The sequence below is a fragment of the Ectopseudomonas toyotomiensis genome (assembly GCF_017167985.1).
Classification (GTDB): domain Bacteria; phylum Pseudomonadota; class Gammaproteobacteria; order Pseudomonadales; family Pseudomonadaceae; genus Aquipseudomonas; species Aquipseudomonas toyotomiensis.
Genome location: NZ_CP070505.1, coordinates 4,003,956 through 4,114,776 on the forward strand (window position 1 = coordinate 4,003,956; position 110,821 = coordinate 4,114,776).

The window sequence follows — 110,821 nt, forward strand, 5'->3', positions numbered from 1 at the left end:
CGCAGACCGGCGAGCGCAACGCCCAGCGTGAGCCGCTGGCCACGCTCAAGACCTATCGTGAACGCGAGGGTGACGTGTTCTTCGGGCAGAACCTGCTGCCGCGCGGTGTCGGCGAACTGCAGTTGGGCATGACGGTAGAAGTGCTGGAGTAGCAGGGCAGGCGTCATAGCAAGCCCCGATCAGATACTGTCTGATCGGGGCTTTTCTCTTACTGATCGTCGAAGAAGCGCTCGTTCCACGCCACCAGTGGGTGCGGCGCGTTGAGTTTCTGGCCGTAGATCACCGAGTAGGACAGCACGTTCTGCACGTACTGGCGGGTTTCGTCGAACGGAATGTTCTCCACCCAGACGTCATAGCTCAGGTGATTGGCGCCGCGCAGCCACTGGCGGACACGGCCGGGGCCGGCGTTGTAAGCGGCCGAGGCGAGTACGCGGTTGCCGTTGAATTGGCCATATACCTGGCTCAGGTACGCAGCGCCCAGCTGGATATTGGTATCCGGGTTGAGTGTCTGTTGCGGCGACGCCAGGGGGATGCCGAACTTGCGCGCGGTTTCCTTGGCGGTGGCCGGCATCAGCTGCATCAGGCCCATGGCGCCGGCGTGGGAGCGGGCGTCGGCCATGAACGCGCTTTCCTGGCGGGTGATGGCGAACACCCAGCTCGAATGCAGGTCACGGCGCTTGGCTTCGCGTACCAGCTCGTTGCGATGGGCCATGGGGAAGCGCACTTCCAGGTCGTCCCAGTACTGGGCCTGGCTGATGGTGCGGATGGCCGGGAAGTACCACTCCATTTCATAGGCCAGGCGCGCCTGGGCCACCAGTTCGTCACGGCTGAACAGGCGGCTGACGTGATACCACTCGCGGCGACCGTCGACGATCTGGCCACGCGCATGAAACTCCATTGCGCGCTTGATTCCGGCTGTGTTGCGTACCTTCTGCACCACCTTGGGATCGAGAACCAGCGGCTGGTTGTTCAACTGATAGGGCGCCTTGACCTGATCGGCGGCCATGAAGCCATAGAAGTCGCGTTCCTTCGCCAATGCCTGGAACAGCACCGCCGGTTGCTGGCTGTTGGGTTGTGCCAATTGCAGGCTGCGCGCATTCCAGTAACGCCAGCGGTTGCTGCTGGCCAGGTCGGACGGCATGTTCTGGGTCAGCTGATAGGCCTCTTCCCAGCGGCCGTGACGCAGCAGCAGACGCGCACGCCATTCGCTGACGGTGTTGTCACGCAGTTGCGGGTCGTACTTGGCCATCACCTGAAGACCACGCAGGTCGAAGCGTTGTGCCAGGCGCAGGCCGATCTGCCGGGCGATGGCCACCTGCTCGTCGGCGGAGAACTTCATGCGTTGGGCGTAGCCGTCGAGCAGGGCCAGGGCATCTTCCGGGTTCTGCCGAGCCAGGCGACGCAAGCCGAGGCCGACCACGTCGCTCATGGCGTCATCGGCGGGGGCGAAGCGCGCGGTGTTCTTCAGCAGTTGCGGTTTCTGCGCCACTTCGACCATCAGCTTGCCGCGCTCACCGAGCGTTGGCATACCTTTGATCAGGAAGTTGGCCAGGCCGTAGTTACCGCTTTCCACCGCCAGCTTGGTGCGCTGCCAGCGACGCTGCTCGGTGAGCTGGCCATTGGCGGCCCAGCGCTCGAACAGTGGGTCACAGGCGTTGGGTTGGGATTTGCCGACGAGCCAGAGCTTCTCGGCAGTGGCGTTGCCTTCGGCGGTCAGGCCGTGGCTGAGCTGGTATTGGCCGTACAGGCAGTCCAGCTCGGTGAAGTTGAGCTTGGCATCGTAGTGATCGAGGAAGGGCTTCCAGTCGCCACGCTCGGCCAGCCAGCGCAACCAGCGCAGTTTCATCCAGCTGGCCTGTGGCAGGTCACCGTGTTCGGCGAGAAATTTCTCGATCTCGGCATTGCTGGCCGACTTGAGTCGGTTGGTCAGTTCGTCATAGGCCAGATAAGGCGTCAGCGGGTAATCGCGTAGCGCGCTGGCGTACTGGCGATAAGGGCCGCTGTCGCCCTTGGCCAGGGCCCGCTTCGCCTCATCATAGTACTGGCGCTGCTGGGGGAGGCTGGCAGCTTCGACACTGGCGACGCCGGTGGCGGTGAGAATCAGACAGGAAACTACAGAGAGAAAGCGACTGCGCATGGCATTTCCAGGAGAAGCAGAGGTATGGGGCAACACGATCCGTGTCGTTGCATGGCTCTAGCTTAGCGCTTCATCGGTGCGTGGTGAATGCCGTCGGGCCAGATGGACACATGCAGCAAAGATGCGCTTTGCCTGCGCCAGATGATGAGCTGGGGCGACACCTGTTGCGTCTGTGGAAACGGCAACAGCCGGCCGGCAACTCGGGTAGAATGCGCCCCCTGTTTCTGGAGATGCCCATGACCCTGCTCAAGTTTGCCGACGTATCCCTCGCCTATGGCGCCATGCCCCTGCTCGATGGAGTGTCCTGGCAGATCGCACGGGGCGAGCGGGTGTGCATCATCGGCCGCAACGGCACCGGCAAATCGAGCATGCTGCGTCTGGTCAAGGGCGACCAGATGCCCGACGACGGTGAAATCTGGCGCGCCCCGGGATTGAAGATCGGCGAGCTGCCGCAGGAGCTGCCGCGTGCCGACGAGCGCACGGTGTTCGACGTGGTTGCCGAAGGCCTGGCCGGCGTTGGCGAGCTGCTGGCGCGCTATCACCATCTGGCGCAGAACATCCACGGTGATGACGACCTCGAGCAGTTGATGCACGTGCAGCAGGAGCTGGAGGCCAAAGATGGCTGGCGCCTGCAGCAACTGGTCGACAGCACCCTGAGCCGCCTGCAGTTGCCGGCCGACAAGACTCTGGCCGAGCTCTCCGGGGGCTGGCGTCGTCGCGTGCTGCTGGCTCAGGCACTGGTGTCCGAGCCGGATCTGTTGCTGCTTGATGAGCCGACCAACCACCTGGACATCGGCGCCATCGCCTGGCTGGAAGAGGCGCTGAAAGACTTTGGCGGCGCCGTGCTGTTCATCACCCACGACCGCTCCTTCCTGCAGAACCTGGCTACGCGCATCCTCGAACTGGACCGTGGCGGCCTGATTGACTGGAACGGCGACTACGCCAGCTTCCTGGTGCACAAGGAGCAGCAACTGGCTGCCGAGGAAACCGCCAATGCGCTGTTCGACAAGCGCCTGGCCCAGGAAGAGGTGTGGATTCGTCAGGGCATCAAGGCCCGTCGCACCCGTAACGAAGGGCGTGTACGTGCGCTCAAGGCGATGCGTGCGGAACGCAGCGAGCGACGCGAGCGCCAGGGCAAGGCGAATATCCAGCTCGATACGGCGGACAAGTCCGGCAAGCAGGTGATGGTGGCGGAGAACGTCAGTTTCGCTCACGCCGGCGGACCCTTCCTGGTCAAGGATTTCTCCATGGTCCTGCAGCGCGGCGACCGTATCGGTCTGCTCGGCGCCAACGGTACCGGCAAGACCACTCTGCTCAAGCTGTTACTCGGCGACCTGCAACCGAGCAGCGGCAAGATCGAGGTCGGCACCAAACTGGAAGTGGCGTATTTCGACCAATTACGTCACCAGCTTGAGCCGGAGAAGACGGTAATCGACAACGTCGCCGAAGGCCGCGATTTCATCACTATCGACGGCCAGAACCGTCATGTACTGAGCTATCTGGGCGACTTCCTGTTCAGCCCGCAACGCGCCCGTACGCCCGTCAAAGCGCTATCGGGCGGTGAACGGGCACGACTGTTGCTGGCCAAGTTGTTCAGCAAGCCGGCGAACCTGCTGGTGCTCGACGAACCGACCAACGACCTGGACGTAGAAACCCTGGAACTGCTTGAAGAAGTACTGCTCAACTTCCCTGGCACCGTGCTGATGGTCAGCCACGACCGTGCCTTCCTCGACAACGTGGTGACCAGCACCCTGGTGTTCGAGGGTGAAGGCAAGGTGCGCGAGTACGTCGGCGGGTACCAGGACTGGCTGCGCCAGGGCGGCTCACCGCGTCTGCTCGGTGTGGGTGAAAGCAAGTCCGGCAAGGCCGAACTGGCCACGGCCATCGTCGAAGCGCCGGCCGCGGCCGCAGTGGCTCCCGTGCAAGAGAGCGTCGAACCAGCGAAGAAGAAACTAAGCTACAAGCTACAGCGCGAGCTGGAAGCGATTCCCGGGCAGATCGATGCCCTGGAGCAGGAAATGGCCACGGTACAGGAGCAGGTATCCGACCCTGCCTTCTACCAGCAGCCGGTGCAGGTCACCACGGAAGTATTGGCGCGTCTCGAGGGCTTGCAGAAGGAAATGGACGAGTTGCTCGAGCGCTGGGCAGAGCTGGAAGGTTGACGAAGGAACGGACGGGCAATGGCCATCGAGTACCGCATTACTCTCGACGACAATCATCAGTTCAGCTACCGGATCGAGCTGAACCGCGAATATGACCCAGTCCAGGCGCAACAGGCCCCCGCCTGGACGCGCCTTGAACATCAGCAATGCAGCAATTGCCCGCTGAGTCGCGAGCAGTTCAGCCATTGTCCGGCAGCGGTCGATCTGCATCGGGTGATCGAGGATTTTCGTGGCCTGCCAGCTTTCAAGAAGGCCAGCGTCTGGGTGCGCACACCGGAGCGTGATTACACCAAGCAGGTCGGCCTGGAGGAGGGCCTGCGTGCGCTGCTAGGGGTTATCATGGCCACTAGCGCCTGTCCGGTGCTGGCGCGCCTGAAACCCATGGCGCAGCACCATCTGCCCTTTGCCAACAATCAGGAATTCATCCTGCGCGCGGTATCGCTGTACCTGACGCGGCAGTATTTCAACATGCGCGAGGGGCGTCTGGCCGATTGGGAGCTGAAAGGGCTGGTGCGCCTGTTCCAGCAACTGAAGCTGGTCAATCAGGCTTTCTGGCAGCGCATTCACGACACCTGTGAAGGTGACTCCAACCTCAAGGCCTTCCTCACTTTCTTCTCTATGTCATCGAGCATGACGGTGTCGCTGGAAACCCAGCTGCAGAAGATTCGCCCGCTGGTCATGAGCGCGGGCGATTCGTTCGAGTAGGGCCGAAGCCAAAAAGCTCGCCGCTGAAGTGCCTCCCACGGGCAGAGCCAATGCGGCTACTGTGGGAGGGGCTTCAGCCGCGATGCGATCTCAAGCACCTTTTTCGCCTTTCTTCAGGCGCACTGCGAGTACATCGCAGGGCGCGCCGTGCAGTACGTCATTGGCAGTCGAGCCCAGCAACAGCGCCAGGCCGTGGCGGCCATGGCTGCCGACCACGATCAGGTCGCAGCCCTGCTCTTCGGCCAGGCGGTGGATCTCCTGGCGTGGTTGGCCATAAGCCAGATGTCGCTGGTCCGCGGTCAGCTCGGGATACTTGCCAGTGAAGCTGTCCAGGCGCTCGCGTGCCTGCTCGAACTGTTGTTGCTGCAGCATCGACAGATCCATCGGCACGTCACCACCAAAGGCCATGGCCATGGGTTCGACGATATGCACCAGAGACATCTTGGCGCCACTGGCCTTCGCCAGCTTCTGCGCACGTGTCACGACAGGGTCGCATTCCTCGGTCAGGTCGACGGCGACCAGAATGTGCTGGTAGGGCATGGTGAACTCCTCCTTAAGGGGGGCAAATGGCTCTGTCTCAAGTATGGCCCCATTGTGTGGGATAGGGCGACTGGTCGTGAAAAAGGCAAAGAAAAGCCCGGTGCGAGCACCGGGCAAGAGTTGGGCCAGGCAGGCCGGAAACATGGGGCATCAGTGTTGGCTGGTGGCGTACTGGGCGGCAACGGCTTCCAGGCCTTCGATGATGCTGTCGGAATACTTGCTGATCAGGAAAGGTACGGTGTTTTCGTTGTAGTTGCGCAGGGATTTCTCGATGTAACGCCATTTGGTGCCGATGGAGTTCAGGGCCGCGTTGATCTCCGGGGTGTTCTGCTGGGCGGCGCTGAGATTGTTCAGCTTGCTGGCGAATTCACCGGCAAGCTCGTCGATGGCGCGTTCTTCGCCGCCGCCGAAGAAGCTGGCGCCGACCGAGGCACTGCGTGAAGCGTAGTCCAGAGCGATATTCTGCATCAGCAGGCTCTGCTCGCGGCTCTTTTGCGTCAGCTGCGGTACGCTGAAACCGCTTTCTTGCTGAATCTTCTGATACAGCTCCTGACTAATGGCCATGATGCGTTGGTTGTTCTCGGCCAGATCGGCGACGGGTTGCAGGTCGGTGAAACCCTGGCTGCGCATGGCTTCCATCAGTGCCTGGAGCCCGCTGCGGTAACTTTGCCAATTGGTTTGCAGCTGCGCGCGTAGCGCCTTGCTTGTATCGCCGGGCATTTCGCCCAGGCCGTCCAGGTGCGATTGGCCTTCCTGCAGGGACTCGCCAATCATGCGCGCATAGCGCTGATCGCCTTCCATGCCGTTATACATGTAGAAGTCGCCCAGACTTTTCTGGGTTGCCAGGCGCAGTTGGTGCAGGCGCAGCAGATCATTGGCTGGTGCGGCGCTGAGCAAGGTGGAGGAGAGCGACGTGAAGACGAAAAGGAGCAGGGCGCTCAGGGGAAATGCAATCGAACGGCGGCTCGACATTGGCGACTCCGTGTGGCCCATCGTGGGGCTCGATTTGTTTTTGTATTGCCCTCAGGTGGCGCTGTGCCAGCTGAAAGTGAGACGACTGTACCCGCAGCGGGGCGATTTGGCTAGGCGCCTTGGCGTGTCTATACCAAGCAGGAAAACCCTCGCAATGGTGCATTATTGACGCTGTTTATCGGAACCGGCTGGAGGCCACGAATGACCAGGCCTGCAGAAAACGTCGGGAAATCGACGAAAAGAGGCCAATTGACAAGTGCAGGCTTTTCCCTGAAGGTGTGCACACCCAAATCAAACGGGCGTATGAATTGAGCGTTTGCCTTGTTAGGCGCGCCATATGCAGCCCGAATATCGCGTCGGTGGGTGTGTCGTACCGATTGGGGCTATGCTCGTGCGGCGCTGCCGCGGGCTGGCCTGCCGGTTGGCTCCGATGTGTACTGTTCAGCTTCCATACCGTGGAGATCAGTTGATGATTTACGAAGGTAAAGCCATCACGGTTAAGGCTCTTGAGAGCGGCATCGTCGAATTGAAGTTCGACCTCAAGGGTGAGTCCGTCAACAAATTCAACCGTCTTACCCTCAACGAGCTGCGCGCCTCCGTCGATGCGATCAAGGCTGACGGTTCGATCAAGGGCGTGATTGTCACCAGTGGCAAGGACGTGTTCATCGTCGGCGCCGATATCACCGAGTTCGTCGACAACTTCAAACTGCCCGACGCAGAGCTGGTGGCTGGCAACCTGGAAGCCAACAAGATCTTCAGTGATTTCGAAGACCTCGCCGTGCCGACCGTCGTCGCCATCAACGGCATCGCCCTGGGTGGCGGTTTCGAGATGTGCCTGGCCGCTGACTATCGCGTAATGAGCGACAGCGCCAAGATCGGCCTGCCGGAAGTCAAACTGGGCATCTACCCGGGCTTCGGCGGCACCGTGCGCCTGCCGCGCGTTATCGGTACCGATAACGCCGTCGAGTGGATCGCTTCGGGCAAGGAAAACCGTGCCGATGAAGCCCTGAAAGTGGGCGCCGTCGATGCCGTGGTCAGTGCCGACAAGCTGCAGGCCGCTGCACTGGATCTGGTCAAGCGCGCCATCTCCGGCGAGCTGGACTACAAGGCCAAGCGTCAGCCCAAGCTGGAAAAGCTCAAGCTCAACGCCATCGAGCAGATGATGTGCTTCGAGACCGCCAAGGGCTTCGTCGCTGGCCAGGCCGGCCCGAACTACCCGGCTCCGGTCGAAGCGATCAAGACTATTCAGAAAGCCGCCAACTTCGGCCGTGACAAGGCGCTGGAAGTCGAGGCCACCGGCTTCGTCAAGCTGGCCAAGACCTCGGTTGCCGAGAGCCTGATCGGTCTGTTCCTCAATGACCAGGAGCTGAAGAAGAAAGCCAAGCACCACGACGAGATCGCTCGCGACGTGAAACTGGCCGCCGTACTCGGCGCCGGCATCATGGGTGGCGGCATCGCCTATCAGTCGGCCTCCAAGGGCACCCCGATCCTGATGAAGGATATCCGTGAAGAGGGTATCCAGATGGGCTTGAACGAGGCTTCCAAGCTGCTCGGCAAGCGCGTCGAGAAAGGCCGCATGACTCCGGCGAAGATGGCTGAAGCCCTCAACGCCATCCGCCCGACCATGTCCTACGGCGATTTCGGCAACGTCGACATCGTCGTCGAAGCCGTGGTCGAGAACCCCAAGGTCAAGCAGATCGTGCTGGCCGAGGTGGAAGACGCGGTGCGTGAAGACGCCATCCTGGCCTCCAACACCTCGACCATCTCCATCTCTCTGCTGGCCCAGGCGCTCAAGCGTCCGGAAAACTTCGTCGGCATGCACTTCTTCAACCCGGTGCACATGATGCCGCTGGTCGAAGTCATCCGTGGCGAGAAGTCCAGCGAAGTGGCCGTGGCCACCACCGTTGCCTACGCCAAGAAGATGGGCAAGAACCCGATCGTGGTCAACGATTGCCCCGGCTTTTTGGTCAACCGCGTACTGTTCCCGTACTTCGGCGGCTTCTCCAAGCTGCTGGGCTTCGGCGTCGACTTCGTGCGTATCGACAAGGTGATGGAGAAGTTCGGCTGGCCCATGGGCCCGGCTTACCTCTCCGACGTGGTCGGCATCGACACTGGCCACCACGGTCGTGACGTGATGGCTGAAGGCTTCCCGGATCGTATGGCTGTCGAAGGCAAGACTGCCGTCGACGTGATGTACGACGCCAATCGCCTGGGTCAGAAGAACGGCAAGGGCTTCTATGCCTACGAGACCGACAAGCGCGGCAAGCCGAAGAAGGTCACCGACCCGGCTGCTTACGAGTTGCTCAAGTCCATCGTGGTCGAAGAGCGCGAAGTCACCGACGAGGACATCATCAACTTCATGATGATCCCGCTGTGCATGGAAACCGTTCGTTGCCTGGAAGACGGCATCGTCGACACCGCAGCCGAGGCCGATATGGGCCTGATCTACGGTATCGGCTTCCCTCCCTTCCGTGGCGGTGCGCTGCGCTACATCGATTCCATCGGTGTGGCTGAATTCGTCGCCCTGGCTGACAAGTATGCCGAGCTGGGCGCCCTGTACCACCCGACCGCAAAACTTCGCGAAATGGCCGCCAAGGGCCAGAAGTTCTTCGGTTAATCGTACAGCGAACAGAGCGAGAGTAGAAATATGAGCCTGAATCCTAGAGATGCAGTGATCGTCGACTTCGGTCGTACCCCGATGGGTCGTTCCAAGGGCGGCATGCACCGCAATACGCGCGCCGAGACCATGTCCGCGCACCTGATCAGCAAAGTGCTGGAGCGCAACGCCAAGATCGACCCGGCTGAAGTCGAGGATGTGATCTGGGGCTGCGTCAACCAGACCCTGGAGCAGGGTTGGAACATCGCGCGCATGGCGTCGCTGATGACCCAGATCCCGCACACCAGTGCCGGCCAGACCGTCAGCCGCCTGTGCGGCTCGTCGATGAGCGCCCTGCATACCGCCGTGCAGGCGATCCAGACCGGCAACGGCGATGTGTTCGTCGTCGGCGGTGTGGAGCACATGGGCCACGTCGGCATGATGCACGGCGTCGATCCGAACCCGCACCTGTCGCTGTACGCCGCCAAGGCGTCTGGCATGATGGGCCTGACCGCAGAAATGCTGGGCAAGATGCATGGCATCAGCCGTGAGGCGCAGGACGCCTTCGGTGAGCGCTCGCACCGTCTGGCGCACAAGGCCACCGTCGAAGGCAAGTTCAAGGATGAAATCATCCCGATGCAAGGCTACGACGAGAACGGCTTCCTCAAGGTGTATGACTTCGACGAAACCATTCGTCCGGAAACCACCCTCGAGAGCCTGGCTGCGCTGAAACCTGCGTTCAACCCGAAAGGCGGCACCGTGACTGCAGGTACGTCCTCGCAGATCACCGACGGCGCCTCCTGCATGATCGTCATGAGCGCCCAGCGCGCCCAGGATCTGGGTATCCAGCCGATGGCCGTGGTCCGTGCCATGGCCGTTGCCGGTGTCGATCCGGCGATCATGGGTTACGGCCCGGTGCCGTCCACTCAGAAGGCGCTCAAGCGTGCTGGTCTGAGCATGGCTGACATCGATTTCGTCGAGCTCAACGAAGCCTTCGCCGCCCAGGCCCTGCCTGTGCTCAAGGACCTCAAGCTGCTCGACAAGATGGAAGAGAAGGTCAACCTGCACGGCGGCGCGATCGCCCTGGGTCACCCCTTCGGTTGTTCCGGTGCCCGTATCTCCGGTACCCTGCTCAACGTCATGAAACAGAACGGCGGCACCTTGGGTGTCTCCACCATGTGCGTGGGCCTTGGCCAAGGCATCACCACCGTCTTCGAGCGCGTTTAAGCGTTAGCGGACAGAAACCGGGGCCCTGTGCCCCGGTTTTGCTTTTTACGGCTTTTTATTTCGGGAACCGCTCATGCAGTTGCAGCCAGGACTCTATCGTCACTACAAAGGCCCGCAGTACCGTGTATTCGGTGTGGCACGCCATTCCGAGAGCGAGGAAGAGGTGGTCGTCTACCAGGCGCTATACGGCGAGTTTGGCTTGTGGGTAAGGCCGCTGAGCATGTTCTGTGAAGAGATCGAAGTGGACGGCGAGCGCGTTCCACGCTTTGCTTTGATTCAGGCCGAAGTCAGCCCCATCGGCGCTTCGCAAGTCTGACTGCGCAGCTCCCTGCGCTTGACCTTCGCTTGGTCACCACTATATATAGCGGGGCCTTAGAGGGCGTCTACAAAGTGCTGCTCTCGGCCATGCTGCGTTGAAACCAGCCTCAAAATGCTCATGTACAGCTCGTACACCGCGCTTTTTCGACTGTTTTCGCCTTGCCTGACCTTCGCTCGCTGCTTTGACACTCTCGGCTTCGTGCCTTCTATATTTCGCAATTCAGGAATTTTCTGATCCATGGGCAAATCGCTGGTCATCGTGGAATCCCCGGCCAAGGCCAAGACCATCAACAAGTACCTGGGCAGCCAGTACGTGGTGAAGTCGAGCATCGGCCACATCCGTGACCTGCCTACCAGCGGCTCGGCAAGTGCCACCAAGGAGCCTGCCAAGCGCGGCAAGGCTGCTGCTGGTGAAGCGCCTGCGCTGTCGCCCAAGGAAAAGGCCAAACGCCAGCTGTTCAGCCGTATGGGGGTTGACCCCGAGCACGGCTGGAAAGCCAAGTACGAGATCCTGCCCGGCAAGGAAAAGGTGATCGAAGAACTGCGCCGCCTGGCCAAGGATGCCGACACCATCTATCTCGCAACCGACTTGGATCGCGAAGGGGAAGCCATTGCCTGGCACCTGCGCGAATCCATCGGTGGTGATGACAGCCGCTACAAGCGTGTGGTGTTCAACGAGATCACCAAGAAGGCGATTCAGGAAGCCTTCTCCAAGCCGGGCGAGCTGGACATCAACCGCGTCAACGCCCAGCAGGCGCGGCGCTTCCTCGACCGCGTGGTGGGCTACATGGTCTCGCCGCTGCTGTGGGCCAAGATCGCTCGTGGCCTGTCTGCCGGTCGTGTGCAGTCGGTGGCCGTGAAGCTGGTCGTTGCACGCGAGAAGGAGATTCGCGCCTTCGTCCCTGAAGAGTACTGGGAAGTGCACGCCGACCTCGGCACCGCGAAGAACGCCAAGGTGCGTTTCGAGGTGGTGCGCGAAAGCGGCGCAGCCTTCAAGCCGGTCAATGAAGCGCAGGCCATGGCCGCGTTGGAGAAGCTCAAGGCTTCCAGCTACAGCGTGGTCAAGCGCGAAGATCGCCCGACCAGCAGCAAGCCGTCGGCGCCCTTCATTACCTCCACCCTGCAGCAGGCGGCGAGCAACCGCCTGGGCTTCGGGGTGAAGAAAACCATGATGATGGCTCAGCGTTTGTACGAAGCTGGCTACATCACCTATATGCGTACCGACTCGACCAACCTGTCGAACGACGCGGTAGAGATGGTGCGTGGCTTCATCGGCAGCGAGTACGGCGACAAGTACCTGCCGGGCAAGCCCAACCTGTATTCGAGCAAGGAAGGCGCCCAGGAGGCGCACGAAGCGATTCGTCCGTCCGACGTCAATCTGCGCCCGACCCAGCTGTCCAGCATGGAGCGTGATGCCGAGCGCCTGTACGACCTGATCTGGCGTCAGTTCGTCGCCTGCCAGATGCCGCCGGCCGAGTATCTGTCCACCAGCGTCACCGTGGCCGCTGGCGACTTCGAGTTGCGCGCCAAGGGCCGCATCCTCAAGTTCGACGGTTACACCCGTGTGCTGCCGCAGCAGAGCAAGCCGGGCGAGGACGACGTCCTGCCGGAAATGAAGGAAAGCGAGGGCCTCAAGCTGATCCAGCTCGACCCCAGCCAGCACTTCACCAAGCCGCCGGCGCGCTACTCCGAAGCCAGCCTGGTCAAGGAGCTGGAAAAGCGCGGTATCGGCCGCCCGTCCACCTACGCGGCGATCATTTCCACCATTCAGGATCGCGGTTACGTCACGGTGCACAACCGTCGTTTCTATGCCGAGAAGATGGGCGACATCGTCACCGAGCGTCTCGACGAGAGCTTCGCCAACCTGATGGATTACGGCTTTACCGCCACCATGGAAGAGCATCTCGACGATGTGGCCCAGGGCGAGCGCGAGTGGAAGCATCTGCTCGACGAGTTTTACGGTGATTTCAAGAAGAAGCTCGAGGTGGCCGAGGCGGGCGAGGGCGGCATGCGTGCCAACCAGCCGACGCTGACCGATATTCCCTGCCGCGAGTGCGGCCGGCCAATGATGATCCGCACCGCCTCCACTGGTGTGTTCCTCGGTTGCTCGGGCTATGCGCTGCCACCGAAGGAGCGCTGCAAGGCCACCATCAACCTGGTGCCGGGCGATGAGATCGCAGCCGATGACGAGGGCGAGTCCGAATCCCGCGTGCTGCTCGGCAAGCATCGCTGCCCGATCTGCTCCACCGCCATGGATGCCTACCTGCTGGACGAGACCCGCAAGCTGCATATCTGTGGCAACAACCCCGATTGTAGTGGCTACGAGATCGAGCAGGGCCAGTACCGCATCAAGGGCTATGAAGGCCCGAGCCTGGAATGCGACAAGTGCGGCAGCGAGATGCAGCTCAAGACCGGCCGTTTCGGCAAGTTCTTCGGCTGTACCAATGCCAGCTGCAAGAACACCCGCAAGCTGCTCAAGAACGGTGAAGCGGCGCCGCCGAAGATGGACAAGGTGGATATGCCCGAGCTCAAGTGCGAGAAGGTGGACGACACCTACGTGCTGCGCGACGGCGCATCGGGCCTGTTCCTCGCTGCCAGCCAGTTCCCGAAAAACCGAGAGACGCGTGCGCCGCTGGTGCTGGAGATCGTCCCGCACAAGCATGAGATCGACCCCAAGTACCACTTCCTCTGCGATGCCCCGCAGAAGGATCCGGATGGTCGCCCTGCGGTGATTCGCTACAGCCGCAAGACCAAGGAGCAATACGTGCAGTCCGAGGTCGATGGCAAACCCACCGGCTGGCGCGCGTTCTACGATGGCGGCAAGTGGAAGGTCGAGGACAAGCGCTAGTAGCGCCTGGTTGAGATGTGCTGCGCGTCGGCCTGGCGCCGTAACAGCGGCGCCCTGAATGCCTGACGAGATGCGCGTCAGGCAGGGCAGACGCGCGTATCATGACCCGATCTGCTGTGGAGGTCGCCGTAATGGCCAAAGAAATCTATACCCGTACCAACCAGAAGATTTTCTTCGCCGGTATTGCCCTGGATAACTGGCGCAAGGCCGAAGCGTCCTCCGCGTTCAATGTGCAGGCGCTGGTGCAGGCCGAGCGAGAAGCCGCGCTGTTTCACCTGTACGGTGGACTGCTCGGGCTGTGTCATGAGATTGCCGGCTATTACCGCATGAACGACGCTACGCCTTCGCGCGTCGAGGCCTTCGTGCAGCAGGTGGTGCTTGACGGTTCGCCCAGCCCTGAGCTGGCCGAGTTGGTCGAATTGGCGCAGCAGCGCGAAACCTGGCTGGCCGAGTTGCTGGCGGCCTATGCTGCGCTGTTCCAGCCGCCGCGTGAGGAGCGCAAGGCCAAGGTCGATCCGTCCATGCCGCTGATTACTGCTGTCAGCGTTGGCGAAGAGCCGGCCGAGCTGAGCCTCGATGATGTCGATGCCTGGCGTCAGCAACTCAAGGCGCTGGTGCTGCGTTTCCGCGAAGGCCTCAGCGAGTGCTGATTGGGTTTAACTGGACCAGTGGGCTGGGGATGACCCCGACTGACTGCTACAATGTCGTGTTTTTGCACAGAGACTGAGCCATGCCAACATCCTTCCTGGAAATCGTCGAACTGCCCGATGGGCGTATTGCCCTGCGTCGCGCAGAGGATGAAGAGGCGCTGGTGACTCTGGACTTCTCCGCTGATGCCAAGGCTTTTCTGCAGGGGCAGCACATCGAGGTGGCCAAGGCCATGCTCAATGTCGGCGTGCAGATGGCTGGCCGAATGGCTGAAGGCGATTTCAGTGGTGAAGAAGAAGGCTCGCGCGTTTTGCACTGAAGCCGCTGCGGCTTAACGCAAACGGGGCTCCAATGGAGCCCCGTTTGCGTTTGTGAATCTTTAACCCAGGCTGATATTCAGGCTTTGTGCCCCGCCAGCATTGGCGGCCTGCGCAAGGCGCTGACGGGTGCTGTTCTCGACTGGGTGTAGCCAGCTGATCACGGTATGGCTGCGCCCGAGCTTCAGGGCTTCTTCCGCCAGTGCCAGGGCATTTTGCCCCTGCCGTGGATGCAGCAGGAGAATACGCTCACGGTTCAGGCCAGCTTCGCGCAGCCAACTTTGCGTAAGGCTGGCTGGCGGTGCCACCAGGGTCAGCCAGCGCGCATCCTGGTTCTCGCTCAGCTCGCGTAGAATCGGTGCCAGCAAGTGCAGGCAGTGACCGGCAGCGCCACGCAGGGCCAGTTCGCTGAACGCCTGATCATCCTCGCTACGAGAGATGTCATTGGTCGCTAACCGTGGCTCACTCGACGTTCCGGCAAGAAAGGCGTCGAAAAGGGGAAGTTGTGGGCGCTCGAACGACTGCTGCACGTACATGGTGTCTCCTCAGCGGCGGATTACACCGACGCTCAAACCTTCGATGACCAGATCCTGGTGTTCCAGATCCACTTCGATCGGGGCAAACTCAGGATTCTCGGCAATCAGCCAGACCTTGTTGCCCTCGCGCTTGAAGCGTTTGACCGTCACTTCATCGTCGATACGGGCGACGACAATCTGGCCATTGCGGGCTTCACGGGTGGTGTGCACGGCGAGCAGATCGCCATCGAAGATGCCGATGTCTTTCATGCTCATGCCGCGTACACGCAGTAGATAGTCGGCCTTGGGCTGAAAGAACGCCGGATTGATCTGGCAGGATTCCTCGACATGTTGCTGTGCAAGGATCGGTGCGCCGGCGGCGACGCGACCGATTACCGGGAGGCCTGCATCCTCGTTCGCGGCACCTGCCTCGAAGCCGGGAATGCGAATGCCGCGTGAAGCGCCTGGAGTCATCTCGATGGCCCCCTTGCGGGCGAGGGCCTTGAGGTGCTCTTCTGCGGCGTTGGGCGATTTGAACCCCAGTTCCTGAGCGATTTCCGCGCGGGTGGGTGGGTAGCCGTTGTCTTCCAGGCAGCGTTTGATGAAGGCGAGAATCTCGGCTTGGCGTGGCGTCAGTTTCAGCATGGCTGGGCTCTGTCTTTTTATACAGTGACTGGGATTATATACAGTAAGCGAGTCTTGGCAATGTCCATTTTTTGGATGACTGCCGTCCGGCTTGTTACCCATGCCGAGTAATCTGCGTCTCTGCTTGTTGTAAGCTGTGACCAGCCGGCCAAAAGACGGCTCATGCGGCTTGACAATTCAGTGGGATGAAACGTATGTTTCAAACAAGTGTTTGTCAGGTGATAGCTCATGGCTCAGTCGGAAACCGTTGAACGCATTCTCGATGCTGCGGAACAGCTGTTCGCGGAAAAAGGCTTCGCCGAGACATCGCTGCGTCTTATCACCAGCAAGGCCGGGGTCAACCTGGCTGCCGTCAATTACCACTTCGGTTCGAAGAAGGCGCTGATTCAGGCGGTCTTCTCGCGTTTCCTCGGGCCTTTCTGTGCCAGCCTGGAAAAGGAACTCGATCGCCGTCAGGCCAAGTCCGAAACCCAGGCTTCCCTGGAGGAGTTGCTCGAGCTTCTGGTCGAGCAGGCCCTGGCCGTTAAGCCGCGCAGCGGCAATGACTTGTCCATTTTCATGCGCCTGCTCGGTTTGGCCTTCAGCCAGAGCCAGGGACACCTGCGCAAGTACCTGGAAGAGGTCTACGGCAAGGTGTTCCGCCGTTACATGCTGTTGGTGCATGAGGCTGCGCCGCGTATTCCACCGCTGGAGCTATTCTGGCGTGTGCATTTCATGCTTGGCGCCGCGGCGTTCAGCATGTCCGGTATTAAGGCGCTGCGGGCGATGGCCGAGACCGATTTCGGCGTCAACACCTCGATCGAGCAGGTGATGCGCATGATGGTGCCGTTCCTGGCTGCAGGCATGCGTTCTGAGACCGGGGTTGCCGACCCCGCCTTGGCTGGCGCACAACTCAAACCGCGCAGCAAGACACCGAGCGCCGCGCCCAAGGTTTGACCTGACGGCAGGTGGGCTTGGCTTCGCCCTGCGGCCTGCTAAGCTAGCGGCCCATGTCCGATCTCGATTTACTCCATATCTCCATTGCCGACCAGGCGCTTTACGGCTTTCGTGCTGGGCGTCTGCTGCTGAGCTTGCCTGTCTCCACGGCGTTCAATGGGGTGGGTGAACTTAACGGTTCAGGCTGTACGCCGCGCGGGCTGCATCAGGTACGCGCGAAGATCGGCGCAGGTTTGCCTCTGGCCGCGGTATTGCGCGGTCGTCGCTGGACAGGGGAGGTATGGTCACCTGAGCTGCACAGGCAGTTTCCTGGCCGCGACTGGATTCTTACCCGTATTCTCTGGCTAAGCGGCCTTGAGCCGGGGCGCAATCGCCTGGGCGAGGTCGATACCTTTCGCCGTTACATCTATCTGCATGGCACTCCGGATACGGAGCCCATGGGGGCGCCGTTGTCCCATGGCTGCATTCGTTTGCGTAACGCCGACATGCTGGCGCTTTTCGAGCGTGTACCGCCGCACTGCAAGGTACGTATCGATGAGGCGCCTTACCCGCAGTGGGCTGCAGACCAAGACTTCACGTAAGGAAATATTCTCATGCAAGGCTCTTTGATGATGGACATCGCTGGCACCTGGTTGACCGCCGAGGATCGCCAGATGCTGCGCCAGCCCGAAGTGGGTGGTCTGATCATTTTTGCCCGCAATATCGAATCGCCGCGCCAGGTTCGCGAGCTATGCCAGAGTATCCGTGCCCTGCGCCCGGATCTGCTGCTGGCGGTGGATCAGGAAGGTGGCCGGGTACAGCGGCTGCGCCAGGGCTTTCTGCGTCTGCCGGCGATGCGCGCCATCGCCGACAACGACAATGCCGAGGAGTTGGCCGAGCATTGCGGCTGGCTGATGGCGACCGAGGTGTTGGCGCTTGGCCTGGATCTGAGTTTCGCGCCGGTACTGGATCTCGACCACCAGCGCAGTGCGGTGGTTGGCAGTCGCGCCTTCGAGGGTGATCCGCAGCGGGCCACCACGCTGGCGGCCGCTTTCATCCGCGGCATGCATCAGGCGGGGATGGCTGCTACCGGAAAACACTTCCCCGGGCACGGCTGGGCCGAGGCGGATTCTCATGTCGCCATCCCGCTCGACGAGCGCAGTCTTGATGACATCCGCACTTGCGACATGCAGCCGTTCAAGCGTCTGGTCCACAAGCTCGATGCAGTGATGCCGGCGCATGTCATCTATTCTCAGGTTGACGAGCACCCGGCTGGCTTCTCCCGTCGCTGGCTGCAGGACATCCTGCGCGGCGAGTTGGGCTTCGAGGGTGTGATTTTCAGCGACGACCTGTCCATGGCCGGTGCCCATGTGGTCGGCGATGCCGGCAAGCGTATCGAGGCGGCACTGGCTGCGGGCTGCGATATGGGCCTGGTGTGCAATGACCGCGCTTCGGCCGAGCTGGCGCTCAGTGCCTTGCAACGTCTGCGAGTGACACCGCCTGCGCACCTCGAGCGCATGCGTGGCCGTGGTCACGCCACTACCGAATACCGCCAGGCGCCACGCTGGCTTACCGCTGTGGCGGCCCTGAGAGCTGCCCAGTTGCTCGACTGAGGACCTGCCTATGACTGTCTACGCCATTATCGGCGGCACCGGCCTGACCCAGCTGGAAGGGTTGACGATTCACGAAGCGCTGCCGCTGGATACCCCTTACGGGGCGCCCTCCGCCGATATCCTCCGGGGCAGTTACGCCGGGCGCGAAGTGCTGTTTCTCGCCCGCCACGGTCAGCCGCACCGGATTCCACCGCATCAGGTGAACTACCGGGCCAACCTCTGGGCGCTCAAGCAGGCTGGCGCCAAGGCCATTGTCGCGGTCAATGCGGTGGGAGGGATTCATGCTGCCATGGGCACTGGGTATTTCTGCGTGCCACATCAGATCATCGATTACACCTCAGGGCGTGCGCACACCTTTTACGAAGGCGATCTGGAACATGTGACCCACGTCGATTTCAGCCAGCCGTACGACAAGCAACTGCGCGAGGGGTTGGTGGCGGCGCTGCGGGTCGAAAATGCGGCATTCAGCGATCACGGAATCTATGGCTGTACTCAGGGGCCACGACTGGAAACGGCGGCGGAAATCGCCCGCATGGAGCGAGATGGCTGCGACCTGGTAGGCATGACCGGTATGCCCGAGGCGGTATTGGCGCGCGAATTGGCGCTGCCCTACGCCTGCCTGGCGCTGGTGGTGAATCCGGCGGCGGGGAAATCCAGCGCCTTGATCACCATGGCCGAGATCGAGCGAGTGATCGAGCAGGGCATGGGGACGGTCAAGGCGGTGTTGGCACGCGTGCTGAGTAACTAGCTTCTCTGTAAAGACAGCGGTCAATGCCCGTCAGTCAGGCGTCGACGTGCCGAATCCGTAGGCGCGGCGCGCCGCCGCGAATCAGGGCGGAGCGCACTTGAAAAACTTCGCTCTGGGGCGAGGCCCCTACGAAAGGCTGGCGGCATCAGATTTCCGCTCAGAGCGGGCTGATGCGTACCAGTGCGCCCAGGCTGCCATGGTCCAGGTAGGTCAGGCTGTTGTCCTTCAGGCGCTGAGCCACTTTCATGTGCTCGCTGCTCTCGAGCAGGCCGTCGCCGCTGAATTGGTTGATCCACAGTTCCAGGTCCAGGTCGGCAAAGCGCTCCTGAGTAAAGCTCAGGGTGCCTTCGACCACGTGATGGCCGAAACGCTCTTCACCGCTGCTGACGGCCACTCGGCTCGGCGAGCTGCCGATGGTCTGGCTCCAGGCCTTGTGCAGCAATACCTGATAACCACTGCCCGGATTGAGCTTGGCCGCTTCGCCATCTAGCGTTGTCGGTCGTTCGTTGCCGGTGATCGGCAATGCCGTGCCCGCCCAGTCGTCCGGTGCCACCTTGGGGGCGAAGACGGGTTCGCCGGCCTGGCGGAATACCAGCAATTCGACCTGATAAAGACGTTCGGCAAAGGCGCTCGGTGCCAGCAGGCAGAGCAGCAGGGCGATCAGGTGCAATGGGCGCATGTGTGTGAGTCCTTCAGGTGGTGGGCGCGAGGCGCTCGAGCAGGGCTTCCAGGGTGTTGAAGCGTTCTTCCGCTCGCTCCATCGGCACCTGGATCTTGAAGACGGTGGCGCCTTCGAACTTGTAGCGTTTTGGCTGGGCCTGGATCAGTTTGATCAGGGTCAGCGGGTCGACGCAGGTTTCCGCGGCGAACTCGATTCGTCCGCCCTGCGGGCCGGCGTCGACCTTGCTGATGCCGAGCTTGTCGGCCTGCAGCTTGAGCAGGGTCAGGCGCATGAGGTTCTTGGTCGGCTCCGGCAGCAGGCCGAAACGATCGATCATTTCTACCTGAAGCTCCTTCAGGCCGTCCTCGTCGCTGGCGTTGGCGATGCGTTTGTAGAGGATCAGGCGGCTGTGCACGTCGGGCAGGTAGTCCTCGGGGATCAGCGCCGGTACACGCAGGTTGATCTCCGGACCGCCACCCAATGGTTGGTCGAGGTTCGGCTGTTCGCCTTTCTGGATGGCCTTGACCGCGCGTTCGAGCATTTCCATGTAGAGGGTGAAGCCGACCGCCTGGATCTGCCCGCTTTGGCCGTCGCCAAGCAGTTCGCCGGCACCGCGGATTTCCAGGTCGTGGGTGGCGAGGACGAAGCCGGCGCCGAGATCCTGGGCGCCCGCGATGGCCTCCAGGCGTTTTTCCGCATCCGGGGTCATCTGCTTGCGCGGTGGCGTCAGCAGGTAGGCGTAGGCCTGGTGGTGGCTACGACCGACACGGCCGCGCAACTGGTGCAGCTGGGCCAGGCCGAACTTGTCGGCGCGGTCGATGATGATGGTGTTGGCGCTAGGCACGTCGATACCGGTCTCGATGATGGTCGAGGCCACCAGCACGTTGAAGCGCTTGTGGTAGAAGTCGCTCATCACCTGCTCGAGATCACGTTCGCGCATCTGTCCGTGACCGATGCCGATACGCGCCTCGGGCACCAGCTCGGCCAGCTCACTGGCGCATTTCTCGATGGTCTTTACATCGTTGTGCAGGTAGTAGACCTGGCCACCGCGTAGCAGCTCGCGCAGCAGCGCTTCCTTGATGGTCGGCTTGTTGCTTTCCATGACGAAGGTGCGCACCGACAGACGCCGCGCTGGTGGCGTGGCGATGATCGACAGGTCGCGCATGCCGGCCACGGCCATGTTCAGTGTGCGCGGGATCGGCGTGGCAGTCAGGGTGAGGATGTCGACCTCGCTGCGCAGGGCCTTGAGCTGTTCCTTCTGGCGCACGCCGAAGCGGTGTTCCTCGTCGATGATCACCAGGCCCAGGTTGTGGAACTTGACGTCGTCCTGCAGCAGCTTGTGGGTGCCGATAACGATATCCACCTTGCCTTCGGCCAGTTGCTGCACGGCCTCGTCGACTTCCTTGGCGCTCTTGAAGCGGCTCATCACCTCGACCTTCACCGGCCAGTCGGCGAAGCGGTCGCGGAAGCTGTTGTAGTGCTGCTGGGCGAGCAGGGTGGTGGGCACCAGTACGGCGACCTGCTTGCCGCTGTGCACGGCGATGAAAGCGGCGCGCATGGCCACCTCGGTCTTGCCGAAACCGACGTCACCGCAGACCAGTCGATCCATCGGCTTGCCGGCCAGCATGTCGGTGCGCACGGCATCGATGGCGGCCTGCTGGTCCGGGGTTTCCTCGAAGGGGAAACCGGCGCTGAAGGTGGCGTAGTCCAGTGCCGGGTCCTGGAAGGCGAAACCTTCACGAGCAGCCCGGCGGGCGTAGATGTCGAGCAGCTCGGCGGCAACATCGCGCACCTGCTCGGCCGCCTTGCGCTTGGCCTTCTGCCAGACCTCCGAGCCAAGGCGATGCAGCGGCGCCAGGGCATCGTCACTGCCGGTGTAGCGGGCGATCAGATGCAGGCTGGCCACGGGGACATAAAGCTTGGCTTCGTCGGCATACTGCAGGGCGAGGAATTCGGCGGCCTGGCCGTCGAACTCCATGGTCACCAGGCCCAGGTAGCGGCCGACGCCGTGATCGATATGCACCACCGGTGCGCCTTCGCGCAGCTCGGTGAGGTTCTTGATCACGTTGTCGCCGCCTTCTCGGCCTTTTTCGCGGCGGCGACGCTGCATGACGCGCTGGCCGAACAGCGGGCTCTCGGCGATCAGTGCCAGGTCGTCGAGCAGCAGGCCTTCATCCAGTGGTGCGATGCAGATGTTGAGGCGTTCAGGGCTGGCCACGAAGGCCGGCCAGCCCTCGACTTCCCGGGGCTTGAGCTTGAGGCGGGCGAGCAGTTCCAGCAGCACTTCGCGGCGCCCGGCTGATTCGGCGCAGAACAGCACGCGGCCTGGATATTCTTCGATAAAGCGGCGCAACGCCGCCAGCGGCTCGCCGGCCTTGGCCTGAATCGCCAGGTCGGGCAGGGCGCGTGCGTCAAAGCGGGTCTGGCCGACGCCGGGCTCGATATCGTCCTGATTGACCACTACGCGCGGCCAGCTCTTCAGACGGGCGAAGCAGTCCTCGACCGGCAGGAAAATGTCGGCAGGTGGCAGCAGCGGGCGCTCCGGGTCGACTCGGCGGTCCTCATAGCGGCTCCGCGCATCTGTCCAGAAATGCTCGGCAGCCTTTTCGATTCCGGGCAGGGAGAACACCTGGGTGTCGCCTGGCAGATAGTCGAACAGGGTGTCTGTCTCTTCGAAGAACAGCGGCAGGTAGTACTCGATGCCGGCGGGGGTGATGCCGGTGGAAAGGTCCTGATAGATCGGGCAGCGACGGAAATCCACGTCGAAGCGCTCGCGGAAACGTCCGCGGAAATCGGTGACAGCTTTCTTTTCCAGCGGAAATTCACGTGCCGGCAACAGGCGGATCGACTCGACCTTGTCCACCGAGCGCTGGGTCTCGGGGTCGAAGGTGCGCAGGGTTTCGATTTCGTCGTCGAACAGGTCGATACGGTAGGGCGTGTCACTGCCCATCGGGAACAGATCGATCAATGCGCCGCGCACGGCGAACTCGCCGTGCTCGTACACCGTATCGACGCAGCGGTAGCCGGCGGCCTCCAAGCGGCCGCGCATTTGCTCCACATCGAGTTTCTGGCCCACATCCAGCACCAGGCTGCCACCCAGCAGGAAGCGTTTGGGTGCCAGGCGGTGTAGGGCGGTGGTGATCGGCACTACGAGGATGCCGCGGCTCAGCTGCGGCAGGCGATAGAGTGCTGCGATGCGTTGCGAGATGATGTCCTGGTGCGGCGAGAAGACATCGTAGGGCAGGGTTTCCCAGTCGGGAAAGTGCAGCACTGGCAGGTCGGGGGCGAAGAACGCCAGTTCTTCCTGCAGCCGCTCCGCGCTCTGGCTGCCTTCGGTGAGCACCAGCGTGAAGCGGCCGGCATTGCTGGCGGCTTCGGCGATAGTCAGGGACAGGGCGGCGCCGGGCAGGTTGCCCCACTGTTGTTTGCCGGCGCTGGCCGGTAGAGACGGAAGACGCAGTACGGACACGGGCGGCTCACGGTCGTGACGAAAGGCCGGGAATTGTAGCGGGGCTTGGTGGTCAATGTCAGTCGCGACAGGCGCGCATTGCTCATGCCCGCGCGCGCCGTCATAATGTAGCCCCTTTTTTCAGCCCCTACATGTGGAAGGTACTGCCCGTGACTCAGAAGCCCGACCAGTGTCTCGGTGAATGGATCGATCGTGAAGCCCTCGCGGAAGCGATGATTCCGCTGATTGGTCAGCTCTATCGCAACAACAATGTGGTGACCTCGATCTATGGCCGTGGCCTGATCAACCGTTCGGTCATCGACATCCTCAAGGCTCACCGTTTCGCTCGCCATCGCCTTGCCGATGAGGCTGAACTGTCGGTGCACGACACCTTCCCCATGCTCAAGGCCATGAGCGAGCTCAAGCTGGGCGCCGCTTCCGTGGACCTGGGCAAGCTGGTTGCCAAGTTCAAGGCCGAAGGCGCTGGTCGTAGCGTCGAGCAGTTCGTCAAGGACGAGCTGGCCGAGGTGGTCGGCAAGCAGAACGGTTCCGGTCGTGAAGGCACCGACGTGGTCCTGTATGGCTTCGGTCGTATCGGCCGCCTGCTGGCGCGCATCCTGATCGAGAAGACCGGTGGTGGCGACGGCCTGCGCCTGCGTGCCATCGTTGTGCGTAAAGGCGCCAGCAACGATCTGGTCAAGCGTGCCAGCCTGCTCCGTCGTGACTCGGTACACGGCAAGTTCAACGGCACCATCACCATTGATGAAGAGAACAACACCCTGACGGCCAACGGCAACCTGATCCAGGTGATCTATGCCAAGGACCCGAAGGAAGTCGACTACACCCAGTACGGCATCAAGAACGCACTGCTGGTTGACAACACCGGTGTGTGGCGTGATGCCGAGGGCTTGGGTCAGCACCTGGCCTGCCCAGGCGTCGATCGCGTCGTTCTCACCGCACCTGGCAAGGGCGCGCTGAAGAACATCGTGCACGGCATCAACCACAGCGAAATCACCGCTGAGGACAAGATCATCTCCGCGGCTTCCTGTACCACCAACGCCATCGTTCCGGTGCTCAAGGCGGTCAATGATCAGTACGGCATCGTCAACGGTCACGTCGAGACCGTTCACTCGTACACCAACGACCAGAACCTGATCGACAACTTCCACAAAGGCAGTCGTCGTGGTCGTAGCGCCGCGCTGAACATGGTCATCACCGAAACCGGCGCTGCTACCGCTGCGGCCAAGGCGCTGCCGGTTCTGAAAGGCAAGCTGACCGGCAACGCCATTCGTGTGCCGACGCCGAACGTGTCCATGGCCATCCTCAATCTGAATCTGGAGAAGGCCACCACTCGCGAAGAGATCAACGAGTACCTGCGCCAGATGGCCATGCACTCGGATCTGCAGAAGCAGATCGACTTCGTCAGCTCGCAGGAAGTGGTATCGACCGACTTCGTTGGTTCGCGCCATGCCGGCGTGGTGGATGCCGAAGCCACCATCGCCAACGATAACCGCGTTGTGCTGTACGTCTGGTACGACAACGAGTTTGGTTACAGCTGCCAGGTGGTGCGCGTGATGGAAGATATGGCTGGGGTCAACCCGCCGGCCTTCCCGCGCTAAGCGTCAAGGTCGCAAAAGAACGGGAGCTTCGGCTCCCGTTTTTTATGCCCGGAATCTGCCCTGGCGAGGTTGTCGAGTTGATCTCGAGCAGCATCGAGTTTGTTGCGCCCTGTTACCGAAAGGCCAAAAAAAGCAAGCGCTTGGGTGGTCAGTGCTGGGGGGCGTCTTTATAATCAAGCGGATTTTTTACCCAGGTTTGGCGCCTTCCTCCACGCCCATATCGTATCGGCGTGGTCGGGTCTATTAGACCTTCGGTAGCGCCGCCTGTCCTATAAAAAGCTTTCTAAATCAGTGGTTAGGCAAACCTATGATCAAACTAAAGCATGGGCTTGATTTGCCCATAACGGGTGCGCCGGCACAGCGTATCGAGGCCGCCAGGCCCGTACGTAGTGTCGCCGTCATCGGCTTCGACTATCACGGGATGAAGCCGACGATGGAAGTGCAGGTCGGTGACCGGGTCAAACTCGGTCAATTGCTGTTTACCGACAAGAAGACACCCGGCGTGCGCTATACCGCCCCTGCGGCTGGCGTGATCAGCGCCATCCATCGTGGTGAGAAGCGTGTCCTGCAGTCCGTTGTCATCGACATCGAAGGCGACGAGCAGGAAACCTTCAGCCAGTATGCTGCCGACCAACTCGACTCGCTGAGCGACGAGCAGGTTCGCGAGAACCTGCAGCAGTCCGGTCTTTGGACTGCGCTGCGTACCCGTCCGTTCAGCAAGGTGCCGGCGCTGGATGCCGTGCCGAGTTCGATCTTCGTCACTGCTATCGATACCCACCCACTTGCCGCCGATCCTGCGGTGATCATCGGTGAATACGCCGCTGACTTCGAAAACGGTCTGAAGGTACTGGGCAATCTGGGCAAGGTCTTCCTGTGCAAGGCCGAAGGTGCCAGCCTGCCGGGCGAGCATGTTGCCAAGGTGCAAAGCGAAGCCTTTGCCGGCCCGCACCCGGCGGGGCTGCCAGGCACTCACATTCACTTCCTTGACCCGGTCAGCACCAGCAAGAGTGTCTGGCAAATCGGTTATCAGGACGTGATCGCGGTGGGCAAACTGTTCACCACCGGTCAGTTGTTCGTCGAGCGCGTGGTTGCCCTCGGCGGCCCGGTTGCCGAGCAGCCGCGTCTGCTCCGCACGCGTCTGGGCGCCAACCTGGAAGAACTCACCGCCGGTGAGCTCAAGCCAGGTTTCAATCGTGTGATTTCCGGCTCGGTGTTCGGCGGTCGTACCGCTCAGGGTGCCTTCGCCTTCCTCGGCCGTTACCACAACCAGGTGTCTTGCCTGGTGGAAGGCAACGACCGCGAGATGATGCATTACCTGCGTGCCGGCGTTAACAAGCACTCGGTATTGAACATCTTCGTCTCCAAGCTGGCCGGCGCCAAGCTGTTCAACTTCACCACCACCACCAACGGCAGCCCGCGCGCCATGGTGCCGGTGGGCAACTACGAAGCCGTGATGCCGCTGGATATCCTGCCGACTCAACTGCTGCGCTATCTGATCGTTGGCGACACCGAGATGGCTCAGAAACTGGGTTGCCTGGAACTCGACGAAGAAGACCTGGCACTGTGCACCTATGTGTGCGCCGGCAAGTATGAATATGGCCCGATCCTGCGGGACAACCTCACCCGCATCGAGAAGGAGGGTTAATCCGTGGGCATTCGTGCATTTCTCGACAAGATCGAGCACAACTTCGAAAAGGGCGGCAAGTACGAGAGGTGGTATGCCCTCTACGAGGCCATCGACACCTTCTTCTATCGTCCTGGCAGCGTGACCAAGACCACCGCTCACGTGCGCGACGGCATCGACCTCAAGCGCATGATGATCACCGTGTGGTTGTGCACCTTCCCGGCCATGTTCTTCGGCATGTGGAACACCGGCTACCAGGCCAACCTGATCTTCGCCCAGAGCCCCGAGCTGCTGGCGAGTCAGGAAGGCTGGCGCTTCGCCCTGATCGGCTCGCTGGCCGGTTTCGATCCGAACAGCCTGTGGGACAACTTCATCCAGGGCGCAGCCTACTTTCTGCCCGTCTACGCGGTGACCTTCATCGTCGGCGGCTTCTGGGAAGTGCTGTTCGCTTCGATCCGCAAGCATGAAGTCAACGAAGGCTTCTTCGTCACGTCCGTGCTGTTCGCCCTGATCCTGCCGCCGAGCATTCCGCTGTGGCAGGTTGCCCTGGGCATCAGCTTCGGCGTGGTGATCGGCAAGGAAGTGTTCGGTGGTACCGGCAAGAACTTCCTCAACCCGGCACTGACCGGCCGTGCTTTCCTGTTCTTCGCCTATCCGGCGCAGATGTCCGGTGATGCGGTCTGGACGGCGGTCGATGGTTTTGCCGGCGCCACTTCGCTGAGCCTGGCAGCCTCCGGCGGCATCGAGAACGTGATCAACAACGGCATCACCTGGATGGACGCCTTCGTCGGCACCATTCACGGCTCGCTCGGCGAGACCAGCACCCTGGCGATTGCCATCGGCGGTCTGGTCCTGCTGATCACCAAGATCGCCTCCTGGCGCATCGTCGCTGGCGTGATGCTGGGCATGATCGGTCTGAGCCTGCTGCTCAATCTGATCGGTTCCACCACCAACCCGATGTTTGCCATGCCCTGGTACTGGCATCTGGTAGTCGGCGGCTTTGCCTTCGGCATGTTCTTCATGGCCACCGATCCGGTGTCGGCCTCCATGACCAACACCGGCAAGTGGATCTTTGGTGCTCTGATCGGCGTGATGGTCGTACTGATCCGTGTGGTCAACCCGGCCTTCCCCGAGGGCATGATGCTGGCGATTCTGTTCGCCAACCTGTTTGCACCGCTGATCGACCACTTCGTCGTTCAAGCCAATATCAAGCGGAGGCTGGCACGCAATGTCTAGTCAAAAAGAATCCACCGTCCGCACGCTGACGGTGGCCGTGCTGGTGTGTCTGGTGTGCTCGGTGTTCGTCGCCGGTGCAGCCATTGCACTGAAGCCGACCCAGGTGGAGAACCGTCTGCTGGACAAGCAGCGCAGCATCCTGGCCATCGCCGGCCTGGGTGAGCCGGGCATGTCCGGGGCCAAGGTCAAGGAGGTGTTCGACGGCACCATCACCGCCAAACTGGTGGATCTGGAGACCGGCAAGTTCTCCGATGCCTTCGACCCGATCACCTTCGACCCGCTCAAGGCCTCCAAGGACCCTCAGTTGTCCACTGCCCTCAGGGGTAGCGAGGACATCGCCGGTATCAAGCGCCAGGAGCGTTACACCACCGTTTACATGGTGGAAAAGGACGGTGAAGTCGAAACCCTGATCCTGCCGGTTCGCGGCTACGGCCTGTGGTCGACCCTGCACGGCTTTATCGCGGTCAAGGGCGACCTCAATACCGTTGTCGGCATGGGCTTCTACCAGCACGGCGAGACTCCCGGTCTCGGCGGCGAGGTGGACAACCCGAAATGGAAGGGCCAATGGCCGGGCAAGACCCTGTTCGACGAGAACGACAAGTTGGCCGTACAGGTGGTCAAGGGCGGCGTAGATCCGCAAAGCCCGCAAGCCACGCACCAGGTCGATGGCCTGGCCGGCGCCACTCTGACCAGTGTCGGTGTGGACAACCTGCTGAAGTTCTGGCTTGGCCAGAACGGCTTCGGTCCGTTTATCGCTAACCTGCGTGCAGGGGAGGCTTGATCATGTCGCAGTCGACTATTAAAGAAGTCCTGCTCAACCCGGTCTTCAACAACAACCCCATCGGCCTGCAGATCCTCGGGATCTGCTCGGCCCTGGCGGTCACCTCGAACCTGCAGACCGCGCTGGTGATGTCTGCCGCGCTGACCCTGGTGACCGGTTTCTCCAACCTGTTCATCTCGATGATCCGCAGCCAGATCCCCAGCTCGATCCGCATGATCGTACAGATGGTGATCATCGCATCCTTGGTGATCGTGGTCGATCAGGTGCTCAAGGCCTACGCCTTCAGTTTGTCCAAACAGCTGTCGGTGTTCGTCGGTCTGATCATCACCAACTGCATCGTGATGGGCCGCGCTGAAGCCTTCGCCATGCAGAACCCGCCCGTGCTGTCGTTCTTCGATGGTATCGGCAACGGTCTTGGCTACAGCGCCTTCCTGATTGCCCTGGGTATCATTCGCGAGCTGTTCGGCGCGGGCAAACTGATGGGCTACGAGGTCTTCTCGGTGGTCAACGACGGCGGCTGGTACCAGCCCAACGGCATGCTGCTGCTGCCGCCATCGGCATTCTTCCTGATCGGTCTGTTCATCTGGGCCATCCGTAGCTGGAAGAAGGATCAGATCGAGAAGAACGCCTACAAGATGGCGCCTCAGGTATCCAGCAAGGAGGCCTATTAATGGAACATTACATCAGCCTGTTCGTCCGTGCGGTGTTCGTCGAGAACATGGCGCTGGCGTTCTTCCTCGGCATGTGTACCTTCATCGCCATCTCCAAGAAGGTGGAAACCGCCATTGGCCTCGGCATCGCCGTGGTCGTGGTGCTGGGTATCACCATGCCGGTGAACAACCTGATCTACACCAATATCCTCAAGGATGGTGCGCTGGCCTGGGCCGGTCTGCCTGAGGTGGATCTGTCGTTCCTTGGTCTGCTGACCTTCATCGGGGTGATCGCTGCACTGGTACAGATCCTCGAGATGACCCTGGATAAGTACGTGCCGTCGCTGTACAACGCCCTCGGCGTGTTCCTGCCGCTGATCACCGTGAACTGCGCCATCATGGGTGGCTCGCTGTTCATGGTCGAGCGCGACTACAACCTGGCCGAAAGCACCGTCTACGGCATCGGCGCAGGCGTGTCCTGGGCACTGGCGATTGCTGCGCTGGCTGGTATCCGCGAGAAGCTCAAGTACAGCGATGTACCGGCTGGTCTGCAGGGTCTGGGCATCACCTTCATCACCATCGGTCTGATGTCGCTGGGCTTCATGTCCTTCTCCGGCGTGCAGCTGTAAGGAAAGGATGAACAGATGAATTACGAAATCTTCCTCGCCATCGGCATGTTCACCGCCATCGTTCTCGCGCTGGTGCTGATCATTCTCGCTGCTCGCGCCAAGCTGGTGTCGAGCGGCGACGTGAACATCGAAATCAACGGCGAAAAAACCATCGTGGTCCCGGCTGGCGGCAAGCTGCTGCAAACCCTGGCCGACAACGGCATCTTCCTGTCGTCCGCTTGCGGTGGCGGCGGTACCTGCGCCCAGTGCAAGTGCATCATCGAATCCGGTGGTGGCGAGATGCTCTCCACCGAAGAGTCGCACTTCACCAAGCGCGAGGCCCGTGAGGGTTGGCGCCTGTCCTGCCAGGCCGCAGTCAAGCAGGATATGAAGATCGAAGTGCCGGAAGAAGTCTTCGGCGTGAAGAAGTGGGAATGCACCGTCGTTTCCAACCCCAACGTCGCCACCTTCATCAAGGAGCTGACGCTGAAACTGCCGGAAGGCGAGAACGTCGACTTCCGCGCCGGTGGTTACGTACAGCTGGAGTGCCCGCCGCACACCGTGTACTACAAGGACTTCGACATTCAGGAGGAGTACCGCGGCGACTGGGACAAGTTCAACCAGTGGAAGTACGTGTCCAAGGTCGACGAGACCGTGATCCGTGCCTACTCCATGGCCAACTACCCGGAAGAGCGCGGTCTGGTGAAGTTCAACATCCGTATCGCCTCGCCGCCCCCCGGCAAGGACGATCTGCCGCCGGGCAAGATGTCGTCCTACGTGTTCAGCCTCAAGCCGGGCGACAAGATCACCGTGTACGGGCCCTTCGGTGAGTTCTTCGCCAAGGACACCGACGCCGAGATGGTCTTCATCGGTGGTGGTGCCGGCATGGCGCCGATGCGTTCGCACATCTTCGACCAGCTCAAGCGCCTGAAGTCCAAGCGCAAGATCAGCTTCTGGTACGGTGCGCGTTCCATGCGCGAGTCGTTCTACAACGAAGAGTACGATCAGCTGGCCGCAGAGAACCCGAACTTCGAATGGCACCTGGCGTTGTCCGACCCACAGCCGGAAGACAACTGGACCGGCCTCAAGGGCTTCATCCACAACGTGCTGTACGAGAACTACCTGAAGGACCACCCGGCTCCGGAAGATTGCGAGTTCTACATGTGCGGCCCACCCATGATGAACGCCGCCGTGATCAAGATGCTGACCGACCTGGGTGTCGAGCCGGAGAACATCCTCCTCGACGACTTCGGCGGCTAACGCATGAGGTCTGCTGTACTCCAGCCCGTTATCGCTGTCGCCCTGGCGGCAGCCCTAACGGGCTGCTTGCATTCTGAACGGATCGAAGAGTTCGGTGGCCCGACCATGGGCAGTACCTATTCGATCAAATACGTCCGTAGTGAAGGTGTCGCGCCGCAAGCCGAACTCAAGGCCGCGACCGAGGCGATCCTCGCCGAGATCGATCTGCAGATGTCCACCTATCGCGATGATTCGCTGATCGAGCAGTTCAACCGTGCACCGGCGGGTACCTGCCAGGCCATGCCCAAGGGCGTGCTGGATCTGGTGCGTGCCGGCAATCGCCTGCACCAGGAGAGCCAGGGCTATTTCGACCTGACGCTGGAACCCTTGCTCGACCTCTGGGGCTTCGGCCCCAAAGGGCAGGGCGAAGCCGTGCCGGACGCCGAGCGTCTGGCCGAAGTGCGTCAGCGGGTTGGTCAGCAGCACCTTAAGGTCGACGGCGAGCAGCTGTGCAAGGAGGCCGATGTTCAGGTCGACTTCAACAGCATCGCTGCTGGCTATGCCGTCGATCTGATCGTGGCGCGTCTGGGCGAGTTGGGGGTCACCAGTTATCTGGTCGAGGCCACCGGTGAGCTCAAGGCGGCCGGCTTCAAGCCCGATGGCAGCCACTGGCGCATCGGTCTGGAAGCCCCGCGCGACGACCAGCGGGTGGCCCAACGCATTCTGCAGCTCGATGGTTACGGTATCTCCACCTCAGGTGACTACCGCAACTACTTCGAAGAGAACGGCCAGCGCTACTCGCATACGCTCGATCCGCTGAGCGGCAAGCCGGTCAACCACAAGCTGGCAGCTGTCACTGTGGCCGATCCATCGACCTTGCGCGCCGATGGCTTGTCTACCCTATTGATGGTGCTTGGACCGGATGCCGGTATGGCCTTCGCCGAGCGCAACGGTATCGCGGCGTTTTTCGTGACGCGTGAGGGCGAGGGCTTCGTCTCACAGGGCACGACCGCATTCGAGCAGCTATTCGCTGCAGGAGATGAGCAATGACTTTTCTGGTTGTATTTCTGGCCATGATTCTGGTCGTCGGCATGATGGCCGTTGGCGTGATCATGGGGCGCAAACCCATCGCCGGTTCCTGCGGTGGCATCGCCAACCTGGGTATCGAGAAGGAATGCTCGATTTGCGGCGGTAGCCGTGAAAAGTGCGAGGAGGTCAATCGCGAGCAGAGCGAAACGCCGAACACCGACCTGGCTTACGACGCGAGCAAGCGTTAAGCCGGGTGGCAGCTTTGATAGCCGGTGGCTATTATCCGCTGCCGGCCCCGCCGAGGGTGCGCCACAAGCGCTCCGGCCTGATCTGAAGGAGTAAACATGGCGGTCTACAACTACGATGTGGTGGTGCTGGGCTCCGGCCCGGCGGGCGAGGGCGCGGCGATGAACGCGGCCAAGGCCGGGCGCAAGGTAGCCGTGGTGGACAACCGTCCGCTGGTCGGCGGCAATTGCACCCACCTGGGCACCATTCCGTCCAAGGCGCTGCGCCATTCGGTGCGGCAGATCATGCAGTTCAATACCAACCCGATGTTCCGCCAGATCGGCGAGCCACGCTGGTTCTCGTTCCCCGACGTGCTGAAAAGCGCGGAGAAGGTGATCGCCAAGCAGGTCACCTCACGCACCGGCTACTACGCGCGCAACCGCATCGACACCTATTTCGGCACCGCCAGCTTCGCTGACGAGCAGACCGTCGAAGTCGTCTGCATCAATGGTGTGGTGGAAAAGCTGGTGGCCAAACAGATCGTCATCGCCACCGGTTCGCGTCCGTACCGCCCGGCCGATGTCGATTTCCGCCACCCGCGTATCTACGATAGCGACACCATTCTCAGCCTGGGCCACACGCCGCGCCGTCTGATCATCTACGGCGCTGGGGTGATCGGTTGCGAGTACGCCTCGATCTTCAGTGGCCTGGGTGTGCTGGTCGACCTGATCGACAACCGCGATCAACTGCTCAGCTTCCTCGACTCGGAAATCTCCGACGCCTTGAGCTATCACCTGCGCAACAACAACGTGCTGATTCGTCACAACGAAGAGTACGAGCGCATCGAGGGTGTGGAAAACGGTGTGGTCCTGCACCTGAAGTCGGGCAAGAAGATCAAGGCCGACGCGTTGCTGTGGTGTAACGGCCGTACCGGCAATACCGATCAGTTGGGTCTGGAGAACATTGGCATCGCGGTCAACAGCCGTGGTCAGATCCAGGTCGACGAGCATTACCGCACTGAGGTCAGCAACATCTACGCCGCCGGTGACGTGATCGGCTGGCCGAGCCTGGCCAGCGCCGCTGCCGACCAGGGGCGTTCCGCTGCCGGCAGCATCGTCGACAACGGCAGCTGGCGCTTCGTCGATGACGTGCCGACCGGCATTTACACCATTCCGGAGATCAGCTCGATCGGCAAGACCGAGCGTGAGCTGACCCAGGCCAAGGTGCCTTACGAAGTGGGCAAGGCCTTCTTCAAGGGTATGGCGCGTGCGCAGATCTCGGTGGAACCGGTGGGCATGCTGAAGATCCTCTTCCATCGTGAAACCCTGGAAGTGCTGGGTGTGCACTGCTTCGGCTATCAAGCCTCGGAGATCGTCCACATTGGCCAGGCGATCATGAACCAGAAGGGTGAAGCCAACAGCATCAAGTACTTCATCAACACCACCTTCAACTACCCGACCATGGCCGAGGCCTATCGGGTTGCCGCGTTCGACGGCCTCAACCGGCTTTTTTGAGCGGCTCCGGCCGGCGGCCTGAGCCGGTCGGGGAGACAGGCTGGGTAGTGGCTTCCGAGTGGCGCTGGCCGAATCGGGAGAGCTTCTAGCGTCTCAGGCGGCAGCAACGAAAAAACCGGCTCTTGGGCCGGTTTTTTCGTTCTCGGGCTACGCCGCGGGCTACTCAGGCTTGCTCCCCTCTCCCGCGTGCGGGAGAGGGGCCGGGGGAGGCGCTAAGGCTCAGCCGCGCAGCGTCTGCACCGCGATGCCGGGGAAGTCGGTGATGATGCTGTCGACACCAAAGTCGGCCAGGCGGCGCATCAGCGCCGGCTCATTGACCGTCCAGACCGATACGTGCAGCCCCTGCTTCTGCGCCTTGATCAGGCGCTCCGGGGCGCACAGCGTCCAATTCAGCGCCAGCAGGTGGCAATCGTAATGCGCTGCTACTTTCAGCGGGTCGAGCCAGGCGTACTCGGCAACCAGACCGAGCTGCAACTGCGGAGTCAGTTCGCGCGCGGCCTTGAGTACCTCCCGCGAGCTGGAGGTGATGGTGATCTGCTCACGCAAACCGAAGCGTTCGACAAGTTCGGCAATGGCCAGCACGGTGCGCGCGGCGCGCACTTTCGAGGCGCTTTTCACCTCCAGCTGCCAATGCTCGAACTTGCACTGCTGGAACAATTCTTCCAGGCGCGGAATGGGGCATGGGCGCACCCAGCCAGGGCCGCCCTTGCGTGCGTCGTACTTCACCAGCTCGGCGGCGTCGTGTTCAACCACCTTGCCGCGCAGGCCGGTGGTGCGCTTGAGTGTTGGGTCGTGGATCACCATCAGTTCGCCGTCGCGCGACAGATGCAGATCCAGCTCGCAGCGGTCGACGCCGTGTTCCAGGCAGCGCTGGAAACTGGCCAGGGTATTTTCCGGGGCTTCGCCCTTGGCGCCGCGATGGCCGTAGATGAGAGTCACTGTTGCTCCTTGGCAGTGTCGAGGTGGCGTGGCTGGTGATGGCGCACGCTGTTGATCACGTGATCGTATTCGAAATAGACGCTGAATTCGCGGTAATCCCAGCGTGTGATCGGCGGCTGGCCGACGGGCTTGTGCTCTTCATCGGCCAGGCCGAAACGCTCCAGTACCGAACGCTTGGACTGGCCTTTGTGCGGCAGGTTGCTGGCGTCGAAATCGGCGCCCTGGCTGCCCAGGGGAATGGTCAGGGTATCGGCGAAGAGAGCAGTAGGGGCGAGCAGGGTGAAAAGCAGAGCGAGACGATACATGGCGGTTCCTTGGCGACTGTCATTCGCGGGCTTGGCGACGCTCCAAAGCCTGCTTCTGCAGGATATGCCGAGCCAGCAACTGGCGCTGTGCGTCGGTCAACGCTTCGAACTCGGTGCCAATCTCGAATTGGCCATCCGCGCGCTGGCTGCAGTGCACCACCTGGCCACGCAGCAAGAGACCGAGCGCCTGCGGCATCAGCACCATCTTGATCGCCAGATGGCTGCCCGGCGCCACGGCCTGGGCGTTATTGAAGCTGATGCCGCCTTCGGACAGCGATACCTGGCGTGGCGCGCCGATGTCGCGCAGCAGGCTCTGTGCCACGGCCTGGCCGAGCAGGTCGATGCGCTTGTTGATCACCTTCAGGTAGTTGGCCAGGGTGCGGTCGCGCTCAGTGATATGGCGCAGCAGATGCTGGGATTCGAAGTCCATCAGGTGCAGGTCGCTGAGCAGGTTGAACAGCGGCGATGGATCGTGAAGCGCGTCGCTGGCATGGGCCTCGGCCCCCGACAGCAGGCTGAATTCCAGTGCGATCGTATCGTCGATACGATAGTATTCGCGGCGATCATCTACATCGTTAGTCGACATGGCGAACCCATGAAAGCGGTGGTGGTCGAAGACCCTGTTGAAAGTCTCGCGAACTGGATGCGTGCCAGGCAAGTGTCGCCGAACAAGCCTCGGTTACGAATGGTAAACGAGCATTGCTCGCTTCGCTCGCCCCTTCGGGGCCACACTGAAGCGCGCTGGCCATAAGCGGCTTTCCACGTGTCTTTAACGCAGCATGCCCGATACGCAGCAGACTTTGAGTTGCTTCTGAGTGTAAGGCTGCTGACCTGGCCCTGCCACAAGGACGTTTTTCTTTCCCCCGAATCTCTCCGACATGTTCAGACCTCTGTTCGTATTCATCGGTACGCGCTACACGCGGGCCAAGCGTCGCAACCACTTCGTCTCCTTCATTTCCCTGACGTCCATGCTCGGCCTCACCCTCGGGGTGATGGTCATGATCCTGGTGCTGTCGGTGATGAATGGTTTCGACCATGAAATGCGCACGCGGGTGTTGGGGATGATTCCCCACGCCACGGTCGAATCGCCGACCCCTGTCAGCGACTGGCCGGCATTGGCGCGACAAGTCGAGCGCCATCCACGCGTCGAGGCGCTGGCACCCTTCACTCAGATGCAGGGTCTGCTGACACATGACGGCAAGGTGCAGAAGGTGCTGATCAATGCCATCGACCCCGAGCAGGAACGCAAGGTGTCGATCATCGACGGTTTCTTCCAGCAGGGTAGTCTCGACAGCCTGCAGCCAGGTGATTTTGCCATGGTCATCGGCGACAAGGCGGCGGCCAAGCTGGGCCTGAAGTTGGGTGACAAGGTCACCTTCGTCGCGCCCGAGGTCACCGTGACCCCTGCCGGCATGTTCCCGCGTCTGAAGCGCTTTACCGTCACCGGCATCTTTCACGTCGGCGCTGGCGAGATCGACGGTGCACTGGCGCTGGCCAACATCAGTGACCTGGCGCGCCTACAGCGCTGGAAGCCGGATCAGGTACAGGGCCTGCGCCTGAAGTTCGATGATCTGTTCCAGGCGCCGCGCAGCGCCTGGGAGATCGCCCAGACCCTCGACGGCGATTTCTACGCCCGCGACTGGACTCGCACCCACGGCAACCTGTACCAGGCCATTCGCATGGAGAAGACCATGATCGGTCTGCTTCTGCTGCTGATCGTCGCGGTGGCCGCGTTCAATATCATTTCCACCCTGGTGATGGTGGTGACCGACAAGAAGGGCGACATCGCCATCCTGCGGACCCTCGGCGCCACGCCGCGACAGATCATGGCCATCTTCATGGTGCAGGGCACTGTGATCGGTGTGGTCGGCACCTTCATCGGCGCCGTGCTGGGGATTATCGCAGCGCTGAACATCAGCAGCCTGATCGCCGGCATCGAACGTCTGCTGGGCATCAAGTTTCTCAATGCCGATGTCTACTTCATCGATTACCTGCCCTCGCAACTGCAGAGCGCCGACGTGGTGATGGTCTGTACCGCGGCGTTGCTGCTGAGCTTCTTCGCCACCCTGTATCCAGCCTGGCGCGCTGCGCGTACCCAGCCGGCCGAGGCCCTGCGCTATGAGTGAGTCCATGAACCAGAACGCCATGAAACAGCACAATGCCGTGCTCAGCTGTCGCAACCTGAGCAAGCGTTACGACGAGGGCCCCGAGTCGGTGGTGGTGCTCGATGGCCTCGAGCTGGAACTCTTTCCCGGTGAACGTGTGGCCATCGTCGGCAGCTCCGGTTCCGGCAAGAGCACCCTGTTGAACATGCTCGGCGGCCTGGATACGCCCAGCGAGGGCAGCGTCTGGCTGGCCGGCGAGCAACTGTCGGCGCTGAGCGAGACCGCTCGAGGTCTGCTGCGCAACCGCGCGCTGGGCTTCGTCTACCAGTTTCACCACCTGCTGGCCGAGTTCACTGCGCTGGAGAACGTCTGCATGCCGCTGTTGATCGGCAAAACGTCGATCAGCGAGGCGCGCGAGCGTGCCACCAAGCTGCTCGAACGCGTAGGGCTTGGCCATCGCCTCAATCACAAGCCGTCAGAACTGTCTGGCGGCGAGCGTCAGCGTGTGGCGATTGCCCGTGCCCTGATCAACCGCCCGGGGCTGGTGCTGCTCGATGAACCCACCGGCAACCTCGACCAGCACACCGCTGAAGGCATTCAGGAACTGATGCGCGAACTCAGCCGCGACTCCAACACCGCGTTTCTGGTGGTGACCCACGACATGCAGCTGGCACGCCAGATGGATCGCGTGCTCAGCCTGCAGGACGGCAAACTGGTGACCCTCTGATGTTTCGTCCGCTAAGTATCTTCATCGGCGCTCGCTACACACGGGCCAAGCGCCGCAACCATTTCATTTCCTTCATTTCGCTGACCTCTATGATTGGTCTGGCGCTTGGCGTGCTGGCGATGATCGTGGTGCTGTCGGTGATGAACGGTTTCCAGAAGGAAATGAGCTCGCGCATTCTCGGCATGGTGCCGCATGCCATGCTCTACGGCGCCGAGCCGGTCGCCGACTGGCGCGCCCTGGCGGACAAGGCCATGGCCAATCCGCAGGTACAGGCCGCGGCGCCTTATGCCGAGCTGGAGGGCATGCTCTCGCATCGCGGACTGATGCAGCCGATCCAGATCCACGGCATCGACCCGGTGGAGGAGGGCAAGGTGTCGATCCTGCCCGAGCACATCCGTCAGGGCAGCCTGAACAATCTGCAGCCGGGTGAGTTTGGCGTGGTGATCGGTGATATCACCGCGCGTCGTTTCGGCCTGCAGGTGGGCGACAAGCTGACCCTGATCATCCCCGAGTTGAGCAGCGCGCCTGGTGGCGTCACGCCGCGCATGCAGCGTCTGAACGTGGCAGCGGTGTTCAAGGTCGGTGCCGAGCTGGACAGCTCACTGGCGCTGATCAACGTCGCCGATGCCGCTGCCATGCAGCGCCTGCCGGAAGGTACGGTGCCGGGTATTCGTCTGGCGCTGAAAGACCTCTATCAGGCGCCACAGGTATCCAAGGCACTGGTCGCCGAACTGGGCGCCGGTTACCGCGCCGATGACTGGACCCATACCCAGGGCAGCCTGTTCAGCGCGATGAAGATGGAAAAGACCATGATCGGTCTGCTGCTGCTGCTGATCGTCGCTGTGGCGGCGTTCAACATCATCGCCACGCTGATCATGGTGGTGGCCGACAAGGGCGGCGACATCGCCATTCTGCGTACTCTGGGCGCCACACCCCGGCAGATCATGGCGATTTTCATGGTGCAGGGTTCGGTCATCGGTCTGGTCGGTACGCTGATCGGCACGGTGCTGGGTGTGCTGGCGGCATTCAATGTCAGCGCGCTGGTGGCCTGGCTGGAGTCGTTTGCCGGTCAGCAGGTGATGAGCTCCGATGTGTATTTCATCAGCAGCCTGCCGTCTGATCTGCAGTGGCTGGACGTGGCGTTGATCTGTTCGGCGGCATTGATCCTGAGTTTCCTCGCCACGCTCTACCCCTCATGGCGGGCGGCGCAGGTGCAGCCGGCCGAAGCGCTGCGCTACGAGTAAGAATGAAAAAGCCGTCAACTTCGACGGCTTCTTCTTTTCAGTGGCGTTCCAGTCGGCGCTTTTCCTGACGCTTGCGCCAGCTACGCTGGACCCACCAGCGCCAGTAGAGCATGGTCAACACATAACCCAGTACGGCGAGAACCAGGCCGGACACGAAGGAGCCGAGGTACAGCGGTTTCCACAGGATGGCCACTTCAGCCGTGATCCATTCCAGGCTCAGCGTCTCCGGCATACGCACCGGCGGTGTTTGCATGATCCATGCGCCCATCTTGTAGGTGCAGTAGAAAATCGGTGGCATGGTGATGGGGTTGGTCAGCCACACCAGACCGATGGAGATTGGCAAGTTGGCGCGCATCGGGATGGCGACGGCGGCGGCGGCCAGCATCTGCATGGGCATGGGGATCATCGCCCAGAACAGGCCGATGGCCATGCCGCGGGCTACCGAATGGCGATTGAGATGCCAGAGATTGGGATCATGAATGAGTTTGCCGAGAAAGCGCAGGGACTTGTTACCCTTGATGCTGTCGGGGTTGGGCATGTAGCGCTTGAATAAACGACGCGGCATGAAGAGTCTCTGGGCAGGCAAAAGCGCCGATATTATGCACGGATTCAGCCTGGCCAGCGTTTCCATATTGTGACCAGAGGTGAGTGCTGGACGCGCTCGCCGTAGCTCGATGAGCAAGGAGAAACCATGCGAACAGGGATGTTGGCGCTGGCCCTGGGGCTATTGATGCTGCGCTTTCTACCGAGTTTGCCACCGGGTTGGCTGTTGCTGGTGGCGGTCGGTGCCGGCCTGGGGTTGCTATTCTCGCGCCTCTATCCGTTGGGGTTCTTACTGTTGGGGTTGGCCTGGGCCTGCAGTTCGGCGCAATCGGCACTGGATGACCGCCTCGATCCGCAACTCGATGGCCGCACCCTGTGGCTGGAGGGCCGCGTGGTTGGTCTGCCGGAGGTGTCCGACGGCGTGGTGCGCTTCCAGTTCGAAGAGGCGCACTCCCGACGTGCCGAGTTGCCGAAAAGGTTACGCCTGGCCTGGTATGGCGGGCCGCCGGTGCAGGGCGGCGAGCGCTGGCGGGTGGCGGTCAACCTGAAGCGTCCACATGGATTGGTCAATCCGCAGAGTTTCGACTATGAAGCCTGGCTGCTGGCCCAGCGCATTGGCGCTACGGGCACGATCAAGTCTGGCCAGCGGTTATCCGCCGCGACGGGCTTGGGGAGTTGGCGCGACGGTCTTCGTCAGCATCTGCTGGCGGCGCCGGCCTTTGAGCGAGAGGGCGCCATTGCCGCTCTGGTCCTGGGTGATGGCTCCGGCCTGAGCGCGAGCGACTGGCGCCTGCTGCAGCACACGGGCACGGTGCATCTGATGGTCATCTCCGGTCAGCATATCGCCCTGCTGGCCGGCTTTCTTTACGGACTGGTGGCGTTGCTGGCGAGAGTCGGCGCCTGGCCAAGGCGCTGGCCCTGGTTGCCTTGTGCCTGTGCGCTGGCCCTGAGTGGGGCTCTGGTCTACGGGATGTTGGCTGGTTTCGAGGTGCCGGTGCGCAGGGCCTGCGTGATGGTTGCGCTGGTGCTGCTCTGGCGCATGCGCTTTCGTCATCTGGGCGCCTGGTGGCCATTGTTGCTGGCCCTGCTCGTGGTGCTGCTACTCGAGCCATTGGCGTCCTTGCAACCTGGCTTCTGGCTATCGTTCTCGGCCGTGGCGATTCTCGCGTTGGTGTTCGGTGGCCGGCTTGGCGTCTGGGGTTGGTGGCGCGGGTTGACGCGTGCGCAGTGGACCATGGCCATTGGTCTGTTGCCGATGATGCTGATTCTCGGTTTGCCGGTCAGCAGTAGCGGGCCGCTGGCTAATCTGGTTGCCGTGCCCTGGGTGGGGCTGGTGGTCGTACCCCTGGCCTTGCTGGGCACTCTGCTGCTACCCGTTCCCATGGTTGGGGAGGGCCTGTTGTGGCTGGCCGGCGGTGCGCTGTATCTGTTGTTCGAACTGCTCAGCGTGATTGCTGCTTGGCTGCCTGCCTGGCTGCCCAGCAATCTGCCGCTCTGGGCCTGGCTACTGGCAGCGGCAGGCGCCTTGTTGCTCCTGCTGCCAGCTGGCGTACCCTTGCGTCTGCCCGGCCTCGCGCTGTTGTTGCCTGCCTTGTTGTTGCCCACACAGCACCTGGACGATGGCCGTGCCGATGTCTGGGTGCTGGACGTGGGGCAAGGGCTGGCGGTGCTGGTGCGTACCCGAGAACACAGCCTGCTGTACGACGCGGGGCCGCGCTTTGGCGATTTCGATACCGGGGAGCGTATCGTCCTGCCTTCCTTGCGGGCGATGAACCTCAGGCGGCTCGATCTGATGCTGCTCAGTCATGCGGATAACGATCACGCCGGCGGCGCAGCGGCGATCAGGGCCGGGATGCCGGTGGCCCGGGTCATCAGTGGCGAGCCGCAGCGTCTGGCCAGGACGCTTGGCGCTGAGGATTGCGAATCAGGACAGCGCTGGCAATGGAACGACGTGACGTTCAGGTTGTGGCAGTGGGACCAGGCCGTGTCCGGCAATCAGCGTTCTTGTGTCTTGCAGATCGAGGCGGCGGGTGAGCGCCTGTTGCTGACCGGTGATATCGATGTCCGCGCCGAACGCGCGCTGATGCAGGCCGACTTTCCCCTGGCGTCGCGGTGGCTACTGGCGCCCCATCACGGCAGTCGCACGTCATCCGGCCAGGCCTTTATCGATGCGGTCGGGGCGCAGCATGTGCTGATCACCCGCAGTCGCCACAATGCCTTTGGCCATCCACACCCGCAGGTATTGGCGCGCTATCAGGCGGCGGGTGTCGAGGTACATGACACGGCGCTCGACGGCGCTCTGCATTTGCGTCTGGGCGAACATGCTGCACCGCATGGGTTGCGACGCGAGCCACGTTTCTGGCGGGAAAAATGAGAACGGCGGCGGTCGGCGGGCGTTGCACCCTGTGCTAGAGTGGCGCCACTTTTTCGAGGGGGATTCTCTACCGTGTGGGAACTGGTCAAAGCTGGCGGCTGGATGATGCTGCCGATCATTCTCTGTTCCATCGCTGCTGCCGGCATCGTCGCCGAGCGCCTGTGGACCCTGCGGCCCGCCCGCGTCACCCCGGCCAATCTGCTGGCTCAGGTGTGGCGCTGGATCAAGGACAAGAAACTCAACAACCAGAAGCTCAAGGAGCTGCGTGAGGACTCGCCGCTGGGGCAGATTCTCGCCGCCGGCCTGGCCAACTCCAAGCATGGTCGCGAGATCATGAAGGAGTGCATCGAGGAGGCCGCTGCCCGCGTCATCCACGAGCTGGAACGCTACCTCAATGCCCTTGGCACCATTGCCGGCATCGCGCCGCTGCTCGGCCTGCTCGGCACCGTGCTGGGCATGATCGAGATCTTCAGCTCCTTCATGGGCTCGGGCATGGCCAACGCGCCGATGCTCGCCGGTGGTATCTCCAAGGCGTTGATCACTACAGCAGCCGGCCTGATGGTGGCGATCCCGGCACTGTTCTTCCACCGCTACCTGCAGCGTCGTGTCGACGAGCTGGTGGTCGGCATGGAGCAGGAAGCGATCAAGCTGGTGGAAATGGTCCAGGGTGATCGCGACGTCGACCTGGGTGAGGGCAAGGCGTGAAATTCCGGCGCAAACCGCGGGAGAACGTCGAGATCAACCTGGCTTCGTTGATCGACGTGGTATTCATCCTGCTGCTGTTCTTCGTGGTCACCACCACCTTCACCCGCGAGACCCAGCTCAAGGTCGACCTGCCCGAGGCAGCCAGTGGCACGCCGCCCGAGCAGACCGAACTGAAGCAGGTCGAGGTGCTGATCGGCGCCGATGGCGCCTACTCGGTCAATGGCAAGGCGCTGCTGGAAAGCAACCTGACTAACCTCATGGCGGCGCTGCAGAAGGAATCCGACGGTGACAACAGCCTGCCGTTGATCATCAGTGCCGACGGCAAGACCCCGCACCAGGCGGTGATCACCGCCATGGATGCGGCCGGCAAGCTGGGCTTCTCGCACCTGCGCATCACCACGGTGGAAGCACAGGAAAATCCTTAAGTGAGCGCTGCTGATCGCTTGCTCGAGGCCTGGTATCGCGGCCACCCGGCGCTGGCGCTGCTACGCCCGCTGGAGTGGCTGTACCGTCGCGTGGTGCAGAGCAAGCGCAGGCGTTTCCTGGCCGGCGAGGGTGATATCTACCGCGCCCCGGTACCGGTGCTGGTGGTGGGCAATATCACCGTGGGTGGCACGGGCAAGACGCCGCTGATCCTCTTTCTCATCGAACACTGCCGCGCTCGTGGCCTCAAGGTCGGCGTGGTCAGTCGTGGCTATGGCGCCACGCCGCCGAGCCTGCCGTGGCGGGTGCGAGCCGATCAATCGGCCGCACAGGCCGGCGACGAACCGCTGTTGATCGTCCAGCGTGCGGGCGTGCCCTTGATGATCGACCCGGATCGCAGTCGCGCCGTGCGTGCGCTGCTGGCCGAAGAACCACTGGATCTGATCCTCTGCGACGATGGCCTGCAGCACTACCGTCTGGCGCGTGACCTGGAGCTGGTGCTGATCGATGCCGCCCGTGGCCTGGGTAATCGCCGCTGCCTGCCGGCCGGGCCACTGCGTGAGCCGGTCGAGCGTCTCAGTGAGGTGGACGCCGTGCTGTTCAACGGTGCCGAGGCGGATCGCGCCGATGGCTACGCCTTTCGCCTGCAGCCGACCGCACTGGTCAATCTGGTCAGCGGTGAGCGCGTCGGCCTCGATCATCTGTCGCCCGGTCAGGCCGTGCATGCGGTGGCTGGCATCGGCAACCCGCAGCGTTTCTTCAATACCCTCGAAGCGCTAAACTGGCGGCCGGTTCCGCACCCCTTTGCCGACCATGCCCAGTACGATGCCGCCCAGCTCAGCTTCGAGCCGCCGCTGCCCCTGCTGATGACGGAAAAGGATGCGGTGAAATGCCGGGCCTTCGCCGCCACCGACTGGTGGTACCTGGCCGTCGACGCCGTGCCCACGCCGGCTTTCGTCGACTGGCTGGATGGAGAGCTGGCCCGCCTCATACCGGGGTCCTGATGACCCCAGCAAGGATTCCACCATGGACCTTAAACTGCTCGACATTCTCGCCTGCCCGATCTGCAAGGGCCCGCTGCAGCTCTCCGAAGACAAGACCGAACTGATCAGCAAGGGCGCTGGCGTGGCCTACCCGATCCGCGACGGCATTCCGGTAATGCTGGAAAGCGAAGCGCGCACCCTGACCACCGACGAGCGTCTGGACAAGTAAATGAGCGCAGCCTTCACCGTCGTCATTCCCGCCCGCTACGCCTCCACCCGCCTGCCTGGCAAGCCGCTGCAGGACATCGCTGGCAAGCCCATGGTGCAGCATGTCTGGGAGCAGGCGAAGAAGAGTTCGGCCAGCCGCGTGGTGATCGCCACCGACGATGCGCGCATCGTCGAGGCATGTAAGGCTTTCGGCGCCGAGGTGCTGCTGACCCGCGAGGATCACAACTCCGGCACCGACCGCCTGGCCGAAGTGGCTACCCAGCTCGGCCTGCCGGCCGATGCCATTGTGGTCAACGTGCAGGGTGACGAGCCGCTGATTCCCCCATCGATCATCGATCAGGTGGCGGCCAACCTGGCGGCCAACCCGCAGGCAGGCATCGCCACCCTGGCCGAGCCCATCGAGGACGTCACCGCGCTGTTCAACCCCAATGTGGTCAAGGTGGTCGCCGACAAGAATGGCCTGGCCCTGACCTTCAGCCGCGCGCCGCTGGCCTGGGCGCGAGACGCCTTTGCCAAGAGTCGCGATGTGCTACCTGCCGGCGTGCCTTATCGCCGTCATATCGGCATCTACGCCTACCGCGCGGGCTTCCTGCATGACTTCGTCGCCTGGGGCCCGTGCTGGCTGGAAGACACCGAGTGCCTGGAGCAACTGCGCGCGCTGTATCACGGCGTGCGTATCCATGTCGCCGATGCCCTCGAAGCGCCGGCCGCCGGTGTGGATACCGCCGAAGACCTGGAGCGGGTGCGCCACCTGTTGGGGGCCTGATGAAGGTTCTGTTCGTCTGCCTGGGCAACATCTGTCGTTCGCCCACGGCCGAGGGCGTGTTTCGCCACAAGCTGCGCGCGGCTGGTCTTGATGATCGGGTGTTAGTGGATTCCGCCGGCACCGGCGACTGGCATGTGGGCAAGGCGCCGGACAGTCGCACGCGCCAGGCTGCGCTGCGCCGTGGCTATGATCTGTCCGCGCAGCGTGCGCGCCAGGTCGAGGCCGCCGATTTCCAGCGCTTCGACCTGATCCTGGCCATGGACCAGAGCAACCTGCGCAACCTCAAGGTGCTGCGCCCGGCTGACGCACGTGCCGATCTGGATCTGTACTTGCGTCGGTATGAACTGGCACTGGATGAGGTGCCCGATCCCTACTACGGCGGCGAGGATGGCTTCGAGCAGGTGCTGGACCTGATCGAACAGGCCAGTGACGCGTTGCTGATCGAGATCAGGGGACGCCTGTGAGTCTGAATCTGCAGAGCGACGTGTCGCTCAAGGCCTTCAACAGCTTTGGTGTCGATGTGCATGCACGGCGTTTCGCCGAAGCCCACGATGATGACGATGTGCGCGAGGCGCTGAACCTGGCAAATCAGCAGGGCTTGCCGCTGCTGGTGATCGGCGGTGGCAGCAACCTGCTGCTGACCCGCGATGTCGAGGCGCTGGTGCTGCGCATGGCCAGCCGTGGTATTCGTATCCTCGAGGACGACGGCGAGCAGGTGCTGGTGGAGGCCGAAGCTGGTGAGCCCTGGCATCCCTTCGTGCAATGGAGTCTGGCGCAGGGCCTCAATGGCCTGGAAAACCTCAGTCTGATTCCCGGCACCGTCGGCGCTGCGCCGATGCAGAACATCGGCGCCTATGGTGTGGAGATCAAGGATCTGTTCGCCGGCCTGACCGCTCTGGATCGGCACACCGGCGAGCTGCGCGACTTCGCGCTGGAAGAATGCGCCTTCGCCTACCGCGACAGTCTGTTCAAGCGCGAAGCCGGGCGCTGGTTGATCCTGCGCGTGCGCTTTCGTCTGAGCCGTCTGGCTTCGCTGCGTCTGGATTACGGTCCGGTGCGTCAGCGCCTGGCTGAGATGGGCATCGAGGCACCGACTGCAAGCGATGTCAGCCGGGCGATCTGCGCCATTCGCAGCGAAAAGCTGCCAGATCCCGCCGAGCTGGGTAACGCCGGCAGCTTCTTCAAGAATCCGGTGGTGCCATTCGAACTGGCCGAGCGTATTCGCGCCGAGCATGCCGATCTGGTCAGCTATCCGGCTGGAGCTGGCCTGGCCAAGCTGGCCGCCGGTTGGCTGATCGAGCGGGCAGGGTGGAAGGGCGCGCGTGAGGGCGATGCCGGCGTGCATCGTTTGCAGGCGCTGGTGCTGGTCAACTACGGCAACGCCACGGGTGCGCAGCTGCTGCGGCTGGCGCAGCGTATCCAGGCCGATATCCTGGCGCGTTTTGGCGTAACGCTGGAAATCGAACCCAACGTGCTTTGATCTGTGGGGCGGACGTGAACCGGTGAATGCCGCTCCCGGATTGCATCCGGGCTACCAGTGACGGAAATGAAAAAGGGGATGCCTAGGCATCCCCTTTTTTTTGTTACCGCAGAAGGATCAAGCCTGAGGCTTGACCTCCTCCTTGTCGGCTTGAGTTTCTTCTTCCGGCTGCGCTTGCTCTACCGCTTCGCTCACGCTTTGCTCGCTGACGACAGAGGTGGCTTCGGCCTCAGCGACCGGCTCGACTACAGGAGCTGTTTCGACTAAAGCGGCTTCGGCTTCTGCCGGGGCGCTTGCTTCAGCGACCGGAGCGGCGTCGACTACTGGGGCAGCTTCTACAGCCGGGGCTGCAGCGGCGGCCTGTGCAGCTTCGCGCGCCAGGCGCTCAGCTTCACGCTGACGACGACGCACTTCGCGCGGGTCGTTCGGCGCACGGCCAGTGGTATTGGCCGGAATCGGTGCGGCAGCAGGTGCTTGTTCGACCGGTGCCGGAGCAGGCTCCTGGGCAATTTCGACAGTCGGCTCAGCTTGAGCGACCGGTTCGGCAACTGGCGCTTCAACGGCAGCAGGGGTTTCGACTGCGGCCGGTTCTGCCTCAACTGCTTTCTCTGCGACCGGAGCGGCTTCGACCACTTCACTCACAGCAGCCTCGGCTTGCGCCTCGACCGGTTGAACAGCTGGTGCTTCTTCAACCTGAACAGACGGTGCTTCGACGGCCGGGGCTTTGCTGACCGGAGCCTCGCTGGCAATGGCTTCGCTGCTGTCGACGCTTTCTGCAACCACGGCGGCGGCAGTAGCCACGGCAACCGGGGTGACGGCCTGGGCGTCGTTACCGGCAGCTTCGCTGTTCTCGGCGCTCTCGATCAGGTTGCCATCGGCATCACGCTGACGTTCGCGACGATTGCTGCGACGACGTTGACCGCGGGAACGGCGACGTGGACGCTCGCCATCGTTGCTGTCCTGCTCATCGTCCTGCATCTGCTCTTCGTTCGGCAGTGCTTCGTCCTGCAGGGCCTCGGTTTGCTCGGTACGCGGCTGACGCTCTTCACGCGGTTGACGCTGACGCTCCTGACGTTCACCGCGCGGCTGGCGCTCGGCACGCTCTTCGCGTTGCTCGTTACCAGCATCGGCATCGAGTGGTTCACGCAGTTCACGCACGCGCTCTTCACGCGGGGCACGCTCTTCGCGCGGCTTGCGCTCACGGCGATTTTCCTGACCTTCGCGCGGCTCGCGTGGGGCGCGCTCTTCACGTGGTTGACGCTCTTCGCGAGGTTGGCGTTCTTCACGCGGTTCACGGGCCTGACGCTCTTCACGCGGGGCGCGCTCTTCGCGAGGCTTGCGCTCCTCGTCGCGGCGACCGCCACGGTTACGGCTCTGCTGACGACCGTTGCGGCGCTCTTCGCGCGGCGGACGCTCGTTGCTCTTCTTCTCGACTACTGCGGGCTGGGCTTCTTCTTCCTTGCCGGCGAACAGGCTGACCAGAGACTTCACCAGGCCCTTGAACAGGCTCGGCTCAGGCGCTTTGGTCGGAGTCAGCGGTGCTTGAGGCTCGGCAGCGACCGGGGCACTGCTGCGCGGTGCGGCCTTGATCGCGGCTTCCTGGCGAACCAGGGTGCGCGTGGCGGCGGCCGGCTGGGCGGCGGTTTCTTCGGTTTCCGCAGTGGCGGCGATTTCGTAGCTGGTCTGGCCGCTCAGGGCTTCCGGGCTGTCGTCACGCAGACGCTGCACTTCGAAATGCGGGGTTTCCAGGTGATCGTTCGGCAGGATCACGATACGCGCACGGGTGCGCAGTTCGATCTTGGTGATCGAGTTGCGCTTCTCGTTGAGCAGGAAGGCGGCGACCGGGATCGGTACCTGAGCGCGGACTTCGGCGGTGCGATCCTTCAGCGCTTCTTCTTCGATCAGGCGCAGGATGGCCAGCGACAGGGATTCGACGTCACGGATGATACCTTGGCCGTTGCAGCGTGGGCAGACGATGCCGCTGGTCTCGCCGAGGGACGGACGCAGGCGCTGACGGGACATTTCCAGCAGGCCGAAGCGCGAGATGCGGCCGACCTGAACGCGGGCGCGGTCGGCTTCCAGGGCTTCACGCACCTTCTCTTCGACGGCGCGCTGGTTCTTGGCCGGGGTCATGTCGATGAAATCGATGACGATCAGACCGCCGATGTCGCGCAGACGCAGCTGGCGGGCGATTTCTTCGGCCGCTTCCAGGTTGGTCTGCAGCGCGGTTTCCTCGATGTCGCTGCCCTTGGTGGCGCGCGCCGAGTTGATGTCGATGGAAACCAGGGCCTCGGTTGGGTCGATGACGATGGAACCACCGGACGGCAGCTTCACTTCACGCTGGAAGGCGGTTTCGATCTGGCTTTCGATCTGGAAGCGGTTGAACAGCGGCACGCTGTCTTCATACAGCTTGATCTTGCTGGCGTACTGCGGCATCACCTGCTGGATGAAGGAGAGGGCTTCTTCTTGGGCTTCGACGCTGTCGACCAGCACTTCGCCGATATCCTGGCGCAGGTAGTCGCGGATGGCGCGGATGATGACATTGGATTCCTGATAGATCAGGAACGGGGCAGGGCGGCTGGTGGAGGCTTCTTTAATGGCGCTCCACAGTTGCAGCAGGTAGTCGAGGTCCCACTGCATTTCTTCGCTGGAGCGGCCCAGGCCGGCAGTGCGCACGATCAGGCCCATGTCGGCCGGAGCGTTGAGGCCATTCAGCGCTTCACGCAGTTCGTTGCGCTCTTCACCTTCGATGCGGCGGCTGATGCCGCCGGCACGCGGGTTGTTCGGCATCAGCACCAGGTAACGACCGGCCAGGCTGATGAAGGTGGTCAGGGCTGCGCCCTTGTTGCCGCGCTCTTCTTTCTCGACCTGGACGATGACTTCCTGGCCTTCCTTGAGCACGTCCTTGATGTTGACGCGGCCGCCTTCAGGGGCTTTGGAGAAGTATTCGCGGGAGATTTCTTTAAGGGGGAGGAAGCCGTGGCGTTCGGAGCCGAAGTCGACGAAAGCGGCTTCGAGGCTGGGTTCAACGCGGGTGATGCGGCCTTTGTAGATGTTGGCCTTTTTTTGTTCACGGGCGCCGGACTCGATGTCCAGGTCGTAGAGTTTTTGGCCATCTACCAGGGCAACACGCAACTCTTCAGGCTGAGTCGCGTTAATTAGCATTCTTTTCATGTGGTACCAATGGGTTCCGGGGCTAGCGGAAGCCACGTTAGGCACACACGACTCTCAGGGTCGGTGTCAGGCGCGTCAGAAACGGTCGTAAATCGTTCCACTGTCTAGCGACGGTCAGCCATTATCAGGCCGCGGTCGCGACGGACGTCTCCTGCTTGCTGTGGTGACAGAAAGCACTCAGTCAGGAAGAGGAATCAACTGGCGGTAGCGGACGAGATGAGGCGTCTTTGATCAAGCGATATGCTACGCAGTCCGACAGTTGTACATCTCCACCCTACACGTATCGCTGAAAATCGGGTGCCGCGCGCGGATTCCGCAGCGGTTGTCAGTTACCGCGACCGCCCGGTGGGCGAATCGCGCATCATACTCAAGGCTTTATTTCCGAAGTCTTCGTGGCCTTTTGCGGCCTTTCTAACCTGAAGAATCCGTCGGACGGCCTCACGTCCAAATACGTTTGCGCGGGCAGGGGATGGCAAGTTTGGCATTCATCCGCAAGCCAGGCCGCTTTTGGCGGCGTTCGCGACTATAGCAGCAATGATTAAGTGCTTCAATTCCATAAAAAATTGTTATGATTGCGCGATGACTACTCCTGCCTCTCCAACCTCCGGCGTTCAGCTGATCGAGGTTGCACCGGAACTCGCCGGCCAACGCATCGACAACTTCCTCAGGACACAGCTCAAGGGCGTGCCCAAGACCCTGATTTACCGCATTCTGCGCAAGGGCGAAGTGCGCGTGAACAAGGGGCGGATCAAGCCCGAGTACAAGCTCCAGGCTGGTGACGTGGTGCGCGTGCCGCCGCTGCGCTTGGCCGAGCGCGATGAGCCCGAGCCGCTGGCGCAGGGGCTGCTGCAGCGCCTAGAAGCCGCCATCGTTTATGAGGACAAGGCGCTGATCGTGTTGAACAAGCCAGCCGGTATCGCCGTGCATGGTGGCAGCGGCTTGAATTACGGGGTGATCGAGGCGTTTCGCCAGTTGCGTCCCGATGCCAAGGATCTGGAGCTGGTGCACCGCCTCGATCGTGATACGTCCGGCCTGCTGATGATCGCCAAGAAGCGCAGCATGCTGCGCCATCTGCATGAGGCATTGCGCGGCGATGGCGTGGACAAGCGCTACATGGCGCTGGTGTGCGGCCACTGGGCGACCGCCAAGAAGCAGATCGCCGCGCCGCTGCTGAAAAGCAACCTGCGCTCCGGCGAGCGTATGGTCGAGGTGAATCCCGAGGGCAAGGAGGCGCTCACGGTATTTCGCGTGCTGCGCCGTTTCGGTGAGTTCGCCACGCTGGTCGAAGCCAGGCCGATCACTGGTCGTACCCATCAGATTCGTGTGCACGCCCAATACGCGGGTCATGGTATCGCTGGTGACAGCAAATACGGCGACGACGACTTCTCCCGCGAGATTCGCGAGCTGGGCGGCAAGCGGCTGTTCCTGCATGCCTACGAGTTGCACGTGCCGCTGCTCGATGGCGGCGTGCTGAAGCTCGAGGCGCCGGTGGATGAGATGTGGGCGAAGACCCTGGAGCGTCTGAGTGCCTGATTATCAGCTACTGATTTTCGATTGGGACGGCACTCTGGTGGATTCCATCGGCCGTATCGTCGAGGCCATGCACCGTGCTGCCGATGTGGCGTGCGTTCCGCGCTGCACCGATGTCGCGGTGCGCGGGATCATTGGTCTGGAGCTGGGTGTGGCGATTCGCACGCTTTACCCGGAACTCGATGAGCCGCTGCGAATCGAAACCATCCGGCGTGCCTACAGCGAGCAGTATCTGGCGCTGGAAACCGAGCCGTCGCCACTGTTCGGGGGGGTGCGCGAGTCGCTCGAGGTCTTTCGTGATCAGGGTTATCGTCTTGCCGTGGCCACCGGCAAGGGGCGAAAGGGGTTGCATCGGGTGCTGGCTGACAAGGGTTGGCTGGATTACTTCGATATCACCCGTTGCGCCGACGAGACGGCAAGCAAGCCCGATCCGCTGATGCTGCATGAGATTCTTGCGCATTGCCGGGTGCAGCCCGAGCGCGCGCTGATGGTGGGGGATTCGACCTTCGATCTGCTGATGGCGCGCAATGCCGGGATGGATGCCGTGGCGGTAGGTTTCGGTGCGCAGCCGTTGTCGGTGCTGCGCGAGTGCTCGCCGCGTTTGGCGATCAATGAATTCAATGAGCTGCGTGCATGGCTGGAAGGCCGTCATGCGCAGCGTCCTGCAGAGGTGAGTGAGCATGTCGGATGAGTGGAAGTCATCGTCTTCGTCGGGCGAGGATGCCAAAAGCTGGAAGTTGCTGGAAAAGGCACTGCTTTCCAGTGTTCAGGAGCAGCGTCGCTCGCGTCGCTGGGGCATCTTTTTCAAGCTGCTGACCTTTATCTATCTGTTCGGTGCGCTGGCGCTGGTGCTGCCGGTGCTCGACCTGAAAAAAGCCTCAACCACTGAGGCGCATACCGCGCTGATCGAAATTCGCGGCATGATCGCTGACCGTGAAGAGGCCAGTGCCGACAAGGTGGTGGGCAGTCTGCGTGCTGCCTTCGAAGACACCAATACCAAAGGTGTGATCCTGCGCATCAATAGCCCGGGCGGCAGTCCGGTGCAGTCTGGCTACATCTATGACGAGATCCGTCGTTTGCGCGGCGAATATCCGCAGACCAAGGTCTATGCGGTGATCAGTGATCTGGGTGCCTCCGGTGCCTACTACATCGCCAGTGCGGCTGATGAGATCTATGCCGACAAAGCCAGCTTGGTCGGCTCCATCGGTGTCACGGCAGCCAGTTTCGGCTTCGTCGAAACCATGGAGAAGCTTGGTGTGGAGCGCCGGGTTTATACCTCGGGCGAGCACAAGGCATTTCTCGATCCGTTCCAGCCACAGAAAGAAGAGGAAACCCGCTTCTGGAAAGGGGTGCTGGACACCACGCATCGCCAGTTCATCGAAAGCGTGAAGAAGGGGCGTGGTGAGCGTCTCAAGGCGGACGAGCATCCCGAACTGTTCTCGGGCTTGGTCTGGTCGGGTGAGCAGGCGCTGCAGTTGGGTTTGGTCGATGCGCTGGGTAGTGCCAGTTATGTGGCGCGCGAGGTGATTGGTCAGAAAGAGATGGTCGACTTCACTCAGCGTGATACGCCATTTGATCGCTTCGCCAAGCGACTGGGTACCAGTGTGGCGGATCGCATCGCGTTGTGGATGGGCTTCCAGGGGCCGACGCTGCGCTGACAGGTAAAGGGAGGGCCCGCTGAGCGGGCCTTCTTCATTGAGGGCTCAGAGGGTGTTTACAAGATAGGCGAACGAAGGCAAGACAAGGCGAAAATGATCGAGAAAGCGGAGTTTACGTGCTGTAAATGAGCATTTCGAGATCGTTTTCAACGCAGTATTGCCAAGTGCAGCCATTTTGTAGACGCCCTCTCAAGGAATCTCGACGCCTTCGTTCAGTAGCATGTCCACCAGGCGAATCAGCGGCAGGCCGATCAGGCTGGTGGCGTCCTCTCCTTCGGTGCTGCGAAACAGGCTGATGCCCAGGCCTTCCGATTTGAAGCTGCCGGCGCAGTCGAACGGCTGTTCGCGCTGCAGGTAGCGCAGGATTTGCTCATCGCTGAGTTGGCGAAAGTGCACGGTGAAGGGCACGCATTCGACCTGGCATTTGCCGGTGTTCGAGTTGAGGAGTGCCAGGCCGGTGAGGAAGGTGACGCTGCTGCCGCTGGCGGCGCGCAGCTGTTGCTGGGCTCTCGGCAGGTTGTGGGGCTTGCCGAGTATTTGTCCATCGCCGAGTACGGCGACCTGGTCCGAGCCGATGATCAGGTGGTCAGGATGGCTGGCGGCGAGGGCGTGGGCCTTTTCTTCGGCCAGGCGCTTGACCAGGTCGATGGCTGCTTCACTCTCGCGGCGGCTTTCATCGATGCTCGGTGACTGCCAGGTAAAGGCCAGTTGCAGGCGTTCGAGCAGCTCGCGGCGATAGGGTGAGCTGGAGGCGAGCAGCAGCGCGGGCATGTTCTCTTCCTTTATATAGATGAGCGAGGAATTCTACTGATCGACACCATTCGAAGACAGGCCGAATTTCCTTTGACATGGGCAGGGTGCATCCCTAGAATGCTGCGCCTATGTTGAATGGGCCGATTCCACCTCACGTTGATCCGCGCAAGCTAGCCGACCGCGAAGCTACCCTCGAAGGGCAGCTCGAACTGGCCAGCCTGCCGCGTCTCTGCGACCCGCTTGCCGATACGGCGGGTGTGGTGCAGGCGAAGTTTCATTTCGCCCGTGACGAGCAGAAAACCGTGGTTATCCGCAGTGAGCTCGAGGTTGAGGTCAAAATGGTCTGCCAGCGTTGTCTGGAGCTGGTCGCGCTACCCATACGCAGCGAATGTGAATACGCCGTGGTTCGGGTTGGAGCGAACACTCAGTCCTTGCCGAAGGGCTACGACGTGCTGGAAGTGGGCGAAGAGCCGCTGGAGCTGCTTGGTCTGGTCGAGGAAGAGTTGCTTCTCGCCTTGCCCATCGTTCCTGCTCATGCCCCAGGTGATTGCCAGCAGCCGGACGGTCTCGATGAGCCCGAGCCGGGCGAGGACGAGGTATCGCGGTCCAACCCGTTCAGTGTATTGGCGCAGTTAAAGCGTGACCCAAACGTTTAGGAGTTAATGAGTTATGGCTGTTCAGCAGAACAAAAAATCCCGTTCCGCCCGCGACATGCGTCGTTCGCACGACGCCCTCGAGGCCAGCACCCTGTCCGTAGAGAAGAGCACCGGTGAAGTTCACCTGCGCCACCACGTTTCTCCGGAAGGCGTGTACCGCGGTCGCAAAGTGATCGACAAGGGCGCTGACGAGTAATCCTTGTCTGCCTCGATCATCGCGATTGATGCAATGGGTGGGGACTTCGGTCCCCACTGCATTGTTCCGGCCTGCATTTCTGCGCTGGCCGAGTTCCCCTCGTTGCACCTGGCCCTCGTCGGCCAAGCTCCCCTCATCGAAGAACAGCTCGCTCGCCAGTCCGGCGTCGATCGCTCGCGCCTGCAGGTTCATCACGCCAGTGAAGTGATCGCCATGGACGAACGTCCGGCTCAGGCGCTGCGCGGCAAGCCCGATGCCTCGATGCGCGTGGCGTTGGAGCTGGTGCGTCAGCGCCAGGCGCATGCCTGCGTCAGTGCCGGCAATACCGGAGCGCTGATGGCGCTGTCGCGTTACGTGCTGAAGACGCTGCCGGGTATCGATCGGCCGGCCATGGTCAGCCCGATTCCCACCGAGCGCGGTCACTGCTACCTGCTGGATCTGGGCGCCAATGTCGATTGCAGTGCCGAGCACCTCTATCAGTTCGCGATCATGGGCGCTGTGGCGGCCGAGACGCTGGGCGTGTCTCGGCCGCGGGTCGCCTTGCTCAATGTCGGTACCGAAGACATCAAGGGCAATCAGCAGGTCAAGCTGGCGGCCAATATGCTGCAGCAGGCGCATGGGCTGAACTTCATCGGCTACATAGAGGGTGACGGCATGTATCGCGGTGAAGCCGATGTCGTGGTGTGCGACGGTTTTGTTGGCAATATCCTGCTCAAATCCAGCGAAGGCCTGGCCAAGATGATCACGGGGCGGGTCGAGACGCTGTTCAGCGATGGGTTGTTCGCCCAGGCGATAGGTGCCCTGGCGATGCCGTTGCTGCGACGCCTGAAGGCTGATCTGGCGCCGGCACGGCACAATGGTGCGAGCTTTCTCGGGCTGCAGGGCATCGTGGTCAAGAGTCATGGTGCGGCTGGTCAGGAAAGCTTTCAGAGTGCCATTCGCTGTGCGCTGCGCGAGGTGCAGGAGAATTTGCCGCAGCGACTGCATGGTCGCCTCGAGGACTTGTTGCTGTAAACTCGTCACGTTTTCAGGGCATGGGCTGTGGCGGAATGTGACCGCGGCACGCAGCCTGTCATCCAACTGTCAGTTTGCTGCGCCAGGCTCGCCTGGCGTTGGTTTTTCGACTCAAGGGACCTATTCATGTCTGCATCCCTCGCATTCGTCTTCCCCGGTCAAGGCTCGCAAGCCCTGAGCATGCTTGCCGACCATGGTGCCCAGCAGAAGCTGGTGCTCGATACTTTCGGCGAAGCTTCCGAAACGCTCGGCTACGACCTCTGGGCGCTGACCCAGCAAGGCCCGGAAGAACAGCTGAACCAGACCGACAAGACCCAGCCGGCCATTCTTACGGCTTCCATCGCGCTGTGGCGTCTTTGGCAGGCAGAGGGTGGTGCCAAGCCGGCTTTCGTTGCCGGTCACAGCTTGGGTGAGTATTCCGCGCTGGTCGCCGCTGGCAGCATCGCTTTTGTCGATGCCGTGAAGCTGGTAGAGCGTCGTGGTCAATTGATGCAGCAGGCTGTGCCGGCCGGGCAGGGCGGCATGGCCGCCATCCTCGGTCTGGAGGATGCCGACGTACTGGCCGCCTGCGCCGAAGCAGCGCAGGGCGATGTGGTCAGTGCGGTGAATTTCAATGCGCCTGGCCAGGTGGTGATCGCCGGTAGCGCTGCTGCTGTCGAGCGCGCCATCGAGGCATGCAAGGCCCGTGGCGCCAAGCGCGCCATGGCGCTGCCGGTCAGCGTACCGTCGCATTGCGCGCTGATGAAACCGGCCGCCGAGCGTTTCGCCGAGTCGGTGGAAGCGCTGAGCTGGCAGGCACCGCAAATCCCGCTGGTGCAGAACGTCAGTGCCGCCGTGGTGTCCGATCTGGCCACCCTGAAGGCTGATCTGCTGGCGCAGCTGTACAGCCCGGTACGCTGGGTCGAGTCGATGGTGCGTCTGTCCGAACAGGGCGTGACCGATCTGATCGAATGCGGCCCTGGCAAGGTGCTGAGCGGCCTGAACAAGCGCTGCGTCAAAGGCATCAATACTCACAACCTGGATACCCCGGATGCTTTTGCTGCCGCTCGCGCAGCCCTGGCTTGAGCAAGGAGAACGAACATGAGTCTGCAAGGTAAAGTCGCACTGGTCACCGGCGCCAGCCGTGGTATCGGTCAGGCAATCGCTCTGGAACTGGGTCGTCAGGGCGCCATCGTCATCGGCACTGCGACCAGCGCCTCGGGTGCCGAGCGTATCGCCGAAACCCTCAAGGCCAATGGCGTCGAAGGCGCCGGTCTGGTGCTCGACGTGAGCAACGACGAATCGGTTGCCACCACCCTTGAACACATCCAGCAACATCTTGGTCAGCCGTTGATCCTGGTCAATAACGCCGGTATCACCCGTGACAATCTGATGCTGCGCATGAAGGACGACGAGTGGCATGACGTCATCAACACCAACCTGAACAGCCTCTACCGTCTGTCCAAGGCCGTGCTGCGCGGCATGACCAAGGCGCGTTTCGGGCGCATCATCAACATCGGCTCCGTGGTCGGTGCGATGGGCAATGCCGGTCAGGTCAACTACGCTGCAGCCAAGGCTGGTCTGGAAGGTTTCAGCCGCGCGCTGGCGCGTGAAGTCGGTTCGCGCGGTATCACGGTCAACTCGGTGGCCCCAGGTTTCATCGACACCGACATGACCCGTGAGCTGCCGGAAGGCCAGCGCGACGCGCTGCTGACGCAGATTCCGCTGGGCCGTTTGGGGCAGGCCGAAGAGATCGCCAAGGTAGTCGGTTTCCTGGCTTCCGATGGCGCAGGCTATGTCACTGGGGCTACTATCCCGGTGAACGGCGGTATGTACATGAGCTAAAAAGGGCGCCTCCGAATGCCCGGAGGCTCTCGAATGTGACGCGAGCCATCAGAAAACTGTCATAGTGGCTGTCTAAAATCCGTTATAAAGCTGCAACAGGTTTATAGACAGATCGTTGAAGTGTTCCTGGGGGCTCCCCGGCATTCAGCTTGAAATGCTAAAAACCCTTTCTATACACTTGGCCGCTACCAGCTGCCTGGATTTGTCCAATAGGAGTGAAAACAAGGTATGAGCACCATCGAAGAACGCGTCAAGAAAATCGTTGCTGAGCAACTTGGCGTCAAGGAAGAGGAAGTAACCAACAGCGCTTCCTTCGTCGAAGACCTGGGTGCCGACTCTCTTGACACCGTTGAGCTGGTGATGGCTCTCGAGGAAGAATTCGAGACCGAGATCCCGGACGAGCAAGCTGAGAAAATCACCACCGTTCAAGAAGCTATCGACTACGTGACTGCCCACGCGCAATAAGTCACCGTCAGCTTTCTGATCGAGAAAAGCCGCACTGCCCTCATCAGGCGTGCGGTTTTTCTTTACGTGCAGGGCGCATGTGGCGCCTGAGTAGAACAAGAGGAGATTGCTGTGTCGCGTAGACGCGTCGTGGTTACCGGTATGGGCATGCTGTCGCCGCTGGGTAACGATGTGCCGAGCAGCTGGCAGGGCATTTTGGCCGGGCGCAGTGGCATCGGTCTGATTGAGCACATGGACCTGTCGGCCTACTCCACCCGTTTTGGCGGGTCGCTCAAGGGCTTCAATGTCGAGGAATATCTCTCTGCCAAGGAGGCGCGCAAGCTCGACCTGTTCATCCAGTACGGTCTCGCTGCCTGCTTCCAGGCCGTGCGTGATTCAGGGCTGGACATCACTGACGCCAATCGTGAGCGTATCGGTGTGGCCATGGGCTCCGGCATCGGCGGCCTGACCAATATCGAGAACAACTGCAAATCGTTGCACGAGCAAGGGCCGCGGCGCATTTCGCCGTTCTTCGTGCCTGGCTCGATCATCAACATGATTTCCGGCTTCCTGTCGATCCACCTGGGTCTGCAGGGGCCTAACTACGCCATCGCCACGGCGTGCACTACCGGCACGCACTGCATCGGCATGGCCGCGCGCAACATTGCCTATGGCGAAGCCGATGTGATGGTCGCCGGCGGCGCCGAGATGGCCGCCTGCGGCCTCGGCATGGGCGGCTTCGGTGCCGCGCGTGCGCTGTCGACGCGTAACGACGAGCCGACCAAGGCCAGCCGTCCGTGGGACAAGGGTCGTGACGGCTTCGTGCTGTCCGACGGTTCCGGCGCCCTGGTGCTGGAAGAGCTGGAGCACGCCAAGGCGCGTGGCGCCACCATCCATGCCGAGCTGATCGGCTTCGGCATGAGCGGCGATGCTTTCCACATGACCTCGCCTCCCGAAAACGGTGCCGGTGCCGCACGCTGCATGGCAGCTGCCCTGCGTGACGCGGGCATCAATGCCGATCAGGTGCAGTACATCAACGCCCACGGCACGTCGACCTCAGCTGGTGACCTCGCCGAGGCGGCTGCGGTGAAGAGCGTGTTCGGTGATCATGCCTACAAGCTGTCGGTCAGCTCGACCAAATCCATGACCGGCCACCTGCTCGGTGCGGCAGGTGCGGTGGAGGCGATCTTCAGCGTGCTGGCGATCCGTGATCAGGTAGCGCCGCCGACCATCAACCTGGACGAGCCGGACGAAGGCTGCGACCTGGACTTCGTGCCGCATCAGGCCAAGGCCATGCCGATCGAAATCGCCCTGTCGAACTCCTTCGGCTTCGGCGGCACCAACGGCTCGCTGCTGTTCCGTCGGTACCACGGCTGATGCTGAGCTGGGTCAACGGCGCGCCCGGCGAGCAATTGTCGGTTCGTGACCGTGGCCTGGCTTACGGCGATGGTCTGTTCGAGACCATCGCCGTGCGTGGCGGGCGCATCCCGCTGCTGGCGCGGCATATGGCGCGCCTTGCCGATGGCTGTCGGCGCCTGTTCATCCCCCTCGACCTGGTTCTCATTGAGCACGAGCTGCAGGCGTTCGCCGGGCAGCTGGGCGAGGGCGTGGCCAAGCTGATCGTCAGCCGCGGTGAGGGCCAGCGTGGCTACGCGCCGCCGCAACCCTGTCAGCCGCTGCGCATCCTGCAGGCGGCGCCGCTGCCGCAGTATCCCGCTGCGTATGCCGAGCAGGGCGTGCGTCTGTTTCCCTGCAAGACGCGTCTGGCCGAGCAACCGCTGCTGGCCGGGCTCAAACACCTCAATCGCCTGGAGCAGATACTGGCGCGCGCCGAATGGCAGGACCTCGAGTGCGCCGAAGGCTTGATGCGCGATAGCAGTGGCCGGATCATCGAGGGCGTGTACAGCAACCTGCTTCTGGTCGTCGACGGCGGGCTGGTGACGGCCGATCTGTCGCGCTGTGGCGTGGCCGGCGTGATGCGTGCGGAGATCCTGCAGCAGGCGCAGTTGCTCGGGCTATCTGTCGAGTTACGTGATGTTTCCTTCGACGAACTGCTGGATGCCGATGAAGTCTTTCTCTGCAACAGCCTTTACGGCATCTGGCCTGTACGGGCGCTGCAAGAGCGACACTGGTCGGTCGGGCCGCTCACCCGTAAACTGCAGGCCATCGTCTGCGACCTACTGAGTAAATAACTGGTGCTACGCAAGATCTTGGTGCTGCTTGAGTGCGGCGTGCTACTGGCTGCGCTGCTAGTCGTGGGTGCCGCCTGGCAGCAGCAGAGAGCGCTGGAGCAACCTCTGCAGCTTGATAAGGAAATGCTGCTGGAGGTGCCGTCCGGCGCCACGCCGAGTGGCCTGCTCAATCGCCTGGAGGCGGAGGGCGTGATCGACAACGCCCTCTGGTTGCGTCTGTACTGGCGCTTCAATCTGCGCGCGCCTGCCATGCACAGCGGCGAATACCGCTTGCTGCCCGAATACAACGCCCGCGACATGCTCGGCCTGTGGCAGCGCGGTGAGGTGGTGCAGTACAGCCTGACTCTGGTCGAGGGCTGGAACTTCCGCCAGGTGCGCGCCGCTCTGGCTCGCCAGGAGCGTCTGGAGCAGCGCCTGGCCGATCTCAGCGATGCCCAGTTGATGGAGCGCCTGGGCCTGGCCGGGCAGAACCCGGAAGGGCGTTTCTTCCCCGATACCTATCGCTACGTGCGTGGTATGAGCGACGAGGACCTGCTCAAGCAGGCCAACGTCCGTCTTGAGAGCGTGTTGGCAGAAGAGTGGCAGAAGCGCGCCGAGGGTTTGCCCTATCGCGAGCCGTACGACGCGTTGATCATGGCCTCGATGATCGAGAAGGAAACCGGTGTACCCGAAGAGCGCGGCGAGATTGCCGGCGTGTTCGTGCGTCGCCTGCGCATGGGCATGCGCCTGCAGACCGACCCCACCGTCATCTACGGCATGGGCGAGCGCTACAACGGCCGCATCACCCGCGCCGACCTGCGTACGCCAACGCCTTACAACACCTACACCATCGACGGCATGCCGCCGACGCCGATCGCCATGGTCGGCCGCGAGGCGATTCACGCGGCGCTCAACCCGCTTGATGGCACCACCCTGTATTTCGTCGCGCGAGGCGACGGTAGCCATGTGTTCTCCAACACCCTGGCCGAGCACAACCGCGCGGTGCGCGAATACCAGCTCAAGCGTCGCGCCGACTACCGCTCCAGCCCCGCGCCACGCGCGGCGGCCGAAACCGAATAAGGGCAACCCGTGACTGGTCTGTTTATTACCCTGGAAGGCCCGGAAGGCGCCGGCAAAAGCACCAACCGCGAATATCTGGCCGAGCGCCTGCGCGAGCAGGGCATCGATGTGCTGCTGACTCGTGAACCCGGCGGCACGCCACTGGCCGAGCGGATTCGTGAATTGCTGCTTGATCCGAGCGATGAGCCGATGGCCGCCGATGCCGAGTTGCTGCTGGTATTCGCTGCCCGTGCCCAGCATCTGCAGCAGGTCATTCGTCCGGCTCTGGCCAAGGGCAGCGTGGTGCTGTGCGACCGTTTCACTGATGCCACCTACGCCTACCAGGGCGGTGGTCGGGGTCTTTCCATCGAACGTATCGCGCAACTGGAGCAGTTCGTTCAGGGCGAGCTGCGCCCTGATCTGACGCTGATTTTCGATCTGCCGGTGGAGATCGGCCTGGCTCGCGCCGCGGTTCGCGGTCGCCTGGATCGTTTCGAGCAGGAAGGCCGTGGCTTCTTCGAAGCGGTACGCCAGGCCTATCTGCAGCGCGCCGAGCAGGCGCCACAACGATATCGCGTGCTGGACGCGGGGCAGACCCTGGCTCAGGTGCAGGCCGATATCGATGCCTTGCTGCCGAGTCTGCTGGAGGCTTGCCGTGGCTGATGTCTATCCCTGGCAACAAGCGCTCTGGCAGCAACTCGCCGGGCGTAGCCAGCACGCCCATGCCTATCTGCTGCATGGTCCGGCCGGCATCGGCAAGCGTGTGCTGGCCGAGCGCCTGATGGCGCGCCTGCTGTGCCAGAACCCGAATGGGCTGGATGCCTGTGGCAACTGTAAATCCTGTCATCTGTTGGCTGCCGGTACTCACCCGGACAACTACGTGCTGGAGCCCGAGGAGGCGGACAAGCCGATCAAGGTCGATCAGGTGCGTGAGCTGGTCGACTTCGTGGTGCAGACCGCGCAGCTCGGTGGGCGCAAGGTTGTGCTGCTGGAGCCGGCCGAGGCGATGAACCTCAACGCCGCCAACGCGCTGCTGAAAAGCCTGGAAGAACCCTCCGGCAATACCGTGCTGCTGCTCATCAGCCACCAGCCCAGCCGCCTGTTGCCGACCATCAAGAGCCGCTGCGTGCAGCAGGCCTGTCCGCTGCCGAGCGAGGCGACGAGCCTGGCCTGGCTGGCCCAGGCGCTGCCCGAGCTGGGCGACGATGAACGAAGCGATCTGCTGACTCTGGCGGCGGGTTCGCCACTGGCCGCCGTGCGTTTGCAGGCGCAAGGCGTGCGCGAGCAGCGTGCGCAGGCTGTGGAGGGCGTGAAGAAACTGCTCAAGCAGCAGGTCTCCCCGAGCCAACTGGCGGAAAGCTGGAACTCACTGCCGCTGAATCTGCTGTTCGACTGGTTCTGCGACTGGGCGCAACTGATGTTGCGCTACCAACTGACCAAGGATGAGCAAGGCCTGGGCCAGGTCGATATGCGCAAGGTGGTGCAGTACCTGGCGGACAAGAGCGCGCAGGCCAAGGTATTGGCGATTCAGGAATGGTTGCTCGCGCAAAGGCAGAAGGTGATGGGTAAAGCCAACCTCAATCGTGTGCTGCTACTGGAAGCCTTGCTGGTGCAGTGGGCCGCCTTGCCAGGACAGGATCGCGGCTGACTGGTGCGAGAGTCGGATTCGGCAGGGCGTCACATTCTGCTGGCTGCCTGCCGCCCGGTTGTTTGCGCATGAGCATGAACAAGCCCTAGAATCAGCCATTAAGCAATAAACGCTAGGAATGCGCTGATGAGCCTGCCACCCAATCTGGGTCCACGTAACGGAATTCTGTCCCTGACCATCAAGGACAAGTCCGTGTTGTACGCGGCCTACATGCCTTTCATCAAGAACGGCGGCCTCTTCATTCCCACCAACAAGAGCTACAAGCTCGGTGACGAAGTGTTCATGCTGCTTAACCTGATGGATGAGCCGGAGAAGATTCCGGTGGCCGGCAAGGTGGTGTGGATCACCCCTAAAGGAGCTCAGGGCAACCGTGCTGCCGGTGTCGGCGTGCAGTTCAACGATGGCGATAACACCGCTCGCAACAAGATCGAAACCTACCTCGCTGGCGCGCTGAAGTCCGACCGCCCGACTCACACCATGTAACCCGCTGGCCGCGAGCGTACTGTCTTCGCGGCCGAAGCATCTCCCCCAGAGCGTCCAGGCGCCTGCCACTTTCGATTACAATTCGGGCTTTCCATTTGCCCGAGTTCTCCTGCTGTGCTGATCGACTCCCATTGCCACCTTGATCGTCTCGACCTCGCTGCCCATGGCGGCTCGCTGGATGCTGCTCTTGATGCAGCGCGCGCAGCCGGCGTCGGGCATTTCCTGTGTATTGGCGTCAGCGCTGACAACGCCGCCACGGTCAAGGGCCTGGCCGAGCGCTATGCCGATGTCGATTGCTCGGTGGGCGTGCATCCGCTGGATCTCGAGCCGGGCGCCGAACCCGCACTGGACTGGCTGCTGGGTGAGCTGGCGCACCCTAAGGTGGTCGCCATTGGTGAAACCGGCCTCGATTATCACTATGAGCCGGAGTCTGCTGCGCTGCAGCAGGCCTCCTTCCGTCTGCATCTGGAGGCCGCGCGCATTACGGGCAAGCCGGTAATAGTGCATACCCGCGAGGCTCGCGCCGACACCCTGGCGTTGTTACGCGAAGCGGCGCTGCCACAGGCTGGCGTGCTGCATTGCTTCACCGAAGACTGGGAGATGGCCAAGGCCGCGCTGGACATCGGTTTCTACATCTCTTTGTCCGGCATCGTCACCTTCCGCAATGCCGAAGCTCTGCGCGAGGTGGCGCGCCAGGTGCCGGCTGACCGTCTGCTGGTGGAAACCGACTCGCCTTACCTGGCGCCCGTGCCGCATCGTGGCAAGCCCAACCTGCCACAATACGTGCGTGAAGTGGCCGAGTACCTAGCCGTACTACGTGGCGTCAGCTACGAGACCCTGGCCGAGCAGACCTCGAGCAACTTCAAGCGTTTGTTCCCCTTGGCTGGTGTGGTTGACGCATAACAGCCCGTAGGGGGCGCCGCGCACCAGGCGATGTGAGGCGTTGCAACCATGGTGGGTCACGCCGCACCCAGATCCAGTGAAGCAGTCAGCGACCGTGACAGGCGGCTAACCTACCCTACGGGAACGGCGATCCGCTGAGCAAAAAAAACCCGGACTCTGGGGGATGAATCCGGGTTAAGACCATTAGGAGTAAATCAAGGTACGCGGTCCACGGTACCTTGGCTGGCGGGGCACTTGGGGGGAGATGCCGCACACCAGTAAGTTCCAGTATTAGCCATGATCAGCGAGCGTCCAGGCCAAAGCCTGAGTTTTTTAAACGGATTTGGAATACCGCGGACGCTGCTGAGTCCTCACCCTTTTGACAGCTGGGTTAGCAGGCCCAGGGTCTCTTCGATCACCTGCTCGCTGGTATAGAAATGTGGCGACAGGCGTACGCCTGGACCGCGCTGCACGCAGATCACCTGTTCCTCGCGCAGACGTTGATACAGCGCGGGGTTGTCCCAGCCTGCCAGGCTGAAGTTGAGAATGCCGGCACGGCGCGCTGAGTCGAGCGGGCTATGAATCACCGCACCGGGTAATGCGCGAATGCCGTCGTCAAGGCGCTGCACCCGTTCCTCCAGCAAGGCGCCGACCCGCTCCATGCCCACTTCTTCGAGCAACGACAAACTCGCCTCCAGGGCGAAGGCGCCGAGCATGTTCGGGCTGCCGCATTCGAAGCGCCGTGCACTGCGGGCCGGTTGCCAGTCCTGGCGGGTGTAATCGCCGGCGTGCTCCAGCATGTGCCAGCCGTACTCGTGCAGTTTCAGCTGGTCGCGTACCGCACTGCGGCAGTAGAACACCGCCAGGCCCTCCGGGCCGAGCATCCATTTGTGGCCGTCGGCCATGGCGAAGTCGCAGTCGTAGGCCTGGACGTCGAAGGGCAGGGCTCCCAACTGCTGGATGGCATCGATGCAGAACAGCACGCCGTGCTGACGGCAACCGCGGCCGAGGCGCGGCAGATCCAGGCGCAGGCCGCTGGCGAACTGCACGGCGCTGATCGACAACAGGCGTGTTCGCGGGGTGAAGGCGGCGAGCAGCGCTGCTTCCGGATCGTCGCCCTTGAGATTGACTTCGATCACCTCCACGCTCTGGGCGGCCAGCGCCAGCCAGACGATGCGGTTGGAAGGGAATTCCTCGTCGCTGATGATCACCTGGTCGCCGGCTCGCCAGTCCAGGCCGAATGCCACGAAGGACAGCGCCTCGGAGGTATTCTTGACCAGTGCAATATCACCGGTACTTGGTGCGTTCATCAGGCGCACAAGGCGTTCGCGTAGGCTACGCTCCAGTTTCAGCCAGTCGGGATAGTCACGCGCTCCGCTGGTCACGTTCGCTTCCGAGAACCGCCGCACCGCTTCAGCGCTGCGTTTCGGCCAGGGGGCGACCGCCGCATGGTTCAGATAGCGCAGTCCATTTTCCAGGGGGAACTCATCATGAAACACGTACATGGTCGGATGATCCGTGCAATTTGGCCGCATTTGGGCATAATAAGCGGCTTCGATTTTTGACCCCGTAGTCCCTTTATGCAGAAAGAACCCCGTAAGGTCCGCGAATTCCGTCGCCGCGAGCAAGAAATTCTCGATACCGCGCTGAAACTCTTCCTCGAACAAGGAGAAGACAGCGTTACTGTCGAGATGATCGCTGATGCGGTCGGTATCGGCAAAGGCACTATCTACAAGCACTTCAAGTCCAAGGCGGAGATCTACCTGCGCCTGATGCTCGACTACGAGCGCGATCTCAACGAGCTGCTGCATTCGGCTGACGTGGATCGTGACAAGGAAGCGCTGTCGCGTGCGTACTTCGAGTTCCGCATGCGCGATCCGCAGCGCTATCGCCTGTTCGACCGCCTGGAAGAAAAGGTGGTCAAGGGCAATCAGGTGCCGGAAATGGTCGAGCAGTTGCACAAGATCCGTGCTTCCAACTTCGAGCGTCTGACCCAGTTGATCAAGGGCCGCATCGCCGAAGGCAAGCTGGAAGACGTGCCGCCGTACTTCCACTATTGCGCAGCCTGGGCCTTGGTGCACGGCGCCGTGGCACTGTATCACTCGCCGTTCTGGAGCAACGTGCTCGAGGATCAGGAAGGCTTCTTCCAGTTCCTCATGGACATCGGCGTACGCATGGGCAACAAGCGCAAGCGCGACGCCTGATGCCTGGCATGTCGGCCACGGTACTGTGCCGTGGCCGACATAGCGATATACTCCGGTTCTTAACGAACTGGAGCTCTCAATGATCGTCGACCGCCAGGGCAGACGCTTTCGCAACCTCCGCGTCAGCCTGACCGCCGCCTGCAACTACGCCTGCACCTATTGTGTGCCGAACGGCAAGCGTCTGGTCGCCGCTCAAGACGAACTCTCCGCCGACGCCATGGCGCGTGGCGTGGCTTATCTGATCGAAGCAGCCGGCATCGAGCGCCTGCGCATCACTGGTGGTGAACCGCTGGTCAGCACGCGTCTGGAGCCTTTCCTGCGGCAGGTCAGTCAACTCGGTCTCGACGATATCAGCCTGACCACCAACGGCCAGTTGCTCGAGCGCAAGCTACCGCTGCTGGTCGAATGCGGTATCCGCCGTCTCAATGTTTCCCTCGATACCCTCGATGCTGACGCCTTCCGCAGCATCGCCCGCGGCGGCGACCTGGCCACCGTGCTGGCCGGCATGGAGGTGGCGCGCGAAGCCGGGATGAAGCTCAAGGTCAACATGGTGCCGTTGCGCGGGCAGAACCTCGACCAAGTACTGCCGCTGCTCGAGTACTGCCTGGAACGCGGTTTCGAGTTGCGCTTCATCGAACTGATGCGCATGGGCCACCTGGCGCGCGACCCCAATGCCTTCAACCAGCAATTCGTCGGTCTGCCCGAGCTGCTCGAGCTGATCGGCACCCGTCACCAGTATGTTCAGGCCAGCGCTCCGGTGGATGCCACGGCGATGCGCTACGCCATTCCCGGTGCCGGTCATTTTGGCGTGATCGCCAACGAAAGCGTGCCGTTCTGCCGTACCTGCTCGCGCCTGCGCCTGTCGTCTACCGGCTGGTTGCACGGCTGCCTATCGTCGAGCAACCGCCACTTCGTTGGCGACCTGCTGGACAAACCCCGTCACCAGGCCTTGCCGACGCTGCAGCGTCTGCTGGTCAAGGCACTCGGCGACAAGCAGGACCTAGCCTTCTCCGGCGGCGTCACCGTGATGAAGATCATCGGCGGCTGATGCTTGGTTGGCTGTTCTGGAACGACTTAGCTACGCAATCCTTTCTCGGCGATTGCCGACTGCTCTCTGAAAAAGAAAGCGCCGGGGTGCTCTTCATCAGGCTTTCGGTCCAGCGCAAAAGAAAGCCGCCCGAAGGCGGCTGCGAGCGTCAGGCGCATCGTCTTTTCATACGCCCGACGCTTGTCTCATGATTACTTCTTCACTGCCTGCAGGTAATCCTTGAGGGTCTGCTCGTCAGCGGATTTGACCGTCATGCCCTCCGGGCCGCTGCCGATGTCGGTGAACTGCTTGGCCGGCTCGCCAGTGGCCTTGAAGTCCTTCAGCTCTTGAGAGTTCTCGCGAAATACCCACAGACGGCCGTCCTCGACTTCGGTGACGAAGCCAGGCCGGTCGTACTGGCTGGCCAGTGCGGTGCCGGCGAAGAGGCTGGAGAGCATCAGGGCGGTCAGGGCGATCTTTTTCATCGTTGTGCATCCTAGGGTGTTGGGGTAGGCACACCCTAGCGCAGGCTATGTGACTTGCTTATTACATTATCCGTATATGTGTCTAACCATATGTAAAATTTCCCTGGTTAGCGGTGCAAGGCGCGCTCGTACCAGTTGCGGCTCTTGTTGACCATGCGTACCAGCCAGAGCATCACCGGCACCTCGATCAGCACGCCGACCACGGTGGCCAGCGCCGCACCGGAGTCGAAGCCGTAGAGCACGATAGCCACGGCCACGGCCAGCTCGAAGAAGTTGGAGGCGCCGATCATGGTCGAGGGGCCGGCCACGTCATGGCGTACCTTCAGTGAGCGGTTGAGCCAGTAGCCGAGTGCAGCGATCAGCAGCGTCTGCAGCAGGATGGGCATGGCCAGAATGCCGATCACCAGTGGTTGTTCGACAATGGCCTGGCCTTGAAAGGAGAACAGCAGCACCAGGGTGGCCAACAGAGCGATGATGGAGAAGGGAGAGATTTTCGCCAGGGCCGCTTCGAAGGTGGGCTTGCCGCGCTTGAGCAGGTGGGCGCGTATGGCCTGGGCGATGGCCAGGGGGATGACGATGTACATCACCACCGATAGCAGCAGGGTGTCCCAGGGCACCGGGATCGACGACACGCCCAGCAGCAGGGCAACGATGGGGGCGAAGGCGAACACCATCACCAGGTCGTTGAGGGCCACCTGGCTGATGGTGAAGTTGGCGTTGCCGTTGCACAGGTTACTCCACACGAACACCATCGCCGTGCAGGGCGCGGCGCCAAGCAGGATCAGCCCGGCCATGTAGCTGTCGAGCTGGTCGGCCGGCAGCCAGTCGGCGAACAGGATCTTGACGAACAGCCAGCCGATCAGGGCCATGGAGAAGGGCTTGACCACCCAGTTGACGAACAGGGTGACGCCGATGCCGGCTTTCTGCCCGCGCACTTCATGCAGCGAGCCGAAGTCGATCTTCATCAGCATGGGGATGATCATCACCCAGATCAGCACGCCGACCGGGATGTTCACCTGGGCAACTTCCATGGCGCCGACTGCCTGAGCGGCCTGCGGAGCGAGCAGGCCGAGTACCGTACCGGCCGCGATACAGAGGAATACCCACAGGGTCAGGTAACGCTCGAAGAAACCCAGGGGCGCGCCTGCGGATTGCTTCAGGGCGGTGTCACACGCATTTGTCATCTTGGTTGCCTATCCTCGTCATGGGCGCATGGCTCAAACATATTCGCTTTACTGCATATTCGCAAAATAATATATTCGCTCATGTGCATCCTTGACGGAAATCAACATGAGTCAGAAAAAGCGTGTCCTGTTCCTCTGCGTGGCCAACTCGTCGCGCTCGCAGATGGCCGAAGCGCTACTGCGCCATACCGACTCCGAACATTTCGAAGCCTTCAGTGCGGGCACCGCGCCCACTGCGGTAGACCCGCGCACCCGCGATGCGCTGGAGCACCTTGGCGTTTCTACCGCCGGGCTGTTCAGCAAGTCGGTCGAGCAGGTCGCCGGCGAGCCGTTCGACTATGTGATCACCCTGTGCGACAAGTCCGCGCTGGAGTGCCTGGCGTTGCCCGGCACTGGCGAATACATCGCCTGGAACTTCGAGGATCCGGCGACCAGTTCGCAGAAGGACGCCTATCGCAAGACCCTGCACGAGATCCACGAGCGGATAAAGATGTTCGTGCTGATCAAGAGCAAGCCGGCCAGCGGTGACCCCGAGGCCATGGCCCCCACCGACGTGTTCAAGTGCCTGGCCGACGAGACGCGCGCGCGCATCGCCCTGCTCGTTACCCTGGAGCAGGAGCTGTGCGTCTGCGAGCTGACCGCGGCGCTGGAACAGGCTCAGCCGAAGATTTCCCGCCACCTGGCCTTGCTGCGCAGCAGCGGTCTGCTGGAAGACCGCCGTAATGGGCAGTGGGTGTACTACCGCCTGCATCCGCAGTTGCCCGAGTGGGTCAGGGACGTGCTCAAGCGCACCCTGGACAGCAATGCCGAGTGGCTGCGCCCGGATGTGCAGCGCCTGTGGCAGATGCGTGACCGCCCTGGGCGCAAGCCCGCCTGTGACTGAGCGGCGAGCCTCTTGAAGATTCTGTTCTGACCCCATTCCTGGAGCGACACCGTGCAAGACGACCTGCCCAACGCCGACCTGCAACTGCTCGAGCTGCCGACTGCCGACAAGCTCACCATCGAGTCGGCCTCGACCCACGCGCCGCGCATCCTGCTGTTGTACGGCTCCACTCGCGAGAAGTCCTTCAGTCGCCTGATGACCGAGGAGGCCGCGCGCCTGTTGCAGCACTTCGGCGCCGAGACGCGCATCTTCGACCCGCGCGGCCTGCCGCTGCCGGACGATGCGCCGGACAGCCATCCCAAGGTGCAGGAGCTGCGCGAACTGATGCAGTGGTCGGAAGGCCAGGTGTGGTGCTCCCCCGAGCGTCACGGCGCGATGACCGCCGTGTTCAAGGCGCAGATCGACTGGGTGCCGCTGGCCATGGGCGCGGTCCGCCCGACCCAGGGCAAGACCCTGGCGGTGATGCAGGTCTGCGGCGGCTCGCAGTCGTTCAACGTGGTCAATCAACTGCGCGTGCTGGGGCGTTGGATGCGCATGTTCACCATCCCCAACCAGTCTTCGGTGCCCAAGGCCTTCATGGAGTTCGACGCTGAGGGCCGGATGAAGCCGTCCTCGTTCTACGACCGCCTGGTGGACGTGATGGAGGAGCTGGTCAAGTTCACCCTGTTGCTGCGCGATCGCTCCGACTACCTGGTCGATCGCTATTCCGAGCGCAAGGAGTCGGCCGAAGAACTGTCCAAACGCGTCAATCAGCGCGCCATCTGAGCAAAGGAACTGCCCGCCATGACTCATCCCTACGACATCCTGCGCGTGCCCGGCCTGGCCGGCACGCTGATCTTCACGCCTTGCCCAGGCACCCGTGAAACCACGCTTGAAGAAGCGCTACTGGCGCTGAAGGGGGCTGGGGCAGCGGGCGTGATCACGCTGATGCCCTACAACGAACTGGCCGCCAACGGCGCCGAGCAAATCGCCCAGCAGTGCCAGGCCTTGGACCTGGCCTGGTATCACCTGCCGGTGGCCGACGAACAGGTGCCGCTGGAGGCGTTCGGCGAAGGCTGGCGGGCATCGCGCCAGGCGATTGTCGAACACCTGCGTGGCGGCCGCTCGCTGGCCATCCACTGCAAGGGCGGCTCCGGGCGCACCGGTCTGATCGCCGCACGCATCCTCATCGAAACCGGCATCGCGCGCAGTCAGGCCATCGCCTTGGTGCAGGCACTGCGGCCCAAGGCCATCCAGCATCCCGCTCACGTCAACTGGATCAACCAGTTCGACGTGACCCACTAACAGAGGCATCGACATGACCATCAAAGTAGGCATCAACGGTTTTGGCCGCATCGGCCGTCTGGCTCTGCGCGCCGCCTGGAACTGGCCCGAACTGGAGTTCGTGCAGATCAACGACCCGGCAGGTGACGCCGCCACCCACGCGCACTTGCTCAATTTCGACTCGGTGCATGGCCGCTGGCAGCATGAGGCGGGCAGCGAGGGCGATTGCGTGGTGATCGATGGCAAGCGCATCAAGGTGAGCGCCAACAAGGCCATCGCCGACACCGACTGGAGCGGCTGCGACCTGGTGCTCGAGGCCAGCGGCAAGATGAAGACGGTCGCCGTGCTGCAGGGTTATCTGGATCAGGGCGTGGGGCGCGTGGTGGTCTGCGCGCCGGTCAAGGAGCAGGGCGCGCTGAATGTGGTGATGGGCGTCAACCAGTACCTGTTCGACCCGGCGCAGCATCGCATCGTCACCGCCGCGTCCTGCACCACCAATTGCCTGGCACCGGTGGTCAAGGTTATCCACGAGGCGCTGGGCATTCGCCACGGCTCGATCACCACCATCCATGACCTGACCAACACCCAGAGCATCCTCGACCAACCACACAAGGATCTGCGCCGCGCCCGTGCCTCGGGCATGAGCCTGATCCCGACCACCACCGGTTCGGCCACGGCGATTGCCGAGATCTTCCCCGAGCTGCGCGGCAAGTTGAACGGCCATGCCGTGCGCGTGCCGCTGGCCAACGCCTCGCTGACCGACTGCGTGTTCGAGGTCGAGCGCGCCACCACGGCCGAGGAAGTCAACGCGCTGCTCAAGGCCGCCGCCGATGGCCCACTGAAGAACATCCTCGGCTACGAGGAGCGCCCGCTGGTGTCCATCGACTATCGCACCGATCCGCGCTCTTCGATCATCGATGCGCTCTCGACCATGGTGGTGGCCGGCACTCAGGTGAAGATCTATGCCTGGTACGACAACGAATGGGGCTATGCCAATCGTGCGGTGGAGCTGGCGCGGATGGTCGGCCAGGCCAGCTGATTCGTAGGGTGCGCCGTGCGCACCAGCCAGCGCACCGAATGGGAAGGACAGGCTTATGGGCGTCCTTCCTGCTGCCTGGGACGAATCATCGGCTTGCTCGTATGCCCGTTAGGGAGCGCCATGGTGCGCGCGGCGCACCCTACGTTTGAGGCCAGCCCTCCGGCCGCTATAACGCCCGATCAGGAAATCACGCCATGCACGCCCTCGCACGACTCTCTCCGGAGATCCGCCAGTACCTCTTGGTAACCGGCAACTACTGGGCCTTTACCCTCACTGACGGCGCACTGCGCATGTTGGTGGTGCTGCATTTTCACAGCCTGGGCTACACGCCGCTGCAGATCGCCGCGCTATTTCTGTTCTACGAGATCTTCGGCGTGGTCACCAACCTGGTGGGCGGCTACCTGGGAGCGCGGCTGGGTCTGAACCGCACCATGAACATCGGCCTTGGTCTGCAGGTGCTGGCGCTGTTGATGCTCACCGTGCCGGCTGCCTGGTTGACCGTGCCCTGGGTCATGGGCGCCCAGGCACTGTCCGGCATCGCCAAGGATCTGAACAAGATGAGCGCCAAGAGCTCGATCAAGCTCCTGGTGCCGGACAGTCAGCAGGGCACGCTGTACAAATGGGTGGCCATCCTCACCGGCTCGAAGAATGCGCTCAAGGGCGTCGGCTTCTTCCTGGGTGGCGCGCTGCTCGCCGTGCTCGGGTTCACCGGCGCGGTGCTGGCCATGGCTGCCGCGCTGGCGCTGATCTGGCTGGCCAGCCTGGTGCTGCTGAAGAAGGATCTGGGCAAGGCCAAGGCCAAGCCGAAATTCCGCGACATGCTCTCCAAGAGCCGGGCGATCAACATTCTTTCGGCTGCCCGGCTGTTTCTCTTCGGTGCGCGTGACGTCTGGTTCGTGGTGGCGCTGCCGGTGTACCTGAGCTCGGTATTCGGCTGGGACTTCTGGCTGGTCGGCGGCTTTCTCGCCAGCTGGGTGATCGGCTACGGCATCGTGCAATCGCTTGCCCCGCGCATCACCGGCAAGCAAAGCGGGCATGTGCCGGACGGCCGCGCGGCTTTCGTCTGGGCCGCGCTGCTGGCCGGGCTGCCGGCGCTGATCGCCTTGGGCCTGGGCGCCGGCTGGTCGGCGCAGGCGGTCTTGCTCGGTGGGCTGATGCTGTTCGGCGTGCTGTTCGCGGTGAATTCCTCGCTGCACAGCTACCTGATCGTCAGCTACGCCAAGGAAGACGGCGTATCGCTGGACGTAGGCTTCTACTACATGTCCAACGCGCTGGGGCGGCTGATCGGCACGCTGCTGTCGGGCTGGGTCTTCCAGGCTTATGGGCTGGAGGCCTGCCTGTGGGTGTCCAGCGCGTTCGTACTGGCCGCTGCGCTGATTTCCATCGCCTTGCCCAGACACCGCGATACCGCTCGGCAGGCCTGAGGTCGCTGAAATGCAAGGTGGGACTTGAATAAGGCTGGCGCAGAACCTGCATCTACGCCTCATCCGCCGGATTTCCGTCACCGGCGAGGAGGATCGATTCATGCGTAACCTGCTTCTACTGGTGGCGCTGCTGGGCCTGACCGGGTGCATGAAGGTCAGCGATCTGGCCAGCGGCGCCGAGTACCACCTGCGCGATGCCGGGTTTCTCGACCACGGCCGTACCGAGCGCATGGCCTCGCGGCGCCTGCAGCAGGACTCCTTCATCTACATCGCCCAGGGCCACTTCGTGCCGCCAGGCCACGGCTACCCGCGGCCCAATGTGGTGGCCGAGGAGGCGTTCAAGGGCTTCGTCGAATACTTCCCGCTGGTGCGCCGCGCACGTCAGCCGGCAGGCCTGGATGAAGCCATGGCCGAGGCGCGCGGGGCTGGCGCACATTATCTGTTGTATGCGCGTTTCGCCTACAGCGATGACCGCATCGGCACCCTGGAGGAGTGGGAGGATCAGGAGGCTGCAGATCGCCTCGGCACTGACCGGGCATCGATCCAGCTGATGCTGATCGAAACCAATACCCGCTTCCTGGTCGACACCGCGCGGATTCGCAGCCGTGGCGGATTCCTGACGTTTTACGACGCCCAGCCGCAGGACCTGATCGGCCCGCCGCTGCACGACTATGCGCGCAGCCTGCTGGGTGTTGCCCGCTAAGAATAGGGGCAATCGGCGCGCCGCTCTTGTGGGAGGGGCTTTAGCCGCGACAGGTGCCACGGTGTATCCTCTTCAGTCCCCGGCAAAATATGGACGAGGAGAGAGCATGAGCGATCCAGGCAAGGCCGGCGACCTGCTGGCGCAGATCCCCAAGGGCGAAGGCAAGGGCCTGCCCCCTGTGCACCTGTGGAACCCCGATTTCTGTGGCGATATCGACATGCGTATCGCCCGCGATGGCACCTGGTATTACCTGGGCACGCCCATCGGCCGCAAACCCATGGTGCGGCTGTTTTCCACCATCATCCGCCGTGACGGCGACGATTATTTCCTGATCACGCCGGTGGAGAAGGTGGGTATCAAGGTAGACGACGCGCCTTTCGTTGCCGTGACCCTGCAGGTGGAAGGTGAGGGCGAAGCGCAGGTGCTGCGCTTTACCACCAACGTCGAGGACGAGGTCGTGGCCGGCGTCGAGCACCCGATTCGGGTGGAGATCGACCCTGCGACACTCGAACCCTCGCCCTATATTCTGGTGCGGCGTAACCTCGAAGCGCTGATTCATCGCAACGTGTTCTACCAACTGGTGGAACTGGCGGTGGAGCGCGAAGTGGACCGCAAGCCTTGGCTGGGGGTGTGGAGTGCCGGGCAGTTCTATCCCATCGGGCCGTCCCCGGTCTGAGTGGGCAATTCGGGAGAAGCGCCGGTGCGCGTAGCGCACCCTACGGGTTTGACAGGAGACGCAGATGGATGAGCATCGCATCGAAACCGAACGTCTGACGTTGCGCCCACCGCAGCCGGAGGATGCTGCCGAGGTGCAACGTCTGGCTGGTGATTTTCGTATTGCCGATGTCACCAGCAGCATTCCCCATCCCTATCCGCCCGAGCTGGCGCAGCAGTGGATCGAGCGCTGCGCGCAGGATTGGGCCAGTGGCACGGCGGCCAACTTCATCATCACCGAGTCGGCCAGCGGCAAGTTGGTCGGCAGCATGGCGCTCAAGGACATCGGCCGCGGCGAGGCCGAGGTGGGCTATTGGATCGGCGTGCCTTACTGGAGCCGTGGTTACGCCAGCGAGGCCTGCAATGCCCTGGTGGATTTCGCCTTCCAGCAACTGCGTCTGCGTCGTCTGCACGCCAGCCACCTGGCGCGCAATCCGCAATCTGGCCGAGTGCTGTTCAAGGCCGGCTTCCGCCATCTGGGCCTTGGCCACAGCCAGTGCGGCTGCCAGGGTAAGCTGGAGCCGGTCGAACTCTACGAGCGAGTTTCCGGCGAGTGACCTGAACGGCCCTCAACGCACCCGATCACGACTCTGTACCGTCAGGTCCAGCGCCTTCTGCATATCCAGCCGCGCCGAGCGACCCACGTCCTTGTCGCTCATCCTGTAGTTGCGCTCCGATGGCAGGATCGGCGCGGTCAGGTCTTCGGCGTCCATCGGTTCGAAGTCGTAGTCACCGCCGATGGTCATGGCGCTGCGCCGTAGCAGCATGCGCACCTGTTCCGGCTGCAGGCGCGGATTGATCGACAGCATGGCGGCGACCACACCGGTCACCAGGGGCGTGGCGTAGGAGGTGCCGCAATGCACGTCGCCGGTCGCATCGACCTCACGGGTTGAAGCGCGGGCACAGGCGGCGGCGGTGATGTCGACGCGCATGTCGACGTTCGACGAGTTGCGTTTGACCGCGTAGTTCGGGTCGTCGATCTCGACCTCCTTTTCCTTGTTGCGCTGATGCCCGCCGACCACCAGCAATTGCTCGGTGATGAAGGAGGAGGGCAGGCGGTACTCGTCCTGGCCGGAGTAGGAGGAACCGTTGCCGGCGGAGTTGATCACCAGCACGTCCGGGTGTTCCTCGCGCAGCCAGAGGAAGAACTCCTCCAGCAACTCCTCATAGCCACTCATGGCGATGCCCGAGCGCACCAGCGAATCGATTTCGTCGCCTTCGACGTTGCGCGTACCAACACGGTGGATGCCCCAGCTCCAGTTGAGGACGCGTACGCCATCTTCCACCAGGTTCACCGATGCGGCGATGTTGGCGGTGATGCCGGCGTCCGAGTTGCGCTCGACGATGACTTCGAAGCCCTGGCTGGCCTTGTCCAGCCCGCGCAGGAAGCCGGTGTTGCCGCCCTTGTCCCAGTGCGCGGCGAGAATCCCGGCCACGGTGCTGCCGTGGTTGTCCGGCTCGTCGGCATCACGCGCATAGACGCAGGTGCGCGGTTTGCCATCGGGGCAGGCGCCGAGGTAATCGGCGAAGTCGGGCGAATCGAAATCGACATTGCGCTCGATCACGCCGACGCGGATCGGTTCGGCCTCTATGGGCGTCTCGCCCGCCGGGATGCGTCGCTGATAATAGTTCACCGCATCCATGAAGCGGTTCGCCGCCCACTCTTCGGAGTTCTTTTCCGGTTTGCGTGCCGGCTGGCGCGCAGCTTCGCGCTCTTCGCCACGCTCCGGCGCGCTTTCTTCCACCACCACGGCATCGACGCTGGTTTCGTTGCCGATGCGCAGCACCAGCGCATCGCGCTCGGTCAGGTTTTTCACCGGCAGGCGCAACTGGTAGACGTTCAGCGGTGGGATGGCGCCGACCACCTTGGCGTCGTATTTCTTCGCCAGACGCCTGGCCTCGTCAAGGCCGTCGTGGCTTTCCTCGATCAGCAGGCTGACCAGGTCGACATAGGTGGTCAGGCCATCCATGTTCTTCGCCACTTCATCCGGGCCGGCAGCGAGCACATGGCTGCGATGCAGCGACAACCACACCGAATTGCTGGCGCGCGAGTCGTCCTCCAGCCACAGCGGTGCGCTGCGATGTTCGTTGCTGTTCAACTGTAGGCGCAGGCCATCGCCAGTACGCTTGACCGCCGAAGCGGGCAGGGTGTCGTCGCCGAGGTGCAGCCTGGGCAGCTTCGCGCCAAGGCCACGCACCTGCATGCACCATTCCTGCTTTTCACTGGCGAGCAAGTCGCCGCAGCGCTGCAGGCTCTGGATGCGCAACGGCTCCTGCGCCTCGGCAACGGGGCTGAGCAGGGCCAAGACGAAAGCGGAGAGAAGGGCGCGGTTGGGCAGCATGGGGCAGGGTTTCCGTGACGATTGTCCTGCTTTTCCGACTGCCTTCGCCGCGCTTTGTTCAGGTTGGGAGAAAGTGGCTGGTTCGCTCAGGCTACTGGAATCGCCGGGTCGGCGGCTGCCAGGGCGACGGCGCGATCAGCGACCGGCGGGTAGATCCACAGGCTGTTGATCTGTTGTTTCAGCGTCTTGGCTTCGCTGCCGATCAGTTTTACCTGGCGATCCCAGCCTTCGCTGTACACCGCACCCCAGGCGCCGAGATCAAGGCAGGTCACGTACTTGGGCTGGCTGTAGTGCGTCGCCGCTACCCCGATCAGTTCGGCTGCAGCGTTGTTGCCGGCGTGGCGACCCAAGGCGATGGCGTGCTGGCAGGACATCACGCTGAAGTTGCCGACATCGTCCGTTGCGGCGCGGGCGGTATCGCCTGCTGCAAAGATTGCCGGTTGACCCTGAACCTTGAGCTGGCTGTCGACCTGCAGTCGGCCTTGATGATCGCGTGGAGCATTGATCTGCTCGGTCAGCGCGCTGGCGCGAAAACCCACGGTCCAGATCACGGAATGGGAGGCGATACGCTGGCCGTCATCGAGGGTCACGCCATCGGCATCGACCGCCACCACCATGCGTCCCAGGCACCATTCGATTCCCAGTTCCCGCGACGCCTCGCTGATCGCCGGACGAATGCCATCACCCAGCGCGGCGGCAATCTCTTCGCCACGATCGACCACTACCACGCGAATGGCGGCGTCATCGCCGAGCAGGGCGCGCAAGCGTGCCGGCATTTCCGTCGCGGTCTCGATGCCAGTAAAGCCGCCGCCGGCGACCACCACGGTATTGCGTGCGGTGCTTGGCGGACGCTCTGCCAGGCTCGCTAGGTGCTGCTCCAGGCGCACCGCCTGCTCGATTTCATCGACATCGAACAAATGCGCCTCCATGCCCTCCAGCGCTGGGCGCATCAGGCGGCTACCCGAGGCCAGCACCAAGCGGTCGTAGCTCAGGCTCCCCGGCTTGCCGGCGGCGTCGCGATAGCTGACCTGCTGACGCGGTGCATCGATACCCTCGGCCGTGCCCTGGACGAATTCCACACCCACGGCTGCCAGCAGCTCGGTGAGAGGCGCTTTCATGCTTTGCACATTCGGCTCGTAGAAGCGCGGTCGAATGCGCAGCTCCGGCTGAGGGGCGAGCATGGTTACGCCGATATCCGTTCGTCCGTGTTGATCGAGCAGGCGCATGGCACTGAGGGCGCTCCATACCCCGGCAAAACCACCACCGACAATCAGAATGCGTTGTTTCATCTGGTACTCCTGGCTTTGGCTCGTTTCGTTTGACGGAGCCATGCTAGGAGAGGAGCATTTCGGCAGATACGACATATACCCCAGAAATCATGCCAACTCGCCCACGTACCGTTCTGTTTCTCGCCTACCCGCAAGTCGGTCTGCTCGATCTTACCGGCGCGCAGACGGTGTTCTGGGCGGCCACCAAGGCCATGCACGAACGCGGTTTGCCAGGTTACGAGCGCCTCACTGTCAGCCTTGCGGGCGGTTTGGTGGGCACTGCCGAAGGCCTGGTGGTGGATACCCAGCCGCTGGCAGAGGTACAGCTGGCGCAGGTCGATACGCTGATCGTGCCTGGCGCGCCGGAAATCGAGCGTGCGGTGGCCGAATCGGCCGAACTGATCGCCTGGATCGCCAGCAACGCACGCCGAGTGCGGCGCACGGCCTCCGTATGCAGTGGCACCTTTCTGCTGGCTCATGCGGGTTTGCTCGAGGGCAAGCGCGCGGCGACGCATTGGGCGATGTGCGACATGCTCAAGGCGCGTTTCCCGGCCATCGAAGTGGACAACAACGCCATCTTCATCGAGCAGGGCACAGTGTGGACCTCTGCGGGGTCAGTGCCGGTATCGACCTCGCCTTGGCACTGGTCGAGGCCGATTGCGGGCGAGAGGTGGCCATGCAGGTGGCGCGTGAGCTGGTGGTCTTTCTCAAGCGTCCTGGCGGGCAGGCGCAGTTCAGCGAGCTGTTGCAGGCACAGGCCAAGGACACCTCGACCTTCGATGAGCTGCACCGCTGGTTGGGCGATCACCTGAGCAGCCCGGAGCTGAATGTCGAGATCATGGCCGAGCGCTGCCACATGAGCCCGCGGCATTTCTCCCGCCTGTACAAACAGAAGACCGGGCGCACGCCGGCCAAGGCAGTGGAAATTTTCCGCCTCGAAGCCGCGCGCCGGTTGCTGGAGGACTCCACCCGCAATATCGATGTTATCGCCAGGCAATGTGGGTTCGGTGACGAGGAGCGAATGCGTGCGACATTCCAACGTCATTTAGCGATTTCGCCGCGGGATTATCGAAGACGCTTCTCGCGCTGAAGGCTCTGCGCCGCAGGTGGATGGCATCGGCTCGGCAGAATCTGGTTATAGTATTACGTTCTCTTCAAGCCCCATTCGAAGCCCTCCATGTCCTCCAATCGTCTGCTCTCGATCGACGCCCTGCGCGGTTTGGTCATCCTCTTCATGTTGCTCGATCACGTTCGCGAAACCTTCTACCTGCACCAGCAGGTCGGCGACCCGATGGACGTGACCGCTACTGATCCTGCGCTGTTCTTCAGCCGTACCCTGGCGCATCTGTGCGCGCCGGTGTTCATCCTGCTCACCGGGCTCTCGGCGTTTCTCTATGGCGAGAAACAGATGAGCCGGGCGGCGACCAGCGCCTTCCTGTTCAAGCGCGGGCTGTTTCTGGTGGTGCTGGAGTTCACCCTGGTCAACTTCGCCTGGACCTTCCATTTCCCGCCCACGGTGATCTACCTGCAGGTGATCTGGGCCATCGGCCTGAGCATGCTGGCGCTCTCCGTGCTGCTGTGGCTGCCGCGAACGCTGCTGGCTGTGCTGGGTCTGGCGCTGGTGGCGGGGCACAACCTGCTCGATGGGCTGCACTTCGACGCGGAGTCGGCGATGCACATTCCGTGGGCGATCCTGCATGACCGCGGCTGGATCGAGTTTTCCGACATGCTGCGCCTGCGCACGTCGTACCCGGTGCTGCCGTGGATCGGGGTGATTGCCCTGGGCTATGTGATCGGCCCGTGGTTCCGCTGGTCCAGCGCGCCCGAGCAGCGTCTGCAATGGTTGCGTCGTGCAGGTTTCGGCGCGCTGGCGCTGTTCGTGATGCTGCGCCTGCTCAACGGCTATGGCGAGAAACCCTGGGCCGTGGAAGAAACCGCACTGCAAACGTTGATGGGCCTGTTCAACATCACCAAATACCCGCCGTCGCTGCTGTTCCTGGCGCTGACGCTGGGCGTCGGCCTGTTGCTGCTGGCCTACTTCGAGCGCCGCAATGACGGGCGCATGGTGCGCACGCTGGCCGTGTTCGGCAGCGCGCCGATGTTCTTCTACCTGTTGCACCTGTACGTACTGAAGCTGCTCTACATCGCCGCCTTCGCCATCTGGGGCGCGAACCAGGGGCACTACTTCGGCTTCGATTCGATGGGTTGGATCTGGATAGCGAGCTTGGGACTGGCGCTGCTGCTGTTTGCGCCCACGCAATGGTTCGCCCGGCTCAAGGCGCGGCGCCGCGACATTCGCTGGTTGAAGTACCTCTAGGAACCTCTGTCGTAGGGTGCGCCGCGCGCACCAACGGGCACATCGGAAATTCCGGTGCGCACGGCGCACCCTACGTTCGCTCGGCATTGGCACGGAGCCCACTTGCGGGCGATGGCTGACTGATGCGATCGCCGGCAAGCCGGCTCCTACAGGTCGAGTTGTGGAGTCTTTCCGAGTGGCTCCGGCGTTACAGCTTCATGTTCACTGACAGGTAGGCCGAGCGACCTGGAGCAGGGGAGAACATCGGCTGGTCATCGCCGCCCCAGAAGAAGTTGTCGAACCATACGTACTCGTAGTCGCGGTCGGTCAGGTTCTTCATCTGCAGGTCAAGGCTGGTGGTGGCCGATACCTGATAGCGCACGTTGGCATCGAGCACCGCGAAGCCGCCGTACTTGCCTTGCTGGTTCAGCTCGTCGATGTAGTAGTCGCCCTGGGCGCGGGCCGACAGGCCGAAGCGCCAGGCGTCGTTGAACTGGTAGTCGACCCCGGCATTGCTGATGTAGCGCGGCGTGGAGAACACCTCCTTGCCGGACAGCGACTGCCCGCCAGCAGTGAACGCGCTGACCACCTTGGCTTCCTGGATGGCGTGCGAGCCCCACACCGTCCAGTGGTCGTTCAGCTGTGCGGTGAGCTGCATGTCGATGCCGCGACGCTTGGTTTCACCCAGGCCGACGGTGGTGCCGGTGCTGGGCATGTTGGCCACCTCGTCGGTGGCTTCCTGTTGCCACACGGCGATGCGCGCCTCCGAGCCGGCGAACGGCTTGAACTTCACCCCCACTTCCTTGCCGGTGTTGATCGACGGTTTGTACGAGGCCTGGCCGGCGGTCATGTAGGCCGGTGCGGTGGAGCCAGTGAGGATCTGGAAGGTACGCCCCCAGTTGGCGTAGACGTTGATGTCCGGGGTGATGCTGTACACCACGCTGAGTTTGGGCTGCTCGATCCAGCCGTAGTCCTGCAGCTCGGCCTTCTCGCCGTTCATCAGCTCGGTATTACCGGAGAACTTGTCGACGCGGTACGCCGGGATGATTTTCAGCTGCTCGATGGGCTGGATGATCGCCTGGGCATAGGCGCCGGTGTTGTACAGCGTGTAGCTGTCGTCGTTTTGCGTGCGTGCCGGCGGCGCGTCGAAATCGGTGGGGATGCCGAAGTTGTAGCGGTAGCGGCGGTATTCGTTGTTCTGCTGCTCGTAGTTGATGCCGCCGTCGAGGGTCAGCATCTCGTGGGCGCGCCAGGTCAGGTTGCTCAGCACGCCGGTCTGGCGCTCTTCCCATTGGCGGCGTTGACGCGGGGCATTGCCGACCGGGTAGCTGGTGAAAGTCACGGTACGGTCATCGTCGTAGCTGTTGTAGTACAGCTTGTTGCTCAGGCTCAGGTCGTCGCTGAGCTGGAAGTCGGCATGCGCGCTGAGGTGCTTCATGTCGCGGTCGTCGCCGTCGTTGGCGTTCTTCTCCGGCGACTGCGAGCGGCTCGCGGCCAGCTCCTGTGCGGTGAGAAAACCCGGCTCTTCGGCCTGGTGGTGGTAGAGGCGGGCGATTACGCCGAGCTTCATGGTCTGCTCGTCATCGGTGACGAACCATTTGCCGCCCAGGGAGTATTTGTTGGAGTTGCTGTGGTCGCGGAAACCGTCGGAATCCTGCTTGGCCAGAAAGTAGTTCTGCGCGAAGTTGCCTTCCTCGTGGCCTACGGCCAGCTGGAATTCGCGGGTGTTGAAGCTGCCGTAGGTCAGGCGGCCGTCGGTGTAGTTGCCGCCCTGACGGGTGGCGAAATTGATGTTGCCGCCGATATTGTGCAGGCCGTAGCGCGGGTCATTGGTGCCGCGCACCACCTCGATGTAGTCGATATCCAGCGGGAAGATCATGTCGATGAAGCGCTGGTTGCCGCTGTTGACGTTGCTCGGCACGCCGTCGATCAACGTCTTGATGCCATTGATGTAGCCCTCGCCATTGAACGCGCGGAAGGTCACCTTGCCGGATTCGGCACCCATGCGCGTCTCGGTCAGCTGGATGCCGGGCATCTGGCCCACCAGCTCCCAGCTGTTCATCACGTTCTTATCCTCGATCTTGTCGCTGCCCATGATGTCGACCGAGCTCAGGATGCTGTCGGTGCGCAGCGTGCCGCTGGCCTCGGGGGTGACGTAGACCGAACCGAGCGAAACGGTGGAGTTGCCGGAGGAGGCGGCGTGAATCTGAGGCGTGACCAGGGCGGTCATGACGGCGAGGGAGGCCGAAGTGGCTTTCATGGGTATTCCTAGCGTTGCGTTTTCTAAGTGAGGGAGGGTGTTGCGTTGGTTTGCCGCGCGAGCTGGCGAGTCTCCTGGCGGCAGCGGGTTGTCCGGTCGGCCGGAACATATCGACGAATCATCTCCAATTCAGATGTTATATCATAACAATTCTGATGCGCTCGACCAGTTCGAAATCAAGCCACGGGTGCCGCAAAGGCTCTGGCTAGAGGCGTCTGAGGTTGAGCTGTCGGCGCAACGGCCGATACACAGTGGCCTGATCTGCACGAACGATTAGACGCCGGCCAGCTAATGGCGTATCAATATCAGGCGTCTTCCGCGTTTCTATCCAAACAGAATCACTATGCAGCCCCTGTGTTCGGTCAATGCGCCCAGCAGTGCCAATGATGAGCGGCTCGATGGCTTAGTGCGCCTGCTTGGCCGGTATTTCGACTCGGCCGCCGTGCTGGTTACTGGCGCCGGCTCTGCGCGCCGTATCTTGGCCAGCCCTGGTCTGAGCGATGTGGCGAAGATCATCGGCATCAGCGAAACCACGCCCACCACGCTCGTCTGGCCACTGCAGGCGCAAGCAGGTGCCCGGCTCGGCACGCTGTACCTGCATTTCGACCGGCCACGTACGCTCGATGCCAGGCAACAGGAGGCTCTGCAGGACTTCGCCACCCTGACCCTCGATCTACTGGCACGCGAGGCCGACGAAGCCCGGCAGCGTCATGAGATCGCCGCCCTGCGCGATAGTGAACGACGCATGGCACTGGCCATCGCTGGTAGTGGTACCGGCATCTGGGACCGCGACATCAGCAGCGGCGAGATTTACTACTCCAGCAGTTGGAAGGCGTTGCTCGGCTATGCCGACCATGAAATCGGCAATCGCATCGAAGAGAGCTATACCCGCGTACATCCAGCCGACCTCGACTACGTGCGCGCGACCATCCAGGCACACCTGGATCAGCGTACCGATGCCTATGAGGTGGAGCACCGTCTGCGTTGCCGTGACGGCCAGTACAAATGGGTGTGCAGCCGCGGCAAGGTGGTCGAGCGCGACAAGCATGGCAAACCGCTGCGAATGATCGGCACCACCACCGACATCACCGCCATGCGCCGCCTGTCCGAGCAGGTACAGCAGTCCGCTACCCTGATGACCGACCTGACCAATGAAATTCCCGGCATGGTCTTCCAGTTCCGCCGGCAGAGCGATGGCAAGTACGCCGTTACCTACGCCAGCGCCGGCGCGCAAGCCATCTGCGGCCTCAGCGCCATGCAACTGATGCAGGACGCTGAGGCGCTGACCGCCATCGTTCACCCGGATGACCGCGCGGCTTTCATCGACTCCTTCCAGCTATCGGCCGAGCAACTCACGCCTTGGCATCTGGAGTTCCGCGTGCAGGTGCCGGGGCGTGAAGTCGCCTGGTGCCAGGGTGAAGCCTGCCCGCGTCGCGAAGCAGACGGTAGCGTGATCTGGCATGGCTTCATGACTGACGTGACTGAACGCAAGCAGATCGAGGCCGAGCTGCAGGCCTTTGCCACCACCGACTTCCTCACCCAGCTCGCCAACCGCAGGCACTTCATGTGTCAGCTCGAGGCAGAACTGGCGCGCCTGCAACGCAGCCCTGAACAGAGTGCGGCGATCCTGATGTTCGACCTGGACTACTTCAAGACCATCAACGACCGTTGGGGCCACGATGTCGGCGACCAGGCGCTGCGCCATTTCGCGGGAATTCTAAGCAGCCAGCTGCGCAAGGCCGACACAGCCGGGCGACTGGGTGGCGAAGAGTTCGCCGTGGTGCTCAGCGATGCGAGTCTGGACAAGGCCATGCACTTCGCCACGCGCATCCAGAGCGAACTGGCCAGGGCGCCGATCCTGCATGCCGGGGAGCCGATCTTCCTCGCCGTCAGCGTCGGCATCTCATCGCTCAACGCCAGCGATGCCAGCGTCGAGGCCGCCCTGTCGCGCAGCGATATCGCCCTTTACTGCGCCAAGCGCGGCGGGCGAAATCGCATCGAGTATCACTGACGGCAGGCTGACTCAGGCCGCCAGCAACGCCTGGCTGATGGCCTCGTTGAACGCAGGAATATCGTCGGGGTTGCGCGAGGTGATCAGCGTCCAGTTCTGCCCTGGGCAAACTTGCACCTCGGCGTCTACCCAGCTCGTACCGGCGTTGGCCAGATCCAGGCGCACGCTGGCATACGACGTCAGCACCTTGCCCGGCACCACGCCAGCATCGATCAGCAGCCAGGGGCCATGGCAGATCGCCGCGACCGTCTTGCCGGCGTCACGAAACTCCCGCACCAGGCGCTGCGCGTCCTCATCCTGGCGCATGTTGTCGGCGTTCACCGTACCGCCGGGGATCACCAGCAGATCGTAGTCCGCCGCGCCCACTCCCTTGAGCTGGGTGTCGGATTGCACGCTGACGTCCTTCTTGCTGTCCTTCAGCCAGGTTTCGGCCTCGCCGCCCTTGACGCTGGCGTGGGTGACGCTGGCGCCCTGATCCTTCAACGCCTGCATCGGCTTGAGCAGCTCGTCGCGCTCGATGCCCGTGTTGGCAGTGATGAACAGCACCTTCTTGCCTTGCAGATTCGAACTCATGATCGATACCTCCGCTGATGCGCCGCACGGGGCGCAGTGAATGGTCGCGTTGGCGAACGCGGCATGTATCAGGATTGAAAGGTGTAAGAAGCAGAAGTTCGACTTGATTGGCGGGCGATGGCTCCTATCAGGCCCATCTCGGCCGGCTCACAGATTCGCTGAGGGCAACTGCAACCAGACCGAGAACACGCCCAGTACACTCCAGAAAACGATGAACAGCCAGGGCGAGCGCAGAAAGAACAACAATGATTTGTAGGTACTCTCCCGGCTGGCCTCCTTCTCGCTGAACAGTGGTGAGTCGTCATAGGCATGGCCGAACTCGGGATCGCTGCGCAGCAGCTGCTCCTGCTTGTAGTGCCAGTGCTCGATGATCGTCGCGGAGGCCCTGATCCCCGGCCAGGCGTGTAGTGAACTGATGATGCCCAGCAGCGTGAACAGCGCCGGAACCACCAGAGTGAATAGTGCCCCCCAGTTCTCGTTCAGGTTGGCCATGGACGATGCATAGGCGATCACCAGAAATGACTGCGCCGTCAGATACGAGTTGGTGCGCCCGGCCAGCAGGCTGGTTTCGTACTGAATTTCCCGCCGATAGAAATCGAGCCGCTCCTTCGGCGTACCGAATATCAGCAACTCCGCCTGTTTTTCACGCAGTGGGTCATGGATGTCGGAGGTAATGATTCGCGAGGTTTTCATCGGTGTTGCTCGGCTATCGGTCTGGAGAGATGCTGGCGGGGAATGAGGATTTAGACTGCGTGCGTCTCAGTCATTCAGAGTTTTTGTCGAGACGATGCCAGCCGCCGGTTGAGCCAGGCACAGGCGATCGGAACCAAGGCGAGTAGCGGTTATCTGCTTGCTCAGGCATGACGATTTGGCTGGGGGCGACCTTCCAGCTCGCTGAAGAGCCAGTCCTGGAAACTCCGGATCTTGGGGAGCTCCGCCCGTGAGCGCAGCAGGTTGAAGGTGTAGCCCTGCACCTTGGGCCCTGCCAGGCCAAGCGGTGCCACCAGTTGCCCACTGGCCAGTTCGCGTTGCGCGAGCAGCAGGCTTTCGAGGCAAATCCCCAAGCCATCCACGGCTGCACTGATGGCCATGAACGAGCGATCGAAGCGTGGCCCACGCGATATATCCAGCGGCACTTTGCGGTGCTGGCGCATCCAGTCGCGCCAACTGACCAGGCACACCTCGCTGTGAATCAAGGTGTGATGACACAGATCCTCAGGTGCTCGGATTGCGTGTTCCCCATGCGCAAGCGATGGCGCACAGAGCGGCACGATGGTTTCTGCAGGGAAAGGCAGCACCATGGTGCCGGCGGGCTGCAGCCGTTTCATGCCATAGCGGATATCGATGTCCACGCCCTGGGTCAGCAGGTCGGCAGGTGCCGGGTAAGACGAGTTCAGCCGCACGTCGATGTCCGGCTCCAAAGCGCTGAACCTTGCCAGTCGGGGCATCAGCCACTGCGTGGCGAAACTGGGTGTCGAGTGCACGGTGAGGATGTCGCTTTTGGCGGTGCGCCCCAGCTCGCGGGTCGCCATATCGATTCTGGCAAATGCCGCCGAAACCTCTTCGGCATACACACGGCCGGCATCGGTCAGCACCACCGCGCGATGCACGCGATGGAACAAGCGAACACCAAATTGCTCCTCCAGCAGCTTTATCTGATGGCTGACCGCTGAAGGGGTGACGAAGAGCTCCTCCGCTGCAAACGCAAAGGAAGACAGGCGTGCGGCTGCCTCGAAGGCCTGAATTGCCTTAAAAGAAACGCGGTTTTGCATGGTGTTTTCACATTAGTTCAGTTCACCTATCTGCCTTAACTATTCGTTTGAGCTCAAAAAATCAAGGGAATAGGCTTTGTCTCACTCGCCAAACGTGCTGATTCAGCGCCCTGGCAGGCCTGGAGATTCTCTCTCCAATCGAGACATATGAGGCTCCGGCAGCATCCCGTGTCGGGCCATAGCAAGGAGAACTGCGTGCAGAACAATAATTCTTCCGTCCACGCCAAGGTTGCCGAAGGCGCCTACCGTATCCGCCGCTTTGCGCTGCAGATGGGCGAGGTGCAAGGGCAGGGCTATGTCGGTCAGGCACTGGGTTACGCCGACGTGCTGGCGACCGCCTACTGCCACGCGCTGAACGTGCGCCCCGAGGACCCAACCTGGGAAGGTCGTGACCGCTTCCTGCTGTCCCACGGCCACTACGCCATCGCGTTCTACGCGGCGCTGATCGAGGCGAAGATCATTCCCGAGGACGAACTGGAGACATACGGCAGCGATGACAGCCGCCTGCCCATGTCCGGCATGGCGACCTATACCCCAGGCATGGAAATGTCAGGCGGCTCGCTCGGCCAGGGCCTGCCTATTGCCGTGGGCATGGCGCTCGGCCTGCGCCTGAAGGGTAACCCGGCTTTCGTCTACAACTCGATGTCCGATGGCGAACTGGACGAAGGCTCGACCTGGGAAGCGGCGATGAGCGCAGCTCACCATGGCCTGGGCAACCTGATCTGCCTGGTGGACATCAACAACCAGCAAGCCGATGGCCCTTCGACCAAGGTGCTGGGCTTCGAGCCGCTCGCTGACAAGTGGGCAGCGTTCGGCTGGCATGTTCAGCGTGTCGACGGCAACGACCTCGCCGCGGTCATCAAGGCCTTCGACACTGCGCGCAACCTCACCGAAGCCAAGCCGCGCGTGATCCTCTGCGACACCCTGATGGGCAAGGGCGTGCCATTCCTCGAAGCCCGCGAGAAGAACCACTTCATCCGTGTCGACCAGGCCGAGTGGCAGCAGGCCCTCGATATTCTCGACCAAGCCCAGGGAGACGCCCGATGAGCACCACCGCCAAGAAGCCACGCCTGACCACCTCGGCGATGATCGCCTCGATTGCCTCCGAAGGGCAGCGCGTACAGTCCGCCCCATTCGGCAAGGCCCTGGTCGAACTGGCCGCCAACCGCCCGGAGATCGTCGGCCTGACCGCGGACCTGGCGAAGTACACCGACCTGCACCTGTTCGGGCAGGCCTACCCGGATCGCTTCTTCCAGATGGGCATGGCCGAACAACTGCTGATGGCGGCGGCCGGCGGCATGGCCAAGGAAGGTTTCGTACCGTTCGCCACCACCTACGCGGTATTCGCTACTCGACGTGCCTTCGACTTCGTGCATCAGGTGATCGCCGAGGAAAACCTCAACGTCAAACTTTGCTGCGCCTTGCCTGGACTGACCACCGGTTATGGTCCCAGCCATCAGGCCACCGAGGACATCGCGCTGATGCGTGGTATTCCGGGCATGACCATCGTCGATCCCTGCGATGCCCTCGACACCGAACAGGCCGTGTCGCAGATCGCCGACCACAAAGGCCCGGTGTACATGCGCCTGCTACGTGGCAACGTGCCGCTGGTGCTCGACGAGTATGGCTACAGCTTCGAACTGGGCAAGGCCAAGATGCTGCGAGACGGCCGTGATGTGCTGGTGATCTCGTCCGGCATCCTGACCATGCGCGCCCTGGAAGTGGCCAAGGCATTGGAAGCGGACAAGGTCGACGTCGGCGTGCTGCACGTACCGACCATCAAGCCGCTCGATGTGGCGACCATCCTGCGTGAAGCAGGCCGCGCCGGACGCCTGGTCGTGGTCGCGGAAAACCACAGCTCGGTCGGCGGGCTCGGCGAAGCCGTCGCCACGGCGCTGCTGACTGCCGGGGTTACTCCGCAATTTCGGCAGATTGCGCTGCCCGATGCCTTCCTCGATGCCGGTGCGCTGCCGACCCTGCATGACCGTTACGGCATTTCCACCGAGGCGATGTCGGCCACCATCAAGGGTTGGCTCGGCTGAACGCCGCGCGATCTCGACCCTGTATTCACGTGCCGGCTCACGGCGCAACTGCAAGGAATCCATACATGAATAACGCTCTTCTTCTCGACGGCAAGGTTGCCATGATTTCGGGTGCGGCCTCGGCGCGGGGCATCGGTCTGGCTACCGCTCGCCTGTTCGCCAGCCACGGCGCCAAGGTGGCGATTCTCGACCTGGACGAAGGTGCAGCCGTCGAAGCTGCCGCCGCCATCGGCCCCGAACACCGTGGTTATGCCTGCAACGTGGCGGACAAGGACGCGTGCCTCAAGGCCACCGAGCGCGCCATCGCCGACTTCGGTCGCATCGATGTGCTGATCAATAACGCTGGCATCACCCAGCCGGTGAAGACCCTGGAGATCGACCCGGCGAGCTGGGATCGTATCCTCGACGTCAACCTGCGTGGCGTGCTGTACCTGTCTCAGGCCGTCATTCCGCACATGCAGGCGCAGGGCAGTGGTTCGATCGCGTGCATGTCTTCGGTATCGGCCCAGCGCGGTGGCGGTATCCTCGGCGGCCCGCATTACTCTGCGGCCAAGGCCGGTGTACTGGGCCTGGCCAAGGCCATGGCGCGCGAGTTCGGCCCGAGCAATATCCGCGTCAACTGCGTGACCCCTGGGTTGATCCAGACCGACATCAGCTCCGGCAAACTCAGTGACCAGCAGAAGGCCGAGATTGCCGCCAGCATCCCGCTCAATCGCCTGGGTAATGCCGAAGAGGTGGCCGGTGCCTACCTGTTCCTGGCCTCGAATCTGTCGGCGTACATCACCGGTGCGGTGATCGACGTCAACGGTGGCATGCTCATCCACGGTTGAGCAGCACCGGGTTGGCCACGTGCGGGCGCTGCCATAAGGTCCGCACGGACGACCTGCAACAAGCAAGACATGCAGACAATATCAATAAAAAAAGCAAGGTGAAGCTCATGAAAAAGACACTGATCGCACTCACCGCGACCTTGGCATTGGCTACTGCCTCCACCAGTTGGGCGCAACAGGTACTGCGTCTTTCCCACAACGCCGCGCCGGGCAACCCGAAAGCGGTGGCATCCCAGAAATTTGCCGAGTTGGTCGAGCAGAAGACCGAAGGTCGAGTCAAGGTCGAGGTGGGCGGCAGCGCGCAGTTCGGCGATGACGTCGAGTCGTTGACCAACATGCGTCTGGGCTCATTGGCTTTCAGCACCAACTCCCAGGGCAGCACTGCTGGCGTGGTGCCGGAATTCAACCTGGTCGGCCTGCCTTTCCTGTTTCGCGATCTTGAACATGCCTACAAGGTGGTCGATGGCCCGGTCGGTGCCAAGCTCGACGAGGCTGCCAACAAGAAAGGATTGGTGGTACTGGCGCTGTGGGACAACGGCATTCGCCATACCAGCAACAACAAGCGCCCGATCGTAAAACCCGAAGACCTGCAGGGCATCAAGGTGCGTACACCGCCGGATGCCATGACCCTCGACATCTTCAAGGCACTGGGCGCCAACCCAGGCCCGCTGGCCTTCTCCGAGCTGTACATCGCCCTGCAACAGGGGGTATTCGATGGCCAGGAGAACCCGCTGATGAACATCTATTCCTCCAAGCTCTTCGAGGTGCAGAAGTACATTTCGCTGACTGGGCACAAGTACGAGACCACACCGCTGCTGGCCAGCAAGATGATCTGGGCCGGTCTGTCCGAGGCCGATCAGGCGGCGATCAAGGCAGCTGCAGTAGAAGCAGGCAAGCTCAACCGCGAGATGTCACTGGCGGCCGATACAGAGCTGCGCACCAAACTCACCGAAGCCGGAGTCGAGATCAACGAAATCGACCAGGCCGCATTCGCTGCCAAGACCAAGCCGGTCTACGACAAGTGGTCGAAGCAGTACCCTGAGCTGGTGGAGCTGATCGTCTCGGAAGCAGGTAAGCAATGATGGCCGTCCAAACCTCCAGCTACGACTCGTTGCAGTCCGGCGCTCTGGCGCAGATGGTGAGGTGGGTGGACAACGCGATAGTGGCGCTCAGCGTGGTCGCCGTGATCACGGCACTGGTGGCCATGTTCGTATCGTTGATGGCCGAGGTGGTGGTGCGCTACCTGACCAATCAGGGTATGGGCTGGCCCACCGAGATGCCCAATATCCTGTTCCCCTGGCTGGTGATGGGCGGCATCGTGCTGGCTGCCCAACGCGGTCAGCACATCGCCGTCACCGCCATCCAGGGCTGGATTGGTCGAGGTGGTAATCGGGTGTTGTTGATCGGCCATCAGGCGTTGATCAGCGCCACTTTTTTCTACCTGGCCTGGGTGGGGCTCGATGTGATCGAGATCACTGGTGGTGAGATCTATCCGGTCACCGGCATCTCGGCCAAGTGGGCGTATCTGGCCATGATCGCTGGCTTCGTCGGCCTTGCCTTCACCGCACTCACCACGCTCGTACACCTGCTGTATGCCGGTGATCCCCTCGCTGTTCGCGCACATCAAATCGAGGACGACGTATGACGCTCATGATGCTTCTGGTCTTCGCCGTGCTGTTGGCGCTGGCGTTGCCGGTCGGCTACGCGTTGCTGATCAGCTCGGGTATTGCCGCTGTCACCGTCGGCGGCATCCCCAGCGTGGCGGCGATCGTGAAGATCTTTCAGCCCACGCAGAGTTTCCCGCTGCTGGCGATTCCGTTCTTCATGCTCTCGGGCAGCCTGATGATGGGCGGCACGCTGGGCAAGCGCCTGATCGATTTCGCCACCATGCTGGTCGGTCGCTTCCATGGCGGGCTTGGGCAAGTCACGGTGGTCGGCTCGACCGTATTCGGCGGGGTGTCCGGCTCGGCTGTGGCAGAGGCGTCGGCGCTGGGTTCGATGTTGATCCCCTGGCAGAAGCGCGAGGGCTATCCGGGTGCCTTTGCCGCTGCGGCAACCGCGTCGTCGGCAACCATCGCCGGGCTGATTCCGCCGTCGATTCCGCTGATTCTCTACGCCGCCGTGTCCAACCAGTCGATTGCCGCGCTGTTTCTCGCCGGCCTGGTGCCGGGGTTACTGCTGTGCGTCGGCTTCATGCTGACCTGCTACCTGTCAGGCCGTCTGCGTGGTTTCAAGCGGTTAGCCAGTGAGGTCACCTTGAAAGGTGTGCTGCGCGTGACCGTTGCGGCAGCGCCGGCACTGGCTATGCCAGCCTTCATCGTGATCCTGCTGCGCGCTGGCATCGCCACACCGACCGAGGTCAGCGTACTGGCGGTGTTCTACGGTTTGATGGTGAGCATGCTGGTCTATCGCGACCTGACCCTGCGCCGCCTCTACGACGCACTGGTACACACCGCGATCACCACTGGTGTGGTGATGCTGGTGATCGCCGCCTCGAACCTTGTGGGGTATGTGCTGACCGTCGAGTCGGTGCCGACCGCCGTGGCCGAGTGGACCGTACGAACCCTGAGTTCGCCGTGGATGGTCATTCTAATGCTCAACCTGATCATGGTGATGGTGGGCATGTTCCTCGATCTGCCGGCGGCGATCCTGCTGCTGGGGCCAACCTTCGTAGCCATCGGCAACGCCATCGGTCTCGACCTGACCCAGCTCGGCATCATGATGGTGGTCAACCTGAGCATCGGCCTGTTTACCCCGCCAGTGGGCACCACGCTGTTCATCGCCTCGGCGATCTCGCGCGAGAAGGTCGGGGCCGTGGTTCGCGAGCTTTGGCCGTTCTACCTGGTGGCGATCATCGTGCTCGGCCTGGTCTCCTTCGTGCCGGCTTTCACCCTCTATTGATGCGCCCCCGGTTCATGCCGGGGGCGCTCTGCAAGGAATTTCCATGACTACGATTGCATTTGCCGGGCTTGGCTCGATGGGGCTGCCCATGGCCAAGAACCTGCTCGCCGCCGGCCACGTTGTGCGCGGTATCGACCTCAACCCTGTGGCGCTCGCCACGCTTGCCGAGGCTGGCGGGCAGCCGGCCGACGCCGCCTCTGCCGCCAGCGGTGCCGATGTGCTGATCCTGATGGTGGTCAACGCCGCCCAGGCCGAGCAGGTGCTGTTCAACGACGGTGCGCTGGATGCACTGGCCGCGAATGGCATCGTCTGCCTGATGGCGACCTGTCCACCGGCTGCGGTCGAGCGTATGGCCGAGCGGGTGAGGGCAGCGGGGCGCCGCTTCGTTGATGCCCCGGTCTCCGGCGGCACCGCAGGCGCCATCGCCGGCTCGCTGACCATCATGGCGGCCTGTGAGCGCGCCACTTTCGAATCGGTGCAGCCGGTGTTCCAAGGCATCGGCCAGCGCATCTTCCACGTCGGCGAGCGAGCCGGGCAGGGCGCTATGGTCAAGGCCGTCAACCAGTTGCTGTGCGGCGTCCATATCGCCGTGGTCGCCGAAGCCTTTGCGCTCGCGGCCAAGGTCGGTGTCGATCTGCCGGTGCTGCTGGAAATCATGGGCGGTTCGGCAGCGTCGAGCTGGATGCTCAAGGATCGCGGCCCTCGCATGCTGCAGGCCGAACCCGTGGTCAGCAGCGCGGTGGACATCTTCGTCAAGGACCTGGGCATCGTCCTCGAAGCCGGGCGCGACGCGCAGGCCGCGCTGCCGATTGCTTCCGTGGCACACCAACTGTTCCTGGCCACCTCCGGGCGTGGTGAGGGGCGGGCTGACGACAGCCAGGTCATTCGCAGTTACTACGCCCTCAACGGCACGCCCACGCAGGGCTGAGTCGCCCAGCACCACCCACTCGCCAGCGGCTAAGGTTGCCCCATGCTCGTGCAGATCGTGAGTATCGTATTCCCTGTGTTCACGGTCATCGCGATTGGCTACCTGTATGGTCGCAAGCATCGTCCCGACATGCTCGCGACCAACCAGGTCAACATGGGCATCTTCGTGCCCGCGTTGATTTTCTCCGCGTTGGCGGGCAAGAGCGTCGATCTGGCCGAGGTGCAGATGATCGCTCTCGGTGGTCTGATCATCGTGCTGGGTTCCGGGTTACTCGGTTGGCCCATTGCCCGCAGGTTGGGCTATGCACCGAAAACCCTACTGCCACCGATGATGTTCAAGAACGCCGGCAACATGGGATTGCCGCTGCTGCTGTTTGCCTTTGGCGAGCAGGTGCTGCCGGCGGCGGTGGTGCTGTTTCTGGTGGAAAACGTCCTGCATTTCGCCGTCGCCACCTGGTGGCTTGGGCGCAACGCCAGGGTATGGGGGTTGCTCCGCGAACCGGTGATCATCGCCGGAGTTGCTGGCGTGCTGGTGAGTATGTCGGGCATCGCCTTGTGGTCGCCATTTCTCTCCGCGATCAAGATCATTGCCGACGTATCCACGGGCCTGATGCTGTTCTCACTTGGCGTACGCCTGAACACTGCGCCCTTCGCGCAATGGCGCATCGGCACGGTCGGCGCCGTGGCTACACCGCTGACCGGCATGCTGATCGCCTACCTGTTCTGCCTGGCCTTCGGCCTGTCGGATCGCGAGACCGACATCCTGCTGATCTTCGGTGCGCTACCGCCTGCGGTGCTCAACTTCATGTTCGCCGAACGCTACGCCCAGGAGCCGGAGAAGGTCGCGTCGATCGTGATTCTGGGCAATCTGGTTGCTCTGTTTTCCATCTCGTTGGCGTTGGCGTTGCGGCTGGCGTAGAGGCTTGAGCGTATGTACCGGGACAAACCATTGAGATTTGTCTACCCCCAATGGTTATGCCCAGGGCTGGATGGCCACTTCTGTGGGTTTTATGGGGGGGCGGCAGTGGGTAATGGATAGATCACTTCGTGGCTATCCAGATTGCGAATTTCCGATTTGATCGTAATGGTCGAGACCTCACGTCCCGGCGGCCCACTGATATCGTCGCGAGTAGAAAAGTCCACCACGTAGCGCTGCCCCGCGCGGAACTCGATGTCCTGCGCACCGAAGCCGCACTTCGCTCCGCCCGTACCCAGTGCATTCATGGATACCCAGCACCAGCTCAGAGAGTGTTTGCCTGGCGTCAGCCGTAGAGCCTGCTTGCCGGAAACATCGAGGATTGAGTGGCGCCCGGCGTCCGGCAGTTGCTGGCCATCTACATGCGTGGCCAGCAGCAGACGGTGAAAAGGCACGCCCAGCGCGCGGTATCGCGTGGTTGCGAAGTACACAACGGGTGCGTCGGGCGTGTTGTTGGACGGGTCATCAGGCGTCATCGACTCCGGCGCCCAGTTCCCCTGGTAATCCTTGTCCTGATAGTTGGAGCAGGCCGTCATCAGACCGCTATCAGCAGGACGCCAGGCGGTTTGAAATGGGATAGAAATGAGGAACGCGCATTGTTGTTCGTGCTTCCTTGCTGAATTGGGCCGCGGCGGATAACGGGTCTAAAGAGGGTCCGTAAATTATCGGTATGACCACTCCGGCAGACTCGCTGACAGTTCGCGGCAGCAGCACAGCGAGGGGCCTGCCTTCAAAGAAAACCTATCCTTTTACTCCCTCAAGAAAACCTCGAGTTCTTCATACTTCATCGGTTTGGCAAAGTAATACCCCTGCAACACATCGCACCTGCTGCCCTTTAAAAAAGCCGCCTGAGATTCGGTTTCAACACCTTCAGCGACCACTGTCAGGCTCAGGTGGTGGGCCATAGCGATAATGCCCTGAATGATTGCGGCATCGTGGCAATCCGTGCCGAGCTCCTGGATAAACGAGCGGTCGATCTTGATCTTGTCTATCGGCAAGCGTTTGAGATAGCTGAGACTGGAAAATCCGGTGCCGAAATCATCGAGAGCAATACGCACTCCCAAAGCCTTGAGCCGGTGCAATGTGTCGATCGCTTGTTCAGCGTTATGCAGCAAAAGCGATTCGGTGATCTCCAGTTCCAACTGCTCACCACAGAGTCCGTGCTTCTCCAGGATGGTTTGGACAAATTGAACGAAATGACCACGCTGAAAATGCATTGGCGAAATGTTCACAGCCATTGAGATGCCAGTGATGCCTTGTTCGCCTAACTGGCGCAGCTGAGCGCAAGCCGTATCGAGTACCCAGAGGCTCAGTGGGATGATCTGGCCACTGTCCTCTGCCACTGGCACAAATACCGCTGGTGAGATAAATCCTCTTTGCGGATGCTCCCAGCGCAATAGCGCTTCGATCCCTGACACTCGCCCCGTACGCGTTTCTATCTGCGGCTGATAATGCAACTTGAGCGATTCAGTATCGATAGCCTTCTGTAGGTCGTTGCGTAGTCTCGCGTGTTCACAAACGCGCTCATTGAGATCGCTTGTGTACCACTGGAAATTATTGCGCCCTTGCTGCTTGGCTTTGTACATAGCCATGTCAGCCTGCTGAATGAGCTGCATCGGTGGCTCGGTATAACCATCGCTCAGGGTGATGCCCACACTTGCGCTCACGTGCAGGTCAATGCCTCGGATGCGGTAGGGCCTGGCTATGCCCGCCATCAGTCGTTCGGCCACCGATACAACGTCGTCATCACGCAGCAGGTTCGGCAGCAGAACGATAAATTCGTCGCCGCCCATGCGCACGATGGTATCGCCGGGACGAACGTGCTGGGCCATGCGCTGCGCCACCTCAATCAGCACTTGATCGCCGAAATAGTGCCCAAGCGAATCGTTGATGGATTTGAATCCATCCAGATCGATGCACATTACCGCCAGGCGACGCTTGCGCCGGCGACTGATGTGACAATACTCAATAAGCCGATCTTCAAGAGTTACACGGTTAAGCAAACCCGTCAGGCGATCGTGGCAGGCGTTGAAGTTCAACTCGCGCTCGTAGTGCTTCTGCTCGCTGATATCCCTGACCACTGCGAATACCCCGACTATCTCGTCATTGACCCTGATCGGCAGGTTGGAAATGTCCATGGTCAACAACATGTCGCTCGCGTCGCGAAGCCGTGCTTCGAAACGTTGGGGCTCTCCGGTGCAGGCTGCAGAGAAATGTCGACCTACCCGTTGCTGCTCCTCCTCGATCACCAGATTGGCAAAGTGATGACCGATCAATTCGCCAGTGGTGCATGGCTTGAGCCTCAAACTTGCGGGATTCGCATTCTGGATTCTGCCGGCCAGATCGAGGGCGAATACCGGATTGGGGTTGTACGTGAACAGTGAACGAAAACGTTGTTCGCTTTCCTCCAGGCTTCGGCCGTCACACTCACGGCGGATCGCAATTGCAGCCAGTTGGGCCGCGCAACCCAGTCGTTGAATCTGCGCCTCGTCCGGCTTGTGGGTGCGGTTCTGGTACAAGGCAAACGTACCTAACACGCGTCCTTGATGGGAGAGCAAGGGCATCGACCAGCACGAGTGCAGGTTATGCCCCAGGGCCAGACTACGGAAACGCTCCCAGCTTGGGTCACGCGCGATGTCTTCGGTAACTACCAGCTCACGTCGGAACGCAGCGGTACCGCAGGTTCCCTCCTGCGGGCCAATGGCCATTCCATGAATCGCCTGGCTGTATTCAATCGGCAAACCGGGCGCCGCACCGTTAAGCAAACGTTTGCCTTCGGCATCAGCAAGCAGAATTGAACTGAAAATTTCGGGGGACTGTGCGTCCAACATCTGACAAATGGCGCAGAGTATTTCGTCCAGATGACGGTCGGTTGCGATCATGTCGAGGATGTCACGCTGCGACTCGGAAAGTGTCTTGCTGTTAAAGCTCTTGAAACAAGTATTCATGCGGGATCTTGAAGACTCTCGATATCATCCGATCTTCAGAGAGCCTGAAATAGTGAGCGATCGAGCACTTTCGACTAGCGCATCGGGGGCCCCTTTATAAGGGCACTGAACCAGCCCAAAAAAGGCTCAGATTGGCCACGAAAAACCATATCAGATGCGTCCTCTTTGGCGGGCTTCGCTGCACTCGGTCTCGGTGCGCGTCAAAAGTAGTTAAGTAGCCAAGCCACCCAAGATTACTCGCAGGCGAGCCGTGCACAAATCATCGGCGCTGCGGCATACAGGCAGGAGTAATGAGAAAGCCCCTCCATCCGCTCGACGCGTGCCTTGCGTGAGAAGCGTTCGGCCATATAGGCCGACATAGCGAAAGGCGACCAGTTGTCCTCAGTGCCGTGCCATAGGCAGACATCTGTCTCGCAGGTGAAGACCTTGGCTGACCAGGGCTTCAGGTACTGCTGGATATCCCGCGTGTAGCCGGACGCGCCTTGAGCAAAGCATTGCTGCAGTACCTGGCAGATAAGCGCTTTGAACTCAGGTGATTTCACCCGCTCCCGATCCTGCCCCTGGGCGCTGGCGAACAGCATGCGAAACAGCATCTGCGGTGCTCGTTTGGCCAGCAGCGCCTGCCACTTCACCAGCCACTGGAACAAGCCTGGGCTGCGCTGGGCCAGCGAAAACACGGCCTTGCCGGCCATCTCATCGAGAAAGTTCCCGGCCTCAAGAGGTGCTGCCGCTGAGACGAGATGCAGGCTGCGAACCTGGCCCGGTATAAGCGCGCTGACTTCCAGAGCAACATGAGTGCCGAGGGAGAAGCCGATAATGTCGAACTGGACGCCTTGCACTGTCTCGCTGATCGATTGCGCGATCTGTAGGTAGTAGTCGGCGCCGGTAATAGGGGCATCGATGACAAAGCGATCAAGACAGAGGACTCGCAGGCCATGTTCTCGTGCTGGGGCATCGAAGATGGAGCACTCATTGGGCGAGCCGGGCACCCCGTGAAAATAAACCACCGGTTTGCCTTTGGGGTCGCCATATTCGCTGAAGTCCATTTCTCATTCCGGGCAGTGTGATGTCTCGATCTTGTATCACCAGCGGACGGATATGCGTTAGGCCAAATATGCACTCACCATATCTTCAAGCATCTCTACCAGTTCCGGGTCCATGAAACGGTAGTCATCCGGGATATCCAGAACGTGCAGTCGCTTGTGTTCGAGCAGGCGAGCGTATTCTGCGCGCAGGCGATTGGCGTGCTTGTGTTCCATGACGAAGATGACGTCGGCCCAGCGGATATCCGCTGGGCCGATTGGTTTGCGGGCGTTAGGGCTGGTGCCGGCCGAACGGGCCTCGAAGCCGGGCCGACGGCGCCAGATCGTTTCCGCTGTGGGGCTACGCCATTGATTGCGGCTGCAGATGAAAAGGAGTTTGGTCACTCTTGATCTAACAGTTGGCGGGTGGTGCGAATGGGGTAGCTGAAGCCGAGTTGGCGTGCTCTAAGCAATTTGTCCGCTCGGGTGTACATCAGCTTCCAGTTTTTTTCTGGCCGCTGATACGGCAAGCGCAGCAGCGTTTGGGGCGCATCTTTGTGAGCCTGTGAGCGTCTCCAGGCACGGGTTCTTTCCATCGTGATTTCCTCGTGAGTACCGGGTTCAGCAGCCGCGGTAGTACGAGTTCGCAACATCCTAGGGCCGAAGCGGCCCAATATCCAGAGCTATCACGCGAGGCTTATTCCGGGTTTGCTCGAGTCATTCTTGACGCGCAATCGGGGCTGGTTGGGCTTGGGCTTGCCGGTGGGCTCAATCATTTCTAATCTGCGCCCTTTTCTCAGGGAGGCGGATATGCGTGAGCGCAAGGCAGCACGACTATTACTCATCAGCCCTGCCGAGGAAGTTCTGCTTTTCAGATTTCATCACACCGATGACGCTTTGGCTGGAACAAGCCACTGGGCCACGCCGGGCGGTGGTTTGGAACCCGGGGAGGCATTCCATGCGGCGGCCATACGTGAGCTGTACGAAGAGACGGGCATTCGGGTTGGGACAGTTGCCGAACCAGTGGCTCACCGACGCGTTTCATTGACCCTGCCCAGTGGCGAGGAGGTGTTGGCCGTGGAGCAATATTTTGTCGTGCACGTCGAGGACAAGGCCCTTTCCCGTTCTCACTGGTCGAGCCATGAGAAAAAGGTCATGACGGATCATCACTGGTGGTCGGCCCAGGAGCTGATAGCCACGAAAGAAACGGTATGGCCGGAAAACCTCGTGCAACTGCTTACCGATGCAGGCGTATTCAGATCGCCTGGTTGACCAGCCATCGTTGAAGCACTGCACCTGGTGGCGTTAGGCGCAGCGCGTGGTGGTCTCAGGTCTGCATCAATCCGGCAACCTGACCTTCTTCTTCGCCCCGAACAGGTTCCAGCTGGCCACGAACAGCGCCGCCACCAGTGGGCCGATCACGAAGCCGTTGAGGCCCAGCAGGGCCAGGCCGCCGAGGGTGGAGATGAGGATCAGGTAGTCGGGCATACGGGTGTCCTTGCCGACCAGGATGGGGCGCAGGATATTGTCCACCAGGCCGATCACCAGCACGCCGAAGGCGGTGAGGATGATGCCTTGCACCAGGCTACCGCTGAGCATCAGGTAAATGGCCACAGGTGCCCAGATGATGCCAGCGCCGGCGGCCGGTAGCAGTGACAGAAAGGCCATCAGCACGCCCCACAGCAGCGGGCTGTAGATGCCCAGCGCCCAGAAGATGAAGCCACCGAGTGCGCCCTGTGCGGCGGCGACTACCACGTTGCCTTTTACCGTGGCGCGCACCACGCGGGTGAACTTGATCTGCAAACGCCGTTTGGTGGTGTCGGCCAGCGGGATGGCGGTGCGAATTCTATGCACTAGATCCTTGCCGTCACGCAGCAGGAAGAACAGCAGGTAGAGCATCACGAAAAAGCCGATGAAGAACTCGAAGGTACCCTGGCCGATGGCGAATACCTTGGTGGCCAGGTATTGGCTGCCGGCCATGGCGCCGTTGGAGATCTGTTCGCGCAGGCCGTCGAGGTTGTTCATGCCGACACGGTCGAGCTGTTCCTGTATCGATGGCGGCAGCATCTGGATAAAGCTGGTGACGTAGGCGCCGGTATCCAGCTCGCCCGACTCGAGCTTCTGGTACAGGGCGGTGCCTTCGGCCACCACAGCGGAGGTGATGAAGATCACCGGCAGAATCGCCACCAACAGGCAGATGATCAGCGTCAGCAGGGCAGTCAGGTTGCCTCTGCCGCCAGTGCGCCGCAGCAAACGCTCCTGCAGCGGTGCGAACACCACAGCCAGGACCATGGCCCAGAACACAGCGCCGTAGAACGGCAGCAGTATCCAGAAGAAGGCGATGGTCACCAGAACGAGCAGGAGGATGAAGGCTTTCTGTTCGAAGGTCGGGCTCTGCATATCGGGATCGCTGGGAAGGGACATGTCAGTTAGTCCCCCGATGCTCTGGCAAAGTGCCGACAAAGTTGGACCGGACTTGTAGCCGCGCGGCGGGGGGATTGACAGCTCTGGGATACTGGTAGGCGTGAGGACGATCATTCGACGGAGGCATGGCCATGCGTGACGAGGAAATCAAGGCGCTGTTCGACCAGCAGGCGGCGGGCTACGACAAGCAATGGGCGGGGATGGCGCCGATTCGTGAGGCGCTGTATTTGCTGCTCGATGCGCTGTTCATCGACCTGCCGGCCGACGCGCGGATACTCTGCGTGGGCGCCGGCACGGGGGCGGAAATCGAGCACCTGGCCGAGCGCTTTCCGGGCTGGCGCTTCACCGCGCTCGACCCGTCCGGGGCGATGCTCGAGGTGTGCCGTCAGCGCGCGGAGCACGGCGGCTTTGCCCAGCGCTGCGACTTTTACCAGGGCTATCTGGATACGCTGGCGCCTGAGGCGGCCTACGACGGCGCTACCTGTTTTCTGGTGTCGCAGTTTCTGCTCGAACCCGCGGTGCGTACCGCGTTCTTCGGCCAGATCGCGCAGCGCCTGAAACCCGGCGGGCTGCTGGCCAGTGTCGACCTGGCGGCGGATATCCAGTCGCCGGACTATGAGGTATTGCTGCCTGGCTGGATGACGCTGATGGCCGCGGCCGGGGTCGATGCGCAGATGCTGGAGCGCGCGCGGGCAGCCTACGCCCGAGATGTGGCGGTGCTACCGGCGCAGCAGGTGGCTGGCATCATCCAGGTTGCCGGTTTCGATGCGCCGGTGCAGTTCTTCCAGGCCGGGCTGATGCACGGCTGGGTAAGCCGGCGAGAAGCCGATGCTTGAATGGTTCTACTCGTGGCGTGCGCTGCTGTCGCGGTCGCGTGGGTAGTGGCGGTCAAAGGGCAAGGGCGGTAGCCAGGCTTCGCGGCGGATGGTCCAGAGTTCGTAGGTGGGGGTGAACTGGTTCGGTTCGTCCAGCGAGCCGACGTTCACCTCGACCTCATCCCCAGAGCGTGCGAACACCGGCGAGCCGCAGCGCGGGCAGAAGTGGCGGCCTGCGTACTGGCCGGTTTCACCCTCTACCTTCACCGCGTCCTGCGGAAAGATTGCCGAGGTGTGAAAGAGGGCGCCGTGGTGCTTGCGGCAGTCCATGCAGTGGCAGACGCCGACCCGATAAGGCTGGCTGCTGGTTTCGAAACGCACCTGGCCGCAGAGGCAGCCGCCGGTGAGTCGATCCATGTTGCTGTCCTCCAGTGTTTGGGCGTGTACCTGCCACCATAGCAAAGGCGCGCTGGGTTAAGGGCGCTGACTGGCCAGCGCCAGCAGCGTGCCGAAACCGATCAGCAGACCGCCAAACAGGCGGTCGATCCAGCGCCTGGCGGCCAGCAGCCTGTCGCGCACCGGGCCGGCGGAAAAGCACAGCGCGACCACGGCGAACCAGCCGACATGCGCGACGGCGATGAAGGCACCGTAGCCCAGTTGCGTCGCAAGGCCCGTGCTCGGCTGCACCACTTGCATGAACAGGCTGACGATGAACACCGCCGTCTTGGGATTGAGCGCGTTGGTCAGCAGACCGGTGCGCAGGGCTGCGCCATCTGCTGCATGCTTTTGCGCATCGCTGTGCGTTGCGCTGTCGGGTTTGCTCAGCAGCATTTTCACGCCGAGATAGATCAGGTAGGCCGCGCCCGCCATCTTGAGCGCGTTGAACAGCCCGGTCGACTGCTGCAACAGCAGGCCGACACCGAGCAGGGTGTAGCCGACGTGGATCAGTACGCCCAAGCCGATGCCCAGCGCCGTGAGCACGCCGGCGCGGCGCGAGAGCAGCAGGCTGTTGCGGCTGACCAGGGCGAAATCCGCCCCGGGGCTGATGACGGCAAGTAGGGTGATGGTGATTACAGCTATCCATTCGGTCATGGCTTATTCTGCTGATGGTTGGAGTTGAGCCAATTATTCCGATGGCGTTTGGCGATGAATAACGATGAGTTCTGACATTGATGGTGAGCTGATTTCACAGTTAGCGGATGCGCGCCTGCCTTCGTTATTGGCGTTGCGCTGTTTCGAGGCAGCGGCGCGCTGGGAGAACTTCAGTCGCGCTGCCCAGGAGCTGCACCTGACCCATGGCGCAGTCAGCCGCGCGGTACGTCTGCTGGAGGATGACCTGGGGGTGGCGCTGTTCGAGCGGCGTAGCCGCCGTGTGTATCTCAACGAGGCTGGGCGCAAGCTGGCGCGTGCGGTGGGCGATGGGCTGGGGCTGATGCGCCAGGCCACGCGCGAGCTACGGGCCAGTGCCAGGCAGACGCGGCCATTAGTGGTGTCCTGCGAGCCGACGCTGTTGATGCGCTGGTTGATCCCGCGCTGGAGTACGTTTCAGGTGCGCCAGCCGGGGCAGGAGATTCATCTGCTGGCGGGCGGTGGGCCTTTCACCTTCGAGGCAGGCATCGACCTGGCCATCCGTCGCGATGACTTTCCCAGACCTGCCGGTTATCACGCCGAAGCGCTTTTCATCGAGCGGGTAGGGCCGGTTTGCCGAACAGACAAGGTCGAGCAATGGTTTGATGCCCAGGGCCTGCGCCCGGATGCGTTGCCTTTGCATACGCGCACGCGGCTGAATGCCTGGACGGAGTGGGCCAATGTCGCCGGCAGCGCGCTGCCGCAAGGGCCGGCGCAGACCTTCGAGCATTTCTATTTCAGCCTGCAGGCCGCGGTGGCAGGTCTGGGCGTGGCCATCGGGCCGTGGCATCTGGTACGCGATGACATCGACAGTGGCTTGTTGGTTGCGCCGCTTGGCTTCGTCGAGGACGGCTCGCGCTACTGCTTGTTCTCACCCGCTGCGCCGGAGCCCGAAAACCTGCACGCCGAGTTGTTGGCCTGGCTGCGGGAGATGGGACGCTAGCCGGGTTTCAGAGGCGATCCAGTTCTTGCTCAAGCTTCGCCCATTCCGGTTTCAGGGCACGCCGCAGGTAGGCGATGAAGAGTCGGTCGCGCAGGCGGCGCAGGGTGGAACTCCGTCGCGCCGCCTGGGCTTGCTCGATGGTTGCGCTGAGCCAGGCGCTGTCGAAGCCTGTCCAGATCGGTGGGATGGGCGCGAGCAGGTTGGAGTAGCACGCGGGAGCGACGTCCTGGTAGAAGGCGGCTTGTACTGTGGCACGGTCGAAACCTGCCACCTGACGGGCGATGTATCCGTAGTCGACTTCGTTGTCGATGAATACGTCCGACAGCGCCGACCACAGATGGATGCGTTCTTCGCGGGTCATAAGCCACGTCTGCTCAATGCTGCGTAATCAGTGGCGAGACTGTAATGGCTGGCGCGCATCCTGGCCATTGGCGCGGGCTGCTGCGAAGGCTTGGTGGGATGTATCATCGGGCACATATTTGCATGGCTGAATCTGCCCGTGAGCGTCGGCCGTGCACGCGCTGTTTTCGTATCCGTGGCCGTAGACGCGGCCCGCCATCTGCGAGTGATGACACCATGATCGAGGTAACCGAAGTTTCCATTGCCGAGCTGCGCGCCGCGCTGGAGTCCGGCCGCACCACGGCGGTCGAGCTGGTCAACGCGTATCTGGCGCGTATCGATGCCTACGACGGCGCGGATACGCCGACCCGGCTGAACGCGGTGGTGGTGCGCAACCCTGATGCGCTGAAGGAGGCCGAGGCGTCCGATGCACGCCGCGCCCGCGGCGAGACGCTGAGCCCGCTCGATGGCATTCCCTACACCGCCAAGGACAGCTACCTGGTCAAGGGCCTGACGGCGGCCTCTGGCAGCCCGGCGTTCAAGGACCTGGTGGCGCAGCGTGATGCCTTCACCGTCGAGCGCCTGCGCGCGGCCGGCGCCATCTGTCTGGGCAAGACCAACATGCCGCCGATGGCCAATGGCGGCATGCAGCGCGGTGTCTATGGCCGCGCCGAAAGCCCGTATAACGCCGATTACCTGACGGCGCCGTTCGCCTCGGGCTCGTCCAACGGTGCCGGCACCGCCACTGCTGCCAGCTTCTCCGCTTTCGGCCTGGCCGAGGAAACCTGGTCCAGCGGGCGTGGCCCGGCTTCGAACAACGGCCTGTGCGCCTATACGCCGTCGCGCGGGGTGATCTCGGTGCGCGGTAACTGGCCGCTGACGCCGACCATGGACGTGGTGGTGCCCTATGCCCGGACCATGGCCGATCTGCTGGAAGTGCTCGATGTGGTGGTGGCCGACGATGCCGAAAGCCGTGGCGACCTGTGGCGTTTGCAGCCCTGGGTGCCGATCCCGAAAGCCTCCGAAGTACGTCCCGCGTCCTACCTGGCGCTGGCGGCCAAAGCCGACATGCTGAAGGGCAAGCGTCTGGGCGTGCCGAAGATGTTCATCAACAAGGACGAAGCCGCTGGCACCAGCGAGAACCCGGGCATCGGCGGGCCGACTGGCCAGCGCATTCACACCCGGCCGACGGTGATCACCCTGTGGGAAGCGGCGCGCCAGGCACTGGAAGCGGCCGGCGCCGAGGTGGTGGAAGTGGACTTCCCGCTGGTGTCCAACTGCGAGGGTGATCGCCCCGGTGCGCCGACCGTGTTCAATCGCGGCATCGTCACGCCGGAGTTCCTGCACGACGAGCTGTGGGAGCTGAGCGGCTGGGCCTTCGACGATTTCCTGCGCGCCAATGGTGATCCGCAGCTCAACCGCCTGGCCGACGTCGATGGCCCGCAGATCTTCCCCCACGACCCCGGCACGCTGCCGAACCGTGAGGGCGACCTGGCGGCGGGCATGGATGAGTACGTCAACATGGCCAAGCGTGGGATCAAACCCTGGGACCAGATCGCCACGCTGCCTGACGGCCTGCGCGGCCTGGAGCACACCCGCAAGATCGACCTGGAAGACTGGATGGATCAACTGGGCCTGGATGCGGTGCTGTTCCCCACCGTGGCCGATGTCGGCCCGGCCGATGCCGACGTGAACCCGGCATCCGCCGATATCGCCTGGAGCAACGGTGTGTGGGTGGCCAATGGCAACCTGGCGATTCGTCATCTGGGTGTGCCGACCGTCACCGTACCGATGGGCGTGATGGCTGACATCGGCATGCCGGTGGGCCTGACCTTCGCCGGCCGTGCTTATGATGACTCGTCATTGCTGCAGCTGGCGGCGGCCTATGAGTCGACCGGCTCCAAGCGCCTGATCCCGCCGCGTACGCCGGCGCTGGGGTGAGTGCCCGCAGGGTTGTAGGAGCGGCGCCCCCGCCGCGAAAAGGCATAACCGGCAGTTGTGCAGGAATGAGCGTCACTAGCGAACTGCTTTTTGCGAGCAGAGCTCGCTCTACAGAGGCACATCGATCCAGCCCTCTCCCCCGGCCCCTCTCCCGTAAACGGGAGAGGGGAGACAGGCGCGCTACAACTCTGTGGGAGGGGCTTTAGCCGCGACTGCTGTAGAGCTTGTCGCCGCTAAAGCGCCTCCCATGGTTTGCGGTGCTCCACGATTCAATACGTGAGGCGGGAGCAACCCGCCATCACCATTGCGGCGGATTACACCCGCCCACGAGATGACGCCCTATCATTGCTGCCGCAAATCCACCGCCGGTGCTCCCTGGCCGTCGAACAGCTGGCTGGGGGTGCTGGGCAGGATGCTGGGGCGGCCGTTATCCGGGCCGCCGTTGCCAATGATGCGAATGTCGCTGTACTTCTTGCCTGACAGTGCAGCCAGACCGGCGCCATCGCGGACGATGGTCGGCCGCAGGAAGACCATCAGGTTGCGTTTGATATGGGATTCGCGGGTGGAGCGGAACAGCCCGCCGAGCAAAGGAATGTCGCCCAGCAGTGGTACCTTGGAGATGGCCTGGGTGACGTCGTCCTGAATCAGCCCGCCAAGCACGATCACCTGACCGTCGTCGGCGAGGATGGTGCTCTTGATCGAGCGCTTGTTGGTCACCAGGTCGACCGCCTGGGCGTTGAGCCCGGTGCTGGGGGCGATGGAGGAGATTTCCTGCTCGATCTCCAGGCGCAGGGTGGCGCCTTCGTTGATGCTTGGCGTGACCTTGAGGGTCACGCCGATGTCCTGGCGTTCGATGGTGGTGAAGGGGTTGCCGGCGCCGGAGGCGTCGGTGGTGTAGGTACCGGTCTGGAAGGGCACGTTCTGCCCGACGAGGATTTCCGCTTTCTGGTTGTCCAGGGTCAGCAGGCTCGGCGTGGACAGCAGGTTGCTCTTGCTGTTGGCCGAGAGTGCGGTGATCAGTGCGCCGAAACGATCACTGCCGATGCCGATGATGGCGCCGTCGGGCAGCGTGAGGTCTTCCGGTATTTCGTCACTTTGCAGGATCTGCAGCACGCTGCCCACCGACAGGCCGGTGCCGGCGAAGTTGACCCCGCCCAGGCCGCCCCTGCCGCCACGAGCATCCACGGCCCACTGCACGCCGAGGGCGTCGGTGATGTCGCCGGAGACCTCGACGATGGCCGCTTCGACCATCACCTGGGCGCGCGGTACGTCGAGCTGACGCACGATATCTTCGAGGGTGGCGACCAGATCGGGCTCGGCCAGTAGCACCAGGGCGTTGAGACTCTCGTCGGCGCGGATGAGGATATTCGACTGTCTGCCGGTGGTTTCGCTGCTTTCCTGGTTCTTCAGGCCTTCGGAGATGTCGCCGAGGGTTTCGGCCAGGGACTTGGCATCGTTGTGGCGCAGGCGGATCACTCGCGTATTGGCCGAGCGGCTGGTGGGGCTGTCCAGCGAGCGGGCAAGGTCGGCCAGTTTGGCGCGGGCGTCCGGCGGGCCGAGTAGAATCAGGCGGTTGGTGCGGGCGTCGGCCACCACCTGGGTGGCGCTGGTGCCCTTGGCCTGGCCGCGGGCGATGGCGGTATTGAGCACTTCGGCGGCATCCATCACCCAGGCGTGCTGCAGGGTCACAACGCTGAAGTCCTGCGCGCCGCTGCGGTCGAGCTGGCGCATCAGGTCTTCGATGCGTTCGATGTTGGCGCTGCGGTCGCTGATGATCAGCGCGTTGGACGAGGTGACGGCAGCCAGGTGGCCATATTGCGGTACCAGCGGACGAATCAGCGGGATCAGCTCGGCGACTGGCGCGTGCTGCACCTGGATCAGGCGGGTTTCCAGGCGATCCGGCGCCGGACGGCCGGCATCGGCTTCGGCCTTGGCCTCGGCGTTGGGCACGATGCGCGCCTGATCGCCCTGGGTCAGCACGCTGAAACCGTGGGTGGCCATCACCGAGAGAAACAGTTGATAGACCTCGGACAGCCCCAACGGCGTGCTGGAGATCACGTTGACCTGGCCTTTCACACGCGGGTCGACGACGAAGGTCTGCCCGGTGATGGCGGCGACCTGATCGATGAACTCGCGGATGTCGGCGCCCTTGAGATTGATGGTCCAGCTTTCTTCCTGCTGATTGGCGCTGGCCGGCACCTGCTCGATCTGGGCGAGCAAGGGCAAAGGGGCAGCGGCCAGGCCGGCGGCGAGGAGGGCGAGGGTCAGTCTGCTTCGGAGAACATGCATCGGTTCAGTCGCTTTCCATGAGCTGATCGGCGGGCGTTTCCTCTGGCAGGGTGCCAGAGGCTTCCATCTGTTCGCGCAGGTCTTGCATGCGCTGGCGCAGTTGTTCGAGGTTGTTCTGGTCGAGTTGATCGAGTTGTTCGACGGGGTCGTTGATCGTTTCTTCCGCTGGCGTATAGACGCTGTACTGGCCACTCTGCTGACGAGGGAAGGCCAGGCTTTCGCGGCGGCCGTTGCGCAGCAGTTCGACGCGGTCGGCATAGACGGCATCCAAGCGTACGCCGCTGTCCACCTCCATGCCGACGGCATAACGCTGGGCGCTCTGGCCCTGGCGCTGAACCACCGCACTGGAGCGTTGCGGGTCACTGTGAACGAAGCTGCCGAGCAGAGTCAGTTGCAGGTTGGTGGCCGGTGGTGGGCCGCTGTCGGCCTCGCGCGGGCTGCCGAACAACTGGGCGATGGGCGCCTGTGCGCGCTGTTGCAGATTTGGCGCAGTCTGACTGAGCGGTTGCTGTACGGGGCCACGCACCAGGCGCAGCAATTCGGCACTCTGCCAGGCCAGACTCACGCTCAGGGCAATCAGCACGAGCATACCGATCAGGCTCGGGGCATTGTCCTTGATCCGCTGGGAAAGGGCCGAGGTGGGCAAAAGCATTACTCCGCAAACGACAGTCTAGTTCTTCTTATGTGCTGGGCGTCGCGCGCTGATCATAGCAGCCTGCGCGAGGTTGGCATCCCCCAAATAGGGTGGGTGTACAGTTACAGACGATGTGTTAAAGATAGTTGAATAAACGCACAAAAAGACCGTCCTAGAGGTAGCCATTGGGTCAAACAGTCAGATTAGGCTGTGCTACCCGTATAAGGTTCTGTTCTAAGGCCACGCATGAACACTTCGTTGCTCGAAATTCCGCTGCGCCGTCTGCCCTTCAGCTTTGCCAAGCGTCACGGTGTGGTGTTCGTGATGCAGGATGAGCGCGCCAGCCTGGCCCATCGCGCCGATTGTGACCCGGTGGCGCTGGCCGAGGCGCAGCGCTTCGCCGGGCGCCGCCTGCCGCTGCAGGTATTGAGTGCGCCTGAGTTCGCCCAGGTGCTGGGTGCGGCCTATCAACACGATTCAGCATCGATGCAATTGGCCGAGGACATCGGCGGCAGTTTCGATCTGGCCTCGCTGGCCGATCAGGTGCCGGAAACCGAAGACCTGCTGGAGCAAGAGGACGACGCGCCGATCATCCGCCTGATCAACGCCATCCTGGGTGAAGCGATCAAGGAAAACGCCTCCGACATTCACCTTGAAACCTTCGAGAAGCGCCTGGTAGTGCGCTTTCGCGTCGACGGCATCCTCCGTGAGGTGCTCGAGCCCAAGCGCGAGCTGGCGGCGCTGCTGGTCTCGCGGGTGAAGGTCATGGCGCGACTGGACATCGCCGAAAAGCGCGTGCCTCAGGACGGTCGCATCTCGCTCAAGGTCGGCGGGCGAGAGGTGGACATTCGCGTGTCCACATTGCCCTCGGCCAACGGTGAGCGGGTGGTGCTGCGTCTGCTCGACAAACAGGCCGGGCGCCTGTCTCTGCAGCACCTGGGCATGCGCGCCGAGGACCGCAAGCTCATGGAAGAGACGGTGCGTAAGCCGCACGGCATCCTGCTGGTCACCGGCCCCACCGGCTCGGGCAAGACCACCACGCTGTACGCCAGCCTGGTCAGCCTCAACGACCACACGCGCAACATCCTCACCGTCGAAGACCCCATCGAGTACCACCTCGAAGGCATCGGCCAGACTCAGGTCAATACCAAGGTGGACATGACCTTCGCCCGCGGTCTGCGCGCCATCCTGCGCCAGGACCCCGACGTGGTGATGGTCGGCGAGATCCGTGACAAGGAAACCGCCGAGATCGCCGTGCAGGCTTCGCTGACCGGCCACCTGGTGCTGTCGACGCTGCACACCAACAGCGCCATTGGTGCCATTACCCGTCTGGTGGACATGGGCGTTGAGCCCTTTTTGC

109 protein-coding genes and 1 pseudogene (2 of these 110 only partly in view) are annotated in these 110,821 nt (G+C 62.3%); 76 read left to right on the forward strand and 34 right to left on the reverse strand.

The window, feature by feature from the left end:
- On the forward strand, positions 1-152 hold the 3' portion of the coding sequence (locus tag JWV26_RS18530; protein ID WP_206417525.1) for an MOSC domain-containing protein. The gene continues 655 nt to the left of window position 1, outside the view; the window shows 152 of its 807 coding nt (coding positions 656-807); its start codon lies beyond the left edge, outside the window; the stop codon is at positions 150-152.
- A gap of 56 nt (positions 153-208) precedes the next feature.
- Here JWV26_RS18530 and JWV26_RS18535 read toward each other — a convergent pair whose 3' ends face one another.
- Positions 209-2,137 carry a transglycosylase SLT domain-containing protein gene (locus JWV26_RS18535; RefSeq protein WP_206417526.1) on the reverse strand — a complete coding sequence of 643 codons (1,929 nt, stop codon included), beginning with the start codon at positions 2,135-2,137 and terminating at the stop codon, positions 209-211.
- A 236-nt stretch (positions 2,138-2,373) separates the two neighbouring features.
- Between JWV26_RS18535 and JWV26_RS18540 the strand changes: the two genes are divergently transcribed.
- Complete coding sequence (locus JWV26_RS18540; RefSeq protein WP_196456024.1) at positions 2,374-4,299, forward strand: ATP-binding cassette domain-containing protein; 1,926 nt, start codon at positions 2,374-2,376, stop codon at positions 4,297-4,299.
- 18 nt (positions 4,300-4,317) lie between these two features.
- Positions 4,318-5,004: a DUF6901 family protein gene (locus JWV26_RS18545; protein WP_196456026.1), complete on the forward strand. Its 687-nt coding sequence runs from the start codon at positions 4,318-4,320 to the stop codon at positions 5,002-5,004.
- Positions 5,005-5,094: 90 nt separating this feature from the next.
- Here the strand turns inward: JWV26_RS18545 and JWV26_RS18550 are convergent, their stop codons facing one another.
- Positions 5,095-5,544: a universal stress protein gene (locus tag JWV26_RS18550; RefSeq protein ID WP_017677654.1), complete on the reverse strand. Its 450-nt coding sequence runs from the start codon at positions 5,542-5,544 to the stop codon at positions 5,095-5,097.
- A gap of 150 nt (positions 5,545-5,694) precedes the next feature.
- On the reverse strand, positions 5,695-6,516 hold the full coding sequence (locus JWV26_RS18555) for a hypothetical protein (protein ID WP_206417527.1): 822 nt from the start codon (positions 6,514-6,516) through the stop codon (positions 5,695-5,697).
- Between the two features lie 469 nt (positions 6,517-6,985).
- Here JWV26_RS18555 and fadB point away from each other — a divergent pair, with 469 nt between their 5' ends.
- The 6 genes from fadB (at position 6,986) to JWV26_RS18585 (ending at position 14,472) form a co-directional block, all read left to right on the forward strand.
- Positions 6,986-9,133 carry a fatty acid oxidation complex subunit alpha FadB gene (fadB, locus tag JWV26_RS18560; protein ID WP_079784169.1) on the forward strand — a complete coding sequence of 716 codons (2,148 nt, stop codon included), beginning with the start codon at positions 6,986-6,988 and terminating at the stop codon, positions 9,131-9,133.
- Positions 9,134-9,163: 30 nt separating this feature from the next.
- Entirely contained in the window at positions 9,164-10,339 is a 1,176-nt protein-coding gene (gene fadA / locus JWV26_RS18565; protein ID WP_045734553.1) for an acetyl-CoA C-acyltransferase FadA, read from the forward strand.
- A 73-nt stretch (positions 10,340-10,412) separates the two neighbouring features.
- Positions 10,413-10,655, forward strand: a complete 243-nt coding sequence (locus JWV26_RS18570) for a DUF1653 domain-containing protein (protein WP_017677650.1) — start codon at positions 10,413-10,415, stop codon at positions 10,653-10,655.
- A gap of 240 nt (positions 10,656-10,895) precedes the next feature.
- A complete protein-coding gene (gene topA / locus JWV26_RS18575; RefSeq protein ID WP_206417528.1) occupies positions 10,896-13,505 on the forward strand; it encodes a type I DNA topoisomerase in 2,610 nt (869 codons plus the stop codon).
- A 131-nt stretch (positions 13,506-13,636) separates the two neighbouring features.
- Positions 13,637-14,155, forward strand: a complete 519-nt coding sequence (locus JWV26_RS18580; RefSeq protein WP_072425955.1) for a DUF6586 family protein — start codon at positions 13,637-13,639, stop codon at positions 14,153-14,155.
- A gap of 80 nt (positions 14,156-14,235) precedes the next feature.
- Complete coding sequence (locus JWV26_RS18585) at positions 14,236-14,472, forward strand: hypothetical protein (protein ID WP_003462072.1); 237 nt, start codon at positions 14,236-14,238, stop codon at positions 14,470-14,472.
- A gap of 60 nt (positions 14,473-14,532) precedes the next feature.
- Here the strand turns inward: JWV26_RS18585 and sulA are convergent, their stop codons facing one another.
- Complete coding sequence (gene sulA, locus JWV26_RS18590; RefSeq protein WP_059391816.1) at positions 14,533-15,006, reverse strand: SOS-induced cell division inhibitor SulA; 474 nt, start codon at positions 15,004-15,006, stop codon at positions 14,533-14,535.
- A 9-nt stretch (positions 15,007-15,015) separates the two neighbouring features.
- Positions 15,016-15,630: a transcriptional repressor LexA gene (gene lexA, locus JWV26_RS18595; RefSeq protein ID WP_021488554.1), complete on the reverse strand. Its 615-nt coding sequence runs from the start codon at positions 15,628-15,630 to the stop codon at positions 15,016-15,018.
- A gap of 228 nt (positions 15,631-15,858) precedes the next feature.
- Between lexA and JWV26_RS18600 the strand changes: the two genes are divergently transcribed.
- Genes JWV26_RS18600 through JWV26_RS18615 form a run of 4 tightly spaced genes read left to right on the forward strand, consistent with a single transcriptional unit; the run spans position 15,859 to position 18,906 of the window.
- Positions 15,859-16,566: a TetR/AcrR family transcriptional regulator gene (locus JWV26_RS18600; protein ID WP_017677644.1), complete on the forward strand. Its 708-nt coding sequence runs from the start codon at positions 15,859-15,861 to the stop codon at positions 16,564-16,566.
- Positions 16,567-16,619: 53 nt separating this feature from the next.
- Entirely contained in the window at positions 16,620-17,147 is a 528-nt protein-coding gene (locus JWV26_RS18605) for a L,D-transpeptidase (RefSeq protein WP_206417529.1), read from the forward strand.
- A gap of 12 nt (positions 17,148-17,159) precedes the next feature.
- Positions 17,160-18,158, forward strand: a complete 999-nt coding sequence (gene nagZ / locus JWV26_RS18610; protein WP_206417530.1) for a beta-N-acetylhexosaminidase — start codon at positions 17,160-17,162, stop codon at positions 18,156-18,158.
- Positions 18,159-18,168: 10 nt separating this feature from the next.
- Positions 18,169-18,906: an S-methyl-5'-thioinosine phosphorylase gene (locus JWV26_RS18615; protein WP_206417531.1), complete on the forward strand. Its 738-nt coding sequence runs from the start codon at positions 18,169-18,171 to the stop codon at positions 18,904-18,906.
- 157 nt (positions 18,907-19,063) lie between these two features.
- Here JWV26_RS18615 and JWV26_RS18620 read toward each other — a convergent pair whose 3' ends face one another.
- Complete coding sequence (locus JWV26_RS18620; protein WP_059391813.1) at positions 19,064-19,585, reverse strand: peptidoglycan binding protein CsiV; 522 nt, start codon at positions 19,583-19,585, stop codon at positions 19,064-19,066.
- A gap of 13 nt (positions 19,586-19,598) precedes the next feature.
- Positions 19,599-23,036: a transcription-repair coupling factor gene (gene mfd, locus JWV26_RS18625; RefSeq protein ID WP_072425950.1), complete on the reverse strand. Its 3,438-nt coding sequence runs from the start codon at positions 23,034-23,036 to the stop codon at positions 19,599-19,601.
- 131 nt (positions 23,037-23,167) lie between these two features.
- Here mfd and JWV26_RS18630 point away from each other — a divergent pair, with 131 nt between their 5' ends.
- The 10 genes from JWV26_RS18630 (at position 23,168) to sthA (ending at position 33,540) form a co-directional block, all read left to right on the forward strand.
- Positions 23,168-24,634, forward strand: a complete 1,467-nt coding sequence (locus tag JWV26_RS18630; RefSeq protein WP_017677638.1) for a glyceraldehyde-3-phosphate dehydrogenase — start codon at positions 23,168-23,170, stop codon at positions 24,632-24,634.
- Positions 24,635-24,941: 307 nt separating this feature from the next.
- A complete protein-coding gene (locus tag JWV26_RS18635) occupies positions 24,942-26,279 on the forward strand; it encodes a Na(+)-translocating NADH-quinone reductase subunit A (protein WP_206417532.1) in 1,338 nt (445 codons plus the stop codon).
- A 3-nt stretch (positions 26,280-26,282) separates the two neighbouring features.
- The gene (locus JWV26_RS18640; protein ID WP_206417533.1) at positions 26,283-27,494 is read left to right on the forward strand and encodes an NADH:ubiquinone reductase (Na(+)-transporting) subunit B; all 1,212 of its coding nucleotides are present in this window, start codon (positions 26,283-26,285) and stop codon (positions 27,492-27,494) included.
- Complete coding sequence (locus JWV26_RS18645; RefSeq protein ID WP_196456036.1) at positions 27,487-28,275, forward strand: Na(+)-translocating NADH-quinone reductase subunit C; 789 nt, start codon at positions 27,487-27,489, stop codon at positions 28,273-28,275. Before JWV26_RS18640 ends, JWV26_RS18645 begins: the two co-directional genes overlap by 8 nt.
- 2 nt (positions 28,276-28,277) lie before the next feature.
- Positions 28,278-28,946 carry an NADH:ubiquinone reductase (Na(+)-transporting) subunit D gene (locus JWV26_RS18650; RefSeq protein ID WP_072425947.1) on the forward strand — a complete coding sequence of 223 codons (669 nt, stop codon included), beginning with the start codon at positions 28,278-28,280 and terminating at the stop codon, positions 28,944-28,946.
- Positions 28,946-29,554 (forward strand): NADH:ubiquinone reductase (Na(+)-transporting) subunit E, encoded by a 609-nt coding sequence (gene nqrE / locus JWV26_RS18655; protein ID WP_017677633.1) that lies wholly within the window; start codon positions 28,946-28,948, stop codon positions 29,552-29,554. Before JWV26_RS18650 ends, nqrE begins: the two co-directional genes overlap by 1 nt.
- Before the next feature lie 15 nt (positions 29,555-29,569).
- Positions 29,570-30,793, forward strand: coding sequence for an NADH:ubiquinone reductase (Na(+)-transporting) subunit F (gene nqrF / locus JWV26_RS18660; protein WP_072425946.1), 1,224 nt, complete (start codon positions 29,570-29,572; stop codon positions 30,791-30,793).
- A gap of 105 nt (positions 30,794-30,898) precedes the next feature.
- Positions 30,899-31,822, forward strand: coding sequence for an FAD:protein FMN transferase (locus tag JWV26_RS18665; RefSeq protein WP_079784156.1), 924 nt, complete (start codon positions 30,899-30,901; stop codon positions 31,820-31,822).
- Positions 31,819-32,049 carry a (Na+)-NQR maturation NqrM gene (nqrM, locus tag JWV26_RS18670; protein ID WP_206417534.1) on the forward strand — a complete coding sequence of 77 codons (231 nt, stop codon included), beginning with the start codon at positions 31,819-31,821 and terminating at the stop codon, positions 32,047-32,049. Before JWV26_RS18665 ends, nqrM begins: the two co-directional genes overlap by 4 nt.
- 96 nt (positions 32,050-32,145) lie before the next feature.
- Positions 32,146-33,540, forward strand: a complete 1,395-nt coding sequence (sthA, locus tag JWV26_RS18675; RefSeq protein ID WP_072425943.1) for a Si-specific NAD(P)(+) transhydrogenase — start codon at positions 32,146-32,148, stop codon at positions 33,538-33,540.
- A gap of 219 nt (positions 33,541-33,759) precedes the next feature.
- Here sthA and JWV26_RS18680 read toward each other — a convergent pair whose 3' ends face one another.
- Genes JWV26_RS18680 through JWV26_RS18690 form a run of 3 tightly spaced genes read right to left on the reverse strand, consistent with a single transcriptional unit; the run spans position 33,760 to position 35,370 of the window.
- Positions 33,760-34,479: a glycerophosphodiester phosphodiesterase gene (locus JWV26_RS18680; RefSeq protein WP_206417535.1), complete on the reverse strand. Its 720-nt coding sequence runs from the start codon at positions 34,477-34,479 to the stop codon at positions 33,760-33,762.
- Positions 34,476-34,784: a phosphodiesterase gene (locus tag JWV26_RS18685; protein WP_206417536.1), complete on the reverse strand. Its 309-nt coding sequence runs from the start codon at positions 34,782-34,784 to the stop codon at positions 34,476-34,478. Before JWV26_RS18685 ends, JWV26_RS18680 begins: the two co-directional genes overlap by 4 nt.
- 19 nt (positions 34,785-34,803) lie before the next feature.
- Positions 34,804-35,370 (reverse strand): PilZ domain-containing protein, encoded by a 567-nt coding sequence (locus tag JWV26_RS18690; protein ID WP_021488566.1) that lies wholly within the window; start codon positions 35,368-35,370, stop codon positions 34,804-34,806.
- Between the two features lie 292 nt (positions 35,371-35,662).
- Between JWV26_RS18690 and JWV26_RS18695 the strand changes: the two genes are divergently transcribed.
- The 3 genes from JWV26_RS18695 to JWV26_RS18705 are packed head-to-tail and all read left to right on the forward strand — an operon-like array spanning position 35,663 to position 38,860.
- The gene (locus JWV26_RS18695) at positions 35,663-36,910 is read left to right on the forward strand and encodes a lipoprotein-releasing ABC transporter permease subunit (protein ID WP_206417537.1); all 1,248 of its coding nucleotides are present in this window, start codon (positions 35,663-35,665) and stop codon (positions 36,908-36,910) included.
- A 4-nt stretch (positions 36,911-36,914) separates the two neighbouring features.
- Entirely contained in the window at positions 36,915-37,616 is a 702-nt protein-coding gene (gene lolD / locus JWV26_RS18700; protein ID WP_206417538.1) for a lipoprotein-releasing ABC transporter ATP-binding protein LolD, read from the forward strand.
- Positions 37,616-38,860 (forward strand): lipoprotein-releasing ABC transporter permease subunit, encoded by a 1,245-nt coding sequence (locus JWV26_RS18705; RefSeq protein ID WP_206417539.1) that lies wholly within the window; start codon positions 37,616-37,618, stop codon positions 38,858-38,860. The genes lolD and JWV26_RS18705 overlap by 1 nt, the downstream gene beginning before the upstream one ends.
- Before the next feature lie 37 nt (positions 38,861-38,897).
- Here the strand turns inward: JWV26_RS18705 and JWV26_RS18710 are convergent, their stop codons facing one another.
- Complete coding sequence (locus tag JWV26_RS18710) at positions 38,898-39,425, reverse strand: DUF2062 domain-containing protein (RefSeq protein ID WP_074913968.1); 528 nt, start codon at positions 39,423-39,425, stop codon at positions 38,898-38,900.
- Between the two features lie 126 nt (positions 39,426-39,551).
- On the opposite strand from JWV26_RS18710, the gene JWV26_RS18715 reads away from it, so the two are divergent.
- The 8 genes from JWV26_RS18715 (at position 39,552) to murB (ending at position 46,362) form a co-directional block, all read left to right on the forward strand.
- Positions 39,552-41,777 (forward strand): DNA internalization-related competence protein ComEC/Rec2, encoded by a 2,226-nt coding sequence (locus JWV26_RS18715; protein ID WP_241201230.1) that lies wholly within the window; start codon positions 39,552-39,554, stop codon positions 41,775-41,777.
- 72 nt (positions 41,778-41,849) lie between these two features.
- Entirely contained in the window at positions 41,850-42,482 is a 633-nt protein-coding gene (locus tag JWV26_RS18720) for a MotA/TolQ/ExbB proton channel family protein (protein WP_017677620.1), read from the forward strand.
- Positions 42,479-42,907 (forward strand): ExbD/TolR family protein, encoded by a 429-nt coding sequence (locus tag JWV26_RS18725; RefSeq protein ID WP_074913972.1) that lies wholly within the window; start codon positions 42,479-42,481, stop codon positions 42,905-42,907. The genes JWV26_RS18720 and JWV26_RS18725 overlap by 4 nt, the downstream gene beginning before the upstream one ends.
- A complete protein-coding gene (lpxK, locus tag JWV26_RS18730; protein WP_206417540.1) occupies positions 42,908-43,909 on the forward strand; it encodes a tetraacyldisaccharide 4'-kinase in 1,002 nt (333 codons plus the stop codon). It abuts the gene before it with no gap.
- A 22-nt stretch (positions 43,910-43,931) separates the two neighbouring features.
- Positions 43,932-44,117, forward strand: coding sequence for a Trm112 family protein (locus JWV26_RS18735; protein ID WP_003245207.1), 186 nt, complete (start codon positions 43,932-43,934; stop codon positions 44,115-44,117).
- Positions 44,118-44,882: a 3-deoxy-manno-octulosonate cytidylyltransferase gene (gene kdsB, locus JWV26_RS18740; protein ID WP_206417541.1), complete on the forward strand. Its 765-nt coding sequence runs from the start codon at positions 44,118-44,120 to the stop codon at positions 44,880-44,882.
- Entirely contained in the window at positions 44,882-45,346 is a 465-nt protein-coding gene (locus JWV26_RS18745; RefSeq protein WP_072425933.1) for a low molecular weight protein-tyrosine-phosphatase, read from the forward strand. The genes kdsB and JWV26_RS18745 overlap by 1 nt, the downstream gene beginning before the upstream one ends.
- A complete protein-coding gene (gene murB / locus JWV26_RS18750; protein ID WP_074913978.1) occupies positions 45,343-46,362 on the forward strand; it encodes a UDP-N-acetylmuramate dehydrogenase in 1,020 nt (339 codons plus the stop codon). Before JWV26_RS18745 ends, murB begins: the two co-directional genes overlap by 4 nt.
- A gap of 117 nt (positions 46,363-46,479) precedes the next feature.
- Here the strand turns inward: murB and rne are convergent, their stop codons facing one another.
- On the reverse strand, positions 46,480-49,536 hold the full coding sequence (gene rne / locus JWV26_RS18755) for a ribonuclease E (RefSeq protein ID WP_206417542.1): 3,057 nt from the start codon (positions 49,534-49,536) through the stop codon (positions 46,480-46,482).
- Between the two features lie 579 nt (positions 49,537-50,115).
- Here rne and rluC point away from each other — a divergent pair.
- Genes rluC through sppA form a run of 3 tightly spaced genes read left to right on the forward strand, consistent with a single transcriptional unit; the run spans position 50,116 to position 52,724 of the window.
- A complete protein-coding gene (gene rluC, locus JWV26_RS18760) occupies positions 50,116-51,069 on the forward strand; it encodes a 23S rRNA pseudouridine(955/2504/2580) synthase RluC (RefSeq protein ID WP_206417543.1) in 954 nt (317 codons plus the stop codon).
- Entirely contained in the window at positions 51,062-51,757 is a 696-nt protein-coding gene (locus JWV26_RS18765; protein WP_196456050.1) for an HAD-IA family hydrolase, read from the forward strand. Before rluC ends, JWV26_RS18765 begins: the two co-directional genes overlap by 8 nt.
- Complete coding sequence (gene sppA / locus JWV26_RS18770) at positions 51,747-52,724, forward strand: signal peptide peptidase SppA (RefSeq protein WP_072425929.1); 978 nt, start codon at positions 51,747-51,749, stop codon at positions 52,722-52,724. Before JWV26_RS18765 ends, sppA begins: the two co-directional genes overlap by 11 nt.
- A gap of 189 nt (positions 52,725-52,913) precedes the next feature.
- Here sppA and JWV26_RS18775 read toward each other — a convergent pair whose 3' ends face one another.
- Complete coding sequence (locus JWV26_RS18775; protein WP_074913983.1) at positions 52,914-53,495, reverse strand: Maf family protein; 582 nt, start codon at positions 53,493-53,495, stop codon at positions 52,914-52,916.
- A 110-nt stretch (positions 53,496-53,605) separates the two neighbouring features.
- On the opposite strand from JWV26_RS18775, the gene JWV26_RS18780 reads away from it, so the two are divergent.
- The 13 genes from JWV26_RS18780 (at position 53,606) to JWV26_RS18840 (ending at position 63,875) form a co-directional block, all read left to right on the forward strand.
- Positions 53,606-54,133 (forward strand): YceD family protein, encoded by a 528-nt coding sequence (locus JWV26_RS18780; protein WP_037000303.1) that lies wholly within the window; start codon positions 53,606-53,608, stop codon positions 54,131-54,133.
- A 13-nt stretch (positions 54,134-54,146) separates the two neighbouring features.
- Positions 54,147-54,329 carry a 50S ribosomal protein L32 gene (rpmF, locus tag JWV26_RS18785; protein ID WP_003245185.1) on the forward strand — a complete coding sequence of 61 codons (183 nt, stop codon included), beginning with the start codon at positions 54,147-54,149 and terminating at the stop codon, positions 54,327-54,329.
- 3 nt (positions 54,330-54,332) lie between these two features.
- Complete coding sequence (gene plsX, locus JWV26_RS18790) at positions 54,333-55,343, forward strand: phosphate acyltransferase PlsX (protein WP_074855961.1); 1,011 nt, start codon at positions 54,333-54,335, stop codon at positions 55,341-55,343.
- A gap of 126 nt (positions 55,344-55,469) precedes the next feature.
- On the forward strand, positions 55,470-56,408 hold the full coding sequence (gene fabD / locus JWV26_RS18795; RefSeq protein ID WP_093049402.1) for an ACP S-malonyltransferase: 939 nt from the start codon (positions 55,470-55,472) through the stop codon (positions 56,406-56,408).
- A 15-nt stretch (positions 56,409-56,423) separates the two neighbouring features.
- Positions 56,424-57,167, forward strand: coding sequence for a 3-oxoacyl-ACP reductase FabG (fabG, locus tag JWV26_RS18800; protein ID WP_003245179.1), 744 nt, complete (start codon positions 56,424-56,426; stop codon positions 57,165-57,167).
- Between the two features lie 228 nt (positions 57,168-57,395).
- A complete protein-coding gene (gene acpP, locus JWV26_RS18805; RefSeq protein ID WP_003245177.1) occupies positions 57,396-57,632 on the forward strand; it encodes an acyl carrier protein in 237 nt (78 codons plus the stop codon).
- Between the two features lie 111 nt (positions 57,633-57,743).
- A complete protein-coding gene (fabF, locus tag JWV26_RS18810; RefSeq protein WP_079784144.1) occupies positions 57,744-58,988 on the forward strand; it encodes a beta-ketoacyl-ACP synthase II in 1,245 nt (414 codons plus the stop codon).
- Positions 58,988-59,803, forward strand: coding sequence for an aminodeoxychorismate lyase (gene pabC / locus JWV26_RS18815; protein WP_206417544.1), 816 nt, complete (start codon positions 58,988-58,990; stop codon positions 59,801-59,803). Before fabF ends, pabC begins: the two co-directional genes overlap by 1 nt.
- Positions 59,804-59,806: 3 nt before the next feature.
- Positions 59,807-60,862, forward strand: a complete 1,056-nt coding sequence (mltG, locus tag JWV26_RS18820; protein WP_206417545.1) for an endolytic transglycosylase MltG — start codon at positions 59,807-59,809, stop codon at positions 60,860-60,862.
- A 9-nt stretch (positions 60,863-60,871) separates the two neighbouring features.
- Positions 60,872-61,504 carry a dTMP kinase gene (gene tmk / locus JWV26_RS18825; RefSeq protein ID WP_206417546.1) on the forward strand — a complete coding sequence of 211 codons (633 nt, stop codon included), beginning with the start codon at positions 60,872-60,874 and terminating at the stop codon, positions 61,502-61,504.
- Positions 61,497-62,489: a DNA polymerase III subunit delta' gene (locus JWV26_RS18830; RefSeq protein ID WP_206417547.1), complete on the forward strand. Its 993-nt coding sequence runs from the start codon at positions 61,497-61,499 to the stop codon at positions 62,487-62,489. The genes tmk and JWV26_RS18830 overlap by 8 nt, the downstream gene beginning before the upstream one ends.
- Before the next feature lie 126 nt (positions 62,490-62,615).
- Positions 62,616-62,972 (forward strand): PilZ domain-containing protein, encoded by a 357-nt coding sequence (locus tag JWV26_RS18835; protein ID WP_003245164.1) that lies wholly within the window; start codon positions 62,616-62,618, stop codon positions 62,970-62,972.
- Positions 62,973-63,086: 114 nt separating this feature from the next.
- Positions 63,087-63,875 carry a TatD family hydrolase gene (locus JWV26_RS18840; protein ID WP_206417548.1) on the forward strand — a complete coding sequence of 263 codons (789 nt, stop codon included), beginning with the start codon at positions 63,087-63,089 and terminating at the stop codon, positions 63,873-63,875.
- Positions 63,876-64,225: 350 nt separating this feature from the next.
- On the opposite strand, the gene JWV26_RS18845 is transcribed toward JWV26_RS18840, so the two are convergent.
- Complete coding sequence (locus tag JWV26_RS18845) at positions 64,226-65,359, reverse strand: aminotransferase class V-fold PLP-dependent enzyme (protein WP_206417549.1); 1,134 nt, start codon at positions 65,357-65,359, stop codon at positions 64,226-64,228.
- 75 nt (positions 65,360-65,434) lie between these two features.
- Between JWV26_RS18845 and JWV26_RS18850 the strand changes: the two genes are divergently transcribed.
- Together JWV26_RS18850 and JWV26_RS18855 are read left to right on the forward strand one after the other, a co-directional pair.
- Entirely contained in the window at positions 65,435-66,058 is a 624-nt protein-coding gene (locus tag JWV26_RS18850) for a TetR/AcrR family transcriptional regulator (RefSeq protein WP_003461933.1), read from the forward strand.
- 79 nt (positions 66,059-66,137) lie between these two features.
- Positions 66,138-67,106 (forward strand): GTP 3',8-cyclase MoaA, encoded by a 969-nt coding sequence (locus JWV26_RS18855; RefSeq protein ID WP_206417550.1) that lies wholly within the window; start codon positions 66,138-66,140, stop codon positions 67,104-67,106.
- Positions 67,107-67,132: 26 nt separating this feature from the next.
- Here JWV26_RS18855 and JWV26_RS24550 read toward each other — a convergent pair whose 3' ends face one another.
- From JWV26_RS24550 to arsB, 3 genes are all read right to left on the reverse strand, one after another.
- Entirely contained in the window at positions 67,133-67,264 is a 132-nt protein-coding gene (locus JWV26_RS24550) for a hypothetical protein (protein ID WP_277425976.1), read from the reverse strand.
- Positions 67,265-67,297: 33 nt separating this feature from the next.
- Entirely contained in the window at positions 67,298-67,570 is a 273-nt protein-coding gene (locus JWV26_RS18860; RefSeq protein ID WP_206417551.1) for a hypothetical protein, read from the reverse strand.
- A gap of 107 nt (positions 67,571-67,677) precedes the next feature.
- A complete protein-coding gene (arsB, locus tag JWV26_RS18865; protein ID WP_206417552.1) occupies positions 67,678-68,754 on the reverse strand; it encodes an ACR3 family arsenite efflux transporter in 1,077 nt (358 codons plus the stop codon).
- 106 nt (positions 68,755-68,860) lie between these two features.
- On the opposite strand from arsB, the gene JWV26_RS24555 reads away from it, so the two are divergent.
- From JWV26_RS24555 to JWV26_RS18905, 8 genes are all read left to right on the forward strand, one after another.
- A complete protein-coding gene (locus JWV26_RS24555; RefSeq protein ID WP_206417553.1) occupies positions 68,861-69,637 on the forward strand; it encodes a metalloregulator ArsR/SmtB family transcription factor in 777 nt (258 codons plus the stop codon).
- Between the two features lie 51 nt (positions 69,638-69,688).
- Positions 69,689-70,402, forward strand: coding sequence for an arsenical resistance protein ArsH (arsH, locus tag JWV26_RS18875; RefSeq protein ID WP_420890275.1), 714 nt, complete (start codon positions 69,689-69,691; stop codon positions 70,400-70,402).
- Positions 70,403-70,420: 18 nt separating this feature from the next.
- On the forward strand, positions 70,421-70,921 hold the full coding sequence (locus JWV26_RS18880; protein WP_206417554.1) for a cyclin-dependent kinase inhibitor 3 family protein: 501 nt from the start codon (positions 70,421-70,423) through the stop codon (positions 70,919-70,921).
- A gap of 13 nt (positions 70,922-70,934) precedes the next feature.
- A complete protein-coding gene (locus tag JWV26_RS18885; RefSeq protein ID WP_206417555.1) occupies positions 70,935-71,939 on the forward strand; it encodes an ArsJ-associated glyceraldehyde-3-phosphate dehydrogenase in 1,005 nt (334 codons plus the stop codon).
- 194 nt (positions 71,940-72,133) lie between these two features.
- The gene (gene arsJ / locus JWV26_RS18890; RefSeq protein ID WP_206417556.1) at positions 72,134-73,363 is read left to right on the forward strand and encodes an organoarsenical effux MFS transporter ArsJ; all 1,230 of its coding nucleotides are present in this window, start codon (positions 72,134-72,136) and stop codon (positions 73,361-73,363) included.
- Positions 73,364-73,463: 100 nt separating this feature from the next.
- Positions 73,464-74,066, forward strand: coding sequence for a DUF4823 domain-containing protein (locus tag JWV26_RS18895; protein ID WP_206417557.1), 603 nt, complete (start codon positions 73,464-73,466; stop codon positions 74,064-74,066).
- A 106-nt stretch (positions 74,067-74,172) separates the two neighbouring features.
- Positions 74,173-74,742: a DUF1285 domain-containing protein gene (locus JWV26_RS18900; protein WP_206417558.1), complete on the forward strand. Its 570-nt coding sequence runs from the start codon at positions 74,173-74,175 to the stop codon at positions 74,740-74,742.
- A gap of 64 nt (positions 74,743-74,806) precedes the next feature.
- Positions 74,807-75,337: a GNAT family N-acetyltransferase gene (locus JWV26_RS18905; protein ID WP_017677588.1), complete on the forward strand. Its 531-nt coding sequence runs from the start codon at positions 74,807-74,809 to the stop codon at positions 75,335-75,337.
- A gap of 12 nt (positions 75,338-75,349) precedes the next feature.
- Here JWV26_RS18905 and JWV26_RS18910 read toward each other — a convergent pair whose 3' ends face one another.
- Both JWV26_RS18910 and JWV26_RS18915 read right to left on the reverse strand, forming a co-directional pair.
- Positions 75,350-77,122, reverse strand: a complete 1,773-nt coding sequence (locus tag JWV26_RS18910) for a S8/S53 family peptidase (protein WP_206417559.1) — start codon at positions 77,120-77,122, stop codon at positions 75,350-75,352.
- Positions 77,123-77,208: 86 nt separating this feature from the next.
- The gene (locus JWV26_RS18915) at positions 77,209-78,411 is read right to left on the reverse strand and encodes an NAD(P)/FAD-dependent oxidoreductase (protein WP_206417560.1); all 1,203 of its coding nucleotides are present in this window, start codon (positions 78,409-78,411) and stop codon (positions 77,209-77,211) included.
- Positions 78,412-78,500: 89 nt separating this feature from the next.
- Between JWV26_RS18915 and JWV26_RS18920 the strand changes: the two are divergent.
- Positions 78,501-79,480 (forward strand): annotated as a pseudogene (locus JWV26_RS18920) (GlxA family transcriptional regulator).
- Positions 79,481-79,567: 87 nt separating this feature from the next.
- Positions 79,568-80,707 (forward strand): acetyltransferase domain-containing protein, encoded by a 1,140-nt coding sequence (locus JWV26_RS18925; RefSeq protein WP_206417561.1) that lies wholly within the window; start codon positions 79,568-79,570, stop codon positions 80,705-80,707.
- A gap of 187 nt (positions 80,708-80,894) precedes the next feature.
- On the opposite strand, the gene JWV26_RS18930 is transcribed toward JWV26_RS18925, so the two are convergent.
- Entirely contained in the window at positions 80,895-82,946 is a 2,052-nt protein-coding gene (locus tag JWV26_RS18930; protein ID WP_206417562.1) for a TonB-dependent receptor, read from the reverse strand.
- Between the two features lie 343 nt (positions 82,947-83,289).
- On the opposite strand from JWV26_RS18930, the gene JWV26_RS18935 reads away from it, so the two are divergent.
- Entirely contained in the window at positions 83,290-84,957 is a 1,668-nt protein-coding gene (locus tag JWV26_RS18935) for a sensor domain-containing diguanylate cyclase (protein ID WP_206417563.1), read from the forward strand.
- A 12-nt stretch (positions 84,958-84,969) separates the two neighbouring features.
- Here the strand turns inward: JWV26_RS18935 and JWV26_RS18940 are convergent, their stop codons facing one another.
- From JWV26_RS18940 to gcvA, 3 genes are all read right to left on the reverse strand, one after another.
- Complete coding sequence (locus tag JWV26_RS18940) at positions 84,970-85,530, reverse strand: type 1 glutamine amidotransferase domain-containing protein (protein ID WP_206417564.1); 561 nt, start codon at positions 85,528-85,530, stop codon at positions 84,970-84,972.
- Between the two features lie 147 nt (positions 85,531-85,677).
- The gene (locus JWV26_RS18945; protein WP_196456117.1) at positions 85,678-86,223 is read right to left on the reverse strand and encodes a hypothetical protein; all 546 of its coding nucleotides are present in this window, start codon (positions 86,221-86,223) and stop codon (positions 85,678-85,680) included.
- A 161-nt stretch (positions 86,224-86,384) separates the two neighbouring features.
- Positions 86,385-87,302 carry a transcriptional regulator GcvA gene (gcvA, locus tag JWV26_RS18950; RefSeq protein WP_196456119.1) on the reverse strand — a complete coding sequence of 306 codons (918 nt, stop codon included), beginning with the start codon at positions 87,300-87,302 and terminating at the stop codon, positions 86,385-86,387.
- Between the two features lie 195 nt (positions 87,303-87,497).
- Between gcvA and JWV26_RS18955 the strand changes: the two genes are divergently transcribed.
- The 8 genes from JWV26_RS18955 (at position 87,498) to JWV26_RS18990 (ending at position 94,921) form a co-directional block, all read left to right on the forward strand.
- Positions 87,498-88,349: a transketolase gene (locus tag JWV26_RS18955; protein WP_196456121.1), complete on the forward strand. Its 852-nt coding sequence runs from the start codon at positions 87,498-87,500 to the stop codon at positions 88,347-88,349.
- Positions 88,346-89,344, forward strand: coding sequence for a transketolase family protein (locus JWV26_RS18960; RefSeq protein WP_206417565.1), 999 nt, complete (start codon positions 88,346-88,348; stop codon positions 89,342-89,344). The genes JWV26_RS18955 and JWV26_RS18960 overlap by 4 nt, the downstream gene beginning before the upstream one ends.
- A 65-nt stretch (positions 89,345-89,409) precedes the next feature.
- Positions 89,410-90,174: an SDR family NAD(P)-dependent oxidoreductase gene (locus JWV26_RS18965; RefSeq protein ID WP_196456125.1), complete on the forward strand. Its 765-nt coding sequence runs from the start codon at positions 89,410-89,412 to the stop codon at positions 90,172-90,174.
- A 107-nt stretch (positions 90,175-90,281) separates the two neighbouring features.
- A complete protein-coding gene (locus JWV26_RS18970; protein ID WP_206417566.1) occupies positions 90,282-91,256 on the forward strand; it encodes a TRAP transporter substrate-binding protein in 975 nt (324 codons plus the stop codon).
- The gene (locus JWV26_RS18975; RefSeq protein ID WP_206417567.1) at positions 91,253-91,819 is read left to right on the forward strand and encodes a TRAP transporter small permease; all 567 of its coding nucleotides are present in this window, start codon (positions 91,253-91,255) and stop codon (positions 91,817-91,819) included. Before JWV26_RS18970 ends, JWV26_RS18975 begins: the two co-directional genes overlap by 4 nt.
- The gene (locus JWV26_RS18980) at positions 91,816-93,075 is read left to right on the forward strand and encodes a TRAP transporter large permease (RefSeq protein ID WP_206417568.1); all 1,260 of its coding nucleotides are present in this window, start codon (positions 91,816-91,818) and stop codon (positions 93,073-93,075) included. The genes JWV26_RS18975 and JWV26_RS18980 overlap by 4 nt, the downstream gene beginning before the upstream one ends.
- Positions 93,076-93,118: 43 nt before the next feature.
- Complete coding sequence (locus tag JWV26_RS18985) at positions 93,119-94,003, forward strand: NAD(P)-dependent oxidoreductase (RefSeq protein ID WP_206417569.1); 885 nt, start codon at positions 93,119-93,121, stop codon at positions 94,001-94,003.
- Positions 94,004-94,045: 42 nt separating this feature from the next.
- On the forward strand, positions 94,046-94,921 hold the full coding sequence (locus tag JWV26_RS18990) for an AEC family transporter (RefSeq protein ID WP_206417570.1): 876 nt from the start codon (positions 94,046-94,048) through the stop codon (positions 94,919-94,921).
- 89 nt (positions 94,922-95,010) lie between these two features.
- On the opposite strand, the gene JWV26_RS18995 is transcribed toward JWV26_RS18990, so the two are convergent.
- The 5 genes from JWV26_RS18995 to JWV26_RS24435 all read right to left on the reverse strand — a co-directional run bounded on the left by JWV26_RS18995 (position 95,011) and on the right by JWV26_RS24435 (position 99,544).
- Positions 95,011-95,514, reverse strand: a complete 504-nt coding sequence (locus JWV26_RS18995) for a hypothetical protein (protein WP_230875146.1) — start codon at positions 95,512-95,514, stop codon at positions 95,011-95,013.
- 213 nt (positions 95,515-95,727) lie between these two features.
- Positions 95,728-97,926: a putative bifunctional diguanylate cyclase/phosphodiesterase gene (locus JWV26_RS19000; protein WP_206417571.1), complete on the reverse strand. Its 2,199-nt coding sequence runs from the start codon at positions 97,924-97,926 to the stop codon at positions 95,728-95,730.
- Positions 97,927-98,159: 233 nt separating this feature from the next.
- The gene (locus tag JWV26_RS19005; protein WP_196456138.1) at positions 98,160-98,972 is read right to left on the reverse strand and encodes an alpha/beta fold hydrolase; all 813 of its coding nucleotides are present in this window, start codon (positions 98,970-98,972) and stop codon (positions 98,160-98,162) included.
- 57 nt (positions 98,973-99,029) lie between these two features.
- Entirely contained in the window at positions 99,030-99,353 is a 324-nt protein-coding gene (locus tag JWV26_RS19010) for a low molecular weight protein tyrosine phosphatase family protein (RefSeq protein WP_196456140.1), read from the reverse strand.
- The gene (locus tag JWV26_RS24435; protein WP_230875147.1) at positions 99,350-99,544 is read right to left on the reverse strand and encodes a hypothetical protein; all 195 of its coding nucleotides are present in this window, start codon (positions 99,542-99,544) and stop codon (positions 99,350-99,352) included. The genes JWV26_RS19010 and JWV26_RS24435 overlap by 4 nt, the downstream gene beginning before the upstream one ends.
- A 214-nt stretch (positions 99,545-99,758) precedes the next feature.
- On the opposite strand from JWV26_RS24435, the gene JWV26_RS19015 reads away from it, so the two are divergent.
- Positions 99,759-100,220: an NUDIX hydrolase gene (locus JWV26_RS19015; protein WP_196456142.1), complete on the forward strand. Its 462-nt coding sequence runs from the start codon at positions 99,759-99,761 to the stop codon at positions 100,218-100,220.
- A 66-nt stretch (positions 100,221-100,286) separates the two neighbouring features.
- Here JWV26_RS19015 and JWV26_RS19020 read toward each other — a convergent pair whose 3' ends face one another.
- Positions 100,287-101,348, reverse strand: a complete 1,062-nt coding sequence (locus tag JWV26_RS19020; protein ID WP_206419233.1) for an AI-2E family transporter — start codon at positions 101,346-101,348, stop codon at positions 100,287-100,289.
- Between the two features lie 155 nt (positions 101,349-101,503).
- Here JWV26_RS19020 and JWV26_RS19025 point away from each other — a divergent pair, with 155 nt between their 5' ends.
- Positions 101,504-102,208, forward strand: coding sequence for a class I SAM-dependent methyltransferase (locus tag JWV26_RS19025; RefSeq protein WP_206417572.1), 705 nt, complete (start codon positions 101,504-101,506; stop codon positions 102,206-102,208).
- Positions 102,209-102,214: 6 nt separating this feature from the next.
- On the opposite strand, the gene JWV26_RS19030 is transcribed toward JWV26_RS19025, so the two are convergent.
- Positions 102,215-102,604 carry a GFA family protein gene (locus JWV26_RS19030; protein WP_092374469.1) on the reverse strand — a complete coding sequence of 130 codons (390 nt, stop codon included), beginning with the start codon at positions 102,602-102,604 and terminating at the stop codon, positions 102,215-102,217.
- Between the two features lie 57 nt (positions 102,605-102,661).
- Positions 102,662-103,279 (reverse strand): LysE family translocator, encoded by a 618-nt coding sequence (locus tag JWV26_RS19035; RefSeq protein ID WP_206417573.1) that lies wholly within the window; start codon positions 103,277-103,279, stop codon positions 102,662-102,664.
- A 64-nt stretch (positions 103,280-103,343) separates the two neighbouring features.
- Here JWV26_RS19035 and JWV26_RS19040 point away from each other — a divergent pair, with 64 nt between their 5' ends.
- Positions 103,344-104,258 (forward strand): LysR family transcriptional regulator, encoded by a 915-nt coding sequence (locus JWV26_RS19040; protein WP_206417574.1) that lies wholly within the window; start codon positions 103,344-103,346, stop codon positions 104,256-104,258.
- A 7-nt stretch (positions 104,259-104,265) separates the two neighbouring features.
- Here the strand turns inward: JWV26_RS19040 and JWV26_RS19045 are convergent, their stop codons facing one another.
- Complete coding sequence (locus JWV26_RS19045) at positions 104,266-104,619, reverse strand: DUF7079 family protein (RefSeq protein WP_074914039.1); 354 nt, start codon at positions 104,617-104,619, stop codon at positions 104,266-104,268.
- Between the two features lie 215 nt (positions 104,620-104,834).
- Between JWV26_RS19045 and JWV26_RS19050 the strand changes: the two genes are divergently transcribed.
- Positions 104,835-106,538 carry an amidase gene (locus JWV26_RS19050; RefSeq protein WP_206417575.1) on the forward strand — a complete coding sequence of 568 codons (1,704 nt, stop codon included), beginning with the start codon at positions 104,835-104,837 and terminating at the stop codon, positions 106,536-106,538.
- Between the two features lie 342 nt (positions 106,539-106,880).
- Here the strand turns inward: JWV26_RS19050 and gspD are convergent, their stop codons facing one another.
- On the reverse strand, positions 106,881-108,827 hold the full coding sequence (gene gspD / locus JWV26_RS19055; RefSeq protein ID WP_206417576.1) for a type II secretion system secretin GspD: 1,947 nt from the start codon (positions 108,825-108,827) through the stop codon (positions 106,881-106,883).
- 4 nt (positions 108,828-108,831) lie between these two features.
- The gene (locus JWV26_RS19060) at positions 108,832-109,479 is read right to left on the reverse strand and encodes a type II secretion system protein N (protein WP_241201231.1); all 648 of its coding nucleotides are present in this window, start codon (positions 109,477-109,479) and stop codon (positions 108,832-108,834) included.
- Positions 109,480-109,707: 228 nt separating this feature from the next.
- Here JWV26_RS19060 and gspE point away from each other — a divergent pair, with 228 nt between their 5' ends.
- Positions 109,708-110,821, forward strand: partial view of a type II secretion system ATPase GspE gene (gspE, locus tag JWV26_RS19065; RefSeq protein WP_206417578.1) — the 5' portion only. Its footprint extends 374 nt past the window's final position; only the first 1,114 of its 1,488 coding nucleotides appear in the window; its start codon is at positions 109,708-109,710; its stop codon lies off the right edge, out of view.

What these genes read in the sequence shown, in the direction of transcription:
- JWV26_RS18930 (WP_206417562.1), bottom strand. Translation starts at nt 82,946, where the DNA reads ATGAAAGCCACTTCGGCCTCCCTCGCCGTCATGACCGCCCTGGTCACG.
- JWV26_RS18895 (WP_206417557.1), top strand. Translation starts at nt 73,464, where the DNA reads ATGCGTAACCTGCTTCTACTGGTGGCGCTGCTGGGCCTGACCGGGTGC.
- pabC (WP_206417544.1), top strand. Translation starts at nt 58,988, where the DNA reads ATGCTGAGCTGGGTCAACGGCGCGCCCGGCGAGCAATTGTCGGTTCGT.
- JWV26_RS18855 (WP_206417550.1), top strand. Translation starts at nt 66,138, where the DNA reads ATGATCGTCGACCGCCAGGGCAGACGCTTTCGCAACCTCCGCGTCAGC.
- JWV26_RS18775 (WP_074913983.1), bottom strand. Translation starts at nt 53,495, where the DNA reads ATGCCCGCGCTGCTGCTCGCCTCCAGCTCACCCTATCGCCGCGAGCTG.
- JWV26_RS19015 (WP_196456142.1), top strand. Translation starts at nt 99,759, where the DNA reads ATGCGTGAGCGCAAGGCAGCACGACTATTACTCATCAGCCCTGCCGAG.
- JWV26_RS18970 (WP_206417566.1), top strand. Translation starts at nt 90,282, where the DNA reads ATGAAAAAGACACTGATCGCACTCACCGCGACCTTGGCATTGGCTACT.
- acpP (WP_003245177.1), top strand. Translation starts at nt 57,396, where the DNA reads ATGAGCACCATCGAAGAACGCGTCAAGAAAATCGTTGCTGAGCAACTT.
- JWV26_RS18915 (WP_206417560.1), bottom strand. Translation starts at nt 78,411, where the DNA reads ATGAAACAACGCATTCTGATTGTCGGTGGTGGTTTTGCCGGGGTATGG.
- JWV26_RS18885 (WP_206417555.1), top strand. Translation starts at nt 70,935, where the DNA reads ATGACCATCAAAGTAGGCATCAACGGTTTTGGCCGCATCGGCCGTCTG.
- JWV26_RS18745 (WP_072425933.1), top strand. Translation starts at nt 44,882, where the DNA reads ATGAAGGTTCTGTTCGTCTGCCTGGGCAACATCTGTCGTTCGCCCACG.
- JWV26_RS19060 (WP_241201231.1), bottom strand. Translation starts at nt 109,479, where the DNA reads ATGCTTTTGCCCACCTCGGCCCTTTCCCAGCGGATCAAGGACAATGCC.
- JWV26_RS18910 (WP_206417559.1), bottom strand. Translation starts at nt 77,122, where the DNA reads ATGCTGCCCAACCGCGCCCTTCTCTCCGCTTTCGTCTTGGCCCTGCTC.
- JWV26_RS18980 (WP_206417568.1), top strand. Translation starts at nt 91,816, where the DNA reads ATGACGCTCATGATGCTTCTGGTCTTCGCCGTGCTGTTGGCGCTGGCG.
- JWV26_RS18650 (WP_072425947.1), top strand. Translation starts at nt 28,278, where the DNA reads ATGTCGCAGTCGACTATTAAAGAAGTCCTGCTCAACCCGGTCTTCAAC.
- JWV26_RS18710 (WP_074913968.1), bottom strand. Translation starts at nt 39,425, where the DNA reads ATGCCGCGTCGTTTATTCAAGCGCTACATGCCCAACCCCGACAGCATC.
- JWV26_RS18945 (WP_196456117.1), bottom strand. Translation starts at nt 86,223, where the DNA reads ATGAAAACCTCGCGAATCATTACCTCCGACATCCATGACCCACTGCGT.
- JWV26_RS19030 (WP_092374469.1), bottom strand. Translation starts at nt 102,604, where the DNA reads ATGGATCGACTCACCGGCGGCTGCCTCTGCGGCCAGGTGCGTTTCGAA.
- JWV26_RS18630 (WP_017677638.1), top strand. Translation starts at nt 23,168, where the DNA reads ATGTGGAAGGTACTGCCCGTGACTCAGAAGCCCGACCAGTGTCTCGGT.
- JWV26_RS18940 (WP_206417564.1), bottom strand. Translation starts at nt 85,530, where the DNA reads ATGAGTTCGAATCTGCAAGGCAAGAAGGTGCTGTTCATCACTGCCAAC.
- JWV26_RS18780 (WP_037000303.1), top strand. Translation starts at nt 53,606, where the DNA reads ATGTTGAATGGGCCGATTCCACCTCACGTTGATCCGCGCAAGCTAGCC.
- JWV26_RS18705 (WP_206417539.1), top strand. Translation starts at nt 37,616, where the DNA reads ATGTTTCGTCCGCTAAGTATCTTCATCGGCGCTCGCTACACACGGGCC.
- sppA (WP_072425929.1), top strand. Translation starts at nt 51,747, where the DNA reads ATGTCGGATGAGTGGAAGTCATCGTCTTCGTCGGGCGAGGATGCCAAA.
- JWV26_RS19020 (WP_206419233.1), bottom strand. Translation starts at nt 101,348, where the DNA reads ATGCAGAGCCCGACCTTCGAACAGAAAGCCTTCATCCTCCTGCTCGTT.
- JWV26_RS18615 (WP_206417531.1), top strand. Translation starts at nt 18,169, where the DNA reads ATGACTGTCTACGCCATTATCGGCGGCACCGGCCTGACCCAGCTGGAA.
- gcvA (WP_196456119.1), bottom strand. Translation starts at nt 87,302, where the DNA reads ATGCAAAACCGCGTTTCTTTTAAGGCAATTCAGGCCTTCGAGGCAGCC.
- JWV26_RS24555 (WP_206417553.1), top strand. Translation starts at nt 68,861, where the DNA reads ATGAGTCAGAAAAAGCGTGTCCTGTTCCTCTGCGTGGCCAACTCGTCG.
- fadA (WP_045734553.1), top strand. Translation starts at nt 9,164, where the DNA reads ATGAGCCTGAATCCTAGAGATGCAGTGATCGTCGACTTCGGTCGTACC.
- JWV26_RS18540 (WP_196456024.1), top strand. Translation starts at nt 2,374, where the DNA reads ATGACCCTGCTCAAGTTTGCCGACGTATCCCTCGCCTATGGCGCCATG.
- JWV26_RS19035 (WP_206417573.1), bottom strand. Translation starts at nt 103,279, where the DNA reads ATGACCGAATGGATAGCTGTAATCACCATCACCCTACTTGCCGTCATC.
- JWV26_RS18620 (WP_059391813.1), bottom strand. Translation starts at nt 19,585, where the DNA reads ATGCGCCCATTGCACCTGATCGCCCTGCTGCTCTGCCTGCTGGCACCG.
- JWV26_RS18600 (WP_017677644.1), top strand. Translation starts at nt 15,859, where the DNA reads ATGGCTCAGTCGGAAACCGTTGAACGCATTCTCGATGCTGCGGAACAG.
- JWV26_RS18535 (WP_206417526.1), bottom strand. Translation starts at nt 2,137, where the DNA reads ATGCGCAGTCGCTTTCTCTCTGTAGTTTCCTGTCTGATTCTCACCGCC.
- JWV26_RS18545 (WP_196456026.1), top strand. Translation starts at nt 4,318, where the DNA reads ATGGCCATCGAGTACCGCATTACTCTCGACGACAATCATCAGTTCAGC.
- JWV26_RS18845 (WP_206417549.1), bottom strand. Translation starts at nt 65,359, where the DNA reads ATGTACGTGTTTCATGATGAGTTCCCCCTGGAAAATGGACTGCGCTAT.
- JWV26_RS18935 (WP_206417563.1), top strand. Translation starts at nt 83,290, where the DNA reads ATGCAGCCCCTGTGTTCGGTCAATGCGCCCAGCAGTGCCAATGATGAG.
- JWV26_RS18685 (WP_206417536.1), bottom strand. Translation starts at nt 34,784, where the DNA reads ATGTATCGTCTCGCTCTGCTTTTCACCCTGCTCGCCCCTACTGCTCTC.
- JWV26_RS18635 (WP_206417532.1), top strand. Translation starts at nt 24,942, where the DNA reads ATGATCAAACTAAAGCATGGGCTTGATTTGCCCATAACGGGTGCGCCG.
- JWV26_RS18965 (WP_196456125.1), top strand. Translation starts at nt 89,410, where the DNA reads ATGAATAACGCTCTTCTTCTCGACGGCAAGGTTGCCATGATTTCGGGT.
- JWV26_RS18665 (WP_079784156.1), top strand. Translation starts at nt 30,899, where the DNA reads ATGGGCAGTACCTATTCGATCAAATACGTCCGTAGTGAAGGTGTCGCG.
- JWV26_RS18570 (WP_017677650.1), top strand. Translation starts at nt 10,413, where the DNA reads ATGCAGTTGCAGCCAGGACTCTATCGTCACTACAAAGGCCCGCAGTAC.
- JWV26_RS18690 (WP_021488566.1), bottom strand. Translation starts at nt 35,370, where the DNA reads ATGTCGACTAACGATGTAGATGATCGCCGCGAATACTATCGTATCGAC.
- rpmF (WP_003245185.1), top strand. Translation starts at nt 54,147, where the DNA reads ATGGCTGTTCAGCAGAACAAAAAATCCCGTTCCGCCCGCGACATGCGT.
- JWV26_RS18880 (WP_206417554.1), top strand. Translation starts at nt 70,421, where the DNA reads ATGACTCATCCCTACGACATCCTGCGCGTGCCCGGCCTGGCCGGCACG.
- rluC (WP_206417543.1), top strand. Translation starts at nt 50,116, where the DNA reads ATGACTACTCCTGCCTCTCCAACCTCCGGCGTTCAGCTGATCGAGGTT.
- JWV26_RS18645 (WP_196456036.1), top strand. Translation starts at nt 27,487, where the DNA reads ATGTCTAGTCAAAAAGAATCCACCGTCCGCACGCTGACGGTGGCCGTG.
- JWV26_RS18995 (WP_230875146.1), bottom strand. Translation starts at nt 95,514, where the DNA reads ATGACGGCCTGCTCCAACTATCAGGACAAGGATTACCAGGGGAACTGG.
- topA (WP_206417528.1), top strand. Translation starts at nt 10,896, where the DNA reads ATGGGCAAATCGCTGGTCATCGTGGAATCCCCGGCCAAGGCCAAGACC.
- JWV26_RS18580 (WP_072425955.1), top strand. Translation starts at nt 13,637, where the DNA reads ATGGCCAAAGAAATCTATACCCGTACCAACCAGAAGATTTTCTTCGCC.
- gspD (WP_206417576.1), bottom strand. Translation starts at nt 108,827, where the DNA reads ATGCATGTTCTCCGAAGCAGACTGACCCTCGCCCTCCTCGCCGCCGGC.
- fadB (WP_079784169.1), top strand. Translation starts at nt 6,986, where the DNA reads ATGATTTACGAAGGTAAAGCCATCACGGTTAAGGCTCTTGAGAGCGGC.
- JWV26_RS18990 (WP_206417570.1), top strand. Translation starts at nt 94,046, where the DNA reads ATGCTCGTGCAGATCGTGAGTATCGTATTCCCTGTGTTCACGGTCATC.
- JWV26_RS18925 (WP_206417561.1), top strand. Translation starts at nt 79,568, where the DNA reads ATGTCCTCCAATCGTCTGCTCTCGATCGACGCCCTGCGCGGTTTGGTC.
- sthA (WP_072425943.1), top strand. Translation starts at nt 32,146, where the DNA reads ATGGCGGTCTACAACTACGATGTGGTGGTGCTGGGCTCCGGCCCGGCG.
- nqrF (WP_072425946.1), top strand. Translation starts at nt 29,570, where the DNA reads ATGAATTACGAAATCTTCCTCGCCATCGGCATGTTCACCGCCATCGTT.
- fabG (WP_003245179.1), top strand. Translation starts at nt 56,424, where the DNA reads ATGAGTCTGCAAGGTAAAGTCGCACTGGTCACCGGCGCCAGCCGTGGT.
- JWV26_RS18585 (WP_003462072.1), top strand. Translation starts at nt 14,236, where the DNA reads ATGCCAACATCCTTCCTGGAAATCGTCGAACTGCCCGATGGGCGTATT.
- JWV26_RS18960 (WP_206417565.1), top strand. Translation starts at nt 88,346, where the DNA reads ATGAGCACCACCGCCAAGAAGCCACGCCTGACCACCTCGGCGATGATC.
- lexA (WP_021488554.1), bottom strand. Translation starts at nt 15,630, where the DNA reads ATGCTGAAACTGACGCCACGCCAAGCCGAGATTCTCGCCTTCATCAAA.
- nqrM (WP_206417534.1), top strand. Translation starts at nt 31,819, where the DNA reads ATGACTTTTCTGGTTGTATTTCTGGCCATGATTCTGGTCGTCGGCATG.
- JWV26_RS18900 (WP_206417558.1), top strand. Translation starts at nt 74,173, where the DNA reads ATGAGCGATCCAGGCAAGGCCGGCGACCTGCTGGCGCAGATCCCCAAG.
- JWV26_RS18555 (WP_206417527.1), bottom strand. Translation starts at nt 6,516, where the DNA reads ATGTCGAGCCGCCGTTCGATTGCATTTCCCCTGAGCGCCCTGCTCCTT.
- kdsB (WP_206417541.1), top strand. Translation starts at nt 44,118, where the DNA reads ATGAGCGCAGCCTTCACCGTCGTCATTCCCGCCCGCTACGCCTCCACC.
- JWV26_RS18715 (WP_241201230.1), top strand. Translation starts at nt 39,552, where the DNA reads ATGCGAACAGGGATGTTGGCGCTGGCCCTGGGGCTATTGATGCTGCGC.
- arsB (WP_206417552.1), bottom strand. Translation starts at nt 68,754, where the DNA reads ATGACAAATGCGTGTGACACCGCCCTGAAGCAATCCGCAGGCGCGCCC.
- JWV26_RS24550 (WP_277425976.1), bottom strand. Translation starts at nt 67,264, where the DNA reads ATGCGCCTGACGCTCGCAGCCGCCTTCGGGCGGCTTTCTTTTGCGCTG.
- JWV26_RS24435 (WP_230875147.1), bottom strand. Translation starts at nt 99,544, where the DNA reads ATGGAAAGAACCCGTGCCTGGAGACGCTCACAGGCTCACAAAGATGCG.
- sulA (WP_059391816.1), bottom strand. Translation starts at nt 15,006, where the DNA reads ATGTACGTGCAGCAGTCGTTCGAGCGCCCACAACTTCCCCTTTTCGAC.
- JWV26_RS18605 (WP_206417529.1), top strand. Translation starts at nt 16,620, where the DNA reads ATGTCCGATCTCGATTTACTCCATATCTCCATTGCCGACCAGGCGCTT.
- JWV26_RS19050 (WP_206417575.1), top strand. Translation starts at nt 104,835, where the DNA reads ATGATCGAGGTAACCGAAGTTTCCATTGCCGAGCTGCGCGCCGCGCTG.
- JWV26_RS18860 (WP_206417551.1), bottom strand. Translation starts at nt 67,570, where the DNA reads ATGAAAAAGATCGCCCTGACCGCCCTGATGCTCTCCAGCCTCTTCGCC.
- JWV26_RS19005 (WP_196456138.1), bottom strand. Translation starts at nt 98,972, where the DNA reads ATGGACTTCAGCGAATATGGCGACCCCAAAGGCAAACCGGTGGTTTAT.
- JWV26_RS18905 (WP_017677588.1), top strand. Translation starts at nt 74,807, where the DNA reads ATGGATGAGCATCGCATCGAAACCGAACGTCTGACGTTGCGCCCACCG.
- nqrE (WP_017677633.1), top strand. Translation starts at nt 28,946, where the DNA reads ATGGAACATTACATCAGCCTGTTCGTCCGTGCGGTGTTCGTCGAGAAC.
- JWV26_RS18695 (WP_206417537.1), top strand. Translation starts at nt 35,663, where the DNA reads ATGTTCAGACCTCTGTTCGTATTCATCGGTACGCGCTACACGCGGGCC.
- JWV26_RS18985 (WP_206417569.1), top strand. Translation starts at nt 93,119, where the DNA reads ATGACTACGATTGCATTTGCCGGGCTTGGCTCGATGGGGCTGCCCATG.
- JWV26_RS18850 (WP_003461933.1), top strand. Translation starts at nt 65,435, where the DNA reads ATGCAGAAAGAACCCCGTAAGGTCCGCGAATTCCGTCGCCGCGAGCAA.
- JWV26_RS18550 (WP_017677654.1), bottom strand. Translation starts at nt 5,544, where the DNA reads ATGCCCTACCAGCACATTCTGGTCGCCGTCGACCTGACCGAGGAATGC.
- nagZ (WP_206417530.1), top strand. Translation starts at nt 17,160, where the DNA reads ATGCAAGGCTCTTTGATGATGGACATCGCTGGCACCTGGTTGACCGCC.
- arsJ (WP_206417556.1), top strand. Translation starts at nt 72,134, where the DNA reads ATGCACGCCCTCGCACGACTCTCTCCGGAGATCCGCCAGTACCTCTTG.
- rne (WP_206417542.1), bottom strand. Translation starts at nt 49,536, where the DNA reads ATGAAAAGAATGCTAATTAACGCGACTCAGCCTGAAGAGTTGCGTGTT.
- JWV26_RS19045 (WP_074914039.1), bottom strand. Translation starts at nt 104,619, where the DNA reads ATGACCCGCGAAGAACGCATCCATCTGTGGTCGGCGCTGTCGGACGTA.
- JWV26_RS19025 (WP_206417572.1), top strand. Translation starts at nt 101,504, where the DNA reads ATGCGTGACGAGGAAATCAAGGCGCTGTTCGACCAGCAGGCGGCGGGC.
- JWV26_RS18735 (WP_003245207.1), top strand. Translation starts at nt 43,932, where the DNA reads ATGGACCTTAAACTGCTCGACATTCTCGCCTGCCCGATCTGCAAGGGC.
- JWV26_RS18835 (WP_003245164.1), top strand. Translation starts at nt 62,616, where the DNA reads ATGAGCCTGCCACCCAATCTGGGTCCACGTAACGGAATTCTGTCCCTG.
- lolD (WP_206417538.1), top strand. Translation starts at nt 36,915, where the DNA reads ATGAACCAGAACGCCATGAAACAGCACAATGCCGTGCTCAGCTGTCGC.
- fabD (WP_093049402.1), top strand. Translation starts at nt 55,470, where the DNA reads ATGTCTGCATCCCTCGCATTCGTCTTCCCCGGTCAAGGCTCGCAAGCC.
- JWV26_RS18975 (WP_206417567.1), top strand. Translation starts at nt 91,253, where the DNA reads ATGATGGCCGTCCAAACCTCCAGCTACGACTCGTTGCAGTCCGGCGCT.
- JWV26_RS19040 (WP_206417574.1), top strand. Translation starts at nt 103,344, where the DNA reads ATGAGTTCTGACATTGATGGTGAGCTGATTTCACAGTTAGCGGATGCG.
- JWV26_RS19000 (WP_206417571.1), bottom strand. Translation starts at nt 97,926, where the DNA reads ATGAATACTTGTTTCAAGAGCTTTAACAGCAAGACACTTTCCGAGTCG.